Genomic DNA, 101,513 nt, shown 5'->3' with positions numbered 1-101,513 from the left:
CCGACGCCCGCCCCCCAGGTGCGCGTCGCCCCCCCGGCGCCCCCCGCCCCTTCGCCCGCGGCCCCCCCGCGCCCGGTCGCGGCGCCCGCGCCGGTGGCCCGGACGGGCGCCAGCGTGGCGACGGGCGCCAGCGTGGCGTTGGACCCCAAGACGTTCCCCATGTTGACCTCGCTGGGGCGCAACCTGAGCCAGGCCGCCCGAGAGGGCCGGCTGGACCCCGTGGTGGGCCGCGCTCGGGAGGTCGAGGAGGTCATCGACGTCCTCGGCAAGCGCCGCACCAACAACCCGTGCCTCCTGGGCGAGCCCGGCGTGGGCAAGACGGCGGTGGTGGAGGGCGTGGCGCAGCGGCTGATGGGGCTGCGGGGCACGCTGGCGGAGAAGGTCATCGTCGAACTGGACATGGCCACGCTGGTGGCGGGCACCCAGCTGCGGGGCTCCTTCTCCGAGAAGCTCAACGCGCTGAAGGAGGAGGTCCGCCGCGCGGAGGGTCGCGTGGTGGTCTTCATCGACGAAATCCACACCCTGGTGGGCGCGGGCTCCACCGGAGAGGGCCCGCAGGACGCGGCCAACGAGCTGAAGACGGCGATGGCGCGGGGCGAGTTCCCGTGCATCGGCGCGACGACGCACGACGAGTACCGCAAGTTCATCAGCGCGGACCCGGCCCTGGAGCGCCGCTTCACGGCGGTGGTGGTCCACGAGCCGTCCGTGCCGGAGACGGTGGAGATCCTCCGGGGCATCATCGGCCGCTACGAGGAGCACCACGCGCTGCGCTATGCCCCGGAGGCCCTGGAGGCGGCCGCGTCGCTGGCGAGCCGGTACGTGACGGACCGGTTCATGCCGGACAAGGCCATCTCCGTGGTGGACCTTGCGGGCAGCCGCTGCCACCGCGAGGGGCGGGACAGGGTCGAACCGGCGGACGTGGCCCGGGTGGTCGCGAAGCTGGCGGGGGTGCCGGAGGAGCGGCTCCTGATGAACGACTCGGCGCGCCTGCTGCGGCTGGAGCAGGACCTGGGTGAGCGCGTCATCGGCCACGAGGAGGCCATTGCCCGCATCGCCCGCGTCATCCGCCGCAACTACGCGGGCTTTGCGTCGCGTCGCCCCATGGGCAGCTTCCTCTTCCTGGGCCCCACGGGCGTGGGCAAGACGGAGATGGCGCGCGGGCTGGCGGAGGTGCTGTTCGGCAACCGCGACGCGCTGGTCCGCCTGGACATGAGCGAGATGTCGGAGGCGCACGGCGTTTCGCGCCTCATCGGCTCGCCCGCGGGCTACGTGGGCTTCGGCGAGGGCGGGCAGTTGACGGAGCCGGTGCGCCGGCGCCCGTCGTCGGTGGTGGTGCTGGACGAAATCGAGAAGGCGCACCGCGAGGTGCAGATGCTCCTGCTCCAGGTGTTGGAAGAGGGGCGGCTGACGGACGGCAAGGGCCGGCACATCGACTTCTCGAACACGGTCATCGTGATGACCACGAACCTGGGCGCGGAGGCGTTCTCCCGCACGGGTCGCGCCCTCGGCTTCGGCTCGGAGGGTTCGGGCACGACGAACGCGCTGGAGCTGGCCGCGTCGGCCGCGCGCAAGGCCCTGCCCCCCGAGCTGTGGAACCGCATCGACGAGCGACTCCCCTTCCGTCCCCTGGAGGAGGAGGAGGTCGCGCGCATCGCCACGCTGTTGCTGGAGGAGAGCAGCAAGCGGCTGTCCACCGAGCGCGGCATCGAGTACTTCGCGGGCGCCGACGTGGTGGGCCACCTGCTCAAGTCCGGTGGCTTCGACCCGCAGTTGGGCGCCCGCCCCATGCGGCAGATGGTGCAGCGGCTGGTGGAGGGCCCGCTCGCCGAGCGCATCCTCTCCGGCGAGTTCGGCGCGGGTGACAAGATCCGCGTCGCCCTGCGGGCCGGTCAGCTCCAGTTCCAGCGGGAGCGATGAGCGCCCGGGCGCCCCAGCGACGTCGCGCGAGGGCGGGAGCCACCCGCCCCCCGGTCGTCGTCGTGGGCGCGGGGCGACTGGGTGGCGCGCTCGCGCTCGCGCTGAAGGCCCGGCGCTGGCCCGTGCGCGTCCACTCCCGGGGGGAAGAAGGCCGTCGCAAGGCGAAGGCCCTGGGCCTCCGAGCCGCCACCCCCGAGGACCTGCGCCGCGCCCGCGTCCTGCTGCTCTGCGTCCCGGACGCGGAGGTGCGCGCGGTGGCGGAGACGCTGGCCACCCTCCCCCGCTCCGCCGCGCTGGTCCACACCGCGGGGGCGCTCCCGCTCGACGCGCTCGGTCCGCCGCGGGGCCGCGCCCTGGGCTCCTTCCATCCCCTCTGCGCGGTGTCCTCGCCGCACGACGCGCTGCCGGGCCACACCGTGGCCGTCAGCACGCGCTCCCGGACGCTGCGCGGCCTGCTCCAGCACATGGCCCGGGACATCGGCTTCGACGTCATCGACGTCCCCGAGCGACACCGCGCCGCCTACCACGCGGGCGCGGTGATGAGCGCGGGACTGGTGGTGGCGCTGATGGACGCGGCCGTCGCCGCATTGGGGGCCGCAGACATTCCGCCGGACGCGGCGTTGAGGGCCCTGCTCCCGCTGGCGCGCTCGGCACTGAGGGGCGCGGAGGCGCGAGGGTTGTCGGGAGGGCTCACGGGCCCCATCGTCCGGGGAGACGCGGGCGTGGTGGCGGCCCACCTCGCGGCGCTCCCCGCGGAGGTGGTGCCCGTCTACCGCCTCCTGTCGCGGCGCGCGCTGGAGCTGGCCGGAAGCCGGCTCCGCCCCGAGTCACGCGCCGCGCTCGAGACGCTGCTCAGGTGATGATGAGCGAGCCCTGAAGGCCCTTGCGCACGGCGGCGAGGGCGCGCTCGGAAGCGGCCTCCGCCTCCGTGAGGCGGCGCAGCGCCAGCTCACCCTGGCCCTGCGTCACGGCGCGCTTGAGGTCGGCGAGCAGCGTGAGGGCGGCCTGCAGCATCTCCTTGCCCTGCGGAGACTCGTTGATGGGCTGGCCGGCGGCCTTCGCCACCTCGGCGCCGAACGCCTGGATGGTCGCGGCCATCTTCGCCGGGTCGAACTGCTCCAGCAGCGGCTTGATGCGCTTGGCGTCGATGCGGATGAGGCGCAGCGCGCCGATGCGCGCGAAGCCCGGGTGCACCAGGCCGATGTCGCCCATCTCGAACGCCCCGAGCAGGCCCTCGTCCGGAGCCGGGTGCGCGTGCGGCACCACGTCCACGAACAGGGGCAGCGGGTCCGCGCCCTGGCGGAACAGGTCGAGCTCCTCGTCGTCCATGGGAGGGAAGGAGTTCGGCGTGCCGATGAACAGCAGCGGCAGGACGATGTCGTGCCAGAAGTCCTCGGGGGCCGAGCCCGTGCCGCCCACGGTGGCGAACAGGTGCGCCATCAGCTCCGCCAGCCGCGGGGCGCGGTCGGCCTGCTCGATGAGGGACTTCGACGCCTCCAGGCGCTGGAGGGACTGGACGATCTGCCCCTCGAACTGCGCGCGGGCCTCGGGCGGCAGCTCCTGCTGGGCACGCCCCAGCGCGTTGCGCACGTCGCGCGCGAGCGAGTCCGGCTTGGACTCCAGCGCCGTCTTCGCCTTGTTGCTGTCGAGGGTGACGAACTGGAGGAAGCCCGGGTCGAACAGGCGCTGGTAGTCCACCGGCCCCAGCTTCGGCTGCTGGCCGCCCGCGCCCTGGGCCGGGTTGCCGACGCCGAAGCGGGCCTGGCCGAGCGAACGGCGGATGTCCGCCGCCAGGTCGTCCAGGCGGCTCAGCTTGCTCTGACCCAGCGCGTCCATGGCCGCGCCGAAGGGCGACAGCATGATGATGGCGTCGGGGAAGCCCAGCGTGGCGCCCTCGGGCGAGTCGCGGTTGGGGAACCAGAACGCCTGGTGCTCCTGGATGAGGCGCATGGCGAACGCGCCCGCCAGGCCCAGCGCCACCGTCTGGTGCTCCGGATTGTTCATCTGGAACGCGCCACCGAGCACCTTCTGGACGGCCCGCTCCACCTCGCCCCACGGCGCCTTGAGCAGGTCGACGGGCTTTCCCTCCGCCTTTTCGAGGGCGGCGGCGACCTGGAGTTGGGCCTGGTGGACGTGCTGGGGAACGGGATGCGCCTGAGGGGCGGGTTGGGACATGGCGGAATCCAAATTCGAAAGGGAAGCGGCGGGCCTCCCCTTACCGTGAAAAACGCGTTCGTGGCTATGATTTGTGGCCGATAGGATGGCCTGCATGCCTGCTTCTGGCCGGCGGCTCCGCTGGCATGCTCTCGCTACCTGTCTCCTGCTGACAACCGCGGGGTGTGCTTTCGTCACACCCCGTTTTCCCCAGGACATCCAGGCCTCGTTCGCGCGCGACCCGATGCGCAAGCTGACGACGCGCTCACTGGAGCTCTACTACCCGGAGCCGCTGCGGGCCCCCGCCCTGAGGATGGCGGCGCGGATGGAGGCGTGCGTGGACCGGCTGCGCGCCCAGACGCTGGACGCGCGGGAGCGCCCCCGGGTCCTCGTCTACATGACGAGCGCGGACTTCAACAACGCGTACGTGGTCTCGGACACGGCGAGCATCCCCCAGCAGATGGTGATGCCGGCGCACATGACGCTGGAGCTGTTCCACCTCTTCGGGTTGGGCGAGGTCGACATCGGCGACGTGGCCTGTCACGAGTCCGTGCACTACGTGCAACTCCAGCAGACCAGCGGCCTGTGGAACGTGTTGAACACGATCACCGGCGGGTTGTTCCAACCCAACAGCTTCACCGAGTCCTGGTTCCTGGAGGGACTGGCCACGTACTACGAGGGACGGCTCGGCAAGTTCACCGGTCGTCCGAGCAGTCCCGTCTGGAGGGGCTGGTTCGACTCCGTCGTGCAGGCGCGGGGTGGCTGGATGGACCCCGGCTATCTGTCGCCGGAGAACCGGGCGTTGGACCCGTTCGGCGGCAACTACCTCACGGGCATGCACTTCGTGGAGTACCTCGCCGCGAAGTACGGCGAGGCGAAGCTGTGGGCGCTGGTGGATGACCAGGGGCGCTCCATCTTCTCGCCGTTCGGCGTCACGCTGCGGTTCAAGCACGTGTACGGGCGCGACATCGGCTCGCTGTTCGCGGAGTTCACCCAGTCGCTGCGCGACGGCCTCGTGGCCCGGGAGCGCCCCGCGTCTCAGAAGGTCTGGCTGCACGACGCGGGCTACTTCTCGCGGTTCGCCTCGCATCCGGAGAGTGGCCTCACGGCGCTCGTCAGCGTGGGGCGGGAGCAGTACTCACGGCTGACCTTGCGCGAGGCGGATGGACGGGTGCGCGTGGAGCGACCGCTCGTCGAGCTGCTGCCGTTCCGCCGCTGGGTGCTCGGTTCACCCACCGTGGTCAGCGGCATGTCCTTCAGCAAGGACGGTGCGTGGCTGTACCTGGTGATGGCGGACCTGAACGCGGTGGGCGCCTATCAGGCCCGGCTGTGGCAGGTGGACACGCGCACCGGTGACGTGACGCGGCTCTGGGACGACGTGCAGGGCATGGGCGGAAGCGTGACGCCGGACGGCACGGCCTACGTCTACGTGCGCGTCGACGGGGACACCGCGAACCTCATGCGCCTCGAGCTCGCGACGGGACGGCAACAGGCGCTCACCGCGTTCGAGGCGAACGCGCCCCTGGGGCCGCCGACGATCTCCCCGGATGGCTCACGCATGGTGTTCCCCGTGGGCACGGAGGCGGGCTGGGACCTGGTCCTCCGCGAGCCGGACGGCGCCCTGCGATGGCTCACGCAGGACGGCTCGTTCAACTACTCCCCGCGCTGGCTCGACGGGGAGCGCATCGTGTTCCTTCGCGAGCACGAGGGCCGGCTCCAAGCGCATGTGATGAACGTCGCCACGCGGGACTTCGTCCGCATCACCGACGCGCCCCATCTCGTCATGGACGTCGCGCCTGTCGGTACGACCGAGGTGGCCTTCCTCAACAGGGACGGGACCGCCTTCACCATCGACCGGGCCCCCGTGAGCCCGTTCCCCGGGACCGTGACGATGAACGCGGCCCACGCGCCTCCGCGTGCGGCGCTCGCGATGGCCATGCCCCAGGCAGGGCCCCCACGAGCGACCGAGGCCGCGGCGACTCCGGCCCTCCCTCCTGCATTGGCGCAGCCGACCACGACGGCGCCCGAGGAGGGCGCTGGCGCGACCCCGCCCCTCACGACCGCGCCTCGAGCGACCCCTGGCACGACAGGCACGACGTCCGACGTGGGTGCTCACGCATCCGCCACCTCCCCCACTGTGCCTCAGGCGCCGCCAGGTACGGTGACCGGGCCATCTCCCACTCCGGGACCCGGCGCGTCCGCGCCCCTTGCGTCGGGACCCCCTTCGGACGCCCGATCTTCATCTCCTCCCGGTGCGACGCCTCCGAGCGCCCCGCCAGCCGAGCGGGCCGAGCTGACGCCACCGCCCCTCACGAAGGCTCCCACGGAAGACTCGACGCCTCTCGAGGCCACGCCCGGCGCGACGCCCACGCCCCTCACGCCGGAGGAGCTCGCCACATTCCCTGGAACAGCGGCGCCAACCCCACCGTCCCCAGCGGACGGCACCACGTCGACGCCAGCGGACGCCCCTCCAACGCCCACGACCGCGCCCCCCGGGAGTCCATCACCCGGAGGCTTCGAGCCCTTCCCCGCCGAGTCCACGCCCTCACCGGCCTCCGAGGCGCTCGCGGAAACGACCCCACCGCGCGAAGCCCCCGTGGTGGTCCCCGCGCCGGACCCGACCAAGGAGCTGGTCGTCCTCACGGACGAGCCCTATCGGACCCTGGAGGGCTTCCTCATCCCGGAGTTCCGACTCCCCTACCTGCTCCTGTCCTCGCAGTCGGAGACCGAGGACGCCGACGACCTCATCTTCAACGCGGGTCTGGCGCTGGCGGGACAGGACCGGCTCGGCTTCCACGCGTACGCCTTGACGTTCGCGTACAACAGCCAGGAGGACCAGCCGAGCCTGTCCCTCGCCTATGGCAACGCGCAGCTCGCGCCCTGGTATCTCCAGGTCTCCGCATCGCGCGTGCGGGAGGACCAGCGCACGGACCTGCAGGCCGTGGCGTTCGCGTCGCGCACCTTCTGGACGACCCCCGTGACCGTCGCCCTGCTGGCGTTGCGCCGCGAGTACGATCCCGTGGGGCGCTTCCCCGGGCTCGTCACGAAGCTGCTCGGTCCCGAGGTCTCGACGTCCTACTTCGCGGGCGACGGGACGTCGTATGGCGGAATCCAACGCGGCCTGGGCATCTCGCTCGCGGGCGCCGTCTATCCCAAGGCGTTCTTCCTCGACCGGACGATGGGCGACGTGCGCGTGGGGCTCGACGGGTTCCTCGGCGGACTCCCGTTCACCGGACACGACCATCTCCAGCTCAGCGTCGTGGGGCGCTTCCTGACCGGGGCCCCGGACGGGCTGCTCGAGGTCGGTGGCATCAGCGCCGGTCAGGTGTGGCTCAGCAGCCGTCGGTCGACGGAGACGACGCCGCTGCCCCTGCGCCTCCAGCCTGGCGTGGCCTTCAGCGAGTACGTACGCGGCTACGAGGACCACACCATCCGCTCACGCAACGCGATGGTGGGCACGGCGACGTATCGCTACCAGTTCGTCCTCGACCACGGCTGGGCGTCGACGCTGTGGCTCCTGCCCTCGCTCTTCATCAGCAACCTGGAGCTGGAGGCCTTCGGCACGTTCGCGCGCACGGACCTGCGCGACAACCACCGCGCGGCGGGCGGCGCGGCGACGCTCGAGTTCACCCTGGGCCAGGCCCTGCCCTTGTCGGTGTTCTACCAGTACGCCCACCGCTTCGAGGACGGGCTCGGAGACCTCCACCTGTTCGGCTTCGGCCTCTGACGCGGCGGATGCGAAGTGACTACCCCGCGCGCTTCAGGCCATACAGGCCGGAGGCGCGCGCCTGGGCCAGCACGCTCGAGGGCACCAGCTCCGTGGGCTCCAGGCCCCGCGACAGCAGGTCCCTCACCTGGGTGGAGGACACCTCCGCCAGCGGAGGCCCCACCACGTTCGGCGCCGGATAGCCCGCGCGGTACAGGACGATGACGCGGGCCATCTCCTGGATGCGGTGGAAGTCCTTCCAGTGCGGCAGGTCGCGGAGGATGTCGCTGCCGATGATGAGGGACCACTGCACGGAGGGATGACGCGACACGAGCAGCGACAGCGTGTCCACGGTGCGCCCCGTGAGCCCCTCTTCCCGTTCGATGGGCGTCGTCTTCATCCAGCCGGACGTCTCGCGGCACATGGCCTCGCACATGGCGAGCCGGTGCTCGAACGCCTCCATCTGCTTGCCGAACGGGTGCTGCCACGACGGCATCAGCCACACCTCGTCCACGCCCTGCGTGGCATGGACGTAGGTCGCCGCCATCAGGTGACCCACGTGTGGCGGATTGAACGAGCCTCCAAGGAGCGCGACCTGCACGTCAGGGCCTCACGTCACTTCAAGGTCAGCTTCGAGGACTTCTTCTCCACCACCAACAGCTTCGGCTCCAGCACGACGCGGCCGTCCAGCCGGAACGCGCTGAACCGCAGGTCGCGGTCCACCTTCTCCAGCAACGCGCACGTCTGCTCGGCGGCGCCGACCAGTCGCCCCGGCGTGAGGAAGAAGCGCGGACCGATCTGCACGACCTTCGGCTCGGGCTCCCTGCCGTGGATGAAGACCTGCGCGTTGAGCAGGTCATCTCGCGTCAGGTCGTTCTTGTCGTGGACCACGCAGCACAGCGTGTCGCCCACCAGGTCCATCGCCTTGTTGTTGATGGACGGGTCCCGGTACTGGAGTGACTCGCGCTCCGGGACGCGGAGGAAGCGCTCCATCACCAGCCGGCGGTCGTCCTCGGAGGCCACGTCCGCCGGAGCCTCCGCGCGCGAGGGCGTCCGGGGCAGCGCGTCCTGACTGCCCAGCCAGTGGCTCACGTCCGCCAGGAAGTCCGCGTCCGAGTACTCGCGCCCGCCCCGGCTCTTCGCGCGCCGCCACAGCAGCCACTCGTCCAGGTCCGTGTAGCGGGCGCCCGCGAACACGAAGCGCCGAGCCCCCTGCGTGCGCAGGAACTCATAGGCCGCGTCGAAGGCCGCGAGGTCGCCGTGGCTATCGGAGAAGACGCCAATCACGTGGGTGTCACCCCGCTCAAGCGTACAGCAGGTAGGCCTGTCTGTGCCCGGCGAAGCGCGCGGTCTGGGCGGCGAAGCCCTCCATCAGCCGGTCCAGGCTCCAACCCGCCTCGATGCCCCGGCGCACCTGGTCCGTCCCGCAGAGCAGATCGAAGGCGGGCACGTCCTCGACGAACTCGTAGGCGTCCGCCCGCCAGTCGAACTTCCCCGGGGCGATGTCGTGGAGCGCCTGGAAGATGGCGATGCCCGTGCGCAGCGACAGGAACGTGGACCGGTCCGTCACGTGGATGAACGCCCCACTGCAGGACTCACCCCGAAACTTGTCGAAGGTGGGCGTGAACCCCACGGCGCGGAACGCCACCCCGGGCAGGGCCTCCTTCGCCAGCCGCGCCAGCAGCGCGTCCGTGTCGACCCACGGCGCCCCGAACTGCTCGAAGGGCCGGCAGGTCCCCCGGCCCTCGGAGACGTTGGTGCCCTCCCCCAGGCACATGCCGGGATACACCAGCGCCGTGTCCGGCGTGGGCATGTTCGGTGACGGGGAGATGAAGGGCAGGCCCGTGTCGTCCCACGACATGGCGCGCGTCAAGCCCTCGCACGGGATGACCGTCAGGTCACAGCCGAAGCCCTCCTGGTCGTTGAAGAGCCGCGCGAGCTCCCCCGCCGTCATGCCGTGCCGGGTGGGCAACGCGTACAGTCCCACGAAGGAGCGGAAGCCCTCCCCCACCAGGTTGCCTTCCATGGCCGTGCCGCCGAGGGGATTCGGCCGGTCCAGCACGAAGAAGCGCACGCCCGCCTGGGCCGCGGCCTTCATCGCCAGGGCCATGGTGTAGACGTACGTGTAGTAGCGGCTGCCCACGTCCTGGATGTCGAACACGAGCGCGTCGAGGCCCTGGAGCCACTCCTGTCGCGGAGACAGCGACTCGAAGGTGGAGCCGTAGAGGCTGTGCACGGGGACGCCGGTGCGCCGGTCCCTCGCATCCCCCACGGCGACCATGTACTGCGCCTCGCCCCGGATGCCGTGCTCGGGGCCGAACAGCGCCGCCAGCTTCACGTCCCGGGCCTCCGCGAGCAGATCCGCCAGGTGCCGGAAGCGCGAGTCGACGCTCGTCGGGTTGACGATGGCGCCCACGCGAAGACCCTTCAGCGCGGAGAAGCCCTGCTCCACCCAGACATCCAGTCCCGTCTTCACCTTCGTCACGGCGCTTCCTTCCTCGCGCGGCCCTCTCCAGCCGGCCACTCAGTCCTTGAATACCTTGAGCGCGCTCTGCGCGGCGGCCTGCGAGTCGCACTTGCCGACGCCGAACAGGCCGCCGGTGCCGTCGTCCGCGCCGCGCGTCTCGGCCAGGTCCTCCAGCGCCCCCAGCGCGCTCTTCAGCTTGAGCGACCGGACGGCATCCACCGCCGCCGAGCGCACCCCACACTGCGGATGCGCCAGCAGCTCGGCGATGCGATCCTCCGCGTGGGCGCTGCCCGCCTTCACCGCGCGGGCGTAGTCATCGAGCGAGCGGCGTGTGTTCTCCTGGGCCTCGTCCAGCCGCCCCTGGAGGTAGAAGCGCCTGCCCGCGTCCTTCTCCTCGCCGATGATGCGCCGGGCCTCCTTCACCAGGGGGTCCCGCTCCGCCTTGGGCGCGGACTCCACCGCGCCGATGGCCCGGAGCGCCGGATCCCGGGTCAGCACCACCAGGCCGACGCCCGAGAGCACCGCCACGCAGCCACCGACCGCCAGCACCTTCAGCGTGCGCGGCGACAGGCCGGCGGGCCCCTGGACGCCGCGCGCGCGCAACGCGTCCATCATCCGCGACACCAGCGAGCCGCCCGCCGTCCGGGCCTGACGCCCCAACACGGTGGCCTGCTGGCCCAGCACCACCGCGCCCGCCGCCGCCCGCTGCCCGAGCGCCGCGGCGCGCTGACCGAGCGCGGACAGGTCGCCCCCTCCGTCCAACAGGGACTCGGGGACCCGCGACAGGCCGAGGTTCCCGTAGGGCGGGAGTGACTCCTCGCCCGGGGCCTCCGCGATGGCACCCGCGCCCGGTGCCTCCACGCGGTAGGGCGCCCGAGGCACCTGGAAGACGCGGATCTTCCCGGGGATGCCCTTCAGCTCGAAGGCGCCCACCTCCCGGGAGGGCACCTCCGCCTTGTTCATGGCCAGGTAGACGGCCTCGGTGAAGTAGACCTCGCCCGCCTCCGCGATGCCCTCCACGCGCGCGGCGATGTTCACCGGCTCGCCGAAGACGTCGTTCGCCTCCAGGCGCACCTCGCCCACGTTGATGGCCACGCGCACGTGGAGCTGCTCCGCCTCCGGGACACCCCGGTTGTAGTGCCAGAGCCTGTCCTGGATGGCGACGCCGCTGAGCACCGCCTGGGTGGGCGACTCGAAGGTCGCCAGGAACGCGTCGCCGATGGACTTCACGATGCGCCCACCGAACGCCTTGAAGAGCGGGGCCAGCAGCGCATGGTGCGCCTGCAGCATGCGCTGGTTCTGCTCCAGCGTCTGCCGACTGGTCCGCTCGGTGAAGCCCTTGATGTCGGTGAAGACGATGGCGAGGTTGGCGGTCTTCAAAGCGCGCGCAGTCTATGCGCCGCGCTCCGAGGTGCAATCGCCACGGGACGCCCGGTCGCTTTCGCCGTCACCGCTTCGAGGGCTGGAGTGCCCGCATGCGCCGCTTCTCCGGCGGCGGCTCCAGGGACTTGCGGACCTTCGCCGCGAGTTGGGGGCGGTCCGTCCGCTCGTAGAACTCGGCCAGTCGGCGGAGCACCAGGGGGCTGGAGGGCTGGAAGCCCCGGGCCGCCAACAGCTCGTTCTCCGCGTCCAGCGGGCGCTCCTGCTTCTCCAGCACCTCGGCCAGTTGGAGGCGCACCTGGACCCACTCGGGGCGTGCGCGGGCCAGGTAGCGCAGGTGCAGCTCGGCCTTGAGCAGGTCCCCGAGGGAGGTCCACAGCCCCCCCAGCCGGAAACGGGCCTCCTCGTAGGACGCCCGGTACTGGACGGCCTTCTCGTAGGACCGGATGGCCTGGAGCGTGTCGCCACGCTCCTCCCACATGAGCCCTTGGAGGTACCAGGCCCGGGGGTTGGTGGGGGCGACCCGCGTGGCGACGTCGAGGTGGGACCTGGCGCGGTCGGAGGCTCCGCCCAGCTTGAGGAGCAGCCGGGCCGCCTCCAGCCGGGGCAGCTCCCACTGGGGCTGGGCCGCCGTCAGTGCCTCCAGGGCCGCGAGCGCCGCCGTGTCGTCCCCCGCCGACTCCAGGGCGAGCGCGTCGGAGAGCGACGCGGACGGGGTGGCGGCCATGGGTCGGGACGGCACCGTCAGGGTGGACGGCTCCGCCGCGTCAGACGCGCCCGCCAGCAAGGCCACCAGGAAGACCCACTGCATGCGCGGCTGATAGCAGAGCCGGACCGTGCGTCTCAATAGATCCTCTTGACGGCCGAACGGCCGCGCATGAAACCCATGACCGTGCAGATATCCCAAAAGACGCTGGAAGACCTCGGATTCGCGGATGTGCTTCGGGCGCTGAACCAGCGCTGCCGCACGGAGCCAGGCAGGGAGCGTGTCGCCGCCCGGCCCTTCCTCGACTCGGCCGAGGAGGTGACGGAGGCGCTGGCGCTGGTGACCGAGGCCCGCTCGCTCTCCCAGGAACAGTTCTCCCTCCCCCTGGGGGGTGTGGTGGACCTGCGCATCCCCGTGGGCCACGCGGAGAAGGGCGGCATGCTGGAGCCCCGGCAGCTCATCGACGCGGCCCAGCTCCTGTTCGCCTTCACCCGGACCCGGGAGGCCCTGGACGAGCGCAAGGAGCGCGTGCCCCGGTTGATGGACATCGCCCGGCGCATGCCCCTCCTGGAGTCCCTGGCCCGTCGCATCGACCAGTGTTTCGAACCCGACGGGGAGATCTCCGATCGTGCGAGCCCCGAGCTGCGCGAGGCCCGCGACCGGGCACGAGGGCTCCACCGCCGCATCAAGACCCGCCTGGACGAGATGCTCCACGACGAGGGCTTCGTCTCGAAGCTGCGCGAGAACTACTACACCCTGCGCAACGGCCGGTACGTCGTGCCGGTGGTGTCCAACTACCGCTCGGAAGTCGACGGCATCGTCCACAACGCGAGCCAGACGGGCCAGACGCTCTTCATGGAGCCGCAGGCCATGGTGGGGCTGGGCAACGACCTGGCCATCGCCCAGTCGCTGGTGACGGAGGAGGAGCGGCGCGTGCTCCTGGAGCTGAGCGGCCAGCTCGGGCGCGAGTCGGCCCGCATCATCGAGGGGCTGGAGGCCGTGGCGGAGCTGGACGAGGCGGAGGCCGTCGCCATCCTCGCCTCGGACCTGGACGCCACCACGCCGGAGTTCGCGGGCGTCGACGACCTGCGGCTGCGTCAGCTCCGCCACCCGAGACTGGTGCTCAAGGGCACGGAGGTGGTGGCCAACGACGTGACGCTCGACGGCCAGGCCAAGGCGCTCGTCGTCTCCGGCCCCAACGCGGGTGGCAAGACGGTGACGCTGACCGGCGTGGGCCTGTGTTCGCTCATGCTGCGCGCGGGCCTGCCCATCCCCGTGGGAGAGGGCTCGCGGATGCCGCTGTACCGCTCCGTCCACTCCACCGTGGGTGACGCTCAGGACCTGGCCCAGGGCCTGTCGACCTTCAGCGCCCACGTGGTGATGCTGCGGGACATCATCGCCGTGGCGGGCGAGGGCTCGCTGGTGATGATCGACGAGATCGCCGCGGACACCGATCCGCGCGAGGGCGCCGCCATCGCCATCGCGGTGCTGGAGGACCTGCTCGCCAAGGGGGCCTTCGTCCTGGTGACGACCCACCTCGAGGAGCTCAAGGCGCTGGCGCACATGGACCCGCGCTTCCTCAACGCGCGGGTGGGCTTCGACTCCAAGCGGATGGCGCCCACCTACCGCCTGCAGATCGGCGCCGCCGGCCAGTCCTCCGCCATCGAGGTCGCCGCGCGGGTGGGCCTGCCCAAGCAGGTCTGCGACCGTGCCCGCGAGCTGACGCTCAACGCCGGTGGCCCGTTGTCCAAGGCGCTGGCCGCCGCCGAGGAGGAGCGCCGCAAGCTCTCCGAGGAGCTGGAGCGCGCCCGTGTCGCCGCCAAGGAGGCGGAGGCGCTGCGCGTGGAGCTGGAGAAGCAGAAGCAGAACTTCGAGCGCGAGCGCCGCGCGCGGATGATGCAGTTCAACGAGGACGTGGCCACGGCGAGCGACCACGCGGCCGCCGAGGTGCGCGAGCTGCTGGTGAAGCTGCGCTCCGAGCAGAACGAGAAGGCGCTGTCGGAGGCGCGGCTCCAGTTGGTGCAGCGGGCCGAGGAGGCGCAGAAGCGCGCCCAGTCCGCGAAGGCGGAGCTGTTCCAGGTGGAGGCCCCGGGCCCCGCGAACCTGCGGGTGGGTGCGTGGGTGCACCACTCGGGCCTGGGCCGGGACGTGGAGATCCTGGAGCTGTCGGACGGCCACGCGGTGGTGTCCGCCGGTGGTGCCATGAAGATGCGGGTGCCCGCCGCGGAGCTGTCGGGTGCGCGCACGCGCAAGCAGCAGGCGAAGTTCCCGGAGCGACAGAAGCAGGAGGCCGCGCTCAAGCGGGCGGCCTCCGCGGCCCCCGCCCAGGTGGAGGCCACGAACTTCCGCTGCGACGTGCGCGGCATGCGCGCGGACGACGCGCTGGCCGAGGTGGAGGCCTTCCTCGACCGGGGCATGCGCAGCGGCGAGGAGGCGGCGCTCATCGTCCACGGCCACGGAACGGGCGCGCTGAAGCAGGCGCTGCGCGACTACCTGGCCAACTCGCCCTACATCCGCATGTTCCGCCCGGGTGAGAGCCACGAGGGCGGCGACGGCGTCACGGTGGTGTCCCTGCGCTCCTGAGCCAGCCCCTCCGCCTCGAAGCCTCCAGGGCTCGGAAGCGCCGGGACATCCCCGGCCTTCCGGGCCCTCTTCGTGTGGGCGTCAGCCGCCGGACAACCGGGGCGTCCGGGGCGACACGGGAGGGCACCCCATGCACTGGGTCGTTCAGGACAACCTCTTCAACGAGCGGGGCTTCCACGACCTGATGCAGGTCCTGGAGCGCGGCGGCATTCCGCATACCCTGGTGAAGGTGGTTCCGTTCGATGGCGGAATCACGCCGGACGTCGACGTCACCGGTCCGGTGATGGTCATGGGCTCACTCTCGCTGACGCGCCATGCGCTCCGCCGGGGCTGGACACCCGGGGCGTTCGTCAATGAGCGCTTCGACTTCCGCGTCTGGCGCGAGCACCTCCGCCCGTTCCTGTTGAACGGCGGCGCCCAGGTCCACCGCTTCGGCGACGTCCCGCCCCAGTCGGCTCCGTTCTTCATCCGCCCCTGCCTGGACGACAAGGCGTTCTCCGGGATGGTGACCTGTTGGGAGGACTTCGCGCGCTGGCGGGAGCAGGCCCTCGCATGCGAGGACAACGTCCAGCTCACGGCGGACACCTGGGTGGCCATCAGCCCGCCCCGGGACATCCAGCGCGAGTACCGCATGGTCGTGGTGGACGGGCGCGTCGTCACCGGCACCCGGTACAAGCTGGGCACCCGCGTCTTCTCCTCGCCGGACGTCGAGCCGGAGATCGAGGCCTTCACCCAGGCCATGGCGGAGCGGTGGGTTCCAGACAGGGCTTGCGTCCTGGATGTCTTCCTTCATGGAGGCAGGCCGTTCATCGGGGAGTTCAACGCCCTCAACTCGGCCGGCTTCTATGCCTATGACGTCGGGAAGATGGTGGCCGCGATCGAGGCCATGGGTTTCTGAGCACGATTCCCAACGCCAGACATCCCAGGTCCTGCCGCCCGGACGACAAGACTGGCCATGAAACATGGGAACTGGACGGACCGTCGACGTTGGCTCCCGACGTCGACGGCCCGTCTTTCTCGGCACGGCGAAAGCGAGACACCCGACGGAAACTTCCCTTCCGAGTGCCGAATACGACGACCGCCACCCCGTCACAACCACAGACACACAGCCCAGGACGAGACATCGCAGCATTTCAGACTTATCGATTAATACTTGAAATCAAATCCAGTCACATGCCATGAAAGGAGCCCCTTCCTCAGAAAGGTCGTGCTCTTGAAAAACCATGTCTGGAGGACGTTCTGCGCCGCGTGGGTTGGCGCGGGTCTCGTGGCTTGTGGTTCGGTGCAACAGGAGGGAGAAGCTCCGGAGCGTGTGGCCAAGGACGCGGACGTCCAGGCCGTCCTGGCGCGGATGCCCGGGGCGCAGGTGCTCGGCCGCCAGGGGGAGGTGCCCTTCCTCATCCGCGGTGAGCTGGGACGGCTGGCGTCGGGCGGAATCTCTGCGCAGCGGGCGCGGTCGGACTCCGGCGTGGAGGCGCGAGAGGCGCTGTCGAACATCGCGGGGGCCTTCCGCCTCCGCACCGACGACCTCGTGTTCCGTCGCGCCACCGTGGACTCCCAGGGTCGTCAGCACCTGCGGTTCCGGCAACAGTTGCATGGCCTGAACGTGGTGGGCGCCGAGCTGGTGCTCCATGCGGACGAGGAGGGCCTCATCTACGCGGCCAACGGCTCCGCGCGAGGAGGCGTGGCGCCGCGCCCCGAGGCGACGGTGGCCTCCACCGCCGCGCGCGACGCCTCGCTCGCCGGTACCGACATCGAGGCGGCGCGCGCCGTGGGCGCGCCGACGCTCGTCTACCTCCGGCCGGAGGGCAGCGAGGAGCTGCGGCTGGCCTGGCAGGTGCGGCTGGTGGGCACCCGCGAGGGCATGAAGGCGGACGACCAGGTCTACGTGGACGCGCAGCGCGGCGGGGTCCTCGCCACGCACCCGAAGATCCACTCGGCCCGCAACCGGCAGGTCTACAGCGCCAACAACACCTCCTCGACGCCCGGGACGCTCAAGCGCCCCGAGGGTGCGCAGCCCACCGGCGACGCACACGTCGACCAGAACTACGACCAGCTGGGCGTCACGTACGACTGCTACAAGACGCTCTTCAACCGCGACTCGTACGACAACGCGGGCGCCGCGCTCATCAGCACCGTCCACTACGGCAACAACTACGTGAACGCGTACTGGGACGGTACGCAGATGGTCTACGGCGACGGCAACGGCGTGGACTCCATCGAGCTGGGCAAGGACCTGGACGTCACGGTCCACGAGCTGACCCACGCGGTGACGGACACGGAGTCGGAGCTCATCTACTCGGGTGAGTCCGGCGGCCTCAACGAGTCGCTGTCCGACATCTTCTCCGGCGTGTGCGAGAGCTGGACGCGCAACTGGGCCACGGACGCGGACGTGTTCATGGTGGGCGAGGACATCTGGACGCCGGGCATCGCCAACGACGCCCTGCGCTACATGGACGACCCGGCCAAGGACGAGGTGTCGCTCGACTTCTACGGGGACTACTCGTCCGGCGTGGACGTGCACTACAGCTCCGGCATCAGCAACCTCGTCTTCGCCCTGCTCTCCAAGGGCGGCACGCACCCGCGCGGCAAGTCGACCTTGAACGTCGCCGCCATCGGCCCCGAGAAGGCCGGCCGCATCTTCTACAAGGCGAACACCGACCTCTTCACGCCGAGCACCACGTTCGAGCAGGCCAAGGCGTACACCATCCAGGCCGCGCAGGAGCTGGGCTACGACGCGGCGACGGTGCAGGCCGTGACGGACGCCTGGGCCGCGGTGGGCGTGCCGCCCCCGCCACCGGTGACCGAGCCGCTCACCAACGGCGTCGCCAAGACGGGCCTGTCCGGCAGCGCCGGCAACAAGAAGTACTACACGCTGGAGGTCCCCGCCGGGCAGTCGAGCCTGAAGTTCGAGACCACGGGCACCTCGGGTGACGCGGACCTCTACGTGCGCTTCGGCAACGCCCCCAACGCCAGCACCTACGACTGCCGTCCGTACACGAGCAGCAGCACGGAGTCCTGCAACTTCACCAACCCGCGGGCCGGCACCTGGTACGTCATGGTCAACGGCTACACCGCGTACTCCGGCCTGTCGGTCAAGGGCACGTACACCGGGAGCGTCCCGGGCGGTACGCCCACGACGGAGACCGCCTCCGGCGACGTGGCGCGCAACGAGAACGACCGCTTCGGCCCCTACAGCGTCGTGCCAGGCACGACGTTCACGGTGACCATGACCGGCACGCGCAACCCGAACCTGTATGTCCGCTTCGGCGCGCAGCCCACCGTCAACAACTACGACTGCCGCCCGAACGCCTCCGGCGCCGCGGAGACGTGCAGCCTCACCGTGCCGGCGGGCCAGACGGCCGCCCACGTCATGGTGCGCGGCGCCGGCAGCAACACGGCGACCTACAACCTCACCATCGAGTACGTGAAGCCGTAGTCCCGGCGCCACGCCTTCGAAGCGGGACCACGCGGGCGGCTTCCCTCCCAGGGAGGCCGCCCGTCGTGTCTGCGGGGGCGCGGGACCTCAGCGCTCCGAGTACATCGCCAGCACCCGGTCCAGCGCCGCGGCCGCCTGGCGGTCGTCCGGGTCCGTGCTCTGCCGCGCATGAACCGTGTGCCGACGCGCGCGCGGCGGGTCCGTCATCGCCAACGCCATGGCCATGTAGAGGTTGGCGCGCGGCTGCTCCGGCTGCGACTCCAGGACGGGCGTGAGCACCTGCGCGGCGCGCGCATCCGCTCCCCGCTCGAGCAGGCTCAGCGCGAGGTCGCACGCGGGCTCCGGATCGACGGGCACCTTCGCGTGCACGAACTCCAGCAGCTCGAGCGCACGGTCGCGCTCGCCCGACAGGTCCAGCGCGCGCGACAACCCGTGCATCACCTGGGTGTCCCCCGGCGCCTCGCGCAGCGCATCCTCCAGCAGCCTCCGCCCTTCCGCGACATCACCCGCCCTCAGCCGGGCCATGCCGTCGCGATAGAACTCTGCTCCCACGCTGACTCCCTCCGCGCCGCGCAGCGCGTCATCTCATTTCGCGCAACTTCGCCCTCACAGAGTACGACAAAACAGTACAAAGCTCCCCCAACGGGTCCGACATGCTCGTCCGCAACGCCTCAGTCGCTCCTCGCCCCTCGACCACCTCCCGTTCGGAGCCCCCCGTCTCGCAGACGCCCGCCGCGAAGGTTGCCCCCACCGGCCTCCAGGTGAAGGACACCTTCACCCAGGGCACGGAGGCGCTGCAGCGGACGGCCCGCGTGGGCGCGGCCCCCGCCGGAGACCACGGCAAGCTGATGCGGGAGTACCTCACGGGCGCCCGTCCTCCCCCGGCCGATTTCGAGAAGGTGATGGGCTACAAGCCCTTCGCCATCCAGACCGGGCACGGGCAGCGGATGCAGGACCCGTTCGGCTCGGCGTCCGCGCCGGGGAAGATTGGCCCGGACCAGGAGTTCGACCCCGCGGCCAAGACACACGACTACGGCTACGACCTGCTGCGCTACTACGACCGCAAGGGCACGCCGCTGAGCGGTGACGCGCGCAAGGCCGCCGACAAGCTGTTCCGGGAGGACCTCTTCCACTACGCCAACGACCAGAAGGGCTTCGGCGACCGCCTGAAGTACCGGACGTGGGCGCAGATCTACGCCACGGCGGTGGAGCTCAACTCCCGCGTGCAGGGCTACGGACCTCCGTGAAGCACGCCCGGCGGCGCCACGATTCACCGGTTCGCGTGGCGCCGTCACCATGACAGTCGGCCGAGGCTCGCCACGACATGAGCCGGCCTCGGGTACGGCGCCAGGCGGCGCTTTCAGGTCCACTGGGAGGACGCTCGCCACGGCGCGACACCGCACGGGTGGGCCTGGGGCACCGCGCCAGGCGAAGCCATCAGGTCCGGCAAGCCAACACTCGCCGCGGCGCGACGCCGGGCGAGCAGGCTTCGAGCACCGCTCCAAGCGGCGCACCCACACGAGCCGAGACACGGCCCAACCCGCGTGAGTGGTGATGTCCTGCCGCGGGACGGCCTCCTCGGCCCTCACTGCATCCCGTAGCGCCGCAGCTTGTCGTAGAGCGTCCGCAGGCCGATACCCAGCCGCTGGGCCGCGCGCTTGCGGTTGCCCCCTTCGTCCGCGATGGCCTGCTCGATGGCCATCCGCTCCAGCTCCTCCAACGTCGTGTCCGGGAGCCGCGCTCCCGTGGCGGGCGTGGCCGTGGGGGTGGGCGCGCTCGTCGGATCCAACCACAGGTGACGCGCGTCGACCACCGGGCCATCCGCGAGGATGGCCGCGCGCTCCAGGGCGTTGCGCAGCTCGCGCACGTTCCCGGGCCAGGGGAACTCATCGAGGCGCGCGGAGGCCTCCGGTGACAGCTTCAGCCCCGGCCGCCCCAGCTCCTCGCCGATGCGCCGCAACAGCAGCTCCGACAGGGGCCGCAGGTCCTCGCGGCGCTCGCGCAACGACGGCAACCGGATGGGGAACACCGCGAGCCGGTGATAGAGGTCCTCGCGGAACTCGCCATGGGCCATCATGCCCTTGAGGTCGCGGTTGGTGGCCGCCACCCAGCGCACGTCGGCCTCCAGCGTTCGCGTGCCCCCCACCCGCTCGAACCGCCGTTCCTGGATCACCCGCAGGAGCTTCGCCTGAAGCTCCGCCTTCAGCTCGCCCACCTCGTCGAGGAAGAACGTGCCGCCCTGGGCCAGCTCGATGCGGCCCCGGCGCTGGGCCACCGCGCCGGTGAAGGCGCCCTTCTCGTGACCGAACAGCTCGCTCTCGAGCAGCGTCTCCGTGAGGGCCGCGCAGTTCACCGCGACGAAGGGCCCTTCCGAGCGCTCGCTCCACTGGTGCAGCGCCCGCGCGGCCACCTCCTTGCCCGTGCCGCTCTCCCCCACCAACAGCACCGTGGCATGGGTGGGCGCCACCTTGCGCAGCGCCTCCACCACGGGAGCCATGGACGGCGCGCCCCAGCTCAGGACGACCTCCCCCGTCGACTGGCGCGCCTCCGTCTTGAAGTTGAGCAGCGCGCGCCGCTCCAGCGCCCGCGCCGCCGTCAGCCGCAGCTCCGCGGGGCTGCCCACGGGCTTGAGCAGATACTCGAAGGCGCCAGCCTTCATCGCCGCGACGGCGCTCTCCACGGAGCCCACCGCGGTGAGGACGATGACCTCCACGTCCGGCTGCTCCTCGCGCACCTTGCGCAGCAGCGTCAGCCCGTCCATGCCCGGCATGCGCAGGTCGGTGACGAGCAGATCCACACCTTGCCTGGCCAGCACCCGCGCGGCCTCGTCCCCATCCGCCGCCGTGCTCACCGCGTGGCCCTCGACCTCGAGCGCCTCCGCGATGAACGAGCGCACCCCTTCTTCGTCGTCCGCCACCAGGATGCGAGCCATCGCTCAGCCTCCCCTCGCGGGCACGATGAGCCGGAACTCCGCGCCGCCTTCCGCGCGGGTCCTCGCGCTGATCGACCCTCCATGCAACTCGACGATGCGGCGGGTGATGGCGAGCCCCAGGCCCACCCCTCGCAGCCGCCCGGTGACGAACGGCTCGAAGATGCGCTCCTCGTCGCCCTTGGGAATCCCCGGCCCGTGGTCCTTGACGACGAACACCAGCGAGGCGCCCTCGCGCACCACGTCCACCTCCACGCGCCGTCCCTCCGGACTCACCTGCACCGCGTTGCGCAGCACGTTCTCCAGCGCCTGCTGGAATCGCCCCGCGTCGAGCTCCCAGCGCTCGCGCTCCGGCAGGTAGTGCGCCTCCACGTGCGCCTCACCGGTCGACTCGACCGCCGCGCGCAGCACCTCGTTCGGATCCGTGCCGGTGCGCCGCAGCTCACCGCTGCGCACGAAGGCCAGCAGGTCGTTCGTCAACTGCTCCAGACGGACCGCTTCTCCGACGATGCGGTCCGCCTTGGGACGCAACACCTCGTCCTTCTCCACCCGCTCGGCCAACAACTGCGCGTGGCCCTTGAGCGAGGCCAGCGGGTTGCGCAGCTCGTGCGCGAGCACCGCCGACATGGTGCCCAGCGCCGCCAACCGCCGGCCCCGCTCCAGCTCCATCGCCAGCGCCTCGCGCTGCGCCAGCAGGCGTGAGAACGCGAACGCCAGGATGAGGATGCCCACGCACGACACGACCGCCACCACCAGCAGCCCCTGCGAGCGCTCCTTCAGCTCCAGCGCCGTGACGGGCTCGAACTCGTAGCCGATGCGCAGGTTGCGCCGCCCATCCGGCGCCACGGCCGCGCCCGGCTCCGCCACGGGAGGGCTGCCGTTCGCCGGCGCCGCGACGACGTCCGGCTTCTGCTTGCGCAGCCGGTGGATGACCCGGCCACGGCCTCCCTCGATGCGCATCACCAGGCCTTCCTGGTACTCGCCCACCGAGCCCTCGCCCGCCGACTCCACGACGCGCCCGTCGTCGAAGATGGCCACGTAGCGCAGCCCGCCCTCGCGGTGGGCCTCCAGGAAGGCGTCGAGCTGCTGCTGACTCGGCACGCCCGTGCCCTCACGGAAGGCCTCCAGGCCGGCGTTCATCATCACCGTGGCCATGCCCCGGACGACCAGCGTGGACGACTCCAGCGCCGACCTGCGAAGGATGAGGGCCGCCGACAGCAGCACCGCGCACATCAGCGCCGCCGCCATCCACGGCATCCACGGACCGAGCGGCTTCCAGCGCGTCCCGCCGCTCATCGACGACACCCTCCGAGGGGTCGAGCCCAGCTCCATGAAGTTCCTCCCGCCGCTGCGAACTCTGCATCCCGGATGCGGAATCCGCACTCACTTCCGTCAGCCCCGGGGACCTCGTGGGCATCCCGTCGCCTGGTTGCTGTCACGCGCATGGACGTCTCTCCGTGGGAGGGGGAACGGCACCACGGCCGAACTCTCGGATCCGGCGCCGTGCAATCACGAGGCCCGGCCTTCCCCGACCTCCGTCCCACGTCGTCCCGACCACCTGCCCGCCCCCCGTGCGGCCGTGAGTGCGGAATCCGCAGTCGAACTGCTCTTTCGGCAACATCTGCTCGAAATTATCTCGCAATTTCAATGGGTTGAGCACTGGCAAGACGCATGCAATCGTCCCGCTCGGAAACGCCGGGAGCGTGAGGAGCGCCCCGGCTCTCAACGGGACAAGGCTGCGATGACGATGCGCCAGGGAACACGATTCCAGAGACGGCCCCGTCGGATGACGGCGTGGGCGTTGGGGGTCCTGGGAGGCATGGCGGTGACGGGGAGCACCTGGGCACAGGAGCCCGCGGTCCAGACGAGCAAGCCCGCGGACGCGCCGGTCGCGGCGCCCACCGAGCCCGTCGCGCCCGCGGCCACCGTCACGAGCGAGGCACGGCCCGCCACGGCGCAGCCCCCGAGCGAGGCGAAGGCGGCGACGAGCGTCACGCTCGAGGAGGCCATCCTCCGCGCGATGAAGGCCAATCCCCAGGTGGCGCAGGCCACGGGCAACGTCACCAACGCGGAGGCCGCGGAGCGCAGCGCGGTGGGCGCCTACCTGCCGAACCTGTCGGCGAGCGCCAGCGGCGCGCTGTCGAGCAGCCGGCGCATCGATCCGGAGACAGGCGCGGTGTCGTCGGGCTCCAACGACACGTACGCCGCGGGGCTCGCCGCGTCGTGGAACGTCTTCACGGGCGGCCAGCGCGGCGCCAACCGCAAGCAGACGCAAGCGCAGACGGGCGCGGCCGAGGCCCAGCTCGTCGCCCAGCGGGCCAACGCGGTCCTCGAGGTGCAGCGGTCCTTCTTCGAGGTGCTGCGCGCCGAGGGCCTGGAGCAGGTCGCGAACTCCCGCATCGAGCGAGCGAAGCAGAACGCGGAGGCCGCCGAGCGACGGCTCGCGGTGGGGTCGGCGACGCGGTCGGACCTGTTGCGCGCGCAGCTCGACCACACCAACGCGCGCGAGGCCCTGCGCACGGCGGAGACCCAGCGGGAGTCGGCCACGCTGTCGCTGGGGCGGCTCATCGGCGAGGAGGGCCCCGTGGGGGCCAGGCCGATGGCGGACGAGGCACCCCGCCCCATCGCGCTCACCCCCGACGCGCTGCTCGTCGAGTTGGAGGCCAACGCGCCTGCGGTGCTCGCGGCGGCGGCGACCCTGAAGGCCTCCGAGGCCGGCGTGAGCGCGGCCAAGGCGACCTACCTGCCGACGGTGCGCCTGTCCGCGGGCTACGACTGGTTCAACCAGGACCCGAGCTTCAACGGCGGCTCGACGAGCTGGTCCGTGCGCCTGGGCCTCGCCTATCCCATCTTCGACGGCTTCCTCCGTGAAGAGCGCGTGCAGCGGGCGCGCACGTCGGAGATGGTGTCGCAGGCCCAGCTCGCGGACACGCGGCGGGCGCTGCGCTCCGGCGCGGCGCAGGCGCTGGCGCAGATCCGCCTCTCGGCGGACCGCATCGGCTTCTCCGAGCAGGCCGTCGAGGTGGCGCGCGAGGACCTCAAGGTCCAGCAGGAGCGCTACCGGCTGGGGGCCACCACCATCCTCGACCTGCTGACGTCGCAGGAGAGCCTGGTGCAGTCGGAGATCAACCTCGTGTCCGCCCGCTTCGACTACCGCATCGCGCGGGCGGAGCTGGAGGCACTCGCCGGGAGGCCGCTGTGAGCACGCCCACCCAGACACCGGAGCAGGCGCAGCCCCAGGCGACGCGCGACATCGCGGACCTGGTCATCCGCGTGGAAGGTCTGCGCAAGGACTACAAGATGGGCTCGGAGGTGGTGCACGCGCTGCGCGGCGTGGACCTCACCATCCGCCGCAACGAGTACGTCGCGGTGATGGGACCGTCCGGCTCCGGCAAGTCGACCTTCATGAATCTCATCGGCTGCCTCGACGTCCCCAGCGGTGGGCAGTACTGGCTCAACGGCCAGCCGGTGGCTGGCATGTCGGAGGATGCGCTCGCGCGCATCCGCAATCGGGAGCTGGGCTTCGTGTTCCAGAGCTTCAACCTGCTTCCCCGGGCGACGGCGCTCGACAACGTGGCGCTCCCGCTGGTGTACGCGCGCATGGCCAAGAAGGACCGGCGCGAGCGGGCGGCGGCCATGCTGGACCGCGTGGGGCTGGGGTCGCGCAAGGACCACAAGCCCAACGAGCTGTCGGGTGGACAACGCCAGCGCGTGGCCATCGCCCGTGCGCTGGTGACCCAACCCGCGCTGCTGCTGGCGGACGAGCCCACGGGCGCGCTCGACAGCCGCACGGGTGAGGAGATCATGGCCCTGTTCGGCGAATTGCACGCCCAGGGCCAGACGTTGATGCTCGTCACGCACGAGTCGGACATCGCCGCGTTCGCGCAGCGGGTGTTGTTCCTGAAGGACGGCGTCATCGAGCGGGACGAGCGGAAGCGGAATTGAGCGGGACCGCGCGGCGCGCGGCCTCGAGGACCTGGAGGGACGTCGTGAGCAAGACGAAGAAGGTGGTCATCACGGGTGCCGCGGCACTCCTGCTCGGCGCGGGCGTGTATTACGTCCGAGGCACCGGGGAGAAGGAGGCGCCCGCGCGCTCCGCGGCGGTGGTGGCGGTGGAGCGGCGGGACATGGAGGTGGTGGCGGAGTCGGCGGGACTCGTGGAGCCCCTGCGCGTGGTGGAGGTGAAGTCCAAGGCCTCCGGCGAGGTGCTGCGCGTCCTCTTCGACACCGGGGACAAGGTGGAGAAGGACGCGCTCCTGGCGGAGATCGACCCGCGCGACGTGCAGAACGCGCTGGCCCAGGCCCAGGCGGACCTGGAGTCCGCGCGCGTGCGACTGAACACGACCGAGGCCCAGCGACAGCGCATGGAGTCGCTGCGCCAGTCCGGCTACGTCACCCAACAGGAGTATGAGTCCGCGGTGGACGCGTACGCCACGGCCCGCGCGGCGAAGGTGCGCGCGGAGACCAACCTCCAGCTCGCCAAGGAGCGCAGCCGCGACGTCACCATCCGCGCGCCCAGCTCCGGCACGCTGCTGGAGCGGCAGATCCAACCGGGGCAGATCATCGCCTCCGCCACGTCCAACGTGTCCGGCGGCAGCACGCTCTTCAAGATGGCGGACCTGTCCATCATGCAGGTCCGCGCGAAGGTGGACGAGACGGACGTGGGGCAGCTCAAGGCCGGCCTCAAGGCGCGCGTGACGATGGAGGCCTACCCGGGCAAGACGTTCGTGGGCGATGTCGTGAAGATCGAACCGCAGGCGCTCGTGGAGCAGAACGTCACCCTCTTCCCGGTGCTGGTGCGGCTGGAGAACCCGGACGGGCTGCTCCGCCCGGGTATGAACGCCGAGGTCGCGATTGAAATCTCGCGCCGCCGCAACGCGCTCACCGTGCCGAACTCCGCCGTGGTGAGCATGCGCGACGCGCGCTCGGCGGCGGCGACGGTGGGCGTGAGTGAGGAGACGGTGCGCGCCCTGCTCCGTCCGCCGGGTGGCCGGGGCGGTCCCCCGGGTGGCGGCGAGGCCCCGTCCGCGGCCGGAGGCAGCGGCCCGGCCGCACCGGGTGCACCGACGGAGGGACCGCGTGCCGCGGGCACGGCGCCGGCGGTGGGCAGTGCGACGCCGGTGAACGTGGCCACGACGGGCGCCACGGGTCCGGGCGCGGAAGGCCCGGGCGAGGGCCGGCGCGGACGTGGGCGCGAGCGCGAAGGGGGACAAGGCACTGGAGACACCCGTCCTGGCGTCGTCTTCGTGCAGGGCCCGAAGGGGCCGGAGCCGCGCCGGGTGACGCTGGGCCTGAGCGACTGGGAGAGCTCCGAGGTCCTCAGCGGACTCCAGGACGGTGAGCAGGTGCTGCTCATCTCGGTCGCGCAGCTCCAGCAACAGCAGCAGCAGCGCACGGAGCGCATGCGCCAGGCCGCGGGCGGGATGATTCCCGGCGGCGGTGGCATGCGCATGGGCGGTGGTGGACGGTAGGCAGGAGGAGTTCAGGTCATGGGAGAGATCATCCTGGTCGCGTTCGACGCGGTCCTCGCCAACAAGCTGCGCTCGCTGCTCACGATGCTGGGCATCGTCATCGGCATCGCGGCGGTCATCACCATGGTGGCGCTGGGCGAAGGGGCCCAGCGCTCCGTCGAGCAGCGCCTGAAGACGCTCGGCACCAACGTGCTGACGGTGCGGCCCGGCCAGTCCTTCTCCGGAGGCCTGGGCCGTGGACAGGCGACGATGACCATCGACGACGCGGAGGCGCTGCGGGCGAACCCGAAGCACATCCAGGCCGTCTCGCCGGAGATCGAATCGCGCTTCCAGGTGGAGCTCGGCGCGGGCAACGCGAACATGTCCGTGGTGGGCGCCTGGCCCGCGTACTTCACCATCAACGAGTCCAACCTCGTCGCCGGTCGCCTCTTCACGGACGCGGAGGACCGGGGGCGTCGCCGCGTCGTGGTGCTGGGCGCGCTCGTGGGCGCGCAGATTGGCGCGAGGGACTCGGCGGCGCTGGTGGGTGAGACCCTCCGCATCCGAGGCATCCCGTTCGAGGTCATCGGGGTGCTCGCGGAGAAGGGCGCGCAGGGCTTCTCCAACCCGGACGAGAGCCTCTACATCCCGCTGTCCACCGCCCAGTTCCGGGTGATGGGCAGCGACCGCATCCGCTCCATCGCCGTGCAGGCCGTCGACGAAAAGTCCATGGACGACGCGATGGCGGAGATCGACACCAAGCTTCGCCGCGAACACCGGCTGCGCCCGGAGGCGCAGGCGGACTTCAACATCCGGGACCAGGCGTCGCTCCTGGCCACGGTGCAGGAGACGACGCAGACGTTCTCGCTGCTGCTGGCCGGCATCGCGGCCATCTCCCTGCTCGTGGGAGGCATCGGCATCATGAACATCATGCTGGTGTCCGTGACGGAGCGGACGCGGGAGATCGGCCTGCGCAAGGCGCTCGGCGCCACGGGGATGGACATCCTGCTCCAGTTCCTCGTCGAGTCCCTGGTGCTGTGCCTGGCCGGAGGCACGCTGGGCCTGCTGCTCGGCGTCGGTGGAGCAGCCATCCTCCAGCGGGTCATGGGCTGGACGATGGTCGTGGCGCCCGAGGCCATCGTGGTGGCCATCGCCTTCTCGGCGACCGTGGGCGTGTTCTTCGGCATCTGGCCGGCCCGTCGCGCGGCGAGCCTCGCCCCCATCGAGTCGCTGCGCTACGAGTGACGGGACCTCGCCGGGAGGAGTCACCCCACCCTCCCGGCGAGACGAACCCACCCCGCCTCAGCGCTTCGCGGCGGCGCGTTCGAAGGCCTCCACGTCGTGGTAGTAGCGCTCGATCTCCACACGCGCGGCCTCCCGCGTGTAGACGTCCGCGCGAGGGTGCTCGATGGCCTCGAGGATGACCGCCGAGGCCTCCTCCACGCTCTGCGCGCCGGGCAGCATCCGGGAGTCGGGGCCGCCCCCCCGGGCGTTCGTGCCGAACTCGGTGGCGACGACGCCCGGCATGACCACGGTGACGACGATGCCGGGATGCGACTCGCGCAGCTCCTGGCGCAAGCAGGCGCTCAGCGCGTTGAGCGCATGCTTCGCGGCGCTGTACGCGGAGCGATGGGGCACACCCGGCAGCCGCCCGAGGACGCTGGAGACGTTGAGGATCTGCCCGGCGTTCCTCGACTGGAAGTGCGGCAGCACGGCCTGCATGCCGTAGAGCGCGCTGTTCACGTTGTCGCGCCACATCTCCGTGAGGTCCTCGTCCGTCAGCGCCGACACCGAGCGGGTGATGCCTCGCCCCGCGTTGTTCACCCAGACGTCGATGCGCCCGAAGCGCGCGAGCGCCGCGTCCCGCAGCCGCTCCACCTCGTCCCTGCGAGTCACGTCGGTGACCACGGCCAGGGCCTCCTGGCCCGAGCGCGCCGCAACCGCCTCCAGCTCCGCGCGACGACGTGCCGCCAGCACCACCTTCGCGCCACGCGCCCCCGCCTGTCGGGCCAGCTCGGCGCCGATTCCACCGCTCGCCCCCGTGATGACGATGACCTTGTCCATGCGCCTTCCTCCCAGTTGTTCGCGGCCAGGAATCTAGCGTCCCACACGGGGTTCACGCGGGCAGCGGCAAGGAGCCATACCCAGCGTGGCCCACGCGGACGGGGGGCTCCATGTTACGATTCATTTCCTTTCGGGTGGACCCAGCGGATGCCGTCGCGACTCTTCTCCTTCTCGATGCTCATCGGGCTCGGCGCGGTGCTGGGCCACGTGTATCTGTATCGTCGGCTCGTGCGTCCGCTGGTGCGTGGGAGGTGGGCGCGACGGGTGGCCCTGCTGCTGCTCGGCGCGATGACGGCGCTGCTCGCGCTGCGACGCACCCTCCTGGACGCCCTGCCCGAGCAGTTCGAGGGCCTCGTCACCGTCGCCGCCTACTCGTGGATGGGGACGGCGCTCTGCCTGGTCATCGCGCTGGGAGCCATGGACCTCGTCCGCGCGGCCGTGCTCCTGGCGCAGCGGGTCCGTCGCCAATCGACGCCCACTGCCTCCGTCGCGCCCGCTCACGCGGCGTCGGCCCCCATCGAGCAAACGGTCGACGAGGAGCGGCGCCTGTTCCTGGGACGGGCGCTGGCGGGAGGCGCCGCGCTGGCGGGGGGCAGCCTGGCCGCCTACGGACACTGGCGCGCCTTCGCGCCGCCCACGGTGACGGAGCTGGCGGTCCGCATCCCGAAGCTTCCCAAGGCCCTCGACGGGCTCACCATCGTCCAGCTCACCGACATCCACGTGGGGCCCTTCATCCAGCGCCGCTTCATGGACGAGTTGGTGCGGCAGGCGAACGCGTTGCGACCGGACCTCGTGGCCATCACCGGCGACCTGGTGGATGGCGACGTCCCCACGCTCGGACCATCCGTCGCGGCGCTGCGCGAGCTACGCTCCCGCTTCGGCAGCTTCTTCGTCACGGGCAACCACGACTACTACTCCGGTGACGAGGAGTGGTCGGCGTTCCTCCAGACGCTCGACATCGAGGTGCTGCGCAACCGCCACGTCCGCATCGGCGACGCGGGGGGGTCGCTCGACCTGGTGGGCGTGGACGACTGGAGCGGCTGGCGCCGACGAGGCAACAAGGGCTACGACCTGGACCTCGCGCTCGCCGGCAGGGAGCCGGACCGGGCGTCGGTGCTGCTCGCGCACCAGCCCGCGAACTTCAAGGTCGCGGCGGAGCGCGGCGTGGACCTCCAGCTCTCCGGCCACACGCACGGCGGACAGTTGCTGCCCATGACGCTGCTCATCGGGCTCGCCTGGGAGCACTCCGCGGGGCTCTATCGCCACGGCGACTCGCACATCTACGTGAGCCGGGGCTGTGGCTTCTGGGGGCCCCCCATGCGCGTGGGCAGTCCGCCGGAGCTCGTCAAGCTGGTGCTCACGACCTGAACGACGCCTGACGCATCCGCGGTGCTACGAGGCCCGGGGGGTATATCGAGAGAAGCGCTGTGCATGGCCGCAGCGCTCGCAATCCAGCTCGACGCGCAACTCCCCACCCCGGTCCTTCGTCGCGGGGACCACGGTATAGGCCTTCTCCTTCGCGGCCCGGCTCCGGCACTCCTTGCACACCACGGCGCGCGAGCTGAACGGCGCGCGGCGCACCACGACGCCGTCCTCGCACGAAGCGCACCACCAGACCTGATAGTCCACGGCGCCGAGCTGCTCCTCCCGGCGCTGCGCCTCGCTCAGGTACGGGTCCTCGGTGTCCTCGTCGAGCAGCACGCGCGCCTTCGCGCACTTGCGACAGGTCCAGGTCGACGCCCGACGACGGGCTCGCGCGAACCACAATCCGCCCCCCACCGCGCCCGCGAGCGCCAACCAGGGCAGCAGGCTCATGCCTGGGGCTCCAACTCCACCTGGTGCAACGCCTGTCCCGTGAGGTCGTGGATGGCCACGGTGAGCGCGCCCGTCGCGGCCTGGATGCGCACGCTGCCGTAGTACTGCTGTCCCTCCCACGGCGCCGCGTTCACCATCGTGCTGGGACGGTGCCAGCGCACCTCCGGGCCGAAGGTGTCGTCGAGCGCGTTGGGACCGAACGTCCCCGCGTGCAGCGGTCCCGCGACGAACTCCCAGAACGGCTCGAAGTCGCGGAAGCGCGCGCGCTCCGGGTGGTAGTGGTGCATGGCGGGGTAATGGACGTCCGCGGTGAGGAACAGCACGTTGCGCACGCGGCGCGCCTTGATGAACGACAGCAGCTCCGCCAGCTCCAGCTCGCGCCCCAACGGGACGCCCTCGCCGTTGGCCCAGCCCTCCATCGCCGGGTTGCCGTCCGGCAGCTTCGCGTCCGGGATGATGAGCCCCAACGGCATGCTGGTGGCGATCACCTTCCACGTCGCGGTGGACGCGGCCAACGCCTCCTTGAGCCCGTCGAGCTGCGCGCGTCCCAGGAAGGCCGTGTCCGGTCCCGGCTGCGCCTGGCGGTTGAGCCCATTGGGCCCCCGGAAGGCCCTCACGTCGGGAATGAACACGTCGAGCCGCGGGCCATACGAGAGCTTGCGGTGGATGCGCCCCTCCGCGCGCGCCGCGCCGCCCACGGGCGAGTACTCGAAGAAGGCCTGTCGCGCCCTCGCGCCCAGCACGCCCTCGTCGGAGACCTGGGTGTAGCGAGGGTCTCCCGCGAGGCTGCGTCCGGGGTACCAGTTGTTGCGGACCTCGTGGTCGTCCCACTGATACGAGATGGGCACCTCGCGCGCGAACGCGCGCAGCGATTCGTCGAGGAAGTTGTACGCGAAGTTCCCACGCAGCTCGTCCAGCGTCTCCGCCACCTTCGACTTCGCGGGCGTCACCAGGTTGCGCCACACCCGACCGTCCGGGAGCGTCACCTCGGGGGACAGCGGGTTGTCCGCGTAGATGGCGTCGCCGACGTGCAGGAAGAAGTCCGGCCGCGACGCGCGCAGGGCCGCATAGCCGCGATAACCACCCCACTCCCGGTTGATGCCCCAGCCCTGGCCACACACGTCCGCGCTCCACGCGAAGCAGATGTCGCGCGTCGCGTCCGGCGCGGTGAGGAAGCGGCCCTGCCACGCCTCGCCCGTCCGCCCGTCCTCCTCCGCCAGCACGCGCACGTGGACCTCGCGTCCCGCGGGCAGACCGGACAAGTCCACCACGCCCGTGAAGTCAGACGCGGCGCCGAGCAACGGCCCCTCCACGCGCGTCACGCCCCGGAGCAGGCGCGCGTCCTCACTCCACTCCACCACCAGGCGAGAGGCCCGGGACGCCTTGCCCCAGACCGTGGCCGCCCCGCCACGCACGTCGCCCACCTGCGCCCCCAGGGGCAGCTCCGGCCCGGGGCGCGGGGCGACTCGCGGACGACTCGAGGCACAGCCCGCCGCGGCGGTGACGACGAGCCCCTGGAGGACGGTTCGGCGGGAGAGGATGCTCATGGCGCGCGGCACGGTAGCAGTTCCCACGTAGCCCGGCCGGGCATGCGCCCTGTCACCCATACCACCAGTCCCCGCCCCAGCCGGACCCCGGGCGACGCGCCTGGACGCTCGGAGGACGGCCGCGGATGTCCCGGGCGGATTCCACGTGACTTCGGCTATGCTGGCCCGAATTCCGGACCCGTGAGGGCGGGTCCCACGACAACGCGTTGCGCTGCGATTCTGACCAGGTCGGGGACGTGTCCCCGGACCTGCTCGAAAGGTTCCCACATGAAGCGACTGGCACGAGTCGGTCTGGTGTTCGGAGTTCTCTCCCTGGGTGGCGTGGTGGCGTGTTCCGAGGAGCCCGACGTCGCGAAGCAGCACCGGGTCAAGGGCACCAACCACCTGGCCAAGAAGGAGTTCAAGGAGGCCACCGCCGAATATGCCCTGTCGCTCCAGGCGGACCCCAAGCAGGAGAAGGTCTGGGAGAAGAAGGCCTTCGCCCACATGGAGCTGGGTGAGACGGACAAGGCCGCCGAGGCGGTGCTGAAGATCCTCGAGCTGAAGACCGTGCCCGCCGAGAAGGTGGAGACGTACGTCACCCTGGCCAGCATGTACATGAAGGGCAACGACCTGGACCAGGCCGAGAAGTACTTCGGCGAGGCCTTCAAGCTCGACCCCAAGAACGAGACGGCGCTCGGGTGGATCGCGGAGATCTACGCCCAGCGCGGCGGCGCGCGCTCGATGGCCGCGCCCATCGTCAAGGACGCCCTGGAGAAGGCGCTCGGCTACTACGACCAGGTCATCGCCCTCAACCCCAACTCCGCCAACACGTACCTCAACAAGCGCGTCGTGATGGGCCGCCTGATGGAGTACGAGCGCCAGCAGAAGGAGATGGCGGAGTCGGAGGCGAAGGAGAACGCGAAGAACGCCGCCGTCGTCGCCGAGGCCACCGCCCGCGCCGCCGAGCACCAGAAGAAGATGGACGACTTCCAGGCGCAGTTCCAGGTGATGACCCAGAAGTTCAGCGAGGCGCAGAAGGCGCAGAAGGCGGCCCAGGCCGCCAACGCGCAGTAGTCCGCGCCACGACGTGGGATTGCCCGAGGGGCCTGGGACCGCGAGCCGGTTCCGGGCCCTTCGTCTTATCCGCGAGGTCAAGCGTTCGATGGGCGTCACGCCCTGATTCCCTGCTGCGCCGCTCGGGGGCCACGCACTAGTCTGCGCGCCTCACAACTCACGAGGGAGGCGTAATGGACGTGCGCGCGGCGGTGGCGCTCGAGGCAGGCAAGCCGTTGAGCATCGAGACGGTGCACCTGGAGGGCCCGAAGGCGGGCGAGGTGCTCGTCGAGCTGAAGGCCACCGGTATCTGCCACACGGATGAGTTCACCCTGTCGGGCGCGGACCCGGAGGGACTGTTCCCGGCCATCCTCGGCCACGAGGGCGCGGGGGTGGTGGTGGACGTGGGTCCGGGCGTGACGTCGGTGCGCAAGGGCGACCACGTCATCCCGCTGTACACGCCGGAGTGCCGGCAATGTAAGTCGTGCCTGTCGCGCAAGACGAACCTGTGCACGGCCATCCGCGCGACGCAGGGCAAGGGCCTGATGCCGGACGGCACCAGCCGCTTCCGTCTGGGCAAGCAGGCGGTGCACCACTACATGGGCACCTCGACCTTCGCGCAGTACACGGTGCTGCCGGAGATCGCCGTCGCGAAGATTCGCGAGGACGCTCCGTTCGACAAGGTCTGCTACATCGGCTGTGGCGTGACGACGGGCATCGGCGCGGTGGTGTACACGGCGAAGGTGGAGGCCGGCGCGAAGGTGGTGGTGTTCGGGCTGGGCGGCATCGGCCTCAACGTGGTGCAGGCGGCGCGCATGGTCGGCGCGGACCAGATCGTCGGCGTGGACCTCAACCCCGCGCGCAAGGCCATGGCGGAGAAGTTCGGCCTCACCCACTTCGTCAACCCGAAGGAGGTGGAGGGCGACCTCGTCCCCTACCTGGTGAACCTGACGGGTGGCGGCGCGGACTACAGCTTCGAGTGCATCGGCAACGTGAACACGATGCGGCAGGCGCTGGAGTGCTGCCACCGGGGCTGGGGCGAGAGCATCATCATCGGCGTCGCGGGCGCGGGGCAGGAGATCCGCACGCGTCCCTTCCAGTTGGTCACCGGCCGCGTGTGGAAGGGCAGCGCGTTCGGCGGCGCGCGCGGGCGCACGGACGTGCCGAAGATCGTCGACTGGTACATGGAGGGGAAGATCAACGTCGACGACCTCATCACCCACACGCTGAAGCTGGAGGACATCAACCAGGGCTTCGACCTGATGCACAAGGGCGAGTCCATCCGCAGCGTGGTGAAGTACTCATGACGTCGGCGGCTCCCACCCTGCTGAGCCAGCACCGCTGCTTCGACGGCACGGTGGGCTTCTACAAGCACGCCTCCGAGGCCTGCGGTGGGGACATGCGCTTCGGCATCTTCGTCCCGCCCCAGGCGCGGGAGCGTCCGGTGCCGGTGCTCTACTACCTCGCGGGCCTCACGTGCACGGAGGAGACGTTCCTCATCAAGGGTGGGGCGCAGCGCGTGGCCGCGGAGCTGGGCATCATGCTGGTGGCGCCGGACACGAGTCCGCGCGGCGCCGGCTACCCGGGCGAGGACGCCGCGTGGGACTTCGGCGTCGGCGCGGGCTTCTACCTGGACGCGACCCAGGCTCCCTGGTCCGCGCGCTACCGCATGGGGACGTACGTCACGCGGGAGCTGCCCGCGCTCGTCGCCGCGCACTTCCCCGCCCGCGCGGACCGCGAGGGCATCTTCGGCCACTCCATGGGAGGCCATGGCGCGCTGGTGAGCGCGCTGCGCAACCCGGGGCGCTACCGCTCCGTGTCCGCGTTCGCGCCCATCGTCGCGCCCATGCGCGTGCCGTGGGGCCAGAAGGCCTTCAAGGGCTACCTGGGGGACGACTCGGAGACGTGGCGCGCCTACGACACGACCGAGCTCCTGCGCGCCAGCAAGACGCGACTGCCGCACCTGCTGGTGGACCAGGGCACGGGCGACAAGTTCCTCCAGGAGCAACTGCGTCCCGAGCTCCTGCGCGAGGCGTGTGACGCCGTGGGCCAGTCCCTCACCCTCCGCGTCCACGAGGGCTACGACCACGGCTACTACTTCATCTCCACGTTCATGGATGACCACCTGCGGCACCACGCCGCCGCGCTGAACGCCTGACGTTCGTCGCCGGACACCCGGGCCCTCGCCCTTCCGTCACGCAGCGAGGGTGACGGATGGACGGGGGCCCGCCGTTTCCAGGCTTCGCGGCGGAGGCCCGTGAGGCGGTCCGACGCCACGACGCACCTCGCCTGCCCGCTCGGCGATCCCGAGCGGCGCGTCCACGCTCGAGTGGCCTTCCACGCACCCCGGGCCCGAGCGCCGTCATGGCCCTTTGACGGACGATTCTCCGAGGCATAGGGTGGGAGATCCGCGTGCGGCCGGGGAGACGGTCTCCCAGGGGCTCCGCACGGGAGTGGCAGGGCCCTGCGATGACCGGCGAACTCCCAGCCTCGACCCCTTCTGGCACGGCGCGACTCAACCGCCCCCGGCGCCTCGCGGTCGAAGCCCTGGGATGTGGCCTGCTGGTGGTGGCGCTCGAGGGGGCCCACCACGGCGCCGAGCACCTGGGCGTCAGCGCCACGGAGGGTCGCCTCTTCATGTCGCTGGCGGCGGGCGCCGTCCTCGCGTGCCTCACGCTGGTCCTCCAGCCGCTGTCGGGCGCGCACTTCAACCCCGCCCTCACCTTCGCCGATGCCCTGGAGGACGGCACGCCGTGGCGGGATGTCCCACGCTACGTGCTCGCCCAGTTGCTGGGCGGACTGGCCGGGCGCCTCGTCGCCCACCTGATGTGCGGGGAGCCGCTGCTCATCGCCGCGCAGGCGCCCTCGGCCAGCTCCGCGCAGTTCCTCACGGAGCTCGTCTCCACCTTCGGCCTGCTGGTCGTGGTGCGTGGCTGCGTCCGCAGCCGGCCCGCGGCGACGCCCGTCGTGGCGGCGATCTACATCGCGGCCACGGTGTGGTTCACGGACTCGCGCTCGCTCGCCAACCCCGCGCTCATCCTCGCGCGCGCCGCGAGCACCCACGCCAGCGCGCTCCATCCGCTCGACGTGGAGTCCATCATCGCCGCGCAGTTGCTCGGCGCCGCGCTCGCCGTGTGCCTGTTCCGCTGGTTGATGCGCCCCACGACGAAACCCGCGCCCCGCGTCTGGACGGTCATCTTCCAGAGCTCGCGAGACACGGTGGCCCAACTGGCCGTCTCCGTGTTCCAGGGCCTCGCGGCGCCCGAGCGCGCCCGCGCTCTCGCGACGTCCACGAGCGAAGGTGGAGCCCCCCCATCTCCCGAGGACCTCCCGCCCCTCGTCGTGCACCTGCGCCTCGCGGGAGAGCCCCGATTGGAGTCGCAGTCGGGCCGCACGACGTGGGAGCTGGCGGTGCCATCCCTGGATGCGCCCGACGCGGAGCCGCGGCTGCGCGCCGAGCTGCGCGAGCCCATCCAACGCCTGCTGCGCGAGCGCGGCTGGTCTCGACTCTACGCGGTAGGCGAGCCCTCTCACGAAGCCCCCCGCCACACCTGAAGCACTCCCCCTACGAAGGAAGGTCGCTCACTTGGAAGGGATTCCCCCCGTCATCGCCTGGCCGCCGTTGCAAACCCTGATGCGCCTGACGCTCGCCCTGGCCGTGGGCCTGTTCGTGGGCCTGGAGCGCGAGTGGCGCGGCAAGGAGGCGGGGCTGCGGACCTTCGGCTTCGCGTCGCTGCTGGGGGCCATGGGTGGCCTGCTGGGACCTCCCTTCGCCATCACCGCCGTGGCGCTGCTCGGTGTGTTGGTGGGCTTCCTCAACTGGCAGTCGCTGCGCGCCAACCAGGGCGCGGAGCTCACCACGTCCGCGGCGCTGCTGGTGACGGGCTTCACGGGTGTGCTGTGCGGCCTGGGCCATGTCGTGACACCCGCCGCCGTGGCCGTCACCAGCGCGGGGTTGCTCACGTGGAAGGAGCGCCTCGCGGGCTTCAGCCATTCCATCACCGCGGAGGAGCTGCGCTCGGCCATCCTGCTGGCCATCCTCGCGTTCGCCATCTATCCCGTCCTGCCGACCAACCCGGTGGACCCGTGGGGCCTCATCGCGCCGCGCGCGGCCTGGGTGACGGTCATCCTCATCGCGGCGATGGGGTTCGTGAACTACCTGCTGCTGAAGATCTTCGGCACGCGGGGCGTGGAGGTGACGGGCTTCCTCGGAGGACTCGTCAACAGCACCGTCACCGTGACGGAGCTGTCCAACCGGGTGCGCGAGACGGAGGGTCAGCTCCAGGAGGTGGCCTACCGCGGGGTGATGCTGGCCACCGCGGCCATGGCGCTGCGCAACGCGGTGCTGCTGGGGCTGCTGTCGTATCGGGCGCTGGTGAACTCCGCGGTGCCCCTGGCGCTCATCCTCCTGTCGAGCACGGGGCTCGCGCTGGTGCGCTCACGGCGTCCGGCCCCCGGGACGGGCACGGCGCCTTCCCTGCCCCTGGAGAGCCCCTTCTCGCTCACGTCCGCGCTCAAGTTCGGCGCCTTCCTCCTGCTGTTCCAGGTGGTGGGCACCGTCGGCCAGAGCCTGCTGGGACATGCGGGTTTCTACGCGGTGAGCGCGCTCGGAGGCCTGGTCTCGAGCGCGTCCGCGGTGGCGTCCGCCGCGTCGCTCAGCGCCCAAGGGCTGCTGTCCCCCACCACGGCGGGGGTGGGCGCCATCATCGCCTCGCTCGGGAGCGCCGCCATCAACTTCGTGCTGGTGGCGCGCGTGTCGGGCCAACGGCTCCTGACGCTGCGACTCGGCTGGTCGTTGGGCGCGGTGTTCGTGCTGGGACTGGCTGGAGCCTTCGTCCAGACACGGCTGGAGGGGTGGATCCACTGACACCCCGCCCCCCGCGGGACGTCTAGCGACGCTTGCGCGAGCCGCCGAAGAGCACCAGCAACACGCCTCCGGCGAGCGCGGCCCCGCCGCCCACGAGATATTGGGTGGTGCGGTCGGTGTACCTGCCGGTGAGCGCATGGGAGGCCCGCTCCGCGAGGGACTCCCGCGCGTTCAGGCCGGACCACAGCAACACGCCCCCCGCGACAGCGAGCATCACTCCCACGAGTCGGATGATTCCCACGGTGTCTCCTCGCAATGGATGGGGAGCGTTATAGCGCTCGGAGGAACGACCCGGCCAACTCCTCCGGCTCGCCCCTGGCCCGAGCGTCGACAGCTCGGGCCTGCTCGACTTCGGTCCAGGGGCTCAGCGCTTCGGGCGCTTCGCGGTGGCACCGCGGGGCTTCGAGTCCGCCACGCGCGCCTTCGGGGTCTTCTTGGCGGAGGTCCCCGTGGTCTTCTTCACGGCCTTCGGCTTCGACTTCACCTTCGCCGCGGTGGCGGACACCTTCGCCTTCCCAGGCTTGGGGGAGGCCTTCGACTTCGAAGGCTTCACCGCGGGGGCCTTGCTCCGAGACACCTTCGCGGCCACGCGCTTCTTCGCGGAGGCACGCGGCGCGGGCTTGCTCGGCGCGGCTCGCCTCGTCGGAGCCGAACTCGCCACCCCCTTCTTCTTCCGCGGCTTGGCACGCGACGACACGGCGTCGGCCGCATCGGAAGCGGCCACCTCGACCGCGGACTCGATGACGCGCTCGGCGGACGGAACCTCAGCGGGTGAACCGACCCTGGACGGCGTCTCTTCCGCATGCCGCGAGGCGTCCGACGCCACCTGAGAAGTGCTCGTCTCCGTCGTGCTCACACCCGGAGGCGGCTGACCGAAGAGGGGGGCCTCCGCGGGCGAGGCATTGCGCGGCGGCTCCGGAGGAATCGACGGCTGCCACGGCACACCGCCGTCGAAGCTCGGCGCATCGTCTCTCGGCGCCGGAGGTGTGAAGCGCGCGGGGGGCTGGAACGAGCGCTGAGGCTGCTGCGCCCCCTTCCCCCCGTGTCGCGGCTGCGCGCCCTTTCCTTCCTTGCCCTTGTGGTGCGGCTTGCTCTGCGCCGCCAGCGCACGCAGTCGGTCGAATCCAGGATGGGGTGACGCGCCGCCCTGCTCGACACTCGACGAGGCGGGAGCCTCCCAGGGCGCGGGCCCCGCGACGTCATGAGGCTCCTGCCCCACCTCGGCTCGCGGTGCTTCTTCCCGCACGCTCTCCGGCGCGGTCGGGACCTCGGGGCGGAAGAACCTCCGCCGCTTCTCCCCAGGTCCCTGGTCCGTCGGCTGCGCGGGACGCTGCGACTCGTGGGAGCCGGGGGTCGGCGCTTCATCCCGCCAAGACCGACGCGACCGGTTCTCCGTCCGCGTCGGCGCGGACTCCTCGCGGCGCCCATCGCGCACGAAGCGCCCACGGGGATGGCCCTGGGAAGACGTGGCCGCGCCAGCGTGCGGCCCCTGAGGCTCCGCCTTGCGCTGCTCGCGCTCCCACTTCCCGGGTCGGCCCGCGCGCTGACGGCCATGGGGCGCGGCCTGCTCGCGCCACTCGTGGCGACGACCTCGCTGTGTCCCCTCGGCCCGCGCCAGCGGCGCCTCGCCGTCGAACTGGAGCGCCTCGAAGTCGATCTTCCGCGCCGTCGTGTTCACCGACGTCAGCCGCACGCGCAGCTTCTGCCCCACGCGCACACGCCGGCCATTCGGGTACACCAACGAGTGCGTCTGCTTGTCCAGCTTCGAGCCGGGGCCCAGCGTCTCCGCCTTCACCAGCCCCTCGACGTGGACCTCGTCCAGTTCGACGAAGAAGCCGAAGTCGGTGATGGCGGCCACGGTGGCCGCGAACTCCTCGCCCACGCGGTCCTTCATCATCAGGGCCGCGTAGAAGGAGACCACCTCGCGCTCGACCTGCATCGCCGCGCGCTCGCGCTCCGAGCACTGCACGGCCATGTCCTCGAGCGACTCCTCCTCGCGCTCCAGCATCGCCGGCGAGGGCTTGCGGCCCTTCCGGGCCCAGTGCGCCTTCAGGAGCCGGTGGACGAGCAGGTCCGGGTAGCGGCGGATGGGCGAGGTGAAGTGCAGGTAGTACTCCGCCGCGAGGCCGTAGTGGCCCACCTCCGTCGACGTGTACACGGCCTGCATCATCGAGCGCAGCAGCAACTGGTTCAGCGCCCGCTGCTCCGGGTGGCCCGATAGCTGGCTGATGAAGGCATCCAGCTCCTTCGACGACACGCCGTCCTCGAAGCGCAGCTTGAAGCCATAGGCCTCCGCGAGCGCGCCGAACGTCGCCAGCTTCTCCGGGTCCGGCTCCCCGTGGAACCGGTACACCGTGGGCAGCCCCTCGTCTTGGAAGAAGCGCGCCACCGCCTCGTTGGCGGCGAGCATGCACTCCTCGATGAGGCGGTGGCTGTCCTTGCGCTCGCGCTTGTCCATGCGCTGCGGCAGGCCGTCCTTGCCGAGCACCACCTTGTGCTCCGGCAGGTCGAAGTCGATGGCGCCCCGCTCCTTGCGCATCTTCATCAGCGCGCGGGCCAGCGCCATCAGCCGCTCGAAGTGCGGCTTGAAGCCGTTGCGGTGTGGCACGTCCTTGCCGTCGAGGACGTCCTGCACCTCGTTGTACGTGCAGCGCGCCGCGCTGCGCATCACCGCCGGATACAGCGTGTACGAGCGGCGCTGGCCCTGGCGGTCGAACGTCATGTCCGCCACCATGCACAGCCGGTCCTCGTCGGGCCGGAGCGAGCAGATGCCATTGCTCAGCCGCTCCGGGAGCATGGGCAGCACGCGGTCCGGCAGGTACACCGACGTCGCGCGCCGCAGCGCCTCCGCGTCCAGCCCGCTGCGCTCGCGCACGTAGTGCGTCACGTCCGCGATGGCCACCACCAGGCGCCAGCCGCCCGCGTGGTCCTCCACGTACACGGCGTCGTCGAAGTCGCGCGCGTCCTCGCCGTCGATGGTGACCAACTGCATCGAGCGCAGGTCCCTGCGCTCCTCGCCGCGCGCCTCCTCCTCCGTCACGGTGACGGCGTAGCGGTCCGCCTCGTCCATCGCCTCGGGCGGGAATTCGTCGGAGAAGCCCTGCGAGAAGGCGATGCCCAGCACCTCCGCGCTCGGCGTGCCGGGCCTGCCCAGCGAACCCGCGACCTCGCCGTAGAGGTCGCGCCCCGGCTCCAGGAGCTTCGCCCCCACGCCGAGCCGCACCTTCACCAGGTCGCCGTCCTGCGCCATCTGCGTGAAGGGGACACGGATGGGCCCCGGCAGGCTCGTGTCCGTGGGGACCACCAGCGCGTACCGCCCATGCTCCGCGTAGACCCCCACCGCCAGTTCGCGGCGCCGGTCCACCACACGGAGCAACCGCCCCTCGTAACGACCGGGGCGCCCCGACACGGACACAACCACACGGTCGTTGTCGAGCGCGCGCTGGGCCTCGCCAGGAGGCAGGAAGATGTTCTCGCCTTCGCCGGACACCGGGTGGACGAAGCCGAAGCCGTCCCGGTGGACGTGGAGGATGCCCTCCACCGTGTCGAGCGAGGACTCGTCGAGGCGCTCCCGGCCGAGGTGCCGGCGCTCGCCGTGTCGTCCCCCGCCCTGGCGGAAGTCACGCGTCGAGCGCCCTTCCTTGCCCCGGAAGCCACCCCGGTCCTGGTGCGGCGCGCCACGCCCGGAGCCATGCACTCGCGACGGCTTGCCGCCGAAGCGGCCCTCCGACGGGGGCGAACGCTCCACGCGCGGGCCTTCGTTGGCCGGGGCCGGGCGCGCGGGACGGGGGCCCGCCGTGTCCTCACGGCGAGGATGGGCGCGCAGGAAGCGCTTGCCCTCCTTGGTGATGGTGCCCTGGCGCACCAGCTCGCGCAGCGAGCGCTTGAGCTCGGTTTGCTGTCCAGGGTGCAGGCCAGCCAGCCGCAGGAGCTCTTTGATGCCCAGCGGGTGGTCGGCGTCGGCGAGAATCTGCTGAAGAAGGTCGGGAGAGATGCTCACGATGAGGGTGCGGCTCGGCCGCTACGGGAACGGGTAAGCCCGAAGCGGCCGGGCGGGAACCCCCCGGCGACCGACCGCTGCCCGGAGCCTTCTCCAGGCAGCGACCTTCAGGGCTTGACCGTGACGTTGATCTTGAAGGAGCGGTCCACCAGACCCGGCGTCAGCGCCTTGGCCAGGAAGAACTCCACCTCGAAGGTCCCCGGGTTTCGGGGAGTGAAGAAGAACTCGCGGGTCGCCGGCCCCCCATTGGGACCCGGCTCGAAGTTGGCCTCGCGCAGGCCCACACGCTTGGCCACCGTGGGCTCGATGGCCCACGTGAAGCCAGGCTGCTCCGGCAGACGCACCGTGAGGCCATGGTTGAGCTTCACGTCCACCGAGGTCTGGACCTCTCCCTCGATGTGGACCAACTCCATCTCGTCGCGCGACACCGTCCGGGTCTCGGAAGGCCGCGGCTCGACGTTCTCCGCGCTGATGCGACCGCCCCAGCCGGACGTCTTGTCCACGACGCCCATGACCTGGAGCGTGTGGCCCACGTTCTTGCGCAGGCCCTTGGCGGCCGCCTTGCCCTCGATGAGGAAGGACACCTGCTGGCGCGTGCCTCCGTTGGACACGACGAGCACGAACTCCTCGCCCGTCATCTCCAGGTTGCCGCGCACCGCCGCGAAGCCCTTGATGCCCGCGCCCATGCCGGCCGCCGTCACCATGGAGACCTCGCCGGGCGACAGGTAGCGCAGCCGCGGCTCCGTGTCCGCGGGCGGGGCCTCGACGACCTCCGCCTCCGGCTTCTTGGCGGAGTACTTGCGCACGTCCACCACGCCGCCGTGGTTGGACGTCTTGCGGATCATCCCGCTGACAGAGACCTTGTGGTTCACGTAGGCCGGCAGCACTTCCTGATCCGGCCCCTGCAGGAGGAACGTCAGCTCGCGCTTGTCGCGCCCGACGACCACCAGGTTGGGCATCTCGTTGATCACCACGAGCCGGCCCTTGAGGCTCCCCTCGCCCATCACCCCGCGCCCCTCGCCCGCGGTGAGCAACTGCTCCATCTCGCGCTTGGTGAGCGGCTCGCCCGGAGGCGGCAGCTTGGTGGCGCGCGGACGAGGCTTCTCGACCGCGGGGACGACCACCGCGGAGGCCGCCTTGGACGCGCCCTTGCCGGTGGAGACCTTGCCGCTCGCCGCGACCTTGGCCGCGGGCTTCTCCGGAGCGGCCTTCGCCGTCTTCGCGGCGGGCGGCGGCTTGGCGGCGGCCTTCTTCGTCGTGGCGACCTTCTCCTTGGGCTCCTTCGTGACCTTCTCGGTCGCCTCCGCCACGGCCTTCTTCACGGTCGCCTTGGCGCTCTTCGCGGTATCCGCGACGGCCTTCGCGACCTTCGTCGCGGACGTGGCCACCCGTTTGGAGGCGTCCTTGATGAGATCCAGCCGGGCGGTCGTATCCTTCTTCGCGGCGGGCTTCGCGCCAGACTTACCAGCGGGAGTCGCCTTCTTCGCCCCGGACTTGGGCTTGGCCATCGACGCCGTCTCCTTGAGAGTTCCCGTGTGATTTCAACGGGTTGAAGGGCCACCCCCAGAAGGGTGGGCAAGCCTCGCGATGATTGGTGCTTGTAACGATGATCAGCAGGGCTGTCAAACTAACACTTGATTTTCTCTCGGACTTTGCTTGGGAACCCGGGTTGGGATGCCGCTCATGACCGATGCCGCCACGCTGTTGCCGGAGGACGAAGCCCGCGCCCAGGTGCTGGCCCTCGCCACGCCCCTGTCCTCCGAGTGGGTGGCCGTCGACGAAGGCCTGGGCCGCACGTTGGCCGAGGACATCGTGGCCCAGCGCACCCTGCCCCCGTGGGACAACTCGGCCATGGATGGCTACGCGGTGCGCGCCGCCGACCTCGCGGGGCCGCTCCCCGTGCGCCTGCCCGTGCTCGAGACCATCTACGCCGGTGCCGCACCGCATCATGAGGTTCGTCCCGGGACGTGCTCGCGGATCATGACCGGCGCCCCGCTGCCCGTCGGCGCGGACGCGGTGGTGATGCGCGAGCGGGCGCGGGCGGTCCCCGACGGGGGCGCGGATCGCGTGGACCTGACGGAGGCCGTGGAGGCGGGACACTTCGTGAGGCCCCGCGGCGAGGACGCGCGCGAGGGCGAGGTGCTGCTCGCGCGGGGCACACCGCTGGGCATCCCGGAGCTGGGGCTCTTGTGGGCGCAGGGCCTGGGCGCCATCGCGGTGCCCCGGCGACCACGGGTGGCCATCCTCTCCACCGGGGACGAGCTGTGCCGCGCGGACGAGCCGCCCCGGGGACGCATCGTCGACACCAACGCGCCGTCCCTGGCGCTCGCGGTGCGGCGCGCGGGGGGCACGCCCTCGCTGCTCGGAATCGCGCGGGACACGCGGGACGCGGTGGCGGAGGCGCTCGGGCGCGCGGAGGGCTTCGACGTGGTGCTCACCAGCGCGGGCGTGTCCGTGGGCGAGCGCGACTACGTGAAGGAGGTCCTCGCGGCGCTCGGCGTGCAGCAGCACCTGTGGCGCGTGGCCATCAAGCCGGGCAAGCCGCTCGTGGTGGGCCAGCGCGGCGGCACCCTCTTCTTCGGCCTGCCGGGCAACCCCACCTCGTCACTGGTGACCTTCGAGCTGTTCGTGCGCCCGGCGCTGCGGCGCATGCTGGGACACGTGGACGTGGCGCCCCCCAGGGTGACCGGGCGGCTGGACGGCCGCCTGACCAAGCCCCCGGGGCTCGCACACTTCGTGAGGGTGACGGCCGCCTGGCGGGAGGGCGGGCTGTGGGCGAAGCCCCTCGCCACCCAGACGTCGGGGGCGCTCAGGTCCGCGGCGGCGGCCACCCATCTGCTGCGCTTCCCCCGAGACGCCAGCAGCTTGGCTCATGGGGACCTCGTGGAGCTGCTTCCGTTGTCCTGGGTCGCCTGAGAAACATCGACCCACCCCCAGGCATCTACGAGGCGTACACGGCGGACGCGACGGTGAGTCCGCCTTGACTTGCGACGATGGGGGCTCCAAAGAGGAGCTTCCGCTCTGGAGAACAGGAATCATGTCGGACACACGCGCACCCCAAGTCCTCCCGACCCGCAAGCCCACGCAGCACCTGGAGCGGTTCTCGGAGGCGGAGATTCCCACGGGGCGCGGCCCGTTGCGGACCATCGTCTTCCGGGACAAGCGCAACGGTCGGGAGCACGTGGCGCTGGTTGCGGGGAACATCTCGGGCGTGGAGGGCGTGCCGGTGCGCATCCACTCCGAGTGTCTGACGAGCGAGGTCTTCGGCAGCCTCAAGTGTGACTGCCGGGCGCAGTTGGATCGCGCGCTGGACTTCATCACCCAGCGTGGGCTGGGAGTGGTCCTGTACCTCCGCCAGGAGGGCCGGGGCATCGGCCTGGGGAACAAGATCAAGGCGTACGCGCTGCAGGCCAAGGGGCTGGACACCTACGAGGCGAACCGGCAGCTCGGGTTCGCGGACGACCTGCGCAGCTACGACATCGCGGCGGAGATGCTGCGCTCGCTGGACGTACGCTCGGTGGACCTCATCACCAACAACCCGCTGAAGATCGCGGGCATGGTGGAGGAAGGCATCCCGGTCCTGCGTCGAATCCCTTCCCGGACCGAGCACAATCCGCATAACGTCGACTACTTGAGGACGAAGCGCGAGCGTACGGGGCATCTGATTGAGCTCTTCGCCGAGGACGACGACACGGAAGCCCAGGCCGGCTGAGAAGCCTCCCGCGCGACGGCGCAACACCGTCGCGCGAAACCGCGCGCGCGTGCCCTTCACGGTCCGCTTCTGGGGCGTGCGCGGCTCCATCCCCTCTCCAGGTCCGCAGACCCGGCGCTACGGCGGCAACACCCCGTGCGTGGAGATCCGCTGCGGCGACGAGCTGCTCATCTTCGACCTGGGCTCTGGAGCCCGGGCGCTCGGTGACGCGCTCCTGAGCGCGGGCAGCGCGCCGGTGCGCGGCAACATCTTCATCACGCACTACCACTACGACCACCTGCAGGGCCTGCCGTTCTTCGCCCCCATGTTCGTGCCCTCCAGCGAGCTGACCCTCAACGGGCCGCCGCGCAACGGGCGCACGATGCGGGAGATCCTCGGCGGGCAGATGGTGCAGCCCTACTTCCCGGTCACGGCGGACGCGGCGTTCCGCGCGAAGCTGTCGTACCAGGACCTGCCGGAGAACGGGACGCTGCGCATCGGACCCGCGACCGTGCGGTGGCTGGAGCTGAACCACCCGGGTGGCAACCTCGGCTACCGCATCGAGTGTGGTGGACGGTCCGTGGTCTACGCCACGGACGTGGAGCACGGCAGCGAGCTGGACACGGGCCTGTTCGAGTTCGCGAAGGGCGCCGACCTGCTCATCTACGACTCCATGTACACGGAGGACGAGTACCACGGCCGCGCGGGTCCGGCGCGCACGGGCTGGGGACACTCGACGTGGCAGGCCGCCGTGGCCGCCGCGAACGCCTCGAAGGTGAAGACGCTGGTGCTCTTCCACCACGACCCCGGGCGCGACGACGCCTCCATGGACCGGCTGCTGCGCCAGGTGCGCAAGCACCGCCCGGAGGCCATCGCCGCCAAGGAGTCGATGGTCCTCGAGCCCTGAGCGCGACGCTCAGGCGCTCCGCTTCGCGACCGCGCGGCGCACCGTCTCCTTCAGTCCCCTGAACGGCAGGCGCTCCAGCGCGGTGGGGACATCCACCCACTCGAAGGCGTCGTGCTCGGGGCCCAGGCGCACCTGGGCATCCGGCGGGACGTGCGCCGCGAAGCCGTGCTCCTCCGCCAGCACGGGCGGCAGCGTCTGGCCCACCGCGAAGGCGTGACGGTAGGCCAGGTCCTCGACCGGCATCCGCAAACCCGTCTCCTCCTCCAGCTCGCGCGCCGCGGCCTGCGCGGGCGACTCGGCGTCCTCCACGCGGCCGGTGAGCACCTGCCAGAAGCCACCCCGCTCCGGTCGACGGCGCACGAGCAGCACCCGCGCCTCCGGCCCGTGCCCCCGCACCACCGCGATGCTGACGGTGCGCATGAGGGGGGCGGGCTGGGCGCGCTCGCTGTCGAACACCGTGCAGAAGCTGCGGGCGAGCGACTCCTCCACGTCCGCCACCGGGATGGCCTGGCTGCGCTCGCGCTGCATGGAGGTGACGCCCGCCTCGCGGATGCCACAGGGGACGATGAGCCGGAAGTGCTCCATGCGCGTGTTCACGTTGAGCGCGAACCCATGCGAGGTGAACCACCGCGAGATGTGGACACCGATGGCGGCGATCTTCCGCGCGTCCGGGTCACCCTCCTCGCCAATCCACACGCCCGGCCACTTCGGGATGGGGCCCGCGGTGATGCCCCACTCCGACAGCGTCTGCATGACGGAGCGCTCCACGTCGCGCACGTAGCGGCGCACGTCGCGGCGCGACTCGGGGAGCAGGAACAGGGGGTAGCCGACGATCTGCCCCGGCCCGTGGTACGTCACGTCGCCGCCCCGGTTGGTCTCGAAGATCTCCACGCCCTCCTGGGCCAGGCGCTCGTCGGACGCGGTGATGTTCTCCCGCTTCGCCCCGCGACCGAGCGTCAGCACCGGCGGATGCTCCAGCAGCAGCAGCACGTCCGAGGAGAGCCCCTGTCGACGCGCCTCGCCGAAGAGGCGCATCAGCTCGAGGCCGTCCTCGTACTCCACGCGGCCCAGACGGTAGACGGTGATGGTGTTCACGGTGTTCCCTTTCGCCGCCCCTTGCGCGGGGCCGCGGACTTCTTCGGCTCGGGCTCCAGCCCCCACGTCCCCGCCGGAATCCGGTCGAGCAGGGCGTGCAACTCATGCCCCCCACGCGGCGAGCGCGAGGCCTCCGCCGCGAGGGCGGCCAGCGCGTCCTCCGACAGGATGACCGCGGGGTCGCGCAGCGCCAGTCGCGCGCGAGCCATCTCCATGTATTCGGCCTGCGTGGGGATGGCCAGCGACACGAGCTGCGCCACCCTCCCGAGGAGCCCCACCGGCAGCGCCCCCTGGACGGCCCGCGCCAGCCCCTCCGTCGTGGGCACCCGCCAGCGCCCCGAGTCTCCCCGCAGCGTCACCCCACCCTGCTCGCGGACCTGACCTCGGGCCCCCAGCACCACGGCAGCCCGCGTCTCCCGCGCCAGGAAGTCCTCGAGCCGCCTCAGCGCCTCGGGGCCCACCCGCTCCACGTCCTCCACGAGCACCGGCGCCGTCGACGCCAGCTCGGTGAGCGAGGCCACCGTGGCCAGGACCCCCAGCCCCTGACGTTGGAGCTGCTGGAACAGCGTGCTCTTGCCACACCCCTCTGGCCCCACCACGAGGAGGCACCGCACGCCCGAGCGCAGCCCCTGCTCCAGCGCGGCGACGGCCTCGGGCTGTCCCACGAAGTCCAGGCCCGCTTCGCGCCCCAGTTCCACGCCCATGCGCGGTGCCAGAGGAACCGCCGTCACGTCACCCAGGAGCGACGCGGACTCCGCCAGACACGCCTTGCAGATGAAGGCCCCTGCCGGGCCCGCGACGAGCGCTCCCGTCTCTCCCTGGGGACGGCAGCAGAACGAGCACCAGGCATCCAGCGAGACGTCGGCACGCGTCGGCCCCCGCTCGATGATGCGGGGCTCGCGCCTGCGCCGGGGCGGCGCGTCCTCCGTCCGGACCTCCGGTCGCCACTCCGTCGGCGTGGCGCGCGCGTCCAGCAGCGCCTCCGCGAGGAACACGCCACCGTCCTCCGGGAGGCCCTGGTTCGCGAGCACCTCGGACGGCCCCGCCACCTCTCCAGGTGACGGCTCCGCGACGGACCCGTCGACGCCTGAAGCTGGGGGCGTTCCGTCTCCGTGCGTGGTGGAGACCCTCTCGGGAGCACTCGGGCTTACCGCACCCACCACACCGGGCACGTGAGCGTCCACGGCCACCTCGACCATGGCGGCGACACGGGCCAACTGCGCCTCCAGCCGCTGGAGATCCTCGGCGACCTCGCCCTCCAGCACCCAGGTCGCGCGCGAGGGAGGAGCCACGCCCACCTCGCGGGCCTCGACGGCGCGCAGCGCGTCGTCGATGAGCCGCTGCCTCCGCGCCAGCTCCGGCAGGGGAATCTCCTCGTCCGACAGGGACTGGACGAGCTGCGAGTCCTCGTCCTCCTCCGCGTCGCCTCGGGCCAGCAGCGTCTCGGGCAGCCACTCGAGGCGATGGATCTCCTCGAGGAGGTCCACGCGACTCCCGTCCAACCGCCGGGCGTGACGAAGCACCTGGAGCGCACGCGGCGCGTTGCCGGCCCGCTGGTAGAGCGCCGCCGCCTTCTGGAGGTACTCCACCGCCCGGGGCAGGTCGCCCTGGAGCTCGGCGGTCTGCGCGGCGCGAATCAGCTCGCGAGGATTCTCGGCCATACGCTCAGAGCCTAACCCCACCGGGTGGCCCTCGCCCGGACTCCTCGCCATTCCGAGCACCCCAGGCCATGGGCCACCGGGCCTCCGAGCGGGACGGGGCCTGGGCGCCCGGTGCCTGGAACGGGACCGGCCCGGACGAACGCACGCGGAGCGCGTCCTCCCGGGCCGGTGATGAAGCCGCCACCCCGTCGCCTCACGCCATGGCGAGGAACAGCAGGTCCGGCTTCTCCAGATACTTGATGACCTCGTAGACGAAGTCCGCGGCCACGGAGCCGTCGATGACGCGGTGGTCGCAGGAGAGCGACAGGTTCATCATGTCGCGGATGACGATCTGATCGTCCTTCACCGCCGGGCGCTTCTTCAGCTTGTGCACGCCCATGATGCCCACCTCGGGGTGGTTGATGATGGGCGTGGCGAACAGGCCACCGCTCTGTCCCAACGAGGTGATGGTGAAGGTGCCGCCGGACAGGTCCTCCATCTTCAGCTTGCGCTCGCGCGCCGCCGCGCCCAACCGGGCCGTCTCGCGCGCCAGCTCCGCCAGCGTGAGGCGATCCGCGTCCTTCACCACCGCCACGGTGAGCCCGTCCGGCGTGGCCACCGCCATGCCGATGTTGTACTCGCCGCGCACCACCAGCTCCTGCGCCGCCTCGTCGAAGTTCGCGTTGAGGTGCGGGAACTTCTTCAGCGCCGCGATGGTGGCCTTGATGATGAACGGCAGGTAGTTGAGCTTGGTGGTGTCGCCCGTCGCCGCGAGCTGGGCGTTGAGCCGCGCGCGCAGCGCCACCAGGTCCGTCGCGTCCACCTCCTCGACGAACGCGAAGTGCGGCATGGTGAACTTCGAGCGCACCATCTTCTCGGCGATCTTCTTGCGGAGGCCGCGCAGCGGGATCCGCTCGTCCGCGCGCCCCGTCGAGACGGCCGGCGCCGCGGGACGCGCCTGGGCCGGCGCGGAGACCACGTTCTTCTGCGAGCCGCCCTCCAGCGCCGCCACCACGTCCGCCTTCGTCACCCGCCCCTGCGGGCCACTGCCGGAGATGGTCGCCAGGTCCAGCCCGTGCTCACGCGCCATGCGCCGCGTCACCGGGGTCGCCAGCACCTTCGACGCGGGAGCCGAAGACGCCGCCACCTGCGCCGCGGGAGCCGCCGCCTGGGCCGCCACCGGAGCCGAGGGCGCCGCGGGAGCGCCATGGCCCGCCGCCTGCGCCGGCGCCGCGCCCTCGATGTCCAGCGTGACGAGGAGCTGGTGCACCTTCGCCATGTCCCCTTCCTTGCCGTGCGTCTTCAGCACGCGGCCCGCCTTCGGGCTGGGGACGGTGACCGTGGCCTTGTCCGTCATCACCTCGGCGAGCACCTGGTCTTCCTTGACGACGTCGCCTTCCTTGACGTGCCACTTGACCAGCTCTCCCTCCATCACGCCTTCGCCGAGGTCGGGGAGCTTGAATTCGAACGTTGCCATGGGGTGGTCTTTCCGAGGGGAACGGGGGTTGCGTCAAGCCACGAATCGCGGCGATTCGTCTCAGCCAAGGCGCTCGAGGCGCTCGCGCTCCATCAGGCCCTTCATGAAGAACTCGGCGGCGCGGTAGCTGGAGCGAACCAGGGGGCCGGCGGCCACATAGAGGAACCCGTAGGACTCGGCCAGCTTCTTGTAGTCCTCGAACTGCGCGGGCGTGACGAAGCGCTCCACGCGCAGGTGGTACTGCGAGGGCTGGAGATACTGCCCCAGCGTCAACACGTCCACGCCCACCTCGCGCAGGTCCTTGAAGGTCTGCTCGAGCTCGGCGTCCGTCTCGCCCAGGCCCACCATGACGGAGGTCTTGGTGTACAGGCCCTCGGGGCGGTTCTTGAGGTACTCCAGCACGCGCAGGGACTGGCCGTAGCGGGCGCGGCGATCACGGACCGTGGGCGTCAGCCGCTCCACCGTCTCCACGTTGTGCGCCACCACGTGGGGACGCGCCTCCGCGACGGTGGTCAGGTCCTTCTCCACGCCCTTGAAGTCGGGGATGAGCACCTCGACGATGGTGCGCGGGCTCTCCTTGCGCAGCTCGCGGATGGCCGAGGCGAAGTGGCTGGCGCCGCCGTCCGGCCGGTCATCCCGGTTCACGGACGTCACGACGATGTACTCCAGGTCCATCTCCTTGACGGCCTGGGCCAGGTGGATGGGCTCCATCGGATCCAACGGCGGCGGAGCGCCCACCTTCACGTGGCAGAAGCGGCACGCGCGCGTGCAGACCTCGCCCATCAGCATCACCGTGGCGGTGCCACCGCCCCAGCACTCGGCGATGTTCGGGCAGCGGGCCTCCTCGCACACGGTGGCCAGCTTCGTGCGCTTCACGATGGCCTTGACCCGCTCGTACCCCTCGCCGTGAGGCAGGCGCACCTTGAGCCAGTCCGGCTTGCGGGTGGTCTCTGTCACCTGGGGGAGCGGAAACCTGTCAGGAGTCGCCATGGGTCGCGGGCCTTCTATGGTTTGGGCGGAAGACGTTCAAGCGGGAAGCCTCTAACGCGAGGCGTCAGCACCCGCAGGTCCTTCGCGCAGGTTGTTACCGTACTAATGCCCGCGCCGCGACCGGGCAGCCTCGGGAGGCCGGCATGGCGCGGGCCGGGTGGCCAGCCTGTGGGCATGGGCACCGTCCACCTGGGCACCAGCGGCTACGTCTACCGGGACTGGAAGGGGCGCTTCTATCCCCCCGACCTGCCGGCCCGCCGCTGGCTCTCCTGGTATGCGCGCGTCTTCACCACCGTCGAGCTGAACGCCACGTTCTACCGGCTCCCCACGCCCGAGGCCGTGGACCGGTGGCGCGACGCGGTGCCGCCGGGCTTCCGCTTCGCCTGCAAGGGCAGCCGCTTCCTCACGCACCTCAAGCGCCTCACCGACGTCGAGGACGGCCTGGAGCACTTCTACGCGCCGGTGCGCCGGCTGGGGCGCAAGCTGGGCCCCATCCTCTGGCAGCTCCCGCCCTTCCTGAGCGGGCCGGATCCGGAGCGGCTGGACCGCTTCCTCGCCCATCAACCCCGAGGCATCCAGCAGGTCGTCGAGTTCCGCGACACCGCCTGGTACCACCCGGAGGTGCTGGCGGTCCTGGACGCCCACCACGCGGCGCTGTGCGAGCACGACCTCCTCGCCCGACGGCCTCCTCGCCCGACGGGGCGCATGCGCTACCTGCGCTTCCATGGCACACAAGCCCGCTACGCGGGGGGCTACGGGAAGGCGGCCCTGCGCCGGGTGGCGGGGGACTTGCGCACCTGGCGTGAGCACGGCCACACGGCCTGGGTGTTCTTCAACAACGACCTGCGTGGACACGCAGTGCTCGACGCGCTCGTCCTTTCGGAGCTGCTGGGGCACCCCACCCGGCTGCCCCCGGACATGGAAAGGCCGCCCGCGGAGCCTCGCTCCGGGACGGCCCGTCGACCCTCCTCGCGGAGGGCCGCCACGTCACCTCACGCCTAGAAGTGGCGCGGGTGGCCGAGGGTGGCCTCGGCGCCCTCGTGGACGATCTCCGACAGCGTCGGGTGGGCGTGGATGGTGCCCGCCAGCTCCTCGGTGGTGATCTCCAGCTTCAGCGCGACGCAGGCCTCGGCCAGCAGCTCCGTGGCGTGCGGGCCGATGATGTGGATGCCCAGCACCTCGTCGTACTTCTTGTCCGAGACGATCTTGATGAGGCCGTTCGACTCGTTGGTGATGGCGGACTTCGTCACCGCGGCGAAGGGGGCGTTGCCCACCTTCACGTCGTAGCCGCGCTCCTTGGCCTTCTTCTCCGTCAGGCCCACCGAGGCGACCTCGGGGTAGCAGTACGTGGCCGACGGGGTCAGGTCGTAGTTGATGGGCTGCGGGTTCTTCCCCGCGATGTGCTCCACCGCGACGACGCACTCCGCGCTCGCCATGTGGGCCAGCATCGGGGTGGGGATGACGTCGCCCACCGCGTAGACGTTGGGCTCGCTGGTGCGCAGCATGGAGTCGACCTTGATGAAGCCGCGCTCCGTCTTGATGCTGGTCTTGTCCAGGCCCACGTCCTCGGTGACGGGCGCGCGGCCCACCGCGGACAGGAGGATCTCCGCCTCGAGCGTCTTGGTCTCGTTGCCCACCTTCATGGTGACGCGAACGCCGTCCGCCGTGTGCTCCACCTTCTCCACGGCCGAGCCCGTGTGGACGTCGATGCCGCGGCGGCGGAACAGCTTCTCCAGCTCCTTGGAGATGTCCGCGTCCTCGATGGGGAGCAGCGCGGGCATGTACTCCACGATGGAGGCCTTGCTGCCCACGTGGTTGAAGACGGAGGCGAACTCGCAGCCCACCGCGCCGGCGCCCAGGACGATGATGCTCTTGGGGATGCGGTCGATCTGCAGGATGGAGTCGCTGTTGAGGACCCGCTTGTGGTCCACGGGGACGTTGGGCAGCGACTTGGGCACCGAGCCGGTGGCGATGATGATGTTCTTCGCCTCGAGGATCTGCTTGGAGCCGTCCTCGGCGGTGACCTCCACCTTGCCCTTGCCGGCGATGCGACCGTGGCCCTTGACCACCGTCACCTTGTTCTTCTTCATCAGGAAGTCGATGCCGTTGGCACCCTTCGTGACGACCTTGTCCTTGTGCTTCATCGCGTTGGGCCAGTTGACACTCGAGCCCGTCACGTCGATGCCGAAGTCGGACGCCTCGCGGACGTGGTGGGCCAGCTCCGCGGTCCACAGCAGGGACTTGGTGGGGATGCACCCGCGGTGGAGGCAGGTACCGCCCAGACGCTTGTCCTTCTCGATGATGGCCGTCTTCAGCCCGAGCTGCCCCGCGCGGATGGCACCCACGTAGCCGCCAGGGCCCGAACCGATGATCACCACGTCGAACGTCTCAGCCACGCACGCCTCCGTCATTTTTTGCGGATGGAACCCGGTGGGGCTGATAACCCCCGCTCCCGGTTGGAATCAAGGAGATTGCTCGTGCGCCGTTTCCCGCTCAGGACCCTCCTGCTGATGCTCGTGGGGCTCATCGCCTTCGGGCGCCTGTGGTGCGTGACGCATCCGGCTGAGGCCCCCCGTGGCGGGCAGGCCACCGCCCCGAGCGCCCCCCCGCCCCCTCCCGCGGCCCCGACGCAGACCGCCGACTGCCGCGCCCTGGAGCGGACGCTGCTGGACACCCTGCGGGCTCCCTCGAACGGCCGGAGCCTCGACCAGGCCCGGAAGCAGTTGGAGTCCTGCGCCGAGCCTCCCGCGCGGGCGTGCGAGCTGGGCCTGCCCCTCTCCGCGAGGGCGCCCCTCGGGGCGGACGGCCAGCAGTCGCCCTTGAGACAACTGTTCGGCACCCTGTGCGAGCGCTGCCCCGCTGCCCAGAACCCCTGCGCCCAGCGCGTGGGCCGGGCGCTGCTCGATGCCGCGGTGGGCCACACGCCGGACCTCGCGGAGCTGCGTTGGGACCTCGACCACGCGGGCAAGGGCTTGGCCGCGAGCTGCGACTCCGTGACACAACTGGGACTCGCCCCCGCGGCCGAGGCGGACGTCGAGTTTCCCGCCAGCGTCCGCACGCTCGTGGGCGCGCTGACGCCGCGCTGCGCGAAGGAGGGGAAACTCTCCGAGGCGCTCCTGCGCGCCGCCGCGGTGAACCAGGGCCCCGCGCTCCCCGAGCTCGCGACGCTCGTCCCGGCCGCGCCGGCGACTGCCGCCACGGCGGTGAAGCCGGATCGGCTCGAGGGAGTCTCGCCGCAGGCGGCGTTCGACGGGAACGTGGACACGCGGGCCGCCGTGGGCGGCGCCCCCCGGACCCGGCGGTGGGACGCGGACGGCGCCCTGCGCGCGGACTTCTCGCCGGCGCTCGGGCTGCTGTCGTCGGTGAGGATCCACGCCCGGGGGCCCGGCACGTTGCGCGCCATCGTCCGGACCCCGAACGGCGTGGGGCTCCGGGATCCCGAGCGGGACTTCTCCTTCGTCAACCCCGTGGTCTGCCGCTTCCAGGGGACCGGGACGTGGGAGACGTGTACGCCCAGCGTCCCCTTGAAGGACGTGGACGCCCTCAGCGTGTTCCCCGAGCGACCGGACGTGGTGCTCGGGGAGCTGGAGGTGCTCGGCGCGAGGTGACGCCGGGGACGGCTAGATGAGCAGGCCGCGATCCCGCGCCAACTGGAAGATGGGCGCGGCGTCCTTCTTCAGGACCGCGCTCACGTCCTTGACGATGGAGTCGCCCGACTTGGCGACCGACAGGAAGTTGTCGAAGGTCCGCGTCAGGATGAGCACGCCGGAGATGATGACGCGCTGGAGGTTGTGCTGCAGGTCCGTGCCCTCGTAGATGAGCCACGCCTGCTCCACGCACGTCTTGCGGATCTCCAACAGCATGTTGTTGAGGACGGTGCGATCATTCGCGTCGGGCACCTTCGACTTCGAGCTGACCGATGCGACGTAGATCAGCTTGGTGCCGAGCTTCTTCGACGCCTCCTCCATCTGCGCCATGATCGCGGCGACGTCCTCCTTGGTGGGAGGGCTCTGCCAGCGCGAGAAGATGACACGGTCGATGACTTCTGCCTTGTAGCTGAAGGAGCCAGTCACGAAGCCTCCGGTGAGGCGGACGTTGAAGAATCGAGTAGCGCCCGGCCGGCGCGAGTCCAGTGCGCCGCGCGTCCGGATATGTAGCAGGAACACTCCTTCCGTTGAAGAGATCGCCTGCTCTCCTGCCCTCTCTTCCCGCCCCTCCTCTCCGTGGATTCAGCCCTGACGGACAAATCCGCCAGTGGCAATCACGACCCGGGACCTCTTCACTCCCTGATACGCGAGAAGACCCTGGAAGAGTGGGTGGGCTTCACCTCGGGTGGACCGGCACGCCGTGAGGCGGCGGGGTGGCGCGGCGCGCGAGGACGTCCTTCACGTCCTCCAGCGACAGGCCGAGGGGTTTGATGGCGACGAGCAGGTGGTAGAGCAGGTCCGCCGCCTCCTCCGTGGCGCGCTCTCGGTCCGCGTCCGCGCACGCGGTGACGAGCTCGGCGGCTTCCTCCCCCAACTTCTTGAGCCGCAGGTTGCGATCATCCAGGAGCCGCCGCGTGTAGCTCGGCTTCTCACCCGGCGCGGGAGGATGGAGCGCGCGCGTGGCGAGGGTGGCGTCGAGCGCGGCCAGCGCGTCCCAGCGCCCCGGTCCGAAGCAGGTCTCCTCGCCGGTGTGGCACGCGGGCCCTGCCTTCTCCACGCGCGCGAGGATGGCGTCTGCGTCACAGTCCGCGACGAGCGACACCACGCGCTGGGTGTTGCCGCTGGTGGCGCCCTTGAGCCAGAGCCCCCGTGAGCGCGAGCGGTAGTGCATCTGCCCCGTGGCGAGCGTGCGCTCCAGCGCCTCGCGGTCCGCGTGCGCCACCATCAGCACATCGCCGGTGCGCGCGTCCTGCGTCACCACCGTCACCAGCCCGTTGCCCTTGGTGAAGTCGAGTCGGTCGAGGTCGAGCATCACGAGGCCCCCGTCGCGCCCAGGCGTTCGCGCACCGTGCGCGCGAGCGCGGCGTTGGTGGCGATGCCATTGCCGCCGAAGGACGTGCGTCGCCCCGTCCAGTCGGTGAAGACGCCGCCGGCCTCCTCGATGATGGGCTGGAGCGCGGCCGCGTCCCAGGCAGACAGCAGCTCGTCCACCATCACCTCCGCGCGCCCCGTGGCGACCAGCAGGTAGCCGTAGCAGTCGCCCCACGTCCGGTCGATGGCCGCCTCGCGCGCGAGCCGCCGCCAGGCCTCTCCGCGCTCCGGGAACTGGAGGAAGCGCTGGTCCGTGGAGAGCACCACCGCGCGGGAGAGCTCCGCCACCTCCGAGACGCGCACGCGCCGCTCGTTCCAGAAGCACCCCTGCCCTGGCGCGGCGACCAGCAACTCCCCCACCGCGGGGAAGTACGCGGCGCCCGCGAGGATGCGCTCGCCCTCGGCCAGCGCCACCAGCGTGCCCCACAGCGGCACGCCCCGGATGAAGGTCTTCGTCCCGTCGATGGGGTCGAGGATCCAGCGCCGTGGGGCGGCTGGCCGCGTCTCACCGAACTCCTCGCCCAGGATGCCATCCTCGGGGAACCGCGCCTCGAGCCAGTCACGCGCGGTCTGCTCCGCGGTGCGGTCGGCGACGGTGACGGGCGTCCCGTCGCTCTTGGTATCCACCGCGATGCCGCCCCGGAAGAACCCGAGCGCCACGTCGCCGGCCTTCCGAGCCACCTCCGCCGCCGCCTGCATCAAGCCCTGTGACTCCGTCATGTCGTGCTCCGAATCGGCAGGCCGCTCGCGAGGAGCAGCGATTTGATGGACCCCACCGTGGTGAGGCCGTCGTGGAGGATGCCGGCGACCAGCGCCGCATCCGCGCCCCCGCGCGTGAGGCCGTCGCGCACGTGCTCCGCGCTCCCTGCTCCACCGGAGGCGATGACGGGCACGTCCACCGCGTCCACCACCGCTCGCGTCAGCGCCAGGTCATAGCCGGTGCGCGCGCCGTCCTGGTCGATGCTGGTGAGCAGCACCTCTCCGGCACCCCGAGTGACACACTCGCGCGCCCAGGCCACCGCGTCCAGGTCCGTGGCCTTGCGCCCTCCATGGGTGTGCACCCGCCAACGCTCGCCGTCGCGTCGCGCGTCGATGCTCGCCACCACGCACTGGGCGCCGAAGCGCTCGGCGCACTCGGTCAGCAGCTCGGGCCGGGCGACCGCGGCCGAGTTGATGCTCACCTTGTCCGCGCCCGAGCGCAGCGCGCGCCCCACGTCCGCCACCGTGCGCACGCCGCCGCCCACCGTGAGCGGGATGAACAGTCGCTCCGCGGTGCGCTGGACCAGGTCCCACAGCGTCTGCCGCTCCTCGTTGCTGGCGGAGATGTCGAGGAACGTCACCTCGTCCGCGCCCTCGCGCTCGTAGCGCAGCGCCAGCTCCACGGGGTCACCGACGTCCCGCAGTCCCTCGAAGCGCACGCCCTTCACCACGCGCCCGCCCTTGACGTCCAGGCAGACGATGAGTCGTCGCGTCAGCATCACTTCACCTCCAGGGCGACGGAGCCCTTCATGCTGAAGACGGTGCCCGAGTCCACGAGCGCATCCCGCAGCGCCAGGCCGAGCGCCTTGAAGGCCGCCTCCGTGACGTGGTGGCTGTCCTTGCCGCGCAGGATGCGCAGGTGCAGCGTCACCTTCGCGTGCTCGCAGAACGACCGCATCCAGTGCTCGTAGAGCCGGTTCTTCAAGGGCCCCCGGTAGTAGAAGCGCCCGCCCGCGTCGAGGCAGGCCTGCACCAGCGCATCGTCCATGGGGACCGTGCGCTCGGCGAAGCGCGCCGCCGTGGCGGGAATCACCTCCCGCACGGCGGTGCCCAGGGTGATGGCCACGTCCTCCATGAGGTGGTGGGTGAGGTCCCCCCTCGCGTGCAGCGTCACGTCCAGCCCCGCGTAGCGCGCGAACGTGGACAGCATGTGGTCGAAGAACTTCAGCCCCGTGTCGACCCGCGTCGTCCCCCGGCCGACGGCCAGCTCGACCTGGATCTTCGTCTCCTTCGTCTCCCGCATGACCGTGGTCATTCCGCGAACTCCCGCGCGACCGCGCGCGCATCGAGCCTTCCCGTGTACAGCGCCATGCCGATGACCGCCCCGTGCGCGCCGGCCTCCGCGAGCGCCCGCAGGTCCTCGAGCGTCGTCACGCCTCCCGACGCGTACAGCGGATGGCGACCGCGCCGCGCCACCTCACGCATCAGCGGCAGGTCGACGCCCTCCAACTGTCCCTCCTTGTGCACCGCCGTCACCAGCAAGCCACCCAGCGGGAGCGGGGCGAGCGATGCGAGCACCTCGCCGATGTCCCGCGCGCTCCCCGCCGTCCAACCCCGCGTGACGACCTCGCGTCCCCGGACATCGGCCGCGACGACGACGCGCCCCGGGTGGTGCTCCGCGACGTGCTCGAGCCAGGCCCGGTCCTCGATGGCCCGCGTCCCCACCACGACGCGGGACGCACCGTCCGCAAGCAAGGCCTCCACCCGGGCCGTGTCGCGCACGCCGCCGCCCACGTTGAACGTGAGCCCCTGCCCCTCGGAGGTGAGCCGGCGGATGGCCTCCGCGTTGGAGCCCTTCGACAACGCGGCATCCAGGTCCACCACATGGAAGGTACCGAAGCCGTGCGCGCGCCACCGCGCCAGGGCCTCCAGCGGGTCGTTCACGCGGATACGCTCGGCGTCATACGAGCCGCCCACGAGTTGCACGCACGCGCCCTCGCGCAGGTCGATGGCGGGGATGGCGATCACGACGTCACCTCGCGCAGGAAGCCCCTCACGAACGCCACGCCGGGCGCCGAGGACTTCTCCGGATGGAACTGCACCCCGACGACGCGCCCGCGTCGCACCACCGCGGCGAAGCGGTCGTCCTCGTGCGTCGACCAGCCCGTCACCACCGACGCGTCCTCCACGCGGCACACGAAGCTGTTCGCGTAGTAGACGGTCTCCAACCGGGCGCTCGTCAGCGTGGTGTCCGCCTCCACGCGGTTCCACCCCATCTGGGGGACGCGCCTCGCACGGAGCCGCGTCACGCGCCCGGAGAAGTACCCGAGCCCATCGCCCGGGCCCTCCTCGCTCGACTCGAAGAGCAACTGCATGCCCAGGCAGATGCCCAGGCACGGCAGTCCCCGCGCGAGGGCCGCGCGCATCGCCTCCCGGCCCGGGGCGAGCCGCGTCGCCGCCGCGCCGAACGCGCCCACGCCCGGGAGCACGAGCACGTCCGTGTCCACCGCCCGGAGCGGGTCCTCCTCCACGCGGACCTCCGCGCCTTCGGCCGTGGCCAGGGCCTTGGCCAGCGAGTGCAGGTTGCCGGCGCCATAGTCGAACAGGGTGACCCTCATCGCAGTGCCTCCCGCAGCGCCGTGAGCGCCGCCTCCATCAGGGGCCAAGGGGCGCTGCCGATGCGCAGCGCATCCCCGACGCCCGGCAGGGCCTGGAAGGCCCTCACGTTCACGTCCAGCTCCCGCATCCGCTCCGCCACCCGGGACGCGCCCGGCAGCGGCACCATCAGGAAGTTCCCCTCCGACGGCAGGGGCCTCAGGCCGAGGGCGACGAGTTCCTCGCGAAGTCGCTCCCGGTTCATCACGGCCTGCGCCGCGCGCGCCGCGACCCAGTCCGCGTCGTCCTCCAGCACCGCGACGGCCATCGCCTCGGCGAGCGTGGTGAGCTTGTAGGGCCCCCTCGCCTTCTCCACCTCGGCCACCAGCGCGGGCGCGCCCACCGCCCAGCCCACCCGCATCCCCGCCAACCCATAGGCCTTGGAGAACGTGCGGGTGACCAGGACGTTGGGCCGGTTGCGCGCCAGGTCCATGAAGCCCGGCCCCGCCGCGAACTCCGCGTAGGCCTCGTCGATGATGACCAGCCCGGGCGCGCGCTCCACCACCCGTTCGACCGCCGCGCGGGACAGGACCGTGCCCGTGGGGTTGTTGGGCGAGCACAGGTAGAGCACCTTCGCCTGCGTCGCGAGCAGCGACTCCACGTCCAGGTCGAAGTCGTCGCGCAGCGGCACCGCCCTCACCCGCAGGCCGTTCACCTGCGCGAACAACGGCATCATCACGAACGTGGGCGCGTGGAAGGCCAGCACCTCCCCCGGCTCGAGGAAGGCGCGCAGCGCGCTGTCGAGCACGTCGTCCGAGCCACAACCCGTGGTCACCGCCTCCGGCCCCACTCCCACGCGCTCGGCCAACACGCCGCGCAGGTCCGGCGCGTACCCGCGCGGGTAGCGTGACAGCAGCGCCGGTGAGGCCTCGCGCAGGACGCGTTCGGCGGCGGGCGCAACGCCGAACAGGTTGGTGTTGTCGCTCAGGTCCACGCGACAGGCCTTCTTCGCGGGCGAGTACAGGGGGATGTCCCGGAAGGACGGGCGGGGGGCAATCATGCGCCCCTCCACGCCCGGGCCGCGTCCGCGTGCGCGAAGAGCCCCTCGCTGTCCGCGAGCAACCCCACGTCGTCCGCCAGCGCCTCGGACGCCGCGCGCTCGACGCGCTGGTAGGTCGTCCAACGGTAGAAGTCGAGCAGGTTGAGCCCCGAGTACGCCCGGGCCAGTCCCGCGGTGGGGAGCACGTGGTTGGAGCCCGTCATGTAGTCGCCGTAGGCCACCGAGGAGCGCTCGCCCAGGAACACGGTCCCCGCGTTGCGCACGCGCGGCAGGTCCGTCGTCGGCGAGGCCGTGGCGAGCAGCAGGTGCTCCGGCGCGAAGTCCGCGACGAAGGGCCAGGCCTCCTCCATCGACGCCACGCTCAACACCGCGCCCCGCGAGCGCAGCGCCGAGGCGACGATCTCCGCCCGCCTCGCGCGCGCCGCCAGCCGCTCCACCGCCACCGCGATGTCCTCCGCCAGCGCCTCGCCCAGGGCCACCGTCACACACGCCGCATCCGGGTCGTGCTCCGCCTGCGCGAGCATCTCCCGCGCCACCGCGGAGGGATTCGCGCTGGCGTCGGCGACGACGAGGATTTCACTCGGACCCGCGGGCGCCTCGATGGCCACGGCGCCCACCACCTGCAGCTTGGCCTCGGCCACGTACGCGTTGCCCGGCCCCACGATGCGGTCCACGCGGGGCACGCTCCGCGTCCCATAGGCCATGGCCGCCACCGCGCCCGCGCCGCCCAGCGCGAAGACCCGGTCGGCCCCGGCCAGCACCGCCGCGGCCAGCACGCTCGCGTGGGGCGACCCGTCCGGCCCGGGCGGCGAGCACACGATGACCTCCCCCACCCCCGCCACCTTCGCGGGCACCACCCCCATCAGCACGCTGCTCGGATACACCGCGCGGCCCCCCGGGGCATACACCCCCACGCGCCCCAGCGGATCCGGCCTGCGCCCCACCAGCACGCCGGGCTCCGTCTCCGTCTCCACCGCGCGTGGAAGCTGGGCGGCATGCGCCCGGGCGATGTTGCGCGCCGCGCGGCGCAGCGCCTGGGATACCGCCGGGTCCAGCGTCGCCAGGGCCGCTTCACAGCGCTCCCGTGGCACCTCCAACGAGGACAGCTCGACGCGGTCGAACTGGCGCGCCATCTCGAACAACGCGTCGTCACCATCCAGCCGGACCCGCGCGATGAGCTCCCGCACCCGGCCGGAGATGCGCGTGTCCACCTCGCCCGAGCGCTGCATCAACCGCCGCCGGTCCTCGGGCGACAGTTGGTCCACGGGTCCCCGGTAGCGCAACACGGAAGGCAGCGCGTTCATCACGCCACCAACCTTTCGATGCGGGTGACGAGGATGCCCTCGCAGCCCAGGCCCTTCAGCGCGTTGACGGTCCGGTAGATGGTCTTCGCCGGCACCACCGCGTGCACCGCGACGAAGTTGCCCCCATCCAGCACGTCCACCACGGTGGGGCCGTTGAGCCCGGGCAGCACTTCCCGCACCTGCGTCAGCGCCGCCTTGGGGACGTTGGCCATCAGGTAGCGCTTGCCCCGGGCCGCGAGCACCGACCCCAGCGCCAGCTTCAGCTCGTCCAGCCTCCGCCGCGCCTCGGGGACGTTGACGCCACACGCCACCAGCCGCGCGCTCGACTCCAGCACGGTGGCCACCTCCCGCAGCCCGTTCATCTTCAACGTCGAGCCCGTGGACGTCAGGTCCACGACGATGTCCGCGATGCCCAGGTGGGGGGCGATCTCCGCCGCGCCCGACACGGGCACCACCGTGACGCGCTGCCCCCGCCTCGCGAAGTACTCCTGTGTCAGGCGCGGGAAGCACGACGCCACCCGCATCCCGTCCCGCACGTCCCCCGCCTGGACGATGCCGCTCTCCTCCCGCGCGGCCACCACCAGCCGACAGCGTCCGAACTCCAGGTCCATCAGGTGCTCCAGCTCGCGCCCCGCCTCGCTCACCAGGTCCCACCCCGTCACGCCCGCGTGCGCCGCGCCATCCGCGACGAACTCCGGGATGTCCTGGGCGCGGACGAAGATGGCCTCGAACTCACCTCCGAGCGACGCGGTGAGCGCGCGTTCGCCACGCGCGCGCACCTCCAGGCCCGCGTCGGAGAACAGCTCGCGGACCTCGTCGGAGAGGCGGCCTTTGTTGGGAAGCGCGATCTTCAGCAACATGGGATGGACCTGCTGGGGACTGCGGGGGAGCAACGGAGGCCGCGCGGAAACGAAAAAAGGCCCGTCCGGGGGGGACGGGCCTTCGGTCGCTGCGGCAGGTGCCGGAGTGGGTGGTGCGTCTAGCGGTTCACCCAGGCATGCGCATGGCGAACGGTCCCGTCGGGGCCGAGCCGATGATGCGCATGATGGTGATGAACGCAGGAAGGACGCACGGCTCCATCAGTAATGGCAAACACCCCCCGCCGTCAACCCGGCCACCCCTGCCCTTGTCGTGACGCTTGCAAACCCCCGACAGGGCGAGCAGGAAGCAGAGCCATGCGAGTCTCGGACGTCATCGTCGTGGGCGGGGGCATCATGGGCTGCGGCATCGCGCTGCGGCTGAGGCAGGCGGGCGCGCGCGTGACCATCCTGGAACGCGCCATCCCCGGCGCCGAGGCGAGCAGCGCCGCGGCGGGCATGCTCGCCCCCCAGATGGAGGCGGACGGCCCCGGGCCCTTCCTCGACCTGTGCCTGCGCAGCCGCGGCCTCTACCCCGCCTTCGCCGAGGAGCTGCGCGAACTGACGGGCGTGGATGTCGCGTACCGCGCGTGCGGCATCCTCAAGGTCGCCTTCGACGAGGACGCGACGCACCACCTCGAGTCCACCGTCCTGTGGCAGCGCGGCATGGGCCTGCGCGCGGAGCTGCTCGACGGCGCGCAGGCGCGGGAGCTGGAGCCGCGCCTGTCTCCCAAGGCCCTGGCCGCCGCGCACTTCCCGGATGATCACCAGGTGGACAATCGCCTCCTGGTCCGCGCGCTCACGATGGCGGCGGCGCGGGTGGGCGCGGAGTTCCGCAGCGGCTTCGTGCGCGGCGTGGTGCACGAGGACGGACGCGCCGTGGGGGTGGACCTGGACGGCGAGGTGCTCCGCGCGGACGCCGTGGTCGTCGCCGCCGGTTCGTGGTCCGCCCTGGTGCAGGGCGCCGGCGTGGAGGCCCGCGCGGTGCGCCCGGCCCGCGGGCAGATGATCCAGCTCCAGACACGCCTGCCCCTGCTGGAGCGCGTGCTCACCTCCGCGAAGGGCTACGTCGTCCCCCGGGCGGACGGGCGCGTCATCGCCGGCAGCACCATGGAGCTGGTGGGCTTCGACAAGCAGGTGACCGCGGCCGGCCTGGCCCGCATCCTCGACATGGTCCTGGAGCTGTGCCCCGACCTCGCCTCCGCGCCCATCACCGAGACCTGGGCCGGCTTCCGCCCCTGGACGGAGGACAAGCGGCCCTACCTGGGGGTGGGGCCCGTGCCCGGCTTGTTCCTGGCCACCGGCCACTTCCGCAACGGCATCCTGTTGGCGCCCATCACCGCGAAGCTCGTCGCCCAGGCCGTCCTCGGAGAGAAGACCACCGTCGACCTGGCCCCCTTCCGCTACGACCGCGCCCCCCTCGCCGCGCGGGCTTGATCCCCCCCGGAAGGAAGGATCCGCCTGATCGCCCGCCTCCCCTCCCAGGGTTGCCTTTTCGACCAGCTCGCTGGACTGTCAACCTGCAAGTAGTGGAAGGTGGTAATTTCCCTGACTCATTCGCCATTGAAACCCGGAAACCTCTAGAATCTCCCGCCGTGGAAGCCATCCCTCCTGCACCACCCCGAATCCTCATCGTCGACGATGACGACTCCGTACGGGACGTCATCTCGGTCCTCCTACGCGAAGAGGGCTACAACTGCGTCGTCGCCAGCGGCGCCGAGATGGCGCTGGATCTGGCGAGCGAGGAGGACACGCCGCTCGTCATCAGCGACATGAAGATGCCGGGCAAGGACGGCCTCTGGCTCCTGGAGAACCTGCGAGAGCGCTTCCCCGACACGTCGGTCATCATGCTGACCGGCTATGGCGACACGGAGTCCGCGGTGGACTGCCTGCGCCGCGGCGCGGTGGACTACCTGCTCAAGCCACCGAAGCTGACCGACCTCATCCGGGCCATCGAGCGGGCGCTCGCCAAGCGCCGCATCGAGATGGCGCGCAAGCGCTACCAGAAGAAGCTGGAGCGCAAGGTGCGGGATCGCACCCAGGAGCTGCGCAGCGCGCTGCACAACATCGCCAACACGTACCAGAACACGCTGTTGGCGTTGGTCGCGGCGCTGGACGCGCGCGAGCACGAGACGAGCGACCACTCCCAGCGCGTGGTCAGCTACACGTCCGCCATCGCCGGCCGCATGGGCATCCAGGGCAAGGAGCTGGAGGAGATCGGCCGCGGCGCGCTGCTGCACGACATCGGGAAGATCGGCGTGCCGGACGCGGTGCTGCTCAAGCCGGGCAAGCTCACGCCCGACGAGTGGCTGGAGATGCGTAAGCATCCGGAGATCGGCTTCCAGATGATCCAGGCCATCCCCTTCCTCGCCACGCCCTCCGCCATCGTGCTCTCCCACCAGGAGCGCTGGGACGGCGCGGGCTACCCACGCAACCTCCAGCGGCAGGAGATCCACATCGGCGCGCGCATCTTCGCCGTGGCGGACACGCTGGACGCGATGACGAGCGACCGGCCGTACCGCAAGGGCACCACGTTCGCCAACGCCATCCAGGAGATCCGCCGCTGCTCCAACACGCAGTTCGACCCGGAGGTCGTGCGCGCGTTCCTCGACATCGGCGAGGAGGGGCTCATCCGCATCAAGGAGGAGATGGCGAAGAAGAAGCTCCAGCTCCCGGTGGCCGAACAGGAGGCCAACGAGGCGGAGGCGGAGCTGGCGCGGCTGACCGACCTGGATGACGACCTCGAGCCCGCGCCCTCGCCGGCCCCCCGCGCGAGCACCAGCTCCACCGAGCTGGCCGAGCCCAAGGTGAACACCATCCGTTCCGCCACGGGCAGCGAGGGCTGATCCTCCGGGCTCCTTCTGGGACCGACCCGGGGCGGTGGTGATGAGGGCAGGCATCCCGTGACGACGCTCGGCCTCCAGACGGATCCGCTGACCCCGCCCCTGCTGGATGCCCAGGGGCGCCGCATGACGTACCTGCGGCTGAGCGTCACGGACCGCTGCAACTTCCGTTGCACCTACTGCTCCCCCGCCTCGTGGGGCGGCAAGAAGGACCTGCTCGACGCGCAGGAGCTGGGGCGCATCGCCGCCCTCTTCGCGAGCATGGGCATCCGCCGCGTGCGACTCACCGGCGGCGAGCCGCTCATCCGGCCCGACATCGTCGACATCGCCCGGCGGATCTCCCGCCTGCCCGGCATCCAGCACCTGGCCATCACCACCAACGCCAGCCACCTGGAGGCCCTGGCCACCCCGCTGCGCGAGGCGGGCGTGGATCAGCTCAACATCAGCCTCGACACGCTGTCCGCGGAGACCTTCCGGCGAATCTCCAAGCAGGGGGACTTCGCCGCCGTGCTGCGGGGCATCGACGCGGCGGCCGCCGCGGGCTACGCGTCGCTCAAGCTCAACGTGGTGGTGATGCGCGGGGTGAACGACCACGAGGTCCGCGCCCTGGTGGAGTACGCCCACGCGCGCCACGTCGTCCCCCGCTTCATCGAGCTGATGCCCTTCGGCCAGGGTACGCCGGTGCCCACCGCGGAGCTCGTCGCCCGCCTGCGCGACGAGGGCCTGGCCCTCACACCCGAGCCCGAGGAGACGACGCCCCCGGCCGACTCCTCCACCTCGGGTCCCGCGCGCTACTGGAGCGCGGCCAGCGGGCGCGTGGGCTTCATCTCCCCGCTCACCCAGAACTTCTGCGGCGGCTGCAACCGCGTGCGCGTGGCCTCCAACGGCGACCTGAGGAGCTGCCTGGGTGGACGCGCGCAGGCGCCCCTGCACCAGCTCATCCGGGGCGGCGCGACCGACGAGGAGCTGGCCCGCGCCATCCGGCGGGCGCTCGGGGACAAGCCGGACGGACACCGCTTCACCGAGCCCGGCAACGGCGCCACGCTGCTGCCCATGATGGGCATCGGCGGCTGACCCGGAGCCCCTCGAAACACCACGGGCGGGCCCGCGCGCTCGCGCCTGGCCCGCCCGGGATGCCAAGGCCCTCCGGAGAGGGCCAGGAACCGCTACTTCACCAGCCGGATGTTCACCGGGTACTTGTACAGCTGGCCCTCGTTCGCCTTCAGGCCGGCGATGATGGAGAACACCAGCGCCACGATGCCGACGATGGGCAGCAGGATGAAGCCGATGCCCACGCACAGGGTGATGGAGGCCACCACCGCCGCGATGAAGACGGTGATCTGGAAGTTCAGCGACTCCACCGCGTGCTCGCGGATGAAGGACGACTCCTTGCCCTTCGTCAGCATGAGCACGAGCGGAACGGCGAAGCCCAGTCCCACGAAGTTGGCCAGGATGGTGCCCATGTGGGCGATCAGCGCCATCGTCTTCTCATCCTGGGTCGGCATCGGCGTGCCCGTGACGTACGTTCCCAATTGTTCCCGCGGTGGAGTCTCCATGAAGTCTCCCCTCCCGATAATCGAGGGCGCGAACACCGCGCCCATGCGTGCCTACCATGACATGCACCCACTCCCATTGTCACGTCTCGGACAGGTGATGTCCCAGGTGGTTTGACGACCTCGAGACCGGGGCTCGTGGCTCAGCGATACAACTCGCTTCCCGCCTTCCTGAATTCCTCGCTCTTCTGCTCCATGCCCGAGTCCAGGGCAGCGTTCTCCGCCATGCCGTTGCGAGCGGCGAAGTCGCGCACGTCCTGGGTGATCTTCATGGAGCAGAACTGGGGGCCGCACATCGAGCAGAAGTGGGCCACCTTGGCGCCCTCGGCGGGCAGCGTCTCGTCGTGGAAGGCGCGGGCGCGCTCGGGGTCGAGCGACAGGTTGAACTGGTCCTCCCAGCGGAACTCGAAGCGCGCCTTGGACATGGCGTTGTCGCGAGCCTGGGCGCCTGGATGCCCCTTGGCCAGGTCGGCGGCGTGGGCGGCGATCTTGTACGTGATGACGCCCTCCTTCACGTCGTCGCGGTCCGGCAGGCCCAGGTGCTCCTTGGGCGTCACGTAGCAGAGCATCGCCGTGCCGAACCAGCCGATCATCGCCGCGCCGATGCCGCTGGTGAAGTGATCGTATCCCGGGGCGATGTCCGTGGTGAGGGGCCCCAGCGTGTAGAACGGCGCCTCGCCGCACACCGCGAGCTGCTTCGTCATGTTCTCCTGGATGAGGTGCATGGGCACGTGGCCCGGGCCCTCGATCATCACCTGCACGTCGTGCTTCCAGGCCACCTTCGTCAGCTCGCCCAGCGTCTCCAGCTCGCCGAACTGCGCCGCGTCGTTCGCGTCCGCGATGGAGCCCGGCCGCAGCCCGTCACCCAGGCTGAAGCTGACGTCGTAGGCCTTCATGATTTCGCAGATCTCCTCGAAGTGCGTGTAGAGGAAGTTCTCGCGGTGGTGGGCGAGGCACCACTTGGCCAGGATGGAGCCGCCGCGGCTGACGATGCCGGTGAGCCGCTTCGCGGTGAGCGGCACGTAGCGCAGGAGCACGCCCGCGTGGATGGTGAAGTAGTCCACGCCCTGCTCGGCCTGCTCGATGAGGGTGTCGCGGTAGATCTCCCACGTCAGGTCCTCCGCCTTGCCACCCACCTTCTCCAGCGCCTGGTAGATGGGCACGGTGCCGATGGGCACCGGCGCGTTGCGGAGGATCCACTCGCGCGTCTCGTGGATGTTCCGGCCGGTGGACAGGTCCATCACCGTGTCCGCGCCCCAGCGGATGGACCACACCATCTTCTCCACCTCCTCCTCGATGGAGGAGCTCACCGCGGAGTTGCCGATGTTGGCGTTGATCTTCACCAGGAAGTTGCGGCCGATGATCATCGGCTCCAGCTCCGGGTGGTTGATGTTGGCGGGGATGATGGCGCGCCCCCGGGCGATCTCGTCGCGCACGAACTCCGGGGTGATGACGCGGGGGATGGACGCGCCCCACGAGTGCCCCGGGTGCTGCGCGGACAGCGAGGCGTCCATGCGCAGGTTCTCCCGCAGCGCCACGTACTCCATCTCCGGGGTGATGATGCCACGCCGAGCGTAATGCAACTGGGTGACGTTCCCTCCCGGGCGCGCCACGCGGGGCTTGCGGCGGTGGCCGAAGCGCAGGCCCGCCAGCCGCGGGTCCGCCTCGCGCTCCTGGCCGTAGCGGGACGTGATTCCCGACAGCGCGTCCGAGTCGTCCCGCTGGAGGATCCACGACTCGCGCAGCGCGGGGAGCCCGCGGCGCAGGTCGATGTCCGCCGACGGGTCCGTGTACGGCCCGCTCGAGTCGTAGGCGTAGACGGAGGGGTTCTCCGTCACCTTCGCGTCCGGCCCGTGGCCGTGGCGCGTGGGCGTCTGGCGAATCTCGCGCAGGGGCACCCGCAGGTCCGGGTGCAGCACGCCGTTCACGTAGGCCTTGTGCGAGGCAGGCAGGGGGCCACGACTGATGCCCTCCAACACCTTCCCATCGACCTTCAGGCTCTTGGATGCTCCGCTCATCTCTCTCTCCTCGAGGACGGGCGGGAAGGCAGACGGAGGACGCAAGGCGCCCCCGGGCCGCTTCCCTCCGCCGGTATGACCCGGTTCAGGTTCCAAGGGTTGGCCGCACCCCGCGGCCGTCTCAGCCCCCTTCGAGGGGCACCCCTAGCGACTGGGGTGAGCATGTAGCGCACATGGGAACGGGCTTCAACCGACCCGAACGCCCCGGGCTGACGCCCACCAGCCAACACCCGGGACGCAAGACGTGCGGGGTGAGGTGCCGACACGCAAACCTTGCGTGTAGAGGTCGAGGGTTTCGCCGTACGCCCTGCGAAACCCGTCTGGCCTCCTCCATGCAATGGGAGGGAGGCAGACCACCCAATGGAGAGTGCCACAAATGCAGATTGTCGGAGAACTGATGACGCGAGAGGTGGTCACCCTCAAGGAAACGCAGAACCTGGGGAAGGCGGATGAGTTGCTCAAGCTCCACCGCATCCGACACCTCCCCGTGGTCCGTCAGGGGAAGCTGGTGGGCCTCATCACCCACCGCGACCTGCTGCGAGCCGCCGCGACACACGCCACGGACCCCGCCGCCCAGCCGCTGTGGGCCGCGGACATCATGACGCGCGACGTGACGACCGTGCTGCCGGACACGCCGCTGCGCAAGGCCGTGGAGCTGATGCTGAGCCACAAGTTCGGCTGTCTCCCCGTGGCGGACGCGGACGGCACGCTGCTCGGCATCCTCACGGAGGCGGACCTGGTCCGCTACGCCCAGCAGCTCATCGCGGACCTGGACCGCAAGGAGCTGGCCACCGAGTTCAACGCCTGACCCGGTCCGCAAGGGGACGCCCCTCGCCGTCCGCTCCGGGCGGGCGACCCCGTGCCGAACAGGCCCCGGAGCCGTGACGTCCGGAGAAGGCGTCCCCGGGCCTCCTCACACGCATCGATGTCCGCCCCCCCGAGACCTCGCCCCCGCGAGGTCCCCTCCCCACGACGGTGAAGCCCCGACATGAGCGCCCTGCCCGCCACGTCCCTCCCGGACGAGGCCCTCCCCCTCCCTCCCGCGCCGCCCGACCCCGGACCGCGCCTTCGTCGGCGCCTCGGCGTCCGGCACGTGCTGGCGCTGGTGGGGCTCGGGGCCGTCGCGCTCGTGGCGAGGTTCGGCGTGGAGGACGGCGTGGCGGCGCGCACGGTGTTCGTGGGTGGCGCGTGCCTGGTGCTCTGGCTCACGGAGCTGGTGCCGCCGTTCGTGCCCACGCTGCTGCTGCTCGGGGCGACGCCACTCCTGCTCGGCCCCATGGGCGAGGGATATGGCGTGTCGTCCGTGCTGGCGTGGTGCGCGGACCCGGTGCTCGTGCTGTTCCTCGGGGGCTTCACGTTGGAGGTGGCGGCGATGCGCCATGGCCTGGACACGGCCGTGGCCCGGCACGTCGTGCGGCTGTCGAGGGGCCGCCCCCGCCTGCTCCTGTTGTGGGTGATGGCCGGCGTGGCCTTCCTCTCCATGTGGATGTCCAACGTCGCCGCGGCGGCGATGATGCTGGCGGCGCTCCGCCCGTTGCTCGTCACGCTGGCGCCGGGCGCGGCGCTGCGGCCCGCGCTGCTCGCCGTGGTCGCCCTGGGCGCCAACCTGGGAGGCATGGCGACGCCCGTGGGCAGCGGACCCAACGCGCTCGCGGTGTCCGCGGCGTCCGCGCACGCCCCCGTCACCTTCGCGGGGTGGATGGTCTTCGCCCTCCCGCTCACCGCGCTGATGCTGGTGCTCGGCTTCGGGCTGGTGCTCCTGCGCTTCCGCGTGGGCGGCGAGCTGGAGCTCCCCGTGGCCGCCCCCCAGGCGCTGAAGCCCACCGGCCGCCGCGTCCTCGCCGTGTGCGCGGCCTGCATCGTCGCGTGGCTGTCGGAGCCCCTCCACGGCGTGTCCGCCCCCATCGTCGCGCTCGGCGCCACGGCGGTGCTGTTCGGCACCGGGCTCCTGTCCCGCGAGGACCTGGGACGACTCGACTGGTCCACGCTGCTGCTCATCGCGGGCGGCATCGCCCTGGGCCGGCTCCTGGAGCAGTCGGGCCTGGTGGCGCGGGTGCTGGACGGGGCCAACCTGGCGGCCTGGCCGCGCGAGGCGCGCATGGGCGTCCTCGTCGCGGTGGCGGCCGTGCTCTCCGCGCTGATGAGCAACACCGGCACGGCGGCCCTGCTCATCCCGTTGGCCGGGGCGCTGGAGCCCTCGGCGTCCACGCCCGTGCTCATCGCGATGGGGTGCTCGCTGGGCATCCCCTTCGCCATCAGCACGCCGCCCAACGCGATGGTGGCCGGCGAGGGCCTCGCGGCCTCGGAACTCCTGCGTTTGGGACTGCCCCTCATGCTGGCCGGCTGCCTGCTGGTCAGTCTGACCGGCCCCCAGGTGCTAAGGCTCTTGGGGTTGCCATGAGCTACCCTCTCGCCCCCACCCCGGACCGCGGGGTGACACCTCGGTCCGGATTGAAGCAGCCTCGCGGCACACGGGTTGAAAGGGCAAGGCCGGAGAAGGGCCCGGCGGAAGGAGAGCCCATGACGTCCGTTACCGTCACAGAGTACGAAACACGCCTCTACTGGCAAGGCGACCGGGGCGCCGTGCTGACGAGCGACCGGGCGCCCCCCGTGCCCATCGGCATCCCGCTCGGGGAGTCGCACGGGCCCGACGATGGCCGCTGGGCGCCGGAGGCGCTGCTGGTGGGCGCCGTGGAGGGCCGCACGCTGCTGGCCTTCCTGGAGCGCGCGCGGGAGGCGGACGTGCCCGTCCTCTTCTACCAGAGCTGCGCGGTGGCCCGCGTGGTGGCGGGGCCCGGCCAGACGCCGCACCTCACCGACCTCATCGTCCGGCCGCACGTGGCCGTGGCCACCGACACGGACGCGGAGGTGGTGCGCCTCATCTTCTCGGAGCTGCCCGCGCACTGCTTCCCCAGCTCCGTCATCCGGATCACCCCTCGCATCGAGCCCGTGGTGGAGACGTGGCATGCCCGCGTCCCGCCGCCCCTCCCGGCCGCGGGCCTCCCCCACGGCGCGCTGAACGTCGTTTCCTCCTGACCCGCTTCCCGAGCCCCACCCCCATGTCCGCACAACGCATCCTGGTCGTCGATGATGAGGACAACGCCCGCACCGCGATCGCCACCATCCTGAGCGAGGAGGGCTACGACGTGGCCCAGGCCGCCGATGGCGCCGAGGCGCTCGCCCGCGTGGGGGACTTCTCCCCCGCGGTGGTGCTCACCGACGTGCGCATGCCGAAGATGGACGGCCTGAGCCTCCTGCGCGCCGCGCGCGAGCAGGGCAGCGACGCCACCTTCGTCATGATGACGGCCTTCGCCAGCGTGGAGACGGCGGTGGAGGCCATGAAGGCCGGCGCCGACAACTTCCTGCTCAAGCCGCTGGACGCGGACCAGGTGCTCGTCACGCTGGGCAAGGTGCTGGAGAAGCGCAACCTGCGCCGCGAGGCGGAGGCCCTGAGGGACCAGGTGCGCACGCGCGTGCGCCGCTTCCACGACATCATCGGCGAGTCGCCGCAGTTGCAGGGCATCTACGACGTCATCCGCCGCGCGGCGAACACCCGCGCCACGGTGCTCATCCTCGGCGAGTCGGGCACGGGCAAGGAGCTCATCGCCCAGGCGCTGCACCAGGAGTCGCCGCGGCGCGACAAGCCGTTCATCCGCGTGCACTGCGCCGCGCTGTCGGAGAGCCTCCTCGAGAGCGAGCTGTTCGGCCACGAGAAGGGCGCGTTCACCGGCGCGGTGGCCCGGAAGGAGGGCCGCTTCGAGCTGGCCGACGGCGGCACCCTCTTCCTGGACGAGTTGGGGGAGATCTCCCCCGCCGTGCAGGTGAAGCTCCTGCGCGTGCTCCAGCAGCGCGAGCTGGAGCGCGTGGGCGGCACCCAGACCATCAAGGTGGACGTGCGCATCGTGGCGGCCACGCACCGGGACCTGTCCGCGGAGGTCAAGGCGGGCCGCTTCCGCGAGGACCTCTACTACCGGCTCAACGTGGTGAGCGTGACGCTGCCGCCCTTGCGCGACCGCAAGAGCGACATCCCGGCCCTGGTGAACCACTTCCTCGAGAAGTACGGCGACGCCTACGGCAAGCAGGTCCGGGGGCTCGCGCCGGGCACCCTCCAGGCGCTCCTGGCGCACGACTGGCCCGGCAACATCCGGGAGCTCGAGAACGCCATCGAGCGCGCGGTGGTGCTCGCCCAGGGCCAGGAGCTGACCACGGACGACCTGCCGCCCGTGCTGCGCGGCCCCCGCCCCTCCGGCACCAGCCAGGGCTCGCTCATCCCCGGCGCGACGCTGGCGGCCATCGAGCGCGAGGCCATCCTGCGCACCCTGGAGATGGTCCAGGGCTCCACGTCCCGCGCCGCGGAGGTGCTCGGCATCAGCGTCCGGAAGATCCAGTACCGCCTCAAGGAGTACGGCTCGCAGAGCGACGGCGCGGCGACCAAGGCCCCTCGCGAGGAACCACCCGACGAGGTGTCCGCGGAGCAATAGGGCGGGCGCGCCGGGGGCGGGTCTACGACGGGCGTCGTTGACAGATACGACACCCGTCGTAATACTCGCACGCCATGATGCCCGTGCCCCCGCAGCCCACGCGCGCCGAATTGGCCATCCTCCGGGTCCTCTGGCAGTTGGGCCCGAGCACCGTCCGGCAGGTGCACGAGTCGCTGCGCGACACGCAGGACACCGGCTACACCACGGTCCTCAAGCTCCTGCAGAACATGACGGAGAAGGGGCTGGTCCAGCGGGACGAGACCGAGCGCACCCACGTCTATCAGGCGTCGCTCAGCCAGCAGCGCACCCAGCGTGACCTGCTCCGGGATTTGATGGACCGGGCCTTCGGCGGCTCGGCGATGAGCGTGGTGGCCCAGGCCCTCTCCATGAAGAAGGCCTCCGCGGAGGAGCTGGCGGAGATCCGCAAGCTGCTCGACGCGCAAGAGAGGCGGGGGAAGTGATGGCCGCGCTGGACCCCTGGACGGCGCCGCCGCTCATCCGCGCCCTGGAACACGCCCTGCTCGCCTTCGTCTGGCAGGGCTTCGCGGTGGCCCTGGTGGCCGCCGGCCTCCTCGCCTTGATGCCTCAACGCGCCGCGAGCGCGCGGTACGTCACCGCCTGCCTGGGCCTGCTGGCCATGGGCGTGCTGCCGCTCTTCTCCTTCGGTTCGGCCCTGCTGGAGATGATGGCCGCGGGCTCCCGCGCCCCCGTGGCGACGGCCTCCGTGGTGGCCTCCCTGGGGATTCCCCCGGCGACGGCGCGCACGGTGGTGCTGCTCACGGACGCGCCCCAGGCGGGCTTCGGGCTGGAGACGCTGCGGCCCTGGCTCCTGCCGCTGTGGTGTTGCGGCGTGCTGCTCCTGTCCGCCCGGACGCTGGTCTCCTGGTTCGCGGCCCAGCGGCTGATGCGCCTGCACACGCAGGAGGCGCCCGCCGACTGGCGGCAGGCCCTGGAGCACGCGCTGGCGCGGCTGCGCATGACGCGCGCGGTGAGGCTGCTGGCCACCCACCGCGTGGACATCCCCATGGTCATCGGGCTGTGGCGGCCGCTCATCCTCGTCCCCGTGGGCGCCATCAGCGGCCTGTCGCCGTCACAGCTCGAGGCGGTCCTCGCCCACGAGCTCGCGCACATCCGGCGGCACGACTACCTGGTCAACCTGCTGCAGACGCTGGTGGAGACGTTCCTGTTCTACCACCCCGCCGTCTGGTGGCTGTCGCACCGCATCCGCGAGGAGCGCGAGCACTGCGCGGATGACCTCGCCGTGCAGTCGTGCGGCGACGCCCTGCTCTACGCGCAGGCGCTGACACACCTCGAGCAGTTGCGTGTGCCCTCCATGGCGGGGCTCGCGCTCGGCGCCGACGGGGGTTCGCTCCTGTCGCGCATCCGCCGGCTCCTGGTGACGCCGGAGTCCCGCGCGCCGAGCCGGACGTGGCGGCTGGCCAGCGGGCTGGGTGGCGCGGCGCTCGCCATCGCCCTGGGCACCTCCCAGGTGCCGCTCGTCGCGGGCGCCGAACCTTCCGCCCCGGCGCCGGGCCGTGGCGCCATCAAGCCGCTGACGGGCATGGAGCGTCCGCTCGTCGACGCGGGCCTGCCGCCCATCCACCGGCCGCTGGTGGCGCCGCTCCCCATGATGGCGCCCGTCGCGCCGCCCCCGCCGAGCCGCCCGCCGCGCGCCACGACGCCCCCCGCCGCCAAGGCGCCGGTGAGCAAGCCGCGCGCCCCGGAGCCGGCGCCGCTGCTCATCCCGGACACGGAGGGCATCGCGCGCACGGAGCTGCCGCGCACGCCGTACCCGCTCGACGCGGAGCCCTCCGCCGAAGAGGCGGACAGCCAGGCGGTCGAGTCAAGGGAGGCCGTGGCCGAGGACATGGGCCCCCTGCCCCTGCCGTCGCTCCCGCTGCACCTCGCCGTCGCCGCGGCGTCGACGCGGACGGAGCCCCCCGCGCGCATCAATCACGACCAGGACCAGGACGGCGTCTTCGACCTGGGGCCCGGCATCACCCCGCCCCGCTTCGTGTCCGGGCGGCGGTTCCACTTCGCGGACCTGACCCAGGGCATGCGCTCGCGCATCTCCGCGGTGCCCAACGGCGCGGTGGTGACCCGATGCACCATCACCGCGGAGGGCAGCGTCACCGACTGCAAGTCGCTCCAGGGCCTCTCCGGCCTGGAGGAGGCCGTCATCCGCACGCTGACGACGTGGCGCTACGCGCCGGCCATGCTCGACGGCAAGCCGGTGCCGGTCCACTACGAGTTCGACATCTGGTTCACGAACGAGCCGGGCGGCGCGATGGGCGACCCGACCCGGCAGCTCGCCCGGGCGGACAAGACGGGCGAGCGCGCGGATGGCGCCCTCCAGGAGGGCTGCGTCCTGTGCGCCAGCGTCACCACCTCCGGGCTGGTGGCGCCTCCCGGGGGCTTCTGAGGCCGTCCTAGCGAGACACCGGCAGGCGCAGCAGGAACCGCGCGCCGCCGGACGGGGCCGTCCCCACCTCCAGCGTCCCCGCGTGCTGCGTGACGATGGCGTGGACGATGGGGAGCCCCAACCCCGAACCCTGGGCCTTGGTGGTGAAGAAGGGCTCGAAGATGCGATCCCTCATCGCCTCCGGGACACCGGAGCCGGTGTCGTCCACCGTGAGCCACACGCGGGCGTCGTCGACGCCCGTCGACAGCGTCACGCGCCCACCGGCGGGGGTCGACTCCAGCGCGTTGAGGCACAGGTTGATGAGCACCTGGCGCAGCCGCTCCTCCTCGCCGGACAGCGCGGGCATGGCGCCCTCCGGCATGACCTGCTCCAGCGTCACCTTGCGCGTCTCGGCCTGGCTGGACAGCAGGTCCACCACGCGGCGCACCAGGGCCTTCACGTCCACGGAGCCAGGGCGGAACTCCCGCGGGCGCGCGAACTGGAGGAAGTCCTCCAGGATGTGGTCCAGGCGGCGAATCTCGTCGCGCACCAGCAGGAGCGGCTCCAGGAGCGCCCCCTGCTGGCCGTCCGGCAGCTTGCGCACGCGCCGCTCCAGCACGGACAACTGCAGGGCCGCGGCGTTGAGCGGGTTGCGGATTTCGTGGGACAGGCCCGCCGTCATCGTCCCCACCGCGGCCAGCTTCTCCGTCACCTGCGCGCGCCGGGCCAGCTCGCGCTTCTCCGCGTGCAGCCGGACCTGCCGCATGGCCTGCTCCAGCGTCAGCAAGAGTTCGCGCGGCGCGCACGGCTTCATCAGGTACGCGCACGCGCCGGCCCGCACCGCGGCCATGGCGGTCTCCAGCGTGGCGAAGCCCGTCAGCAACACCACCTCCGAATCCGGCGCGCCCTCCTTCAGCTCCGCCGCCAGCGCCGTCCCGTCCCCGTCCGGCAGGCGCAGGTCCACCAGCGCCACGTCGAAGCCCTCGCGCGCGCGCTCCCGCGCGGCCTTGCAGGTCGAGGCGCCCCGCACGGCGTAGCCGGCGTCGCCCAGCAGCTCGTGGAGGTTGTCGAGGAACGCCGCGTTGTCATCCACCAGGAGGATGCGCGCCGGGGGCTTGGGGACGGTCTCGGTCATTGGGAGGACGGGGGCCTCGAGGCGTGCGCGGACTCCAGCGCGCCCACCAGCTCACGGGTGTCGAAGGGCTTGGAGAACACGTCGATGACGGCATCCACCGGGGCCAGGTCCGGCCACGCGGTGATGACGAAGGTGGGCAGGCGCGGGAAGCGCGCGCGCAGCCGCCGCAGCGCCTCGCCATCAGGGCCTCCCGGCACGCGCAGGTCCACCAGCGCCGCGAAGGGCCGCGCGCAGCACAGGTTCTCCGTGTCGAGCACCGACGCCGCCCGTACGCTGGAGAAGCCCCGCGCGCGCAGCACCTCGGAGAGGTTGTCGCTCAGCGCCGGGTCGTCCTCCACCAGCACCACCAGCCCGTCGCGGCGCGCCCGCGCGAGCAGCTCCATGAGTTGAGGCACGGGCACCGGCTTGGGCAGCACCGCGAGCAGGCCCTCGCGCCGCGCCGTCTCCAGGTCGTTCTCTCCCGGGTGGGCGGTGACGACGACGGCGGCGATGCCCGGGTCGAGCAGGCGGATGCGGCGCACCGCGTCCGCGCCGCTCATTCCGGGCATGCGCATGTCCGTCACCAGGGCGTCGAAGCGCGTGGAGCGAACGAGCGCCAGCGCCGCCTCGCCGCTGCTCGCGATGACGGCCTCGTGCCCCTCGTCGCGGAGGATCTCCGCGAGGTTCTCCGCCAGCGCCTGGTTGTCATCCAGCAGAAGGTACCGACGCATTCGGGCCCTCCTCTGCGGGAGCGACGGGGAAGTGGAGCACGAAGCGGGCACCCGCGCCTTCGCGCGGCGCGTACGCGATGGTGCCGCCATGCCGCTCGAGGATGCGGCGCACGAGCGGCAGCCCCAGGCCGATGCCCCGCGCCTTCGTCGTCATCAACGGCTCGAACAGGCGGCGGCGGATGGACTCGCTCACCCCGGGCCCGGTGTCCTCCAGCACCACCTCCACGCGCCCGGGCTCGACCAGGGAGCCCACCAACGACACCGTGCCCCCCGTCTCCTCCACGGCCTGGACGGCGTTCTCCAGGAGGTTGACGAACACCTGGCGCAGTTGCCCCGCGTCCCCCTGGAGGGTCGGCAGCGAGGCGAGCCCCTCCGTCGTCACGAGCACGCCCTCCGGACGCGTCACCGCCTTGAGCGCCTCCTGCCACACCTCGTCCAGCCACACCGGCTGCCGCTGCAGGGGGCGGTCGCGGATCATGTCCAGCAGGTCGGAGATGATGTGGTTGGCGATGCCCACCTGCTCGCCGATGCGGTCCAGGTGCTTGTTCGTGCGCTCGTCCACGGTGGCGCCCGCGCGGCTGCGCAGGATGTAGAGCGACGTCTCGATGACCCCCAGCGGGTTGCGCAGCTCGTGGCCGATGGAGCCGACCAGTTGGCCGAACGTGGAGAGCCGCTCGCTGCGCGCCTGCTGGACGAGCAGGTCCTCGCGGTAGGTGTGGAGCATGATGGCCAGCTCCAGGTCCAGGATGCGCCCCAGCGAGCTCCTCGCGAGGTGGCGCGCCTCCGACTGCCCCTGGTACGCCGCGTCGATGATGTCGGTGAGCTCCTGCCTCAGCACGTTCATCGCGCCGAACATGTAGTGCTGCGGCAGGGAGATGCGCACGTGCATCCGGCCGATGCGGCAGCGCAGCTCGTAGTACGCCTCGTCCCACGGCCCACGCAGCAGCTGGTCCATCCAGACCTGGAGCGTGCCCCGCAGGTGCCCCACCTGGCTCTCGCCGCCCTCGAGCGCCTTGCGCGCGCCCTCGTGCTCCAGGATGCGGTCGTAGAAGACGCGTGAGATGCGTGGGAAATGGGGCTTCGCGACTGCATGAAGCGCGACGAGCGACGCCTCGTCCCGCGCATCGAAGCCCACGTACCGCTTCAACTCCTCGAACAAGGTCTCCGCCATGGTTCCGGGGTGGAGACTAACCGCTCCCCCCACATCGGAGGGGAATCGTGAAGCAAGCGCCACGCCAGGGTGCGTGCCGGGTGACACCTGGAGCGGGACGCGCAAGATTTGCGCGCCACCCCGGTCCTCCGGGATGGCGCGCAGCTCCTGCGTCGGTGCGAGGGCCTCGGCGCCCCTCAGTGCATGCGCTGACGAGGGCCCGAGCGCGCTGGAGACAGCTCCTCGCGAGTCACCGTCTCACGGCCCGTGGCCTTCCCGCGCTCCAGCAGCGACTTGAAGCGCAGCAGGTCGTCGTCCATCTGCCGCTTCGGGTCCACGCCCAGCAGCCGGGCGAACGCGTGGCCGATGGCGCCGGCCGGCGGGTTGTACGCCAGGCGGATGTCCACCCGCGTCCCGCCCCGGGGCGTGGGCTCGAAGTGGATGACGCCGGCGTTCTCCACCGACGTCCCCTTCTCGCTGCGCCACGCGAGCAGCTTGTTGGGGACGCGCTGGGTGACGACCGCCTCCCATTCGAAGTGCAGCCCCGCGGGCCCCTTCACCTTCCAGCGCGAGCGCCCCTCGCGGTCGACACTCACCTCGTCGACGTGGGTCATGAAGCGCGGGAAGTTCTGCATCGCGTCCCAGAACGCGAACACCTCCTCCACGGGCGCGTTCACGGTGATGTCCTTGTGGAGGGTGATGGCGCGGGGCCCCACGCCGAAGCCGGTGAGCCTGCGCAGCTCCAGGTTGCTCAGCGCGCGCACGCCCAGCACCAGCCCGCCCGCCCCCACCAGCGTGCCCAGCAGGCCGCGACGGCGCAGCGACCACGACGCCAGCGACAGGCCTCCGAGCAGGCCGACGAGCCGCGCCGAGGGAGACCAGCGCCTGGCGCCGAAGAGCCGCCGCGCGGGCCTGCGTTCGATGCCACCCTGCAGCTCGGGTTGTCGCCCCGGCTGCGCGTAGGGGATGAGACGGTTGTCCAGGGCCCGCACGCCCCGGACATGACTGACGCGCGGGACGACGCGGCGCAGCTCGTCCATCAGGATGGAGCCCTCGAGCGTGGCGACGCCGTTGCGCACGGAGACGCGCACGGAGCCGGGATGCGAGCACACGCGCCCGAGCGCCGCGCGCACGCGCTCGGCCACCGTCACGTCGTCCACGGACTCGGAGCGGAACCTCGCGACGGACTCCAGGAACAGCCCCCGTGAGCGCTGCGTCACGTCCCGCTTGATGACGCCCAGCGCGCTCCCCGCTTCATGGGTCACGTGCACCGCCCTGCCCTGCAGGTGCGACCTGCGCCATCGGCCACTGCGAGGGTCCGCCCAGTACATCAGGCCCACGCCCACGCCCACACCGCCGAGGCTCCACCAGGCTGCCTTCATGTCGTGCCTCCGTTCCGGATGACTCCTTCCGGCAAACGTGAAGGTTCACGTGGCGCGACGCAGCAATCCGGCACGACCGGCCCGACCACGCCCCGTCGGGACGGCCGGTGGGTCGGCGACGTCCGGGGCCTCGCGTCCTCCGCTCCCCGCGCGCCCGGGGCAGTGCCCGCCTGCCCCGTCGTGCACAGGTTGTCCGCACCGCGGGAATTCCGCGAGGAGACCAGGAGACGCGCACGCATGAGCACATCGCTGGGACCAGCAGCCCTCCCGAGGGCACGTCGAGGCCGGGGTCCCCAATGGGTGACCCGGTCCTCGCTCCGGGCCCGCGCCGGACGGGCCTCCTCCCTCGTGGCGGCGGAGCCCCCGCCGAAGCCACCGGGGACACCCGAGCCGCCGCCACCCACGTCGCCACCCGACGCGCCCGTGAAGGAGCCGGACCCGGTGCCCCCGGGGCGAGCGCCGCCGACCCGCCGGCCCCCAGAGGAGGAGCCCCCCTCGAGGCGGCCGCCGGAGATCGAACCGCCGCGCCCGCCCGACATCGCGCCGCCCGGCATCCACGAGCCGCCGCCACCCGGCCAGCCGGGCAGGCCCAACATCATCGCCACGACCGAGGGCACCTGAGCGGCGCGTCGCTCGCCCTCGCCGGAGCGGGGACGTTTACCGCGCGTGGCGCGATGGCCATTGTTCCGGGGAAGACACCTCGAACGGAGGTGCCGGGGAGCGAGACGTGCGAGGGCCCGACTTCCAGGACCGTTTCAGCGCGGGCCGCGAGCTCGCGGCGCTGCTGGGGCGGTACGCGCATCACCCGGACACGCGCGTGTTCGCCCTGCCTCGCGGCGGCGTTCCCGTGGGGTACGAGGTGGCGCGCGCCCTGGGCGCCCCGCTCGACGTGTTCCTCGTGCGCAAGCTGGGGACGCCGGGCCACGAGGAGCTGGCCATGGGGGCCATCGCCACCGGCGGCGTCCACGTCGTCAACGACGAGGTGGTGCGGCAGCTCGACATCCCGCCGGAGCAGATCGACGCCGCCGCGGCGAGGGAGGGCGCGGAGCTGCGCAGGCGCGAGCGGAGCTACCGGCAGGGGCGCCCCGCGCTGGACGTGCGGCATCGCCGCGTCATCCTCGTCGACGATGGCCTGGCCACGGGCGCCACGATGCGCGCCGCGGTGGCGGCGGTGCGGCAGCTCGAGCCCGCACGCGTCGTCGTCGCCGTCCCGGTCGCCGCCCCGGAGGCCTGCGACCTCCTGGAGGAGGAGGCCGACGAGGTGGTGTGCGCGCGCATGCCCGACCCCTTCTTCGCCGTGGGCCTCTGGTATCGGGACTTCGCGCAGACGACGGACGACGAGGTGCGGGCGCTGCTCGCGAGCGCGTCACGAGCGGCGGAGCCCTCCGCGGGGCACGTCTGAGGCACGCGTGTCGGGACCGACCCGAGCCGGGTCCTGGCGGCCCGCCCCCTCGCCCACCACGCGACGAAGGCAGCGCCTCCATCGCCGGGATACACGGCACGTCCGAGGAATCCGGATAGTCTCGCGTGCGCACACCCCATGCACGCGTTCCCCTCCCGCCGTCACATGTTGCTGGCCGTCCTCCTCGCCGCGGCCACCGCCGCGCTCATCGAGTGGGCCTGGTCCGGCCCCCTCTCGCGAGTCCTCACCACCGCCACGCTGGTGCTGGTCTGCGCGGGGACCCCCGCGCTGCTGCTCGCCCACGCGCGGGAGCGCACCCGCCGCGAGCGCGACGCGGCGCTGCGCAGCGCCGGCGACTCCAGCGCGCTGCGCGACGCCATCATGGACGTCACGCCCGTGGGCTTCGCCTTCTTCGACCGCAACCTGCGCTACATCCACGTCAACGCCGCGCTCGCCGCGATGAACGGCCTCCCCGCGGGAGGGCACCTGGGCCGCCACGTCACGGAGGTCATGCCGGAGCTGGGCCGCAAGCTCGCGCCGCGGCTCCAGCGCGCCCTCGAGACGGACGCGCCCGTCCAGGACACGTACCTGGAGGTGGAGACCCCGGCGGCGCCTGGCGAGTCGCGCTTCTGGTTCGGCAGCTACACGCGCGTGAAGGGCGCCGGAGGCGAGGTGCTGGGCGTCATCGCCGCCCTGTCCGAACTCACCGAGCGCATGCGCGCGGAGCAGAGCCTCCAGGAGCACGAGGGGCGGCTCGACGTGCTCACGCGCTCGCTGCCCGACTACCTCTGGGGTGGCAAGCTGCGCGACGGCCGGCTGCGCGACTTCTACTGCACGCCCGTCATCGAGCGCACCACCGGCTATCCCGCGTCCGCGTTCTCCGAGCCGGGGCCCCACGGAGGCCCGCCGCCGCTCTGGTCGGACATGGTCCATCCGGAGGACCGCGCGCGCTATCGCGAGAACATCGAATCGCTCGCGCCGGGCTCCGAGGTGGAGCTGGAGCACCGGCTCATCTGCGCCGACGGCCGCGTGCGCTGGGTGCGCAGCCGCGCCACCGCCTCCGCGCGCGACCTCCAGGGCGAGCTGCACGTGGGGTGCGTCGTCACCGACATCACCGACCGCTACCTCGCGGACGAGCTGCGCCAGCGCCTGCACAACAGCTTCCGCCGCTCCGCGCACGAGTGGCGCCGCACGTTCGACGCCGTGGCCTCGCCGCTCGTGGTGCTCGGCCCGGACGGCACCATCCACCGCCTCAACGCCGCCGCGTGCATCCTCTTCGGCGGGTTGGACCCCTCCGGCCAGCCGCTCAACACCGCCGCCAGCGCCCCGCCCTGGTCCAACGCGCTGCCGCTGGTGGACGAGCTGCGCCGCACGCGCGGCAGCCTCACCCGCGAGGTGACCGACCCGCACTTCCGCAGGACGTGGGAGCTGTCCGCCGCGTGGGTGGACGAGGTCGGCGACGAGGACTCGCGCATCATCCTGGTCGCCAACGAGGTGACGCGCCTGCTGGAGCTGCAGACCAGCCTGCGCCGCAGCGAGACGATGGCCGCGATGGGCGCCATCGTCGCCGGCGTGGCCCACGAGGTGCGCAACCCCCTGTTCTCCATCTCCGCCGTGGTGGACGCCGTCGAGGCCACCGTGGGCAACCGCACCGAACTGGCGCCCTACCTGGAGGTGCTGCGTGGCGAGGTCAAGCGCCTCAACCACCTCACCCAGGAGCTGTTCGAGTACGGCCGCCCCACCCGGGGCGAGTGGGTGGAGAGCCCCATCCGTCCCGTGGTGGAGGAGGCCGTGGCCGCCTGCGTCCTCGCCGCAGAGAAGGGCGGCGTCCACGTCGCGAGCGCGCTCGAGGCGCTGCTGCCGGGCGTGCGCATGGACGCGCGCCGCCTGTTCCACGTCTTCCGCAACGTGCTGGAGAACGCCGTGCAGTACTCGCCCGCCGGCACCACCGTGCGCGTGGCCACGGAGACCTTCGAGGAGGACGGCCGCGCCTGGGTCCGCTGCGTCGTGAAGGACGCCGGTCCGGGATTCCGGGATGAGGACGTTCCCCACGTCTTCGAGCCGTTCTTCAGCAAGCGGCGAGGCGGCACGGGCCTGGGCCTGTCCATCGTCCAGCGCATCATGGAGGAGCACCAGGGAGTCATCCGCCTGCGCAACCACCCGGAGGGTGGCGCGGAGGTCACGCTGCTGCTACCAGCGGTTTCCTCGCAACCCGCCGCACTCCCTCTAAAATCACTGGCCTCATGACCCGAACCCGCATCCTCCTGGTGGACGACGAACCCGGCGTACGACTGGGAATGCGGGGCTATCTCACGGCGCGGGGCTTCGACGTGGACGAGGCCACGAGCCTGGCGGAGGCCCAGGAGCAGTTCCGCGCGCAGCGACCGGACGTCGCGGTGGTGGACTACCGGCTGACGGACGGCACCGCGCTGGAGCTGTTGCCACGGCTCAAGGAGATCGACGCGGCGGTGCCGCTCGTCGTGCTCACCGGTCATGGCTCCATCGAGCTGGCGGTGCAGGCGGTGAAGGAAGGCGCCGAGCAGTTCCTCACCAAGCCGGTGGAGATGGCGGTGCTCACCGTGGTGCTGGAGCGGCTGGTGGCGCAGCGGCGCGAGCGGCAGCGCCTGCGCGCGGACCAGTCCCGCACCGCGCGGACGTCGGTGGACCCCTTCATCGGCGCGAGCGCCGCCATCCGCGGCCTGCGCGCGGAGGCCGAGCGCATCCAGCACAGCGACAGCCCGGTGCTCATCACCGGCGAGACGGGCAGCGGCAAGAGCGTGCTCGCCCGCTGGTTGCACGAGGGCGGCCCGCGCGCGGACGCCCCCTTCGTGGACCTCAACTGCGCGGCGCTGTCGAAGGACCTGCTGGACTCGGAGCTGTTCGGTCACGAGAAGGGCGCCTTCACCGGCGCGGTCAACGCCAAGCAGGGCCTCCTGGAGGTCGCGGACCGGGGCACCCTCTTCCTCGACGAGATGGGCGACATGGACCTGGCCGTCCAGCCCAAGCTCCTCAAGGTGCTGGAGGAGAAGCGCTTCCGCCGGCTGGGCGACGTGAAGGACCGCCGCGTGGACGTGCGCCTCATCGCCGCCACCCACCAGGACCTGGGCACCGCCACCCGCGAGAAGCGCTTCCGCGGCGACCTCTACTTCCGCGTCAGCACCCTCATCCTCCACGTCCCCGCGCTGCGCGAGCGCCCCGAGGACATCCCCCTGCTCGCCCACCACTTCCTGGAGGAGATGGGACGGCCCCGGGGACGCGGCGGCGTGGGGCTCCAGCCGGACGCGGAGTCCGCCCTCGTGCGCTACCCGTGGCCGGGCAACATCCGCGAGCTGCGCAACGTCCTCGAGCGCGCCGTCCTGCTCTCCGGCGGCGGCCCCCTCTCCCGCGGCGACCTGCGCTTCGAGCCCGCCACCGACGACACCCACCAGGAGGACGAGCACCTCACCCTGGAGGAGCTGGAGCGCCGCCACATCGAGCGCGTGCTCCGCAAGGAGAACGGCCACGTCGAGCGCGCCGCGCTCCGCCTGGGCATCCCCCGCTCCTCCTTGTATGAACGCCTGAAACGTTTGGGCATCAACAGATCCGGATTCCAGAAACCGGATCCATAACCTGGACAGGGGCTTGCTTCCCCGTCCGGGCGGGGTTTCGCAAGTGTTGGAAATAGCGTCGTCCCTGGGTGCGCGGGACCCTGGCCCCGGGCTTGCTGACGGCCCGGGGACGTGTCCCAGAACATCCTCATCGTCGATGACGAGTCGTCCCTCTGCTGGGTGCTGGGGCAGTTCTTCTCCGGTGCCGGGTACCGGGTGGACTCCGCCCAGGCGCTGGACGAGGCGCTCGGGCTGATGACGACGGGGCGGTACGACCTGGTCATCAGCGACCTGCGGCTCAGCGGCACCCAGTCCGAGGAGGGGCTGGTGCTGGCGGACTTCGTGCGCCGCTACACCCCGGAGACGCGGGTGGTGCTGCTGACGGCCTTCGCCTCGCCGGAGCTCAGCGCGCGTGCCCGCGAGCTCGGCGTGGACCTCCTGCTTCCCAAACCCCAACCCCTGCCGTCGCTGGCGCAGCACGTCTCACAACTCCTCGCTGCACGTTGATGCGGTCCCCTACCTTGAGGCAGTTTCACATCATGCGAGTGCATCCCTACCCACCCGGTCCTCCCCTTCAGCCCGTCGAGAGAAGGGGCCGCGCCGCGCGCGCGCTCCTCCCCCTGGGTGCCGCGACACCACTCCTGGCGCTCGCGCTGTTCGCCTCGCCCGTCCAGGCGCAGGTGCCCGCCTCGCAGGCCATCGACGTCCAGCAGTACAAGCCGGGGCCCGGCGCGTACGACGTGCTGGGCGTGCATGGCGCGCGCGTGGGGCAGCACCTCGACTGGAACCTGGGGCTGTCGGTCAACTACGCGGATGATCCGCTCAACCTGCTCGACCCGCGCAAGGACGCGTTCGTCTACCGCATCGTCGACAGCCAGCTGACCGTGGACCTGATGGGCGCCATCGCCCTGTTCGACCGGTTCGAGCTGGGTGTGTCGCTGCCCGTCTCCACGACGACGTCGCAGTCGGCGGGAGCGGTGTCCCCGACGCTCGCGCAGGGTGTGGGGACGACGGGCGTGGGCGACCTGCGGCTCGTGCCCAAGGTGCGGCTGCTCTCCACGGACGCCGGGCTGTCGTTCGCCCTCGTGGCGCCCTTCACCCTGCCCACCTCGGGCGGGGACCAGTACCTGGGCACCGGCGGAGTGACGTTCCAGCCGCGCCTGGTGGCGGAGTGGGCCACCTCGGCGGTGCGGCTGATCGCCAACGCGGGTGTGAACCTGCGGGGCGAGGAGCAACTGCGCAACCTGCGCGTGGGCAACGAGTTCGCCTACTCCGTGGGCGCGGAGGTGCCGCTCACCCAGGCCCTCACCGCGCAGGCCTCGCTGGCCGGCGCGCTGGGGCTGAAGGAGACCCACGCGGAGGAGCGCCCGCTGGAGGTGCTGGGCGCGCTGAAGTACCGCTTCACGAAGGAGCTGGCCGCGCACGTGGGCGCCGGTCCAGGCCTGACGCGCGGGTACGGCACCCCGAGCTTCCGCGTGCTGGGAGGCCTGAGCTGGACCGCGGGCGCCGGGGGACGGCCCGCCGCGGTCGCCGCCACGTCCACGCTGCCGCCGCCCTGCGCGCTCGGCCCCGAGGACTACGACGGCTTCCAGGACGACGACAACTGCCTGGACCCCGACGACGACGGCGACGGCATCCTCGACGGTCCGGACGTGTGTCCGGGCGAGAAGGAGACCTTCAACGGCTACCAGGACGAAGACGGCTGCCCGGATGATCCGAACGCCCACCTGCCCTCGCAGGACGGCGTGCCGCCGCCCGCGCCCGTGGCCATGACGCTGCCCCCCGCGCCGGTGGACACGGACGGCGACGGCATCATCGACAGCGAGGACCGCTGCCCGGCGGAGGCCGAGGACCTGGACGGCTTCGAGGACGCCGACGGCTGCCCGGACCCGGACAACGACAAGGACGGCATCCCGGACACGGTGGACGCCTGCCCGCTGGAGGCGGAGACCATCAACGGCGTGAAGGACGAGGATGGCTGCCCGGACGAGGGCAAGTCCCAGGTGCGCCTGGAGGGCACGCGCATCGTCATCCTGGAGAAGGTCTACTTCGCGACGAGCAAGGACGTCATCCTGAAGAAGTCGTTCAACCTCCTCACGCAGGTGGCCTCGGTGCTCAAGGCCAACCCGCAGGTGGAGCTGGTGCGGGTGGAGGGCCACACGGACAGCCAGGGCGCGGAGAAGCGCAACCTCGACCTGTCCCAGCGCCGCGCCAACAAGGTGCGCGACTTCCTGATGAAGGCGGGCATCGCCGGCAACCGCCTGGAGGCGGTAGGCTTCGGCGAGGAGAAGCCGGTCGACACCAACAAGACGGCGAAGGGCCGGGAGAACAACCGGCGCGTCGAGTTCAACATCGTGAAGGTCACGCAGCCCACGGCGGAAGGAGCGACGCGATGAAGCGCACGGCGCCCTGGATGATGATGGCGGCGCTGGTGGCCTCCCCGGCCCTGGCGCAGCAGGCCCCCGACGCGTGCGGTGGCGTGCGGTTCGTCAATGGACGGGTGGAGCTGGGACGCCCGCTGGCGCCGAAGGGGGCGCAGACGGACGCGTGCCTCAAGCTCATCGGCGAGAGCCTGGTGGCGCGGCCCGCCATCCGCTCGGTGACGGTGGCCGCGCGCCTGCCGGACGCCGAGCGGCTGGGAGGTCAGGGGCTCGCGGTGGCCAGGGCCGCGGCGGACGTGCTCGTCGCGGCGGGTGTCCCGCGGACCCGCGTCTCCACGGTGGCCCCTCCGGCCGTCCCCGGCGAGGCGGGTCAGCTCCAGCTCGCCTACGTGGAGCGTCCGGCCCAACCGCGCGTGGCGCGGGTGAGCGCGGCCAGCGGCGAGGTGCTCGCGGGCACCGAGCTGTCGGCGCCCCAGCCGCGAGGCGTGGGGGAGTCGCTCTACACGAACGAGGTCCTCCAGACGGGCGCCGACGCGCGCGCCGAGTTGGAGCTGGCGGACGCCAGCCGCGTCCGGGTGATGCCGGGCAGCCAGTTGCGGCTGGGCACCCTGGAGCTGGCTGCCAACGGCAAGCGCAAGGTGCAGTTGGAGCTGCTGCGGGGCTCGGTGGAGACGAGCGCCGCGCCGGGCGGTGACGGGTCCGTCTTCGAGATCCGCACGCGCGGGGCGGTGGCCGGTGTGCGTGGCACGCAGTTCCGCGTGTCCGCGACGGACGACGGCGGCAGCCGGCTGGAGACGCTCGAGGGCAAGGTGGCCTTGGGCGCGGACCAGGGCGAGGTGGAGGTGTCGGGTGGGCACGGCTCCCGCGTGAAGGCCGGGGCCGCGCCGGAGGAGCCTCGACCGCTGCTCGCCGCGCCGCAGCTCAACGGGCCGCGCGGTGGCGACTTCACGACGCCCCCGAAGCTGGAGTGGTTCAAGGCCCCGGGCGCCACGACGTACCGCGTGGAGCTGGCGCGCACGGCGGACTTCGCCGCGGGCGTGAAGACGTTCGACGCGACGGAGCTGGCGCTCACGGTGCCCGCGGACTTCGCGGGCAAGTGGTTCTGGCGGGTGCTGCCCGTGGACCCGGACGGCTTCGTCGGCTACCCCTCGAAGATCTACGCGTTCGACGTCAAGCCCTGAGCCGCGAGATGAGCTCCGCCCCCGAGCCCTCTCGCGGAGTCGTCCTGCCCCGCCCCTCTCCCGCGCTCCTGCGGCGAGGGGCGGCGGTGCTCGGGGTCGGGCTGGCGGTGCTCACCGCGCTGACGGGCGGCGCACCGGGGCTGGGGGAGCGGGCCCTCTACGACCAGGCGGTGAGCCGGCTCCTGCCGGGAGTGCCTCGCAGCGCCGACCTGGTGCTGGTGGAGGTGGATGACCGCACCCTCGCCGCGCTGGGGGAGCGCTGGCCGTTGTCGCGGGCCACGTGGGCCCGGGCGTTCCACGCGCTGGCGCTCCGGCGGCCGGCGACGGTGGCGGTGGACGTGGTGTTCGACCAGCCCGGCGCTCGCGAGGCGTTGGAGCTGGGCGAGGACCTGCTCGCGTCGCTCCAGGCCTCCGGGCTCGCGGCCCAACCGGCCGGCGCGGCGCTGGTGGCGGAGCTGGAGGCGAAGCTGCGCGCGCAGGACGGCGACGCGCGGCTGGCGGAGGCGCTCGCGGAGAGCGGCTCCGTCATCCTCGGCGCCGCGGCGCTCACGGACGACCTCGCGTGGATGCCGCCGTTGGAGGACGGCGCGCTCGGCACGCCCCTGCCCCTCCCCGTCGAAGCGCTGCGGCTCCAGGGACGGGGCCTGGCGGGGAGCATCGCCCCGCTGCGGATGGCGGCGCACGGCAGCGGCACGCTGAACATGCTGCTGGACCCGGACGGCGTCATCCGCCGCTATCCGTTCGCGGTGGGCGTGGGCGCGCAGTCCTGGCCGTCGCTGGCGCTGGCCACCGCGCTGAAGCTGATGCCCGAACAGTCGGAGGTCCTCCGTCGGAGGGCCTCCGTCGACGACGGCGCCCCGCTGATGCGGCTGCCCTCGCCGGACTGGCTGCCGCGCGTGAGCCTGGGCGACCTGCTCCAGGCCGACCCCGCCTCCGTGGGGCTGGACCTGGCGCTCCGGGGGAAGACCATCTTCGTGGGAGTCACCGCCACCGGGCTGCACGGTCAGAGCACGCTGCCCGGCCAGGTCGCGGTGCCGGGCGTGGAGATCCACGCCTTCGCGCTCGACAACCTGCGGGCGGGCCGGCTGATGCGGTCGGCGGGGCCCATCGCATGGGGAGGCGTGCTGGAGACCGCCTGTCTGCTGGGGCTGTTCGCGCTGGCGTGCCGGCGCATCCGCTCGCCCGCGGGCGTGATCCGCGCGGCCGCGGCGCTCGGCGTGCTGCACGTGGCGCTGGTGGGATGGCTGGCCGCGGACCTGGGCTGGGTGATGCCGTTGGTGCCTGCGGTGGTCGGGCTGGTGCTGATGTTGGTGGTGGACTACGCGGCGCGCACGGAGGAGCTGGGGCGACAACGCGGTGCGCTGCGCAAGCTGTTCATCCGGTATCCGCAGACAGCTCCCGGCAGCTCCGCGCCTCCTGGCGAGCCCCGCTAGAAACGCGTCGTCCTGGACGCGGGTGAGGAGGGAGCCCCCGCTCATCCGGCAGGTCCCGGGAACGCCGCATCCGTGGCAGCATTCGGGGTGAATGGTTCCCTACGCCCTGATCGCCGAGCCCGATCCCCACCGCGCCGCAGGACTCCTCTCACTCGTCGCGGGAGAGGGCCTGGAGGGGGTGCTCGCGCGAGACGGGGCGGAGGCGCAGGAGGTGGTGCGCCAGCGCAACGCGCCCGTGCTGCTCGTCACGGACCTCGCGCTCCCGCGCGTGGATGGCTTCACGCTGCTGACGTGGCTGCGCGAGCGCAAGGACGCCAGCGCGACGCAGGTGGTGGTGGTGACGGCCTTCGACGAGCTGCGGGTGCGCGCGTGGCAGCTCAAGGACGCGCTCGGCATCCACTCGCTGCTCAGCCGCCGGGCCCCCGTCGACACCGTGCGCGAGACGGTGCGCCGGGTGTTGTCCGGACAGCGCCCGCTGCCCGCGGCGCCGGCGGAGGTCTCCGACGAGGAGGAGAAGCGTCGCCTGGAGCGCATCGCCTCGATGCGGCTGGTCGACGAGGGCCCACCGGAGGCGGAGCTCCAGGGGCTGGTCACCGAGGTGGCCCACGCCTTCGCGGTGCCCGTGGCGCTGCTGACGTTGGTGCTGGGTGACCGGCAGTGGTTCAAGGCCCACGTGGGGCTGCCGCCCTCGCTCGCGAAGGACCGCGGCACGCCCCGCGACTGGGCCTTCTGCCACCACGTGGTGCAGGGGCGCGAATCGCTGGTGGTGCCGGACGCCACGCGCCACCCGGTGTTCCGGGACAACCCGCTGGTGCGCGACGGCATCGTCGGCAGCTACGCGGGCGCGCCGCTGGTGACGCCCGGGGGCGAGGTGCTGGGCACGCTGTGTGTCATCGACACGCGACCGCTGATGCTCGGCACCGAGGACCTGGCGGCGCTGCGCGAGCTGGCGCGACGCGTGGCTGGCGACCTGGAGATGAAGTCGCGCGGCCACCCCGCCCTCAAGGAATCCGTCCGGGCGGCGAAGGAGCCCGTGCTCACCGAGGCCACGGCGCTCGCGCAGTTGCGTGAGGCCATCCAGGCCCTGGACGTGGCGACGCTGCTGGTGGCCCCGGGGCGTCGACCGTTCGCCTGCAACGCGGCGATGGCGGAGCTGCTCGGCGTGCCGATGGACCGGTTCCCCGGGATGCCGTTCGACGCCTTCTGCCAGTACGTCGAGGGGCTGACGGCCTCCCCCTCCGGCCGGGTGCCCGAGCTGGACCTCGCGGCGGAGTCCTCCCGGGGCCTGCACCTCACCCTCGCGCTGGAGCTGCCGCGCCCGCGCCGCGTGCGCTGGGTGGCGCGCCCCTTCCCGATTCCAGGCGGCGTCGCGCAGCTCCTGACGATCATCGAGCTGGGCGGCGTCGCGCCCCGCGAGGAGCGCGAGCGGGGCCTGCGCGTCGACGCGCTCACGGGGCTCGCCACGCGGCGGACGGGAGAGGAGCGGCTGCTGCGGGAGATTGGCCGGTGCCGGAGGGACGGCCTGCCCTGCGGGCTCCTGCTCGTCGACCTCGTGGGGTTGGGGCGCATCAACGTGACCCGGGGCTTCGACGCGGGGGACCAGGCGCTGCGCGACGTGGCCCGGCGACTCGATGGCGTGGGCGGGACCTCGGGCTTCACCGTGCGCTGGGAGGGCGGCACGTTGCTGGTCGCCCTGCCCGGCGGGGACGCGGTGGGCGTGGAGGCCCTGCGCGAACAGCTCCTCGCCGAGACGGACGCGCCGCTCGTCCACACGGCGGTGGCCATGGTGGAGGGCGAGGAGGACCCCCAAGGCACCCTGGCCCGAGCCCACGCCACGCTCGCGCGCGCGAAGGCGGAGCGGCGGGCGCGAACCACTCCGGGCTGACGACACGCCCCGACACGAGCCGCCCCGGCGCCACGCCTGGACGTGGCCGCGACGCGTGTTCGCCGAAGCTGCCCCGGCGACGAACAAGGGAACAGACCCACTCACGCCGGGGTGAGCCGCATGACTGCCTGGTACCACGCGCCCCAGAGGACCTCTCCCCGAGGACGCCTGCCCGACGAGCCACGCCTCGGGCGCCCTGCGGCCTTCCCCCAGGCCCGGCACTCTCACAAATGCCCGTAACTCCAGGCCCGCACGGGCCTTGAGCGCCCCTTGTCGACGGGCTCTCGCGTTGACACCCTGCGTTGCAGCATGCTACCTACCGGTCGGTAGGTGGTGGCGTTGCAAAATTTACAGTCTCCAGGAAGGGGCACACGTGACGCACGGACGGAAGCCGGACGAGGGTGAGCGGTACCGGGTCATCCTGGAGACGGCGGCACGGCTCATCTGCGAGCGCGGCTACGAAGGCACGTCGATGCAGGAGATCGCCGCCGCGTGCCGGATGACGAAGGCGGGGCTCTACCACCACATCCAGAACAAGGAGCAGCTGCTCTTCGCCATCATGAACTACGGGATGGACCTGTTCGAGGAGCAGGTCCTCTCGCGCGTCCAGGACATCGCGGACCCGGTGGAGCGGCTGCGCGCCTGCATGCGGCACAACATCCTGCTGGTGACGCGGGGGTGGAGCAAGGAGGTCATCATCATCCTCCACGAGCACGCCACGCTCACCGGCGAGGCGCGCGCCTTCATCGACAGCCGCAAGAAGCGCTACGTCGACTTCCTGGAGGAGGCCTTCGCGCAGGCCGCGCAGCAGGGACGTATCCGCCCGGTGGACCCCACCATCGGCGCGTTCTCGTTCCTGGGCATGGTGCTGTGGGTCTACAAGTGGTTCAAGCCGGACGGGCGGCTGACGGACGAGCAGATCGCCGACGGAATGGTGGAGCTGCTCTTCCCGCCCATCGTCGCGGCGGCCGTCGACGGCCAGCCCGGCGTCTCCTCGCTGCGCGTCGTCCCCCGCGCCGCGGCGTCCGGCTCCGGTCAGGCGGAGGAGTCGTGAAGACGGCGCGGTGGTGTTCGCTGGAGGAGGCCGTCGCGTCGATTCCCGACGGCGCGTCGCTCGCCACGGGCGGCTTCATGCTGGGGCGCGCCCCCATGGCGCTGGTGCTGGAGCTCGTCGCCCAGCAGCGCCGCGGGTTGAGCCTCATCTCGCTGCCCAATCCCCTGCCCGCGGAGCTGCTGGTGGCCGGCGGGTGCCTGGCGCGCGTGGACATCGCGTTCGCGGCGCTGAGCCTGGAGGGGCGCGTGCGGCCCATGCCCTGCCTCAAGCGGGCCATGGAGCAGAACACCATCGCGTGGCGCGAGCACGACGGCTACCGCGTCGTCCAGCGGCTGCGCGCCGCGTCCATGGGCCTGCCCTTCATCCCCGCGCCGGACGCGGACGTGTCGGGGCTGGCGGAGGCGGAGCCGCCGCGCAGGGTGGTGGACCCCTTCACGGGCGAGAGCGTCCCGGTGGAGCCCGCCTTCTTCCCGGACGTGGCCCTCATCCACGCGCGCGCGGCGGACGAGCGCGGCAACCTCTACATGGAGGACCCCACCACGGACCTGCTGGTCGCGGGCGCCGCGCGGCGGGTCATCGCCACGGTGGAGGAGCGCGTCGCCAAGCTGCCCCGCGCCACCATCCCCGGCTTCCAGGTGGACCGCATCGTCCTGGCCCCCGGCGGCGCGCTGCCCACGGGGTGCGCGGGGCTCTACCCCCACGATGACGCCGCCCTGGCGCGCTACCTGTCGCTGGCGGAGACGGGCCGCGAGGCCGAGTTCCTGGAGTCGCTCAAGGCCCGGAGGGCCGCATGACCGCAACGGTGGACATCACCCCCGCGGAGACCGTGGTCTCCGTCCTGGCGAAGCAGATCGACGACGGCGCCGTGGTGGCGACGGGCGTCGCCTCGCCCCTGGCCATCCTCGCCATCGCGGTGGCGCGGGCCACCCATGCGCCGAACCTGACGTACCTGGCCTGCGTGGGCTCGTTGGACCCGGACATCCCCTCGCTGCTCCCCTCCTCCGAGGACCTGAGCTACCTGGACGGCCGCTCCGCGGAGATCTCCATCCCGGACCTGTTCGACCACGCGCGGCGCGGCCGGGTGGACAACGTCTTCTTCGGCGCGGCGGAGGTCGATGCCATCGGCCGCACCAACATGACGGCCAGCGGCAGCCTGGACCGGCCGCGGACGAAGTTCCCCGGCGTGGCGGGCGCGGCGACGCTGCGCCAGTGGGTGAGGAAGCCGGTGCTGCTGGTGCCCCGCCAGTCGCGTCGCAACCTGGTGCCCGAGGTGCAGGTGGCGACGACGCGGGACCCGCGCCGTCCGGTGAGCCTCATCTCCGACCTGGGCATCTTCGAGTTGGGCGCTTCGGGCGCGCGGCTCGTGGCGCGCCACCCGTGGGCGACGGTGGAGGGCATCGCCGAGCGCACGGGCTTCGACTTCACGGTGGAGGACGACCTCCCCGTCACCCCGCTGCCGGATGCGGGCACCGTCGCCGCCATCCGCGCCCTGGACCCTCGTGGCCTCCGCGACCAGCTCGTCGGGGCCTGACCCTTCTCAGCATTCGCAATCGAGTTTCTCGGAGGTACGGAGATGAAGGCCGTCGTTCTGCGCAGTTTCGGTGAAGCGGGCAACCTCAAGCTGGAGACCGCTCCGGTCCCCACCCCGGGCAAGGGCGAGGTGCTGTTGCGCGTTCACGCCTGTGGGGTCTGCTACCACGACGTCATCAACCGCCGCGGCAACCTGCCGCGCACCAGCGTCCCCGCCATCCTCGGCCACGAGGCCGCCGGCGAGGTCATCGCGGTGGGTCCGGACACGCCGGGATGGAAGACGGGAGATCGCGCGGCGACGCTGCAGCGGCTGTCCTGCGGCGAGTGCGCCCTGTGCCGCAGCGGGCGCAACAGCCTGTGCAAGACGGACAACCGCTTCTTCGGCGAGGAGCTGCAGGGCGGCTACGCGCAGTTCATGATCGCCCCCGTCCGGGGCCTGGGCCGCGTCCCGGCGTCGCTGCCGTGGGAGGAGGCCGCCACCGTGTGCTGCACCACGGGCACGGCCGTCCACACGCTGCGCACGCGGGGCAAGGTCCGCGCGGGTGAGACGGTGCTCATCACCGGCGCCAGCGGCGGCGTGGGCATGTCGGCCGTGCAGCTCGCGAAGCTGGACGGGGCGCGCGTCATCGCCGTGACGTCCGGCGAGGCGAAGGTGCAGCCGCTGCGCGAGGCGGGCGCGGACGAGGTCATCCTCTCGCGCGGACTGGAGTTCGCGTCGGAGGTGCGCAAGCGGACCTCCGGCCAGGGCGTGGACCTGGCGGTGGAGATCGTCGGCAGCGCCACGTTCGACCAGACGCTGAAGTCGCTGGCGCCGGGTGGCCGCCTCGTGGTGGTGGGCAACCTGGAGTCCGGGCTGGTCCAGGTCAACCCCGGGCTGGTCATCGTGAAGGAGCTTGAAATCATCGGCGCGTATGCGACGAACCAGGCGGAGCTCGACGAAGCGCTGCGCCTGACGGCCACCGGAGGGGTGCGCCAGTTCGTCACGGACAAGGTGCCGCTGGCCGAGGCGGCGCGGGCGCACTTCCGGCTGGAGAACCGCGAGGTGGCGGGCCGGCTGGTGCTGGTGCCGCCCGAGGCGTGAAGCAGCGCAGGCAAGCCCACGAGCATTCGACGCACGAGTCGAGGAAGCGAGGAGTCCCATGAAGAGGCGGGTTGGAATCGAAGCGCTGGCGGTGGCGGTGCCGTCCCGGTACGTGGACATCGAGGACCTGGCGCGGGCGCGCGGCGTGGACCCGGCGAAGTTCACCGCGGGCCTGGGCGCCAAGGAGATGGCCGTCACGGACCCTGGCGAGGACACCGTCTCGCTGGCGGCCACGGCGGCGGCGCGGCTGCTGCGTCAGCAGGACGTGGACCCGTCGCGCATCGGGATGCTGGTGGTGGGCACGGAGACGGGCATCGACCACTCGAAGCCCGTGGCCTCCCACGTCCAGGGCCTGCTGAAGCTGCCGCGCACCCTGCGCACCTTCGACACGCAGCACGCGTGTTACGGCGGCACCGCCGGGCTCATGGCCGCGACGGAGTGGATCGCCTCCGGCGCGAGCGGGGGCAAGGTGGCCGTGGTCATCTGCTCGGACATCGCGCGCTACGGCTTGAACACCGCGGGCGAGCCCACGCAGGGCGGCGGCGCCGTGGCCCTGCTGGTCTCCGAGCAGCCGGACCTGTTGGCCGTGGACGTGGGCCTGAACGGCGCCTGCACCATGGACGTGTATGACTTCTGGCGGCCCATCGGCCGGCGCGAGGCGCTGGTGGACGGGCACTACTCCATCAACTGCTACCTGGAGGCCCTCTCCGGCGCGTACCGGGGCTGGCGCGAGAAGGCGCTGGCGGCGGGGCTGGTGCGCTGGGCCGGCACGCTGCCGGGCGAGCAGTTGGCGCGTATCGCGTACCACGTGCCCTTCTGCAAGATGGCGCGCAAGGCGCACACGCAGCTCCGCCTGTGCGACCTGGAGGACGCGGTGGGTCCCGGACCGGGGACGCCCGAGGCGCGCGAGGAGGTGGCGAAGTCGGCCGCGAGCTACGACGCGCAGGTGGCCTCGTCGCTGGGGCTGAACGCGCGCATCGGCAACGTGTACACGGCCTCGCTGTATCTGGCGATCGCGGGCCTGCTGCAGAAGGAGGCCGCGCAGTTGGCGTCGCAGCGCATCGGCCTGCTGTCCTACGGCAGCGGCTGCATGGCGGAGTTCTACTCCGGCGTCGTCGGGGAGAAGGCCGCGGAGCGCATCGCCCGGGCGGACCTGGACGGCGTGCTGGCGCGCCGCGAGCGCGTCTCCATCGAGGAGTACGAGCGGCTGATGAAGCTGCCCTCGGACACCCCCGAGGCGAAGACCCCGGCGCCGGGCGCGTTCCGGCTCGCGGAGATTCGAGACCACAAGCGCCTCTACGTCGAGGGCGCGTAGTCCGTCGTGATTTGTCGGGGCCACGCGTGACGGAGGCTATCCGTCGCGCGTGGGCCTCCGCGGGATGCGCCCTTGCGCGAGCGCCTGGGCACAGGCCTCCCGGTTGAACGGAAGTCCGACCTGGTTGAACCAGGGATGCGGCTTCGCGTCGCCGGGCACCCACACGCGCTCGTTCTCTACGAGCGCCGCGAGGAGTCGCTGCTGTGCGACGGTGAGCGCCCTCCCCTCCGCGCCGCGCAACGCGAAGGCGAGGAGCGGGCCCCACTCCTCGTCGGCGTCTTCCCGCCTCGATGCACGCGCGAGGGCCTCCGCCGCGCCGGCGAGCGGCTCGAACTCGCGCAGGTGCTTCGACAATCGCTCCAACACGACGAACCGGACAGGTCCCGCGAGCTGGGGAGGCTTGTGGCCGAACCAGCCGTCCACGTCGCGTGACTGGCGCTCGAGGAGCTCGATGAGCCACCGCGTCGAGGGGTCATCGGGTGTCTGCGCGGGAACGAGCGCGAGCGCGGCGCACAGGCGCACGCCTGGAGAGGGGTCCTCGCTGAACTCCACGGGAAGTTCCCCCAGGTCTCCGAGAGCGAGGACCAGCGAAGCCCGCTCGTCCACGTCCCGCGTGGTCCGCGCAAGGGTCCACACGCGAGTCGTGAGGTCCTTCCGCGGCGGCTCGGGTACGGACTGCGCGAAGGCCGCGAAGGCCATGGCCGCCCGAACCCGGCGCGCCGCATCGGGGCTGTCGAGTCCGTCACGGACGGCAGCGAGGATGATGGGACGGACGCGCAGGCAGCCGAGCATGGACTGGGCATGGAGGGCATCCGAGGCCTCTTCATCGTCGTAGAGGGCGTCGTCGTCCCCGGCTTCGATGAACGGCGTGAGGTCGAACCGCGCCTGGTGCTCCAGTGTGGCTTCCGTGTCGTGGGCACGGTCGCAGACCTGGAGGACTCCGGCGAGGAACCCCAGGAGCGCGGCGCGGACCGGGGCCGCTCCCTGGTCGAGTCGCGGGTCGTCGAGGAGTCCCACGGCCACTCGGGCGACCACCTCCGTCGCGGGCCAGGGCGTCCCCTGGTGGAGGATGGCCGACCAGAGGTGGTTCATCGCCGCGTGACGACCACGTGGCTCGAGTTCGAGCAGGGCGCGGAGGTGGGCCGGCGTCTCCGTCGCGCGACCGTAGGCGTGAAGCAGTCGCGACCAGTCCGTCAGTTCGAGCGCATCGAATACTGTCGACATCGGGCGCAGTGTAGCTCCCATCGAGGTACCGCGAGCGGATCCAGCCCCCGAAGGAATTCCCCGTCTCGCGTCAGAAGCCGCGCCGCACGCCGTCCGCGCCGTCACCCGACTCCATGGGAGCCCACGTGCCACACTCGTACGCCGACCTCCGTGATCAGACGCTCGCCGCCCTCGACTCGCAGGAGACGAACAAGGCGTTCCGGACCCTCCGAAGCGTCCTCCGCTACCCTGGAATGCCCGAGCTGCGGACGAAGGAAAACTGGAGCGAGTCGTGGGAGGTGTTCGCCCGCATCGCGGCCGAATTCGCGGGTGAGGAGCTGGCGCAACAGGTCCGTGACGTCGCCCCTCTGCCTGAGGACCCGGAGCCGTACTACGACCTCGGATATGAGCTGATCGAGCAGGGCCTCAACGACCTCGCGGCGACCGTCCTGCGGCGCGCGTTCGAGCTGGCCCCGGACTCCGAGGGCATCGTCTACGAGCTCGTGTCGGCCCTGGAGCGCATCGGGGCGCACGGCCACGCGGTGCGCACGTTGCGTGCCCCGCCGGGGCTGGTCGACACGCGGTTCATGGCTTGTTACCTGCTCGCGTACAACTCGGTGATGACCGGCGACCTCGACGAACTCCGGCGCCGACTTCCCCTCCTGGAGCGCCTGCGCCACATCCCGGAGGCGCTCCCAGACCAACCGCCCGAGCAGCACGTCCATCTGGACGCCATGACGGTGCGCCTGCGGCGCTTCCTGGCCCGCGCCGAGGCCGTCCATCGCGCGACGCCGCTCGACCTCACCGACCTGCGCGGCTGGCAGTTCGTCACGACCGGAACCGTGCTGCTCCACCTGTCTCCCTATGGCTTCGATGAGGGGATGACCGGACGGTACGCCTTCATCCAGGACTCCGAGGGGCTCTGCATGGAGGGGCTCCGCCGCGTGGAGGCGAGCCTGAAGCACGCGGGGGTCCGCGTCCCACGCGTGTTCGTCCTTCCCGACCAGAACAGCGCCATCCTCGCCCACGCGGCGGCGAAGCACCTGGGTGTGCCCGCCGAGCCATGGCCGGAGGGAGGAAGCGATGCCCCCGGACTGCTGGTCGCCTACGACCTGTCGGACCTGGACGAAGAGCTGCTTTCGTCGCTGCGCAACCATCAGCCGGGGCAGGTGCTCTGGAGCCACCTCACGTGCTGGACCGAGGCAAGCCCTTTCGCGGCGGACCTGACCACGTACCTCTACCAGAACAAGACGACGCCCTGGGGCGAGCGCCTGATGATGAACCCCGAGACGCGCAAGGTGGAGCGGACGCAGCCCGATGACCGCCCCGTCGAGGCGCTGGCGAACGACCTCCTCTCAGCGGAGCTGGAGGCGAACGCGTTGGACGACCTGCCCACGCTTCTCGCCCTGGTCGACAGCCTGGAGGACCTCACGGGCGACGCCGCACCAGGCTGGGCGCGCCCCGCGGGCTTCCGGCCCCGACACCTGACCGACTCTCCCGTGAAGAGCAGTCAGTTCATCTGAAGGGCTTCCACATTCGCTGAAGGCTGGGAGGCCACCCTCGAGCTCGATGGTCAACCCGAGACTCCGGCGGAAGTCATCCAGCTTCGGGCGGAAGTGGTGATCACCGTCTACTCCGCTCCCACCTGAGGCGCCATGAGCACCCACGGCAACTCCGGGCGTCACCAAGAGTGAACGCCATCATTCCGCGAAATAGCGGGCCCTGAAGGTTCGTTGTTCCGGAGAGCAAGCAGCCGGCCACCAGCGCCCTCCGGGAGTCGAGCACATGAACCGCCACACATCCACGTCAGCTCGCGCGACGACACGCCGGGCCAGCGCTCGCGCATGGCACACGTGGGTGCGGTCCCTCGTGGTGATGGGGGCCAGCACCGGCATCGCGGCGTGCGCCACACCGTCCACGCTCGCCGTGTCACCCGCCGGGGTGCCGGCATTCAGCGACGAGATGCTGTCGCCCGAGTTCTGGATCCGCCGCGCCCCCGCGCCGGATGACGTGTTGCTCGATTCGAGCCAGGTGGCGGAGAAGCGCCTGCGCGCCTCCGGTCCGGAGGGGGGCCTGGTCGACCTGAAGCGCATCCCCGCCGCGCTGACGCGGGAACAGGTCACCGGCTGGGTCGACGACGCACAGCGGACGCCCATCCAGGCCGTCATCGACGAACAGGGCCAGCCGGTGACCGCGGCGACGCTCGACGCGCTCCGCCGAAACGCCGCGACCGAGCACATCCCCGACACCTCCGCCGCGCGCTACGGCCTCAGCGTGCGGCGCACACACCTGCGATCGCTGCCGTCCGACCGACAGTTCTTCGCGGCGGAGGACCAGCGCGACTACGAGAGCCTCCAGGCTGGCGTCCTGTTCCCGGGCGAACCGGTCGTCATCGC

84 protein-coding genes and 1 riboswitch (1 of these 85 cut by a window edge) are annotated in these 101,513 nt (G+C 71.6%); of the genes, 47 read left to right on the top strand and 37 right to left on the bottom strand.

Features of this window, described 5'->3' with window-relative positions; translation table 11 throughout:
- Positions 1 to 1,917 (top strand): AAA family ATPase (locus LZ198_RS18600; protein ID WP_253973337.1); only part of this gene is annotated, 1,917 nt, incomplete at its 5' end.
- Positions 1,914 to 2,777, top strand: coding sequence for a Rossmann-like and DUF2520 domain-containing protein (locus tag LZ198_RS18595; RefSeq protein WP_253973336.1), 864 nt, complete (start codon positions 1,914 to 1,916; stop codon positions 2,775 to 2,777). The genes LZ198_RS18600 and LZ198_RS18595, both read left to right, overlap by 4 nt.
- Here the strand turns inward: LZ198_RS18595 and LZ198_RS18590 are convergent.
- A complete protein-coding gene (locus tag LZ198_RS18590) occupies positions 2,770 to 4,092 on the bottom strand; it encodes a hypothetical protein (protein ID WP_253973335.1) in 1,323 nt (440 codons plus the stop codon). The genes LZ198_RS18595 and LZ198_RS18590 overlap by 8 nt on opposite strands.
- A gap of 85 nt (positions 4,093 to 4,177) precedes the next feature.
- Here LZ198_RS18590 and LZ198_RS18585 point away from each other — a divergent pair, with 85 nt between their 5' ends.
- Positions 4,178 to 7,798: a hypothetical protein gene (locus LZ198_RS18585; RefSeq protein ID WP_407667438.1), complete on the top strand. Its 3,621-nt coding sequence runs from the start codon at positions 4,178 to 4,180 to the stop codon at positions 7,796 to 7,798.
- A gap of 19 nt (positions 7,799 to 7,817) precedes the next feature.
- Here the strand turns inward: LZ198_RS18585 and nadD are convergent, their stop codons facing one another.
- The 5 genes from nadD to LZ198_RS18560 all read right to left on the bottom strand — a co-directional run bounded on the left by nadD (position 7,818) and on the right by LZ198_RS18560 (position 12,435).
- Complete coding sequence (gene nadD / locus LZ198_RS18580) at positions 7,818 to 8,378, bottom strand: nicotinate (nicotinamide) nucleotide adenylyltransferase (RefSeq protein WP_323382765.1); 561 nt, start codon at positions 8,376 to 8,378, stop codon at positions 7,818 to 7,820.
- Positions 8,379 to 8,392: 14 nt separating this feature from the next.
- Positions 8,393 to 9,064 carry a hypothetical protein gene (locus tag LZ198_RS18575; RefSeq protein ID WP_253973333.1) on the bottom strand — a complete coding sequence of 224 codons (672 nt, stop codon included), beginning with the start codon at positions 9,062 to 9,064 and terminating at the stop codon, positions 8,393 to 8,395.
- Between the two features lie 16 nt (positions 9,065 to 9,080).
- Positions 9,081 to 10,262 (bottom strand): exo-beta-N-acetylmuramidase NamZ family protein, encoded by a 1,182-nt coding sequence (locus LZ198_RS18570; RefSeq protein ID WP_253973332.1) that lies wholly within the window; start codon positions 10,260 to 10,262, stop codon positions 9,081 to 9,083.
- A 39-nt stretch (positions 10,263 to 10,301) separates the two neighbouring features.
- Complete coding sequence (locus LZ198_RS18565; protein ID WP_253973331.1) at positions 10,302 to 11,624, bottom strand: adenylate/guanylate cyclase domain-containing protein; 1,323 nt, start codon at positions 11,622 to 11,624, stop codon at positions 10,302 to 10,304.
- A gap of 67 nt (positions 11,625 to 11,691) precedes the next feature.
- Entirely contained in the window at positions 11,692 to 12,435 is a 744-nt protein-coding gene (locus tag LZ198_RS18560) for a tetratricopeptide repeat protein (RefSeq protein ID WP_253973342.1), read from the bottom strand.
- 75 nt (positions 12,436 to 12,510) lie between these two features.
- Here LZ198_RS18560 and LZ198_RS18555 point away from each other — a divergent pair, with 75 nt between their 5' ends.
- The 3 genes from LZ198_RS18555 to LZ198_RS18545 all read left to right on the top strand — a co-directional run bounded on the left by LZ198_RS18555 (position 12,511) and on the right by LZ198_RS18545 (position 18,352).
- Positions 12,511 to 14,913 carry an endonuclease MutS2 gene (locus tag LZ198_RS18555; RefSeq protein ID WP_253973341.1) on the top strand — a complete coding sequence of 801 codons (2,403 nt, stop codon included), beginning with the start codon at positions 12,511 to 12,513 and terminating at the stop codon, positions 14,911 to 14,913.
- A gap of 130 nt (positions 14,914 to 15,043) precedes the next feature.
- Entirely contained in the window at positions 15,044 to 15,811 is a 768-nt protein-coding gene (locus tag LZ198_RS18550; protein ID WP_253973330.1) for an ATP-grasp domain-containing protein, read from the top strand.
- A 414-nt stretch (positions 15,812 to 16,225) separates the two neighbouring features.
- On the top strand, positions 16,226 to 18,352 hold the full coding sequence (locus LZ198_RS18545) for a M4 family metallopeptidase (protein WP_253973329.1): 2,127 nt from the start codon (positions 16,226 to 16,228) through the stop codon (positions 18,350 to 18,352).
- An 87-nt stretch (positions 18,353 to 18,439) separates the two neighbouring features.
- Here LZ198_RS18545 and LZ198_RS18540 read toward each other — a convergent pair whose 3' ends face one another.
- Positions 18,440 to 18,904: a tetratricopeptide repeat protein gene (locus tag LZ198_RS18540; RefSeq protein ID WP_253973328.1), complete on the bottom strand. Its 465-nt coding sequence runs from the start codon at positions 18,902 to 18,904 to the stop codon at positions 18,440 to 18,442.
- 101 nt (positions 18,905 to 19,005) lie between these two features.
- On the opposite strand from LZ198_RS18540, the gene LZ198_RS18535 reads away from it, so the two are divergent.
- On the top strand, positions 19,006 to 19,599 hold the full coding sequence (locus tag LZ198_RS18535) for a hypothetical protein (RefSeq protein ID WP_253973327.1): 594 nt from the start codon (positions 19,006 to 19,008) through the stop codon (positions 19,597 to 19,599).
- Positions 19,600 to 19,937: 338 nt separating this feature from the next.
- Here the strand turns inward: LZ198_RS18535 and LZ198_RS18530 are convergent, their stop codons facing one another.
- Together LZ198_RS18530 and LZ198_RS18525 are read right to left on the bottom strand one after the other, a co-directional pair.
- A complete protein-coding gene (locus tag LZ198_RS18530) occupies positions 19,938 to 21,284 on the bottom strand; it encodes a sigma-54-dependent transcriptional regulator (protein ID WP_253973326.1) in 1,347 nt (448 codons plus the stop codon).
- A 3-nt stretch (positions 21,285 to 21,287) separates the two neighbouring features.
- Entirely contained in the window at positions 21,288 to 22,613 is a 1,326-nt protein-coding gene (locus LZ198_RS18525; RefSeq protein ID WP_253973325.1) for a sensor histidine kinase, read from the bottom strand.
- Positions 22,614 to 23,067: 454 nt separating this feature from the next.
- Between LZ198_RS18525 and LZ198_RS18520 the strand changes: the two genes are divergently transcribed.
- From LZ198_RS18520 to LZ198_RS18505, 4 genes are all read left to right on the top strand, one after another.
- Positions 23,068 to 24,483 (top strand): TolC family protein, encoded by a 1,416-nt coding sequence (locus LZ198_RS18520; RefSeq protein WP_253973324.1) that lies wholly within the window; start codon positions 23,068 to 23,070, stop codon positions 24,481 to 24,483.
- A 98-nt stretch (positions 24,484 to 24,581) separates the two neighbouring features.
- The gene (locus LZ198_RS18515) at positions 24,582 to 25,226 is read left to right on the top strand and encodes an ABC transporter ATP-binding protein (RefSeq protein ID WP_253973340.1); all 645 of its coding nucleotides are present in this window, start codon (positions 24,582 to 24,584) and stop codon (positions 25,224 to 25,226) included.
- Between the two features lie 44 nt (positions 25,227 to 25,270).
- On the top strand, positions 25,271 to 26,752 hold the full coding sequence (locus LZ198_RS18510; protein WP_253973323.1) for an efflux RND transporter periplasmic adaptor subunit: 1,482 nt from the start codon (positions 25,271 to 25,273) through the stop codon (positions 26,750 to 26,752).
- An 18-nt stretch (positions 26,753 to 26,770) separates the two neighbouring features.
- The gene (locus tag LZ198_RS18505; RefSeq protein WP_253973322.1) at positions 26,771 to 27,976 is read left to right on the top strand and encodes an ABC transporter permease; all 1,206 of its coding nucleotides are present in this window, start codon (positions 26,771 to 26,773) and stop codon (positions 27,974 to 27,976) included.
- 57 nt (positions 27,977 to 28,033) lie between these two features.
- Here the strand turns inward: LZ198_RS18505 and LZ198_RS18500 are convergent, their stop codons facing one another.
- Positions 28,034 to 28,795 carry an SDR family NAD(P)-dependent oxidoreductase gene (locus LZ198_RS18500; protein WP_253973321.1) on the bottom strand — a complete coding sequence of 254 codons (762 nt, stop codon included), beginning with the start codon at positions 28,793 to 28,795 and terminating at the stop codon, positions 28,034 to 28,036.
- Positions 28,796 to 28,942: 147 nt separating this feature from the next.
- Between LZ198_RS18500 and LZ198_RS18495 the strand changes: the two genes are divergently transcribed.
- Entirely contained in the window at positions 28,943 to 30,163 is a 1,221-nt protein-coding gene (locus tag LZ198_RS18495) for a metallophosphoesterase (RefSeq protein ID WP_253973320.1), read from the top strand.
- A 24-nt stretch (positions 30,164 to 30,187) separates the two neighbouring features.
- Here LZ198_RS18495 and LZ198_RS18490 read toward each other — a convergent pair whose 3' ends face one another.
- Both LZ198_RS18490 and LZ198_RS18485 read right to left on the bottom strand, forming a co-directional pair.
- Positions 30,188 to 30,610, bottom strand: coding sequence for a hypothetical protein (locus LZ198_RS18490; protein WP_253973319.1), 423 nt, complete (start codon positions 30,608 to 30,610; stop codon positions 30,188 to 30,190).
- Positions 30,607 to 32,157: an alkaline phosphatase D family protein gene (locus LZ198_RS18485; protein WP_253973318.1), complete on the bottom strand. Its 1,551-nt coding sequence runs from the start codon at positions 32,155 to 32,157 to the stop codon at positions 30,607 to 30,609. Before LZ198_RS18485 ends, LZ198_RS18490 begins: the two co-directional genes overlap by 4 nt.
- 267 nt (positions 32,158 to 32,424) lie before the next feature.
- Between LZ198_RS18485 and LZ198_RS18480 the strand changes: the two genes are divergently transcribed.
- From LZ198_RS18480 to LZ198_RS18460, 5 genes are all read left to right on the top strand, one after another.
- Complete coding sequence (locus LZ198_RS18480; protein ID WP_253973317.1) at positions 32,425 to 33,213, top strand: tetratricopeptide repeat protein; 789 nt, start codon at positions 32,425 to 32,427, stop codon at positions 33,211 to 33,213.
- A gap of 173 nt (positions 33,214 to 33,386) precedes the next feature.
- Positions 33,387 to 34,499, top strand: a complete 1,113-nt coding sequence (locus LZ198_RS18475; protein ID WP_253973316.1) for an S-(hydroxymethyl)glutathione dehydrogenase/class III alcohol dehydrogenase — start codon at positions 33,387 to 33,389, stop codon at positions 34,497 to 34,499.
- Entirely contained in the window at positions 34,496 to 35,350 is an 855-nt protein-coding gene (fghA, locus tag LZ198_RS18470; RefSeq protein WP_253973315.1) for an S-formylglutathione hydrolase, read from the top strand. Before LZ198_RS18475 ends, fghA begins: the two co-directional genes overlap by 4 nt.
- 311 nt (positions 35,351 to 35,661) lie before the next feature.
- On the top strand, positions 35,662 to 36,747 hold the full coding sequence (locus LZ198_RS18465) for an aquaporin (RefSeq protein WP_253973314.1): 1,086 nt from the start codon (positions 35,662 to 35,664) through the stop codon (positions 36,745 to 36,747).
- Between the two features lie 31 nt (positions 36,748 to 36,778).
- Positions 36,779 to 38,059, top strand: a complete 1,281-nt coding sequence (locus LZ198_RS18460) for an MgtC/SapB family protein (RefSeq protein ID WP_253973313.1) — start codon at positions 36,779 to 36,781, stop codon at positions 38,057 to 38,059.
- A gap of 22 nt (positions 38,060 to 38,081) precedes the next feature.
- On the opposite strand, the gene LZ198_RS18455 is transcribed toward LZ198_RS18460, so the two are convergent.
- The 3 genes from LZ198_RS18455 to LZ198_RS18445 form a co-directional block, all read right to left on the bottom strand.
- Positions 38,082 to 38,300 (bottom strand): DUF3185 family protein, encoded by a 219-nt coding sequence (locus LZ198_RS18455; RefSeq protein ID WP_253973312.1) that lies wholly within the window; start codon positions 38,298 to 38,300, stop codon positions 38,082 to 38,084.
- 123 nt (positions 38,301 to 38,423) lie between these two features.
- Entirely contained in the window at positions 38,424 to 42,059 is a 3,636-nt protein-coding gene (gene rnr, locus LZ198_RS18450; RefSeq protein ID WP_253973311.1) for a ribonuclease R, read from the bottom strand.
- A 107-nt stretch (positions 42,060 to 42,166) separates the two neighbouring features.
- Complete coding sequence (locus tag LZ198_RS18445; RefSeq protein WP_253973310.1) at positions 42,167 to 43,567, bottom strand: protease inhibitor I42 family protein; 1,401 nt, start codon at positions 43,565 to 43,567, stop codon at positions 42,167 to 42,169.
- A gap of 175 nt (positions 43,568 to 43,742) precedes the next feature.
- On the opposite strand from LZ198_RS18445, the gene LZ198_RS18440 reads away from it, so the two are divergent.
- The 3 genes from LZ198_RS18440 to LZ198_RS18430 all read left to right on the top strand — a co-directional run bounded on the left by LZ198_RS18440 (position 43,743) and on the right by LZ198_RS18430 (position 46,657).
- Positions 43,743 to 44,975 (top strand): molybdopterin molybdotransferase MoeA, encoded by a 1,233-nt coding sequence (locus LZ198_RS18440; RefSeq protein ID WP_253973309.1) that lies wholly within the window; start codon positions 43,743 to 43,745, stop codon positions 44,973 to 44,975.
- A gap of 121 nt (positions 44,976 to 45,096) precedes the next feature.
- Positions 45,097 to 45,771, top strand: coding sequence for a GTP cyclohydrolase II (gene ribA, locus LZ198_RS18435; RefSeq protein WP_253973308.1), 675 nt, complete (start codon positions 45,097 to 45,099; stop codon positions 45,769 to 45,771).
- Between the two features lie 49 nt (positions 45,772 to 45,820).
- A complete protein-coding gene (locus LZ198_RS18430) occupies positions 45,821 to 46,657 on the top strand; it encodes an MBL fold metallo-hydrolase (RefSeq protein ID WP_253973307.1) in 837 nt (278 codons plus the stop codon).
- A gap of 9 nt (positions 46,658 to 46,666) precedes the next feature.
- Here the strand turns inward: LZ198_RS18430 and lipB are convergent, their stop codons facing one another.
- From lipB to lipA, 4 genes are all read right to left on the bottom strand, one after another.
- Complete coding sequence (gene lipB, locus LZ198_RS18425) at positions 46,667 to 47,752, bottom strand: lipoyl(octanoyl) transferase LipB (protein WP_253973306.1); 1,086 nt, start codon at positions 47,750 to 47,752, stop codon at positions 46,667 to 46,669.
- Positions 47,749 to 49,413 carry a ClpX C4-type zinc finger protein gene (locus tag LZ198_RS18420; protein WP_253973305.1) on the bottom strand — a complete coding sequence of 555 codons (1,665 nt, stop codon included), beginning with the start codon at positions 49,411 to 49,413 and terminating at the stop codon, positions 47,749 to 47,751. Before LZ198_RS18420 ends, lipB begins: the two co-directional genes overlap by 4 nt.
- 193 nt (positions 49,414 to 49,606) lie before the next feature.
- The gene (locus tag LZ198_RS18415) at positions 49,607 to 50,869 is read right to left on the bottom strand and encodes a dihydrolipoamide acetyltransferase family protein (RefSeq protein ID WP_253973304.1); all 1,263 of its coding nucleotides are present in this window, start codon (positions 50,867 to 50,869) and stop codon (positions 49,607 to 49,609) included.
- 60 nt (positions 50,870 to 50,929) lie between these two features.
- Positions 50,930 to 51,859, bottom strand: a complete 930-nt coding sequence (gene lipA / locus LZ198_RS18410) for a lipoyl synthase (protein WP_256559677.1) — start codon at positions 51,857 to 51,859, stop codon at positions 50,930 to 50,932.
- A gap of 174 nt (positions 51,860 to 52,033) precedes the next feature.
- On the opposite strand from lipA, the gene LZ198_RS18405 reads away from it, so the two are divergent.
- A complete protein-coding gene (locus tag LZ198_RS18405; protein WP_253973302.1) occupies positions 52,034 to 52,861 on the top strand; it encodes a DUF72 domain-containing protein in 828 nt (275 codons plus the stop codon).
- On the opposite strand, the gene lpdA is transcribed toward LZ198_RS18405, so the two are convergent.
- Positions 52,858 to 54,255: a dihydrolipoyl dehydrogenase gene (gene lpdA / locus LZ198_RS18400; protein WP_253973301.1), complete on the bottom strand. Its 1,398-nt coding sequence runs from the start codon at positions 54,253 to 54,255 to the stop codon at positions 52,858 to 52,860. The genes LZ198_RS18405 and lpdA overlap by 4 nt on opposite strands.
- An 81-nt stretch (positions 54,256 to 54,336) precedes the next feature.
- Here lpdA and LZ198_RS18395 point away from each other — a divergent pair, with 81 nt between their 5' ends.
- A complete protein-coding gene (locus LZ198_RS18395) occupies positions 54,337 to 55,467 on the top strand; it encodes a hypothetical protein (protein WP_253973300.1) in 1,131 nt (376 codons plus the stop codon).
- A gap of 12 nt (positions 55,468 to 55,479) precedes the next feature.
- On the opposite strand, the gene LZ198_RS18390 is transcribed toward LZ198_RS18395, so the two are convergent.
- The 10 genes from LZ198_RS18390 to hisG all read right to left on the bottom strand — a co-directional run bounded on the left by LZ198_RS18390 (position 55,480) and on the right by hisG (position 63,395).
- The gene (locus LZ198_RS18390) at positions 55,480 to 55,932 is read right to left on the bottom strand and encodes a DofB protein (protein ID WP_253973299.1); all 453 of its coding nucleotides are present in this window, start codon (positions 55,930 to 55,932) and stop codon (positions 55,480 to 55,482) included.
- 250 nt (positions 55,933 to 56,182) lie between these two features.
- Complete coding sequence (gene hisIE / locus LZ198_RS18385) at positions 56,183 to 56,818, bottom strand: bifunctional phosphoribosyl-AMP cyclohydrolase/phosphoribosyl-ATP diphosphatase HisIE (RefSeq protein WP_253973298.1); 636 nt, start codon at positions 56,816 to 56,818, stop codon at positions 56,183 to 56,185.
- Complete coding sequence (gene hisN / locus LZ198_RS18380; protein WP_253973297.1) at positions 56,818 to 57,597, bottom strand: histidinol-phosphatase; 780 nt, start codon at positions 57,595 to 57,597, stop codon at positions 56,818 to 56,820. The genes hisIE and hisN overlap by 1 nt, the downstream gene beginning before the upstream one ends.
- The gene (gene hisF / locus LZ198_RS18375) at positions 57,594 to 58,355 is read right to left on the bottom strand and encodes an imidazole glycerol phosphate synthase subunit HisF (protein ID WP_253973296.1); all 762 of its coding nucleotides are present in this window, start codon (positions 58,353 to 58,355) and stop codon (positions 57,594 to 57,596) included. Before hisF ends, hisN begins: the two co-directional genes overlap by 4 nt.
- Positions 58,355 to 58,891, bottom strand: a complete 537-nt coding sequence (locus LZ198_RS18370) for an imidazoleglycerol-phosphate dehydratase (RefSeq protein WP_253973295.1) — start codon at positions 58,889 to 58,891, stop codon at positions 58,355 to 58,357. Before LZ198_RS18370 ends, hisF begins: the two co-directional genes overlap by 1 nt.
- Complete coding sequence (locus LZ198_RS18365) at positions 58,888 to 59,604, bottom strand: 1-(5-phosphoribosyl)-5-[(5-phosphoribosylamino)methylideneamino]imidazole-4-carboxamide isomerase (RefSeq protein WP_253973294.1); 717 nt, start codon at positions 59,602 to 59,604, stop codon at positions 58,888 to 58,890. Before LZ198_RS18365 ends, LZ198_RS18370 begins: the two co-directional genes overlap by 4 nt.
- Positions 59,601 to 60,194 carry an imidazole glycerol phosphate synthase subunit HisH gene (gene hisH, locus LZ198_RS18360; protein WP_253973293.1) on the bottom strand — a complete coding sequence of 198 codons (594 nt, stop codon included), beginning with the start codon at positions 60,192 to 60,194 and terminating at the stop codon, positions 59,601 to 59,603. The genes LZ198_RS18365 and hisH overlap by 4 nt, the downstream gene beginning before the upstream one ends.
- Positions 60,191 to 61,231 (bottom strand): pyridoxal phosphate-dependent aminotransferase, encoded by a 1,041-nt coding sequence (locus LZ198_RS18355; RefSeq protein WP_253973292.1) that lies wholly within the window; start codon positions 61,229 to 61,231, stop codon positions 60,191 to 60,193. Before LZ198_RS18355 ends, hisH begins: the two co-directional genes overlap by 4 nt.
- The gene (gene hisD, locus LZ198_RS18350) at positions 61,228 to 62,535 is read right to left on the bottom strand and encodes a histidinol dehydrogenase (protein ID WP_253973291.1); all 1,308 of its coding nucleotides are present in this window, start codon (positions 62,533 to 62,535) and stop codon (positions 61,228 to 61,230) included. Before hisD ends, LZ198_RS18355 begins: the two co-directional genes overlap by 4 nt.
- Positions 62,535 to 63,395, bottom strand: coding sequence for an ATP phosphoribosyltransferase (gene hisG, locus LZ198_RS18345; protein ID WP_253973290.1), 861 nt, complete (start codon positions 63,393 to 63,395; stop codon positions 62,535 to 62,537). The genes hisD and hisG overlap by 1 nt, the downstream gene beginning before the upstream one ends.
- A gap of 315 nt (positions 63,396 to 63,710) precedes the next feature.
- On the opposite strand from hisG, the gene thiO reads away from it, so the two are divergent.
- The 3 genes from thiO (at position 63,711) to moaA (ending at position 67,309) form a co-directional block, all read left to right on the top strand.
- Positions 63,711 to 64,829 (top strand): glycine oxidase ThiO, encoded by a 1,119-nt coding sequence (thiO, locus tag LZ198_RS18340; protein WP_253973289.1) that lies wholly within the window; start codon positions 63,711 to 63,713, stop codon positions 64,827 to 64,829.
- A 158-nt stretch (positions 64,830 to 64,987) separates the two neighbouring features.
- Positions 64,988 to 66,238, top strand: a complete 1,251-nt coding sequence (locus LZ198_RS18335) for an HD domain-containing phosphohydrolase (RefSeq protein WP_253973288.1) — start codon at positions 64,988 to 64,990, stop codon at positions 66,236 to 66,238.
- A gap of 57 nt (positions 66,239 to 66,295) precedes the next feature.
- Positions 66,296 to 67,309 (top strand): GTP 3',8-cyclase MoaA, encoded by a 1,014-nt coding sequence (gene moaA / locus LZ198_RS18330; protein ID WP_253973287.1) that lies wholly within the window; start codon positions 66,296 to 66,298, stop codon positions 67,307 to 67,309.
- Between the two features lie 92 nt (positions 67,310 to 67,401).
- Here the strand turns inward: moaA and LZ198_RS18325 are convergent, their stop codons facing one another.
- Together LZ198_RS18325 and thiC are read right to left on the bottom strand one after the other, a co-directional pair.
- Positions 67,402 to 67,716, bottom strand: coding sequence for a DUF4870 domain-containing protein (locus tag LZ198_RS18325; protein WP_253973286.1), 315 nt, complete (start codon positions 67,714 to 67,716; stop codon positions 67,402 to 67,404).
- A 215-nt stretch (positions 67,717 to 67,931) separates the two neighbouring features.
- Positions 67,932 to 69,806, bottom strand: coding sequence for a phosphomethylpyrimidine synthase ThiC (gene thiC, locus LZ198_RS18320; protein ID WP_253973285.1), 1,875 nt, complete (start codon positions 69,804 to 69,806; stop codon positions 67,932 to 67,934).
- Between the two features lie 57 nt (positions 69,807 to 69,863).
- Positions 69,864 to 69,957, bottom strand: a riboswitch (TPP riboswitch).
- 225 nt (positions 69,958 to 70,182) lie between these two features.
- On the opposite strand from thiC, the gene LZ198_RS18315 reads away from it, so the two are divergent.
- From LZ198_RS18315 to LZ198_RS18290, 6 genes are all read left to right on the top strand, one after another.
- Positions 70,183 to 70,614: a CBS domain-containing protein gene (locus tag LZ198_RS18315; protein ID WP_253973284.1), complete on the top strand. Its 432-nt coding sequence runs from the start codon at positions 70,183 to 70,185 to the stop codon at positions 70,612 to 70,614.
- A gap of 180 nt (positions 70,615 to 70,794) precedes the next feature.
- Complete coding sequence (locus LZ198_RS18310; RefSeq protein ID WP_253973283.1) at positions 70,795 to 72,207, top strand: SLC13 family permease; 1,413 nt, start codon at positions 70,795 to 70,797, stop codon at positions 72,205 to 72,207.
- Between the two features lie 119 nt (positions 72,208 to 72,326).
- Positions 72,327 to 72,842: an OsmC family protein gene (locus LZ198_RS18305; protein WP_253973282.1), complete on the top strand. Its 516-nt coding sequence runs from the start codon at positions 72,327 to 72,329 to the stop codon at positions 72,840 to 72,842.
- Between the two features lie 23 nt (positions 72,843 to 72,865).
- Positions 72,866 to 74,287, top strand: a complete 1,422-nt coding sequence (locus LZ198_RS18300) for a sigma-54-dependent transcriptional regulator (RefSeq protein ID WP_253973281.1) — start codon at positions 72,866 to 72,868, stop codon at positions 74,285 to 74,287.
- A 77-nt stretch (positions 74,288 to 74,364) separates the two neighbouring features.
- Positions 74,365 to 74,748, top strand: coding sequence for a BlaI/MecI/CopY family transcriptional regulator (locus LZ198_RS18295; RefSeq protein ID WP_253973339.1), 384 nt, complete (start codon positions 74,365 to 74,367; stop codon positions 74,746 to 74,748).
- Positions 74,748 to 76,709 (top strand): M56 family metallopeptidase, encoded by a 1,962-nt coding sequence (locus tag LZ198_RS18290; RefSeq protein WP_253973280.1) that lies wholly within the window; start codon positions 74,748 to 74,750, stop codon positions 76,707 to 76,709. The genes LZ198_RS18295 and LZ198_RS18290 overlap by 1 nt, the downstream gene beginning before the upstream one ends.
- Positions 76,710 to 76,716: 7 nt before the next feature.
- On the opposite strand, the gene LZ198_RS18285 is transcribed toward LZ198_RS18290, so the two are convergent.
- From LZ198_RS18285 to LZ198_RS18270, 4 genes are all read right to left on the bottom strand, one after another.
- The gene (locus LZ198_RS18285; protein ID WP_253973279.1) at positions 76,717 to 77,823 is read right to left on the bottom strand and encodes a sensor histidine kinase; all 1,107 of its coding nucleotides are present in this window, start codon (positions 77,821 to 77,823) and stop codon (positions 76,717 to 76,719) included.
- The gene (locus LZ198_RS18280) at positions 77,820 to 78,533 is read right to left on the bottom strand and encodes a response regulator (RefSeq protein WP_253973278.1); all 714 of its coding nucleotides are present in this window, start codon (positions 78,531 to 78,533) and stop codon (positions 77,820 to 77,822) included. The genes LZ198_RS18285 and LZ198_RS18280 overlap by 4 nt, the downstream gene beginning before the upstream one ends.
- Positions 78,508 to 79,704 carry a protoglobin domain-containing protein gene (locus LZ198_RS18275; protein WP_253973277.1) on the bottom strand — a complete coding sequence of 399 codons (1,197 nt, stop codon included), beginning with the start codon at positions 79,702 to 79,704 and terminating at the stop codon, positions 78,508 to 78,510. The genes LZ198_RS18280 and LZ198_RS18275 overlap by 26 nt, the downstream gene beginning before the upstream one ends.
- 176 nt (positions 79,705 to 79,880) lie before the next feature.
- Positions 79,881 to 81,065, bottom strand: a complete 1,185-nt coding sequence (locus tag LZ198_RS18270; RefSeq protein ID WP_253973276.1) for an SRPBCC family protein — start codon at positions 81,063 to 81,065, stop codon at positions 79,881 to 79,883.
- A 300-nt stretch (positions 81,066 to 81,365) separates the two neighbouring features.
- Here LZ198_RS18270 and LZ198_RS43230 point away from each other — a divergent pair, with 300 nt between their 5' ends.
- The 14 genes from LZ198_RS43230 to LZ198_RS18200 all read left to right on the top strand — a co-directional run bounded on the left by LZ198_RS43230 (position 81,366) and on the right by LZ198_RS18200 (position 97,914).
- Positions 81,366 to 81,686, top strand: a complete 321-nt coding sequence (locus LZ198_RS43230; RefSeq protein ID WP_267145476.1) for a hypothetical protein — start codon at positions 81,366 to 81,368, stop codon at positions 81,684 to 81,686.
- Positions 81,687 to 81,792: 106 nt separating this feature from the next.
- Positions 81,793 to 82,467 (top strand): phosphoribosyltransferase, encoded by a 675-nt coding sequence (locus LZ198_RS18260; protein WP_253973275.1) that lies wholly within the window; start codon positions 81,793 to 81,795, stop codon positions 82,465 to 82,467.
- 138 nt (positions 82,468 to 82,605) lie between these two features.
- On the top strand, positions 82,606 to 84,714 hold the full coding sequence (locus tag LZ198_RS18255; protein ID WP_253973274.1) for a PAS domain-containing sensor histidine kinase: 2,109 nt from the start codon (positions 82,606 to 82,608) through the stop codon (positions 84,712 to 84,714).
- On the top strand, positions 84,711 to 86,075 hold the full coding sequence (locus LZ198_RS18250) for a sigma-54-dependent transcriptional regulator (RefSeq protein WP_253973273.1): 1,365 nt from the start codon (positions 84,711 to 84,713) through the stop codon (positions 86,073 to 86,075). Before LZ198_RS18255 ends, LZ198_RS18250 begins: the two co-directional genes overlap by 4 nt.
- A gap of 111 nt (positions 86,076 to 86,186) precedes the next feature.
- Positions 86,187 to 86,561 carry a response regulator gene (locus LZ198_RS18245; RefSeq protein WP_253973272.1) on the top strand — a complete coding sequence of 125 codons (375 nt, stop codon included), beginning with the start codon at positions 86,187 to 86,189 and terminating at the stop codon, positions 86,559 to 86,561.
- 38 nt (positions 86,562 to 86,599) lie between these two features.
- Positions 86,600 to 88,450, top strand: coding sequence for an OmpA family protein (locus LZ198_RS18240; protein ID WP_253973338.1), 1,851 nt, complete (start codon positions 86,600 to 86,602; stop codon positions 88,448 to 88,450).
- A complete protein-coding gene (locus LZ198_RS18235) occupies positions 88,447 to 89,616 on the top strand; it encodes a FecR family protein (protein ID WP_253973271.1) in 1,170 nt (389 codons plus the stop codon). Before LZ198_RS18240 ends, LZ198_RS18235 begins: the two co-directional genes overlap by 4 nt.
- A gap of 8 nt (positions 89,617 to 89,624) precedes the next feature.
- The gene (locus LZ198_RS18230) at positions 89,625 to 91,049 is read left to right on the top strand and encodes a CHASE2 domain-containing protein (RefSeq protein ID WP_253973270.1); all 1,425 of its coding nucleotides are present in this window, start codon (positions 89,625 to 89,627) and stop codon (positions 91,047 to 91,049) included.
- A 91-nt stretch (positions 91,050 to 91,140) separates the two neighbouring features.
- On the top strand, positions 91,141 to 92,934 hold the full coding sequence (locus tag LZ198_RS18225; RefSeq protein ID WP_253973269.1) for a GGDEF domain-containing response regulator: 1,794 nt from the start codon (positions 91,141 to 91,143) through the stop codon (positions 92,932 to 92,934).
- Positions 92,935 to 93,307: 373 nt separating this feature from the next.
- On the top strand, positions 93,308 to 93,988 hold the full coding sequence (locus tag LZ198_RS18220; RefSeq protein ID WP_253973268.1) for a TetR/AcrR family transcriptional regulator: 681 nt from the start codon (positions 93,308 to 93,310) through the stop codon (positions 93,986 to 93,988).
- Entirely contained in the window at positions 93,985 to 94,782 is a 798-nt protein-coding gene (locus LZ198_RS18215) for a CoA transferase subunit A (RefSeq protein WP_253973267.1), read from the top strand. Before LZ198_RS18220 ends, LZ198_RS18215 begins: the two co-directional genes overlap by 4 nt.
- On the top strand, positions 94,779 to 95,519 hold the full coding sequence (locus LZ198_RS18210; protein WP_253973266.1) for a CoA-transferase subunit beta: 741 nt from the start codon (positions 94,779 to 94,781) through the stop codon (positions 95,517 to 95,519). Before LZ198_RS18215 ends, LZ198_RS18210 begins: the two co-directional genes overlap by 4 nt.
- Before the next feature lie 42 nt (positions 95,520 to 95,561).
- Positions 95,562 to 96,599 (top strand): alcohol dehydrogenase catalytic domain-containing protein, encoded by a 1,038-nt coding sequence (locus LZ198_RS18205; protein ID WP_253973265.1) that lies wholly within the window; start codon positions 95,562 to 95,564, stop codon positions 96,597 to 96,599.
- Positions 96,600 to 96,657: 58 nt separating this feature from the next.
- Positions 96,658 to 97,914 (top strand): hydroxymethylglutaryl-CoA synthase family protein, encoded by a 1,257-nt coding sequence (locus LZ198_RS18200; RefSeq protein WP_253973264.1) that lies wholly within the window; start codon positions 96,658 to 96,660, stop codon positions 97,912 to 97,914.
- Between the two features lie 36 nt (positions 97,915 to 97,950).
- On the opposite strand, the gene LZ198_RS18195 is transcribed toward LZ198_RS18200, so the two are convergent.
- Positions 97,951 to 99,138, bottom strand: coding sequence for a hypothetical protein (locus LZ198_RS18195; RefSeq protein WP_253973263.1), 1,188 nt, complete (start codon positions 99,136 to 99,138; stop codon positions 97,951 to 97,953).
- 125 nt (positions 99,139 to 99,263) lie between these two features.
- Between LZ198_RS18195 and LZ198_RS18190 the strand changes: the two genes are divergently transcribed.
- Entirely contained in the window at positions 99,264 to 100,640 is a 1,377-nt protein-coding gene (locus LZ198_RS18190; RefSeq protein WP_253973262.1) for a tetratricopeptide repeat protein, read from the top strand.
- Between the two features lie 262 nt (positions 100,641 to 100,902).
- A protein-coding gene (locus tag LZ198_RS18185; RefSeq protein ID WP_253973261.1) for an SH3 domain-containing protein crosses the window boundary here: on the top strand, positions 100,903 to 101,513 show its 5' portion. 847 nt of this gene lie beyond the right edge of the window; the window shows 611 of its 1,458 coding nt (coding positions 1-611); the start codon lies at positions 100,903 to 100,905; its stop codon lies off the right edge, out of view.

This window comes from Myxococcus dinghuensis (assembly GCF_024198235.1).
GTDB lineage: Bacteria > Myxococcota > Myxococcia > Myxococcales > Myxococcaceae > Myxococcus > Myxococcus dinghuensis.
This window is presented reverse-complemented; position numbering and strand designations above follow the sequence as displayed.

Coding starts and splice junctions, on each gene's coding strand:
- LZ198_RS18595 (WP_253973336.1), top strand. CDS start 1,914: ATGAGCGCCCGGGCGCCCCAGCGACGTCGCGCGAGGGCGGGAGCCACC.
- LZ198_RS18590 (WP_253973335.1), bottom strand. CDS start 4,092: ATGTCCCAACCCGCCCCTCAGGCGCATCCCGTTCCCCAGCACGTCCAC.
- LZ198_RS18585 (WP_407667438.1), top strand. CDS start 4,178: ATGGCCTGCATGCCTGCTTCTGGCCGGCGGCTCCGCTGGCATGCTCTC.
- LZ198_RS18560 (WP_253973342.1), bottom strand. CDS start 12,435: ATGCAGTGGGTCTTCCTGGTGGCCTTGCTGGCGGGCGCGTCTGACGCG.
- LZ198_RS18555 (WP_253973341.1), top strand. CDS start 12,511: ATGACCGTGCAGATATCCCAAAAGACGCTGGAAGACCTCGGATTCGCG.
- LZ198_RS18550 (WP_253973330.1), top strand. CDS start 15,044: ATGCACTGGGTCGTTCAGGACAACCTCTTCAACGAGCGGGGCTTCCAC.
- LZ198_RS18535 (WP_253973327.1), top strand. CDS start 19,006: ATGCTCGTCCGCAACGCCTCAGTCGCTCCTCGCCCCTCGACCACCTCC.
- LZ198_RS18530 (WP_253973326.1), bottom strand. CDS start 21,284: ATGGCTCGCATCCTGGTGGCGGACGACGAAGAAGGGGTGCGCTCGTTC.
- LZ198_RS18525 (WP_253973325.1), bottom strand. CDS start 22,613: ATGGAGCTGGGCTCGACCCCTCGGAGGGTGTCGTCGATGAGCGGCGGG.
- LZ198_RS18520 (WP_253973324.1), top strand. CDS start 23,068: ATGACGGCGTGGGCGTTGGGGGTCCTGGGAGGCATGGCGGTGACGGGG.
- LZ198_RS18515 (WP_253973340.1), top strand. CDS start 24,582: ATGGGCTCGGAGGTGGTGCACGCGCTGCGCGGCGTGGACCTCACCATC.
- LZ198_RS18505 (WP_253973322.1), top strand. CDS start 26,771: ATGGGAGAGATCATCCTGGTCGCGTTCGACGCGGTCCTCGCCAACAAG.
- LZ198_RS18500 (WP_253973321.1), bottom strand. CDS start 28,795: ATGGACAAGGTCATCGTCATCACGGGGGCGAGCGGTGGAATCGGCGCC.
- LZ198_RS18495 (WP_253973320.1), top strand. CDS start 28,943: ATGCCGTCGCGACTCTTCTCCTTCTCGATGCTCATCGGGCTCGGCGCG.
- LZ198_RS18490 (WP_253973319.1), bottom strand. CDS start 30,610: ATGAGCCTGCTGCCCTGGTTGGCGCTCGCGGGCGCGGTGGGGGGCGGA.
- LZ198_RS18485 (WP_253973318.1), bottom strand. CDS start 32,157: ATGAGCATCCTCTCCCGCCGAACCGTCCTCCAGGGGCTCGTCGTCACC.
- LZ198_RS18480 (WP_253973317.1), top strand. CDS start 32,425: ATGAAGCGACTGGCACGAGTCGGTCTGGTGTTCGGAGTTCTCTCCCTG.
- LZ198_RS18475 (WP_253973316.1), top strand. CDS start 33,387: ATGGACGTGCGCGCGGCGGTGGCGCTCGAGGCAGGCAAGCCGTTGAGC.
- fghA (WP_253973315.1), top strand. CDS start 34,496: ATGACGTCGGCGGCTCCCACCCTGCTGAGCCAGCACCGCTGCTTCGAC.
- LZ198_RS18465 (WP_253973314.1), top strand. CDS start 35,662: ATGACCGGCGAACTCCCAGCCTCGACCCCTTCTGGCACGGCGCGACTC.
- LZ198_RS18445 (WP_253973310.1), bottom strand. CDS start 43,567: ATGGCCAAGCCCAAGTCCGGGGCGAAGAAGGCGACTCCCGCTGGTAAG.
- LZ198_RS18440 (WP_253973309.1), top strand. CDS start 43,743: ATGACCGATGCCGCCACGCTGTTGCCGGAGGACGAAGCCCGCGCCCAG.
- ribA (WP_253973308.1), top strand. CDS start 45,097: ATGTCGGACACACGCGCACCCCAAGTCCTCCCGACCCGCAAGCCCACG.
- LZ198_RS18420 (WP_253973305.1), bottom strand. CDS start 49,413: ATGGCCGAGAATCCTCGCGAGCTGATTCGCGCCGCGCAGACCGCCGAG.
- LZ198_RS18415 (WP_253973304.1), bottom strand. CDS start 50,869: ATGGCAACGTTCGAATTCAAGCTCCCCGACCTCGGCGAAGGCGTGATG.
- lipA (WP_256559677.1), bottom strand. CDS start 51,859: ATGGCGACTCCTGACAGGTTTCCGCTCCCCCAGGTGACAGAGACCACC.
- LZ198_RS18405 (WP_253973302.1), top strand. CDS start 52,034: ATGGGCACCGTCCACCTGGGCACCAGCGGCTACGTCTACCGGGACTGG.
- hisIE (WP_253973298.1), bottom strand. CDS start 56,818: ATGCTCGACCTCGACCGACTCGACTTCACCAAGGGCAACGGGCTGGTG.
- hisN (WP_253973297.1), bottom strand. CDS start 57,597: ATGACGGAGTCACAGGGCTTGATGCAGGCGGCGGCGGAGGTGGCTCGG.
- hisF (WP_253973296.1), bottom strand. CDS start 58,355: ATGCTGACGCGACGACTCATCGTCTGCCTGGACGTCAAGGGCGGGCGC.
- LZ198_RS18370 (WP_253973295.1), bottom strand. CDS start 58,891: ATGACCACGGTCATGCGGGAGACGAAGGAGACGAAGATCCAGGTCGAG.
- hisH (WP_253973293.1), bottom strand. CDS start 60,194: ATGAGGGTCACCCTGTTCGACTATGGCGCCGGCAACCTGCACTCGCTG.
- LZ198_RS18355 (WP_253973292.1), bottom strand. CDS start 61,231: ATGATTGCCCCCCGCCCGTCCTTCCGGGACATCCCCCTGTACTCGCCC.
- hisD (WP_253973291.1), bottom strand. CDS start 62,535: ATGAACGCGCTGCCTTCCGTGTTGCGCTACCGGGGACCCGTGGACCAA.
- hisG (WP_253973290.1), bottom strand. CDS start 63,395: ATGTTGCTGAAGATCGCGCTTCCCAACAAAGGCCGCCTCTCCGACGAG.
- thiO (WP_253973289.1), top strand. CDS start 63,711: ATGCGAGTCTCGGACGTCATCGTCGTGGGCGGGGGCATCATGGGCTGC.
- LZ198_RS18325 (WP_253973286.1), bottom strand. CDS start 67,716: ATGGCGCTGATCGCCCACATGGGCACCATCCTGGCCAACTTCGTGGGA.
- thiC (WP_253973285.1), bottom strand. CDS start 69,806: ATGAGCGGAGCATCCAAGAGCCTGAAGGTCGATGGGAAGGTGTTGGAG.
- LZ198_RS18315 (WP_253973284.1), top strand. CDS start 70,183: ATGCAGATTGTCGGAGAACTGATGACGCGAGAGGTGGTCACCCTCAAG.
- LZ198_RS18310 (WP_253973283.1), top strand. CDS start 70,795: ATGAGCGCCCTGCCCGCCACGTCCCTCCCGGACGAGGCCCTCCCCCTC.
- LZ198_RS18305 (WP_253973282.1), top strand. CDS start 72,327: ATGACGTCCGTTACCGTCACAGAGTACGAAACACGCCTCTACTGGCAA.
- LZ198_RS18300 (WP_253973281.1), top strand. CDS start 72,866: ATGTCCGCACAACGCATCCTGGTCGTCGATGATGAGGACAACGCCCGC.
- LZ198_RS18295 (WP_253973339.1), top strand. CDS start 74,365: ATGCCCGTGCCCCCGCAGCCCACGCGCGCCGAATTGGCCATCCTCCGG.
- LZ198_RS18290 (WP_253973280.1), top strand. CDS start 74,748: ATGGCCGCGCTGGACCCCTGGACGGCGCCGCCGCTCATCCGCGCCCTG.
- LZ198_RS18285 (WP_253973279.1), bottom strand. CDS start 77,823: ATGACCGAGACCGTCCCCAAGCCCCCGGCGCGCATCCTCCTGGTGGAT.
- LZ198_RS18280 (WP_253973278.1), bottom strand. CDS start 78,533: ATGCGTCGGTACCTTCTGCTGGATGACAACCAGGCGCTGGCGGAGAAC.
- LZ198_RS18275 (WP_253973277.1), bottom strand. CDS start 79,704: ATGGCGGAGACCTTGTTCGAGGAGTTGAAGCGGTACGTGGGCTTCGAT.
- LZ198_RS18270 (WP_253973276.1), bottom strand. CDS start 81,065: ATGAAGGCAGCCTGGTGGAGCCTCGGCGGTGTGGGCGTGGGCGTGGGC.
- LZ198_RS18255 (WP_253973274.1), top strand. CDS start 82,606: ATGCACGCGTTCCCCTCCCGCCGTCACATGTTGCTGGCCGTCCTCCTC.
- LZ198_RS18250 (WP_253973273.1), top strand. CDS start 84,711: ATGACCCGAACCCGCATCCTCCTGGTGGACGACGAACCCGGCGTACGA.
- LZ198_RS18235 (WP_253973271.1), top strand. CDS start 88,447: ATGAAGCGCACGGCGCCCTGGATGATGATGGCGGCGCTGGTGGCCTCC.
- LZ198_RS18230 (WP_253973270.1), top strand. CDS start 89,625: ATGAGCTCCGCCCCCGAGCCCTCTCGCGGAGTCGTCCTGCCCCGCCCC.
- LZ198_RS18225 (WP_253973269.1), top strand. CDS start 91,141: ATGGTTCCCTACGCCCTGATCGCCGAGCCCGATCCCCACCGCGCCGCA.
- LZ198_RS18210 (WP_253973266.1), top strand. CDS start 94,779: ATGACCGCAACGGTGGACATCACCCCCGCGGAGACCGTGGTCTCCGTC.
- LZ198_RS18205 (WP_253973265.1), top strand. CDS start 95,562: ATGAAGGCCGTCGTTCTGCGCAGTTTCGGTGAAGCGGGCAACCTCAAG.
- LZ198_RS18200 (WP_253973264.1), top strand. CDS start 96,658: ATGAAGAGGCGGGTTGGAATCGAAGCGCTGGCGGTGGCGGTGCCGTCC.
- LZ198_RS18195 (WP_253973263.1), bottom strand. CDS start 99,138: ATGTCGACAGTATTCGATGCGCTCGAACTGACGGACTGGTCGCGACTG.